This is a genomic window from Clostridium sp. LIBA-8553 (genome assembly GCF_057782465.1).
This window is the reverse complement of the sequence record NZ_CM173489.1, coordinates 1,153,432-1,268,774: the sequence shown is the minus strand read 5'-3', so window position 1 is coordinate 1,268,774 and position 115,343 is coordinate 1,153,432. Positions and strand designations below refer to the sequence as shown.

Genomic DNA, 115,343 nt, shown 5'->3' with positions numbered 1-115,343 from the left:
GCAATACTGATTAGTGGATTTAATTCATTTTCTAAAGAAGAAAGAGAAAAATATGATAAAAAGAAAATGAGTATGGATATGAGAAATTCTCTTTTCTTGTGGGCAATAATCTTATTTATAGGTGCGATTTTCTCTTATTTTGTAAGTAAGTATTGTGCAATTATAGCATTTATTATTTGGTTAATTGTTTTCTTCAAAGATGTTCATATTAGCCCAACAAAAGCATTTGAAAAATATAAAAAATAACATATGAAACAAAAAATATTAGAACAATTTATATTCATAAAAACTAATAAAAAAAGCTTAGTTAGATATATTCTAACTAGGCTTTTTTTATTTCTTATAATAAGTTGAAAATACTAATATGTTAATTTAAAGCAACATTTCTTAAGCCAAGTAGGATTAACACCTATCTTCTTTGCTATTTTTTCACTCATTTCAAAAGAATTATCTATTTCTAGGTTATATGTTAAATCATTTCTATTAGAAGTCATAAATTCATTAACCCTATCAACTAATCCTTTAAAGTCCCCTATCCCAAAATATTCATTATGTGAATTTAGATTCTCATTTCCTGAGTTTTCCCCTATTTCTTTTTGATTAACTTTCACTTCTTCTTTCCAATTACTTTCTAAGACACTATTGCCATTTGTTTCACTCTTTAAGTTTATATTTCTTTCAGTTACTTCAGTAGTAGTATCATTATTTGCAACATTTTCACTCCACTTAATCTCTAGAGTTTTATTGTCCTTTAGCTCTGCTTTTCCCTCACCATTAAGTTTCATCTCTTCAATAGGTAAATTTGTATATGATGAAAAATCATTTCCCTCTTTTACTTCTATTTTTAAAGAATTTATATGTAATTCAGAATGCAAGTAATTTGCTACCTCTTCTAACTGCTCTCTAAATATGTATTCATGAAATTTGTTTGCTTCTATAAGATAGTTTTCTCTACTTTTCTTAGGATGGTTTATGTAATATTTTCTCTTTGCTATCCATCTATCTCCTAAAGGATTTTCAAACTTCTCTAGTTCCTCTTCTTTGTCTATAAAATACAGATTTCCTTGCAAAAAATAGTCTTCTATCCCTCTCATTAAGTTACCAACTGAGTAGAAAGAATTAGTCTTTCCTCCTATAGGAAAATTATTTCTTTTATTACTACTAAAGTTCTTTCCTGTTAATCCTGTATCAATTTTGTATATTCTAACATCCATTTTTTCCGCCTCACACTCCTGTTTTCTATCATCTTAAGTTTAGACTCTCTTTCAAACCATTATTAATTTTTACATAAAACAAAGCCCATCTTTAAAACTTTCTATAATTATTCTACTTTATTCATCTAAATAAATCACTAACTTAAAAATATTTCTATTAATTTGTTTCCTTAAACTCATAAAAAGCAAATCGCTTTTTTAGTCTGATGTGATTAATCTAAAAGTAGTAAAGCCATTATCTTCTTTTTTAATATCTACATCATAATTTATTGCAATAAAGTTTATATTATTATCAAAAACCCTTGAACTTACTTCTTTTTTTATACCATAAATCAAAAGACATATTAATCACATTAAGTGGTTTTTTATCATAGCTTATTATAATAGAATGCACCATTAATAGATTAAATTTTAAAATTTTTTTGGATAAAACTCAAACAAATAATCTGAGAATTAAACTTTAGGAGGAATAAAATATGAAATTACATGAGGCTGAAACATTATCAACTGTTAAAGTGGTTGATATAAAAGCAGAAGGAGAACTAAGGAGAAGATTCTTTGACTTAGGAATAATAGAAGGAACTAATATAAAGGTTTTATATGATGGGCCTTTTTGGGACCCAAAGGCATATTTAATACGAGGTGCTGTAATCGCAATAAGAAAAGAGGAGAGTGAAAGTATAGAAGTAATAAAATAGTAAGGAGGCATATATGGGCTTAACTAAAAATTCTACTGGGATTAGATTATTATCATCAGATAAAACAAAAGGAAACATTAAAGAAGACTATGTTGTGGCATTAGCTGGTAACCCCAATGTAGGTAAGAGTACCGTATTTAATGCCCTTACTGGATTAAATCAGCATACCGGAAATTGGCCTGGTAAAACAGTAGCTAATGCAGAAGGATATTATGAATTTAAAGATTCTATAATAAAGGTGGTAGATCTACCAGGAACATATTCATTGTTATCGAATTCTGAAGAAGAAGAGATAGCAAGGGATTATATATGTTTTAATGAGCCCGATATAGTAGTTGTTGTAGCTGATGCTACATCATTAGAAAGAAACTTAAACTTATTTATACAAATATCTGAAATAACAGATAAAGTAATATTATGCGTAAACTTAATTGATGAAGCAAAGAAAAAGAACATAAGAATAGATTTAGAATCACTATCTAAGGAATTAAATTCAACTATCATTTCAGCATCTGCTAGAAATGGAATTGGCATAGAAGAATTAAAAGAAGCTATATTTAAAGAAGTTAAGCTACCAAAGAAGAAAGCAAATGCAATAAATTATGGTTTTGATATAGAAAAAGCAATAGAAGAAATAGAAGTTATAATAAACGAAGCTATTAAAGTGGATAAAAGAAAAAGCAGATGGATATCTATTAGAATCTTAGAGGGAAATCATAACATTTTAAACTCCTTATATAAAAAATATAATATCCAAGAAGAATATGTGCAGACCATATATAAAATAAGAGAAAATCTTATTAAGAATTTTAAAGATAAATCAATAGAAGATATAATAATAAAATCTATAATAAAAGAAGCTGAAAGGGTTGGAAATAAAGTTGTTAAAACTGAAGGGGAATATAATAATACCCAAAGGAAAATAGATAAAATACTAGTATCTAAATCAACTGGAATACCTATTATGATAGCTACTCTACTAGTTGTATTATGGATAACTATAACCTTAGCAAATTACCCTTCAGAAATGCTTGCTAATATGTTTGGATATGGAGAACAGTATCTTAGAGAATTCTTTGCAGGATTAAACCTCCCCTCTTGGATACCAGGAATATTAATTGATGGTGTTTATGTCACTTTAGCTTGGATAATTTCAGTAATGCTACCTCCTATGGCAATTTTCTTTCCTATGTTTACTCTGTTAGAGGACCTAGGTTATCTGCCAAGAATAGCCTTTAATTTAGATAAATGCTTTAAAAAATGTTGCACTTGTGGTAAACAAGCCCTTACTATGTGTATGGGCCTTGGATGTAATGCAGCAGGAATAATAGGATGTAGAATAATAAATTCTCCTCGAGAAAGACTTATAGCCATATTAACTAATGTTTTTATGCCTTGCAATGGAAGATTTCCTATGCTTATTTCCATTTCCTCTATATTTATAGGAGGAATAGCTGTTGGGATAAAAGGCAGTTTTATATCAGCCATTACAGTAACTATGGTTATTATTTTAGGAGTTTTCATGACATTACTAGTATCTAAGATATTGTCAAAAACCATATTAAAGGGAGTTCCTTCAAACTTTATATTAGAGCTACCTCCATATAGAAAACCTCAAATAGGTAAAGTTATAGTAAGATCAATATTAGATAGAACTCTTTATGTTTTAGGTAGAGCCATTGCTATTGCAGCTCCAGCAGGAGTGGTTATATGGATATTCTCTAACATAATGATTGGAGACTCTTCTATACTATCAATATGTGCCAACTTTTTGAATCCCTTTGCCAATGTAATAGGCGTAGATGGCTATATATTGATGGCATTTATATTAGGATTACCAGCAAATGAAATAGTAATGCCTATAATAATAATGAGTTATTTAAGAGCCACAACAATGATAGAATTAGATAGCTTAGTTGAGCTTAAAGAGTTATTGGTTGCTAATGGCTGGACAATGTTAACTGCAATTAATGTTATGATATTATGCTTAATGCACTACCCTTGTGGAACCACACTTTGGACAATCAAAAAAGAAACTAAGAGTCTTAAACTAACTGCCCTAGGCTTTTTGATACCAACAATCGCAGGCATAGTTGTTTGTTTTATTACAACTCAAATATGGAGATTGTTTGCTTAGAATCTGTTTTAGGTGAATGTTAATTTTAGCTAGCCCTTCAGACCTACTTAATTTCGCAGAGAGTTTCTATTATCTATTCCAAAATAATAGCTAAGGCTTTTAAACTTAAGTGAAAGCCCAAATTTTAATTTGGTATCTTGAACTTATGCAATCGAACTTAGTGAGATTGTATTCCTAAGAAAATAACAGAAAAAGCCTCTTAACGCTATTATTTCTCCATAGATAAAGAAACTCTAAACTGCTTATTAAGATGGTCTTACAGTTCTATCTAAAATCAACACTAGCTTAAAACATAGCCTTTGCTTAAAATAAAAGGACTATATGATAAAAGCTTCATATGGTCCTTTATATTGTCAAAATATGATAAAATAATTGTGGAAGTATAAATATGAATTTGGAGAGGTTTAAATATTATGAAATTTGATTGTGGTTTTACAAAGGAAAATAACTGGTTTCGTTACCGTGCTGCAGCAATTATTATTGAGGATGGAGCTATTCTTTTTGCCGGTAATGAAAAGGAAAATTACTACTACTCTATTGGTGGTGGAGTACATATGGGTGAATCAGCTGAAGAGGCTGTAAAGCGTGAAGTCCTTGAAGAAACAGGAGTAGAATATGAAGTTGATAGATTAGCATTTATACATGAAAACTTCTTTAAGGGTGATGGAAGTTTGGAAGGTAAAAAGTGCCATGAAATATGCCTTTACTTTTTAATGAAACCTAGAGGAACACGTAAGTTAAATAGTAATAGCTATACTGGTGGAGTTAAAGAAATTATGCATTGGATTCCAATAAACGAACTAAGTAATTATCGTGCTTACCCTACATTTTTTAGAGAGAAATTAACTAACCTTAAGAATGAAATTGAACATATAGTAACTTATGAAGGTAATTTTTCTCAAATTTAGATTGGTAAATTTCATTTATATATTCCTTAAACAATTTTAATTAAATACTAAAAGATTACTTATTTATCAAGATTCAAATTTAAATTATAGAATTTGATTTAAACTTAATGCTATGATAAAATTAATTTATACATATAAGTTTGTTAATTAAAGTTTAATAGTATAAAGTTTTCTAGGGTTCCGTAGCTTTTAGCTAGCTGGTCCGAGAGAAAACGCACAGATAACTGTGAACACGGAAGGATAAAAGCCTGGGAGATATTTTTATAATATTTCTCTGGCTTTTTTATTTTAGTGTAAGTTTTAAATGAATATGTAAGATTACAGATATATTAAGCTAAAATCTAGTAGTATTAAGAGTAAATTTAACTATGATTTATTTTAAAGTGATTCACTTGAAGATTGAGTTTCTTGTAAATATGAGTAAACTTACTATGGATTTATTTTAAAGGAGGTATATTAATATGAAAAAGTTTATTATTGAGGATGATTTTTGGGATCTATTCCCTAATGCAAAGATAGGTATTATCACTTGCACTGGCATAGATAACACTATAAGAGATGAGAATAATTACAAGGATATGATTTGTCAATCAGAAAAGGAAGCTTTAAGCCACTTACCTAATGAAGACTTTAGCAGCAATGAAGTTATTAAGGTATGGAGAGATGCCTTTAAAAAGTTTAAGACTAAAAAAGGTGCAAGGTCATCAATTGAAGCTTTGTTAAAGAGAGTTTCTACTGGTAAAGGCTTAGGAACAATTAATCCTCTAGTAGATATTTACAACTCTATATCATTAAAATATGCCCTACCTTGTGGTGGAGAAGATATAGATAAATTTGTTGGAGATATAAGATTAACTAAGGCAATTGGAGATGAAAGCTTTATTACCTTAGGATCAGATAAAAGTGAACCACCATATGAAGGTGAAATAATCTATAAAGATGATGAAGGAGCTATTTGCAGATGCTGGAATTGGCGTGAGTCAGTAAGAACTATGTTAACAGAAGACACAAAAAATGCTTTCTTATGCATTGAGTTAGTTGATAAAAAAAGAGAAAAAGAATTTGAAAAAGCCTTAAAACAATTATCTCAATTAATAGAAGAAAACTTAGGTGGAAAATGTGAGATTTCAATACTTCATATTAATAATAAAGAAGCTATAATTTAAGTATTTACGGAGGATAAGTTTATGAGTAATTTTACCTATAAAGAGGTTTATATTGAGGATGGAAAAAGAGTTTTAGAGATTAATGTACTTCCAGAAAAGTACTGTAATTTTGATTGTATATTTTGTCCTATAGGAAGATCAAAGAATAAAATAGATACTCAAAAATCCTTTGATGAAGTGAATACGTCATTAATTGAACTAGAAAATATAATTAATGATACAAATCCAGAATTAATCTTTATTAATTCAAAGGGCGAAGCCTTAATAAATGATAAAATTGAAGATATTATAGATTTTATAAAATCAAAAGGAGTTCCTGTAAGACTACTTTCTAATGGATACATATTAGGAAAAGATGAATATATAAAGATTGCTAATAAATGTGATGAGGTTATTGGAGAAATAAAGGTAATAACAGAGGAAGATTTTCAAAAGGTTCAAAGGCCAATTGAAGGCTATACCCTTGAAGAATACATATCAAATATGGCTTCCTTTAACAAACAATATAATGGGAAGTTTATATTTGAAATAACCATAGTTAAAGGATATAATGATGACCCTGAATCAGTTAATAAATTAAAGGAAGTTATAAAAGCAATCTCTCCTAATAAGGTTATTGTTGCTAGAATTGATGATGATATATTTAAGAAAAAACTTGGTATATCTGATGAGAGATTTGATGAAATTTCAAGGGAGCTACTAAGTTGCTAAATACATAGATTATTAAATACAAGATTATAAATTTAAATTACTAAGTATATGATAATAATTAAGTAAAAATGGACAGATAATCTGTCTATTTTACTTTTTTATTCTTATAAAACTTAAATTAGTCATCTTGTTTATTTTTCTTTTGAGGCTTAAAATTTTGCCACAATATAAAAATTTATCTTCTTTAAATTATGCATCTAAGAGCTTCCCCTTACATAATCAACTATTTCCTTGGCCAGATCATCATTTAAACCATTGCTGCAGTTTAGTCCAACACTGTGTTTTTTCTTGGCTATTGTAATGTGATATACATCCTTATTCTTCGTTTTCTTAATTTTGAAATCATCTAAATCCTCAAAACCTATTTCACTTAAGGTCTCAATGTGTTCACCCTTTTCAAAATCATTTAATTTTACTTTTAAGTAAATTTTTCTATTTTCTATTTCAAAAATAACCCTGCCAGCAGGTATTCCGCAAACTGGCAAAGTGTAATATGTAAAGGGAGAAATGTTAGAATAAAAAATTTGCTTTACTAACTCCTTATTGTCTAAATACACTATAAACTTAAATTTTTTATCGTTTTTATTCATAATATTCACCTCTTTAATTCACAACTTATTAACATTATATAGCAATTTTGTTAATAAGTTAAGTTAATTACACTTTATAACTAAATATAAATTTTAAAATAGCAAATTCTCATGTTATATACTTCTTATAAACTTTTACTAAATTTTAAAGACTTCTTTTGTAATCAAGTCTACATTTTAAGGGTTTGGATAATATTCTTCACTGAACATAGAAAATTCTTCTCTTATAAAGCAAACACACTTTAAAGCTCTTTTTTAAATAATATAAAAATAAGATCATATCAAAATAGTTATAAAAACTTTTGATATGACCTCAAATTTTTCAAGATTCATTCTTTAACTTCTATTTATTTTTTCATTAATATCCTCTAAAGAATCTTCCTCATATTCTCCAAACAATCATTTTAATAAGATTTTCTTAGCTTTTAAAAAAGTCCTTATATTTAGATAATTATTCTAATCCTTTTTCATTAAGAAATACCTTAGTATTTGCAATACATTCATATACTCCATCAAAATTCACTTTGTTGCATTCATCATTATTTTCTGATACTGACACAATTTTAACTTTTCCCATATCATAAAGTAAGCCTACAAGTAAATTTGTATTTTCTGTAATGACCTTTTCTTCCTCTGTGAAGTCATTCCAATTTGTTTTATGATTAATGTAGACTATATTCATAAGTTTTTCTAAATGTTTTCTATAAATTTTATCTACTGAAGAAATAGCTTCATAAAATTTATTTGATATATTTCTTAGCTCCTTCATATATAAACATATTTCATTTATTTCTTTTTCAGCTTTTTCCATTTGTGACCAAGCTTCTTCAGCTTTATTTGAAAGGGATGATCCTGTAATATTAAATATTATTCCTCCAACAAGCAATGAAACTCCAAGTGTTGCACCACCAAGTATAGCACTTCCAAGAGCAATTCCACCTCCCCCAGCAGCAATTGCACCTCCTCCAAGTGCTGCTAATGTAGCATTTATAGCGGCTGCTCCACTTAATGATGAAATAGCTGCTCCTGTTGATGCTGTTCCTATTGCCATAACAGCAGAAGTAGTCGCTCCTGCTGCTGCGAATCCTCCAGCTGTTCCAAGTGCAGCTCCTCCTATTCCACCAAGTAATAAACTTGCTCCTACAGAAACCTTTTTTAATTCCTCAGCATCATATTTAGGAATACTAAAGCCCTCTTTATCATAGCTTTTAAACTCCGGTCTACATTGTATTCTTTCAATAACATCAGCAAAATCTTCAAAACTTTTAAGAATCTCAAGTTCTTTTTTACCTAACTTATCCATATCAATACTTGTTCTTTTGCTTTCTTCTTCAAACCTATCAATATTTGCTTTATGACGAGTTTCTGCTAATTTCATATTATCTTTAGCTTCTTTCATTTTAACAGCTCCACGAATACCGCTTCCAACTCCTACTGTTCCTGCAACAGCAGCTCCTATTCCTAAAATTAATGGTAATGGCATAACATATCCTCCTTATATTAATTTATTTTTTAATTTATTACAAAATTCATAATTAAGATTATAATATGCACTTCTAGTCATAGTTTCTTTAAATAAAGTTTCATAGCTTTCATCAATACGACATAACAATGGTCTATCTTCATAAATACTACATAAATTCCCTATTAAATATTTACATACACCATCTCCATTATGAAGTTCATCATATATAGGTGATTTATTTAAATTTCTGCAGCATTCTCCACATTTATCACATTTAAACATTATTCAAACACCAACCTATTCTTCTTATTACTCATAAAACTGTCAAAATCTCCTTCCCAGGGTATCTTTACTCCTATTTTATTTAAGATATTCTTCATCTTAATATTTAACTCTTCTTCACTTTTTATATTTTCAATTTCAAGAGCAAATGAATAATATAATTCTGTTTCTTCACGAAATTTCTCAATATCAATACTCATAAGCTCTGCTGCATACTTATCAAAATATTCAGCTTGTTTACGATAATAGTTAATTTCTGTAGTTAATATATCTAAACTATTAAGCTTACTAACTAATTTATTCATAATCTCACTTCTATCAAAGAAGTATAATAATGAACAACTCATAATTCCTGTAACAAAGGTTCCACAGAATGTTTTAACAACATCTCCAACTCCTGGTATTGCTCCTATTGGTGTTTTTTCTATTGCCTCGCTAAAAGCTGTCCCCATAACAATGCTTGCTCCTGTTGCAAGTATTTTTACCATAGCACGCATTCTTTCTCCAAACTCTAAGTTATCAGGGTTTATAAATAACACCTTTGCAGCTTGAACAAGAGACGCATATGTCTGCCTAATTATTTTCACAACATTTTTAGCTGTTGTAAAAAATATATTGCATAGTGTAGTAGTAATGCTTGAAATAGCTCCCGAAAATATCCCTTCTTTAAATTTAGCAAGTAATTCTTTGTATTTTTCTTTTGCATTTTCAAATCCACGCTTGATCCCGTTTCCAATTGATGTTAATAGTTCTGAAAAATCAAAACAACCACTTAAATTATTAAATTCTTCTTTTACTGTGAACCATACTTCTGTAAATACAAATCCAAGAGCTTGTTTAAATCCCATCTTTATTCCAACACTACTAGCAGAAAAAGCTACGTCTTTAGCAAATTTTGGACTTGTATAATATGTCTTTGCTATTTTTGCCTCAGTTGCCTTTCTTACTTTAGCATCTTTTTCTTTCATTTGTTTTTTCTCTTGTTCAGTATACTCATATCCTTTCTTTTCTAAAAAATCATCCATAGTATCTGCTTTTTTAGTTCTATTAGTATGAGGATTAGTAACTTGTAGATTTTCATTGCTATTTGCTAAATCTGCACCATTTATATTTGCTAAAATCCTTCCTCTATCTTCATGAATTTCTTTAGCTGAAATAACATGATCTAAATCGCTTTTATCATTAGGCCCAATACTTTTACCAGTATATGCATCTTTTAATTTACCTTCTTTTTTATCTTTACTAATTTGCTTGTTTTTTTCCTTATAGTCTTTATGACTGTGATAAAGATGTGAATCATACTCCCCTCGGTTTTCATAGTCTGCTTGATTTCGTTTATTTTTATAATACATTTTTTCATCTTTGCCTATTTTACGAACATTATTTATAGTATCAACATCTCCACCATGTTGGTCTTTCACAATAAAATCTAGTCCAAATGAAGTTATTAAACTTTCAACAATTACCCTTTCATATTGCTTAAAAATACTGTCCATAACATTTTCATTTGGATCTGGATAAAAAGTCGATTCACAATCACTAATGTATAAATTGCTCATAATATTTACTCCTTTAATTTTTAATTTTGCTTATATATATTATTTTCTCTAAATTACTTCCTATATAAATGAAAAACTCTAATATTTCTGTCTCAGTTTTTAATTGTATAAACTAATCTTAAAAATAATATATACGATTTTCATATATAAAAATATTATATTCCACTTTTACCCACATTCCTCTGATAACAAATTACATTCTTATAATAATTAAAAGTTAAACAACCCTTATAATTTACTACCAAATAATAAAATTTGTTTTTATATAAAGTTTATTAGCATTTTTTATTATAATTACTTCTTTATTATATTTTACTATATATAACTATATTTGTTGATAATAACAATAAATTACAACTTAATTTTTCTATATTATATTCTTTATATATCAATATTTAAGTTGAACTCCTTAGATATAGTCTTTCATAAACTTTGTACAAAATATTGTATCTGGAGTCTTGAATAAGCACATGGGGAAAGGTGTATGTCTCTACTCTTTTTATGCTTCTATACCATTCTGTTGACTTTAATATGTTTATTGAACTTTTCATCTTAATACCCTTGTTTCTAAGTTCTACTATATATTTTAAAGCATTCATTTCTTTATTTAATATTATTAATGTTTCTTAACTTTACATAATTTCTTAAATTACTTAAAGCAAACTACAGTTTATATTTATGTATTTTTAATTTTATTGCTTATATAAGTCTAATGTTAAATTCTATTTATTATCTCAGGATATTGCTTTAAACAATTTAAGAAAACCTTAGAATTAGCGCTAAAATTGAAAATGAAAATAAAGAAATTCTTTGTGCCTTAAGATCAAAAGATATGTCTCTTCCTAAGCCCTGGGAATTCCCAGGTGGAAAAATTGAGGAAGGAGAAACTTTAGGTTAAGCTATAGTTAGAGAAATCAAAGAAGAATTAGATTGTGACATAGAATACATATCTACATTTAATGATAATACTCATGAGTATGAAAATGTTATAGTTAACTTAATTACATTAAGATGTAAGCTTGTCAATGAAACACTAAAAGCTAGTGAGCATACAAAACTTATATGACTTCCAGTAGATTACCTTGAAACTCTTTCATGGGCTCCTGCTGTAAAGCAATTATTAGATCAAAAGTAAAAATCTCTATATCAAATAACTTTTAACAAAGCTTACCAAAATATTATGAGAATTAACAAATAATCTGTTCATATTTTGGTAAGTTTTATTATTAAATATAAAAATATTTTCCTTTTAAAAATATTGATAAATATACAAATAGAAAATTGCTCCTATTTTTACTCTTATAATAAAACAACTTCTTTTATCACTATTAAACTCCTTTCAGTTAATAGTATATTAATTTTACACATATTAACATTTATTTTCTACTATTAACATCAATATTCTATAATCTCAAATTTAAAACTTTCTGTAATTATTCTCCTTATCTAAAGAGTAGCTTAAATCTCTATCTGTAGTACTAGTTAAATGATTTCTACCTTAATAAATCATTAAATAAATATATTGCTATATATATTAATCTCAAAATATTATTAGACTATTTTACTAACTATAGTTTTAGTTAAAAAATTATAGTTTAAAACCCCCTCACTCTCACTTAATATGGTAAAAATGCTAAAATAATATAAAATTTATTTTTAAGGAGAAATTTAAATGAAGCCACTAGATAATTTTCAAAGTGAAATCTTAGATTTAAATAATGCAAAGAAATTTTTAAGTGAAAAACAGTTTAATAATTTTAGGGCAATTAGTGATTGTTCAAAGGTTACATTGTTAAGAGAAGTGTTAGAAAAACCAATAGAAAATTGGAATGAAGTAACAGAGTTATACTTTAGATCAAAATGGGCTAATCTGTTCAACAAACTATATTCTAATAAGAAGATATGCGTTTTAGAAGTTGCCTCTGGTGATGCAGATATTATTCCTCAAACATTATCAATTTCAAATCCGTACTCTTATTACATTGCTGCAAATATGAATAAAATTTTAAATGAAAGCCTTATTAGAAAAACTAAAGGACTAAAAATAAATTTAGAACTTATTGATGATGATGCAACAAATATAAGGAATCATATTGAAAATGGTAAAGTTGACATAATAGCTTTTCAACATGGAGTAAATGATGTACTTCAAGCAATGCTTTGTGCCAATAGTAATATTGATACCGTTAATTGTCAGTGGTTAGACCTTTTACCCCAAATGATTGAACTAATAAAAAAAGAAATTGAAAATAATACTTTTGAAGAAACTTTAAAGAACAATTTTATTAAGTTTGTTAATGAAATAGCCTATACATTAAAAGATAATGGAATTATTGCAATTAACCACTATATGTTTGATCTGGATTTGAGGTTAGGTTACCCTATAAATATATTCGAAAATCTAATAGATATAATAAGGGAATGGTTAAAAGAAGATTCTAACTTTGAAGAAATTTCTTTTGAAGACTTTAATAATCACTGGTGGATCTTTTTAAAAAAGAAAATCTAATATACATTATCACAATAAAAAGAAATGAGGTGTGAAATGAAAGTTAATTTTAGAAGATTCAATAATACTTACTACAATGTAGTCTGTGATTTTTTGATTGAAATATCTAAAGATAATTGTAGACACATTAATTAGAATTGGGCTAGATGGGAATGGATGTTTTTCCATCCAGAATTTAACCGAGACTTAATAGATAAAATTGGATTATGGTTTTTAGGTGAAAAGTTAATTGGTTTAGCAACATATGATCATTATTTAGGTGAAGGATCTTTTGTAACCAAAGAAGGCTTTGATGAATTAGAAAAAGATATATTAGAATATACATAAGTAACTTTTAAGTTATTATTTTAAATCATTTAGTATATGGCACTATTTTAGTTTAGTGTTGATTTATAGTTAGTTTATTGATATTCAAATATAAACTTATAAAAAAATAGATAGGCTAATTAGCCCATCTATTTTTACTTTCTTTTCTTAATGCTTTTACTATAGTTAATGATTATCATTTAAGCTTTTTTATATTCTCTATATTAAAAATCCTTCTATATATAGTTGCTGGTGATTCTGGATTATCTTCTGAAATCTGTAAGTACCTAAATGGCGTATGTATATCTAGCAAGATAGGAGCTAAGGCATTAATTCTATTTTCTAGGTTCTTTACAAGATCTAATTCTCTATCATAATCAAATAGTAAATTTCCTAACTCATTGCTTGCAAAGAATTCATAATAACTATCAAAATTCTCGAATTCCTCATAAAGGTTATCAATGATTGTCCAAGCTTCATTTTCAGATAATAATCCTGTGCAATATCCCATTTTTACAAGATGAACTACTCTTGCTAAGTCAAAGCCTCTTACCCATCCCTTAGTTAATAGATTTTGGCTATTTGAATCAATAATCTCTAGAGCTCCTACTAAATAATTTACTATTTGTTCGTAGCCATCTTCACTTTTACCCTGATCACCATAAATCTTATTAAATGTTTCTGTTCTCTTTATATTTTTTGGAGTAATATCTAGATTTTTATGTACTAACTCACAATAAAGACTTATTTGAATATTAGCATACTGAGAATTAGTGCCATCAAGTAAGTAATTCATCTGCTCTAGTAATTCATTTTTATTATTTATTGCCCAAGAATCCCTTAATGCACTCTTAAAGAGTTTTCTCTTTTTATATCTTTCAGTAAACTTTATGGATGAATCCAAACTTAAGTAGGCTTTCATAACCATTAACCACTCAGTTTCCTTATCCTCTTCTTTTCTTATAAGCTCACTTAATTCTGGTGCGTATGGATAAACACTTCCCATTGATAATACCTTTAATCTCTCAATACTATCTGGAATAGTGCTATCATTATGTAACTTATTTTTTAAATTTTCTCCTGCAGTTGACACCATGGCTCGTCCTCCTATATTTATGTTTAAGTCTTTATAAAATCTCTAAGTATATTAAATGTTAAATCTTGCCTATGAGTTTAATATTAGGTTTTAACTAGCCATTCAAAACCAATTTAATTTCTCATTAAAAATCAATACTACTTTAAAAGAAAGTCTACTACATCATAAAAAAATAGCTTTTTAGATTTTCTAAAAAGCAATGCTAGTTTAAAGCAGAGCCTAAATGTAAAATAGTTTAGTATCTTTTATGTTTTATATGGTCCTAAATAATAAAAGGTACTTTCTATATTACAAATTGATAAAGCCTAAATACATCATTGATATAGCCATATGATTTTTATCTAAAATAACTTATTTTTAAATGTAGATAAATCTTTTAGTTTGTCCATTATTTCTATCTATAAATCTTTAATTCCCTATTAACATTATATAGCAAAATTGTTAATAAAGTAATAATATGTTTTCTTATTGTATTTTTAGTTTATATACTTAACTCAGAAAAGTTTATTTTTTAAGTTGATTTCAAAAAATGGAATAATATAATAAAATTAAATAAAACAGATATAAAACTTAGGAGGTGTGTTATGGATAAGCGTTTTGCCTTTAATGAGGATGCTATAAATTATGACAAGTGGAGGCCTAACTATTGTGAAGAATTGTTTCATGATATTATGGAATATTCAAAACTAGATGGGCATAAAAAGGCGCTAGAAATTGGGATTGGTACTGGACAGGCTACTCTTCCCTTTCTTAAAACTGGATGTGATTTAACAGCTATTGAACTTGGAGAAAATCTTGCAGAGTTTTCAAAGAATAAATTTAAAGACTATAAAAACTTTACTATACACAACATTTCCTTTGAAGACTTTAAGTGTAATGCTAACACTTTTGACCTTATATATTCTGCCACTGCTTTTCATTGGATTGATGAAAGCGTAGGTCATCCCAAAGCTTTTAACCTATTAAGACCTAATGGAACTTTAGCATTATTTTGGAATAAACCATTCATAGGACGTAAAGATGATGTGTTGCACCAAAAAATTCAAGACATATATGGAAAGTATAAACCTTCAAATACTAAGCCTATAGAAAATGATGAAAATCATTATAAAGAGCTTTTAGAAAGGCTAAAGAAATATGGATTTAAAGATGTTAAACTCAAACTCTATCACCAAACTAGAATCTTTAATTCCTGTGATTACATATCTCTATTAAGTACCTATTCAGATCATAGAACCATGAATCCAAAGATAAAAGAACAGTTTGAAAAAGAGATTAGGCAAGCTATTTTAGAACATAATAATTCACTAAAGGTATATGATACCATGGAACTCTATTTATCTAGAAAATAATTCCTTGGACTTTGTTGCAGATAATGGTTGATTTTATCTAACATTCTAAATCAACTTAAATTTATTCCAATTTTTAATTTATCTAGTAGTTTAAAAATACTTAATTAAGAAAACTCTTTACTCTTAGTATTTTTACTAAGAGTAAATAAACTTTAATATTATTTAAGGCTTAGTATAATAACACATGTTCCAAACCTTAAATAAAAAGTTATACTAAAAAACTAAAGTTTAAACACAGTTACAAAAAAACATATTGCTGTAACAAAGGATAATGGAGTCATGACATACTTCTCTTTTTTGCTCCTAGATATTAAATTCATAATAGTGTTTAAAGATAAATAGAAAGCAAAAAATAATCTAATATTACATTACCTATCCAAATATAGCCAATAAGCTCTTTGTTAATTGGCCTAAAGTTTGATCTCAATTGTAATTATGATAAAATAAACTTTGAGGTGAAAGTTATGAAGAAAACAGTAAAAGTAGTTGGCGCTATAATTGAAAATGAAAACAAAGAAATTCTTTGTGCCTTAAGATCAAAAGACATGTCTCTTCCTAAGCAATGGGAATTCCCAGGTGGAAAAATTGAGGAAGGAGAAACTTTAGGTCAAGCTATAGTTAGAGAAATTAAAGAAGAATTAGATTGTGACATAGAATACATATCTACATTTAATGATAATACTCATGAGTATGAAAAAGTTATAGTTAACTTAATTACATTAAGATGTAAACTTGTGAATGGAACACCAAAGGCTAGTGAGCATGCGAAACTTATATGGCTTCCAGTAGAATACTTAGAAACTCTTTCATGGGCTCCTGCTGATGTTCCAGCTGTAAAGCAATTAATAAGTGAGAAATAAAAAAAACAGGAGATTTCTCCTGTTTTTCTTAATTATAGAACAGTTTTTAACTAAATAAATATATTGTAAGAATTTATAGCAGTATATATCCCATAATAACTGACACAACTATCATCAATAAAGCTGCACCTGTTGCTAACAAAAATTTCTGATATGGTCTTTTCCCATACTCTTGATTTTTCTGAAGTTCGTCCATATTTTTTCCTTCTAAAAAACCAAGAATTTCTCTATAAGTTTGAATATCAAAATTCTTTTTATGCTTTTCAACTCGAATAGCATAATACATTGATCCTATAGCAATCAATCCCCAAATTCCAAATCCAATATGCCCCATGAATCTTCCAAGTGGAACAGGTAATAAAAGAGTACATAATAACAATATACTAAAAATATTACTATCATGTTTAAAGTTATCAATGTCCTCTGATTTAATTTTTTCTTTCATTTCTTCAAGGTCTCCTTTAATCAATATGTCAAGAGATACATCAAAAAGAGAACTTAGCAATAATAAGCTTTTCACATCCGGATAGTTTTTATTGTTTTCCCAGTTTGAAATAGTTTGACGAGATACAAATATCTTTTCAGCTAATTCATCCTGTGAAAACTTCATTTCTGTTCTATATTTTTTTATTTGTTTTCCAATCTCCATACAATGCCCTCCTGCATAATTAGTCTATAACCTCGAGTGAATTTTTACCATCAAAAGCATTTGATATTGCCCATTTTAGGTATGTCAAAAGTATTTGACATCCTACAAATGGCTATTTTACTGGCTTATTGCTTCTCAGTTATTTTTTCATTTACCTAGAAAGTAATATATCTTATTGTTACTTAGAAGCGATTTTTGGGGTCGCTTATTTTATTTCATCCCAAATTACTTTTTAATAATATTGATTTATATAAAGTAAAACTTACCTACAAATATTTTCTTGATAGTCTTTTATATTTTAAAAACTCATCTTCTATATATTTTTCATACAATTCTTCTTTACTATAGAATATATCCAAAAAGCTATCTTTCTTTAAAGCATCAGCTTCATAAATCTTATCTATTATTAAAGAATCCTGTTTTTTTAATAAAATAGCTTCATATGTAGTTTCTTCTTTGTTAACTTCATCACTACCAATAATATTAAAAGTTCTATTATACTTAAATAAAACCTTTAATCTATTTTCATCATCTTCAAAGATTTTTTGTAACCCAACATCAAACTTTATATTTTCCTTTTCTTCATTTTCTTTAATATTTAATAGAAACTTTGTACTGTATATATACATCAATTCTCCGTGATCTACATTTATAAATCTTGATGATGATACTATTTCATTAAATTCATTTACATCAATATACATGTTTTCAAGCATAAAAAAATTTTCAAAAAAGTTTTCTACTCTTTCATCTAAATTTTTATCTTCAACCTCTTTCCATTTCCTATCTTCATTATTTAAATACATATTAAAACCTACTATGGTTGATATCATTACTAAAGCAATTATTGAAATAAAAATATTCCCACCTTTAAGTTTTTTACTCATCTTTTCACCCTCAAAATATTCCTTTAAAATACCCTTTTTTAATTAATGTAACTGTTTTTTTTAGATTGTTTTCAACCTTTTTTTCATACCAACTTAATTTTCAATAGTTTTTTTTCTATTCAAAATCAAAACTATTCAACACTCTTTAAAATACAGCCTAATTAATAATATCAAAACACCTAACTGTAAACAATTAACACAAAGTAAAACTTACTTAAATATATCAAAAGTTAATACTATTTATATAAAACTAATATTGATACTTATTTGAAATATAATAAAAAAGAGTAATTAAAACTAAACTGAAACCTATCTAAAGTACATTTATAAAAAAGGCTATTTAGCTAAACTGAAACTTATATAAAAAATACTTGTAAAAAGAGTCTATTTATAAATTCTGAAATCTAAAAATAAAGTTATTGAACTTAAACTATAAATTAAACAAAAAACCTCCAACATTAAATATGCTAGAGGTCTTAGATTATTTTTTATTTTCTAATAATATATCTAGTGAAGTTAAAATAAATTTTAAAGCTTTATATAAGGAAACCATGAATAATATGCTCCCTATAACCAAACCAATAACTCCTAATATTAATACTAACCAAGATATATAGAATCCAATTTCAGATGTAGTTTGAGAAAATGGTGCAATGATCCTACAAAATGCTGAAATGAATAATATAATAATTGATGTTTTAAGTTTATTTAATATAATAGTAGAGTTCTTCACACTTAATTTTTCACTCATTCTAAATCCCCCTATCAATAAGTTATATATATGCTTTTGATTATATTTTACATTATAAGGAATTAATTACAATATAAAATACATAACTGGTCATTTATAATGTGCAACTGAAAAAATCATAAAAAAGTTTTAGACTGTATAATAGTGCAAAAATACTTTAATAATTTTGTTAAACTATAAAATTGTTCAATAAAATTACACTATTGTAGATATTGCTTTAATTATTAAGCAAATAATGTAAAGAAAAGTTCCTTAACTACATTAAAACTTACTGTTAAGGAACTCTACATTCTACACATTTTCTTATATATTCAATTATCCAAGTTTAATAAAAATCTCAATTACTTATGATAAAGTTAAATTTACTGTTCTTCTTTAACATCAAAGCGATCTGCATTCATTACTTTATTCCATGCAGCTACAAAGTCTTCTATGAACTTTTTCTCATTGCCATTACATGCATATACCTCAGCAACTGCGCGAAGTTGTGAATTTGATCCAAATATAAGATCAACTCTTGTTGCTGTCCATTTTTCCTTACCTGTTTCTCTATCAAAGCCTATAAATCTTTCTTTACTTTCAGGTATTGCTTTCCAAATTGTATCCATATCAAGAAGATTTACAAAGAAATCATTTGTAAGACATTCTTTCCTATTTGTAAAGACTCCATCCTTGGATTGTTTATAATTAGTGTTTAACACACGCATACCACCAATTAATACTGTCATTTCTGGAATAGTTAATGCTAATAACTGAGCTTTATCAATTAACATTTCATCTGATATCTCTGCATATTCATCTTTTGTATAGTTTCTAAATCCATCTGCCTTAGGTTCAAGAACACTAAATGAATTTATATCTGTTTCCTCTTGAGTTGCATCACTTCGTCCTGGAGTAAAAGGAACAGTAATATTATGCCCTGCATTTTTCGCAGCTTGTTCAATACCAACGCATCCACCTAATACAATAATATCAGCTAAAGAAACCTTCTTTTCCTTTGAATGTGACCTATTAAAATTCATCTGAATTCTTTCTAAGATATTTAAAACCTTCTTAAGCTTTTCCGGCTCATTAACTTGCCATTGTCTTTGTGGTTCTAAACGTATTCTTGCCCCATTTGCTCCTCCACGCTTATCTGAACAACGAAATGTTGATGCAGATTCCCAAGCTGTTGTAACAAGTTCTGATATTGACAATCCTGAGGCTAAAATATTTTTCTTAAGCTCTTGAATGTTCTTTTTATTAATCAATCTATAATTAACTTTTGGCACTGGATCTTGCCAAATAAAGCTTTCTTTTGGAACTTCTGGTCCAAGATACCTTGATATTGGTCCCATATCTCTATGGATTAATTTAAACCAAGCCTTTGCAAAATCCTCAGCAAATTTTTCTGGATTATTTAGATAATTCCTTGCTATTTCTTTATAAACAGGATCATTAATAAGTGCTAAATCTGCAGTAGTCATCATAGGTCTATGCTTTTTTGATGGATCATGGGCATCAACTACCATATCCTCTTCATCTACATCTATAGCTAGCCATTGGTATGCCCCTGCAGGACTTTTAACTAATTCCCACTCATATTTAAATAATGTTTTTAAGTAACCCATTGTCCAATTTATAGGCTCTGCTTTCCATGCACCTTCAATTCCACTACCTATTGTATATGGGCCATTACCAGTTTTATAACTATTTTTCCACCCAAGGCCTTGCTGTTCAATAGGTGCAGCTTCTGGCTCTGGTCCAACATATGAAGGCGATTCAGCTCCATGACATTTACCAAAAGTATGTCCACCTGCTATAAGAACAACAGTTTCTTCATCATTCATTGCCATACGAGAGAATGTTTCTCTTACATCCTTAACTGCTGCCTTAGGATCTGGGTTTCCATTTGGTCCCTCTGGATTCACATAAATTAAGCCCATTTGTACAGCAGCAAGAGGATTTTCAAGTGCTTTATCCTCTTTATCATCTTTATTACGCTCATCATTTCCAAGCCATTTTTTCTCACTACCCCAGTAAATATCCTCCTGTGGTTCCCAAACATCCACTCTGCCACCACCAAAACCAATTGTCTTTAATCCCATAGATTCAAATGCACAGTTACCTGTCAATATTATAAGGTCAGCCCAAGATATTTTATTTCCATATTTCTTTTTAATTGGCCAAAGTAAGCGACGTGCCTTGTCTAAATTCACATTATCTGGCCAGCTATTAAGTGGTGGAAAACGTTGCAATCCTTGACCTCCACCACCTCTACCATCACTAATTCTATAAGTTCCAGCACTATGCCAAGCCATACGAATAAAAAATGGTCCATAGTGACCATAATCAGCAGGCCACCATTCCTTAGAATCTGTCATCAATTTATACAAATCGTTCTTTAGTTCATAATAATCCAACTTTTTAAATTCTTCAGCATAATTAAAATCTTTAGACATAGGATTGCTTAGCTCTGAGTTTTGACGAAGAATATTAAGATTAAGCTGATTTGGCCACCAATACTCATTAGTTGTTCCTCCACCTGCTACTCCTTTACTTGATCTTCCTGTCACTGGACATTTCCTTTCTACCATAACACTATCCTCCTTACCCTTCTTATTTACCTACCTGCATACCTACTTAATTTATGTAGACATATAAGTAATATAGACTTTCTCATATAAATACTATTACATTAAATTATATAAATATATAACTAGTACTATGAGTAAATTGGAAAATAACATTGGGTAAGTTATATATATGGATTGATTTTTAGTAAAAACTGAATTTATTTATGGTACGATTCTCCATACCTTATTCTACGAAGCTTTACATTCCGTGTTTATTTCTTTTATCTCCACTAAAATATTTTCCCAAATTTCTTTTTCTTCTCCAAACTCTATATTCCCTTTACGTTCTATATTTGATATTAATTTTTCTATTTCTCTATCATCGTAAATAATTTTATTTCTTATAATATTTATCACTTGTTTTTTATGTTTATCTATATTTTTATTATCTTTTATAGCTATAATCAAATGTATTAAAACCCCAATTTCTTCATATATGTAAGAATTATAACATTTTTTATTTTCTTTCTCTAACAATGGTAGTTCTTCTATTATGTCTGAAATTATGTTATTATCTATATCATCCATGCTATTAATAATTTTCTTTTTAATTGCATAATATATTTTAGATTTTTTTATAACTACAATTAAACTTAAGTAAAAAATCCGACAACTAAAATATATAGTAATTACCAATATAATACAATGTAAAATATTGATATATACATTCTCTTTAAATAGATTTAGTATATTACTAACTATCAACATTTCTAATAATATTAAAGATGAGTTAGGGAAGTTACTATATTTCCAAATCCTATCTTTAAAAAATATTTTTTTATAAGACATACCAAGAATCCTATCATTAACTTTTTCAATTATAATTTGAAACATAGATATTGAAATAGTAGATAAAGCTATGATAATAGTATTTATATCTGTAGGCATTATTAGATCTAATCCATTATTTTTTAATAGTTCTAAAATGGATGGACCTATAATCCAACTCAATATGCATAATGTAATAAATGCTATATTTAATATAATTATATATTTTATGCCAAAAATAGGTTTATTCTCAACCAATGAACCTTTTGTTTTATTTAACCTCATACTTTATACTCCTAAATTATTTTTTTAATTTTCCATATTTTATATGCTCCGTTACTTATGGTACGGTTCTCTATATCATACTTAAATGAAATTTTTTATAATATATACTTATCGTCTTTAACTAACAATAATTATAATATGATTTATCGTTAGTTTTATCATATTTAGAATTATCTGGATCATCTATATTTATATGATTACCTCTCCTTTCATTAATCATATTTAGCAAATATGAATGGTCTCCAAACGGATCATCCTCACATACCATTTCATATAGAAATGCTAATACATTTTGGTATAAATCTATCAGTTCTTTTTCACATATTTCTAGTTTCTTTAATAACTCTACATTTTCTTTATTATTCTCAAATTTATTAATTAGTTCATCAGATTCTTTTTTTAAATCTCGTATACTTTTTTGTACCTTTGTCCCAAACTTCCTGTCATTAAGCAAATTAGGACAATATTGCCTTGTACATGGTAAATAATCCAATCTACAATATACATCATATGTCTCTTCTAACCTCAACTTTACGTTATTTATTATTGTATTAGCTATTTCGTAATAATCTTCTTTTATTTTATTTGTTTCTCTAAGTAATACTGATAATATTTCAAATGATTAAGCTATATCTAACATATACTTTCCTGTTATTCCACTCTTGATTTGTTTTGTTATATCAGATAATCTGCTAGCTTTGTTGACCAAATAAATAGTAATACAGTTTATAAACTCATTTGGTAAATTATCTGTTTGCATATTAATACAGTTTTTAAATGGTACTTTTATAGTTACAGTGTCTTGATGTTGAACTTGATTAATTCGTTCTCCAAGTTGTAACAACGGATTGCACCAATAACAATTCAACTTACTATTATCAACTAAAAATAGAAATGTCGTTTCATTTTGTTGATTCCAGTAATTTATTGTAGATACTTTTATTTGAATATTATAGCATTCTACTGAAGAATGTATATCTAATTCATCAGTTCCTTTACACTGAATATTAAAGAACTGCTCCTTCGGGATTGTATTTTCAATTACTTGTGCTCTCATATCTATTCCTAAATCAATTGATTCATCATGCGTATTGACAATAGCAAATCTTTGCAAAATACTCTTCAATATATCTGCTGCAACATTTCCAGTTAGCTTATTTACTCCATAGGCAGGTAACTTTTTCATAATATTATTTCCTCCATATAATTACATATCTTTTTCTTAATTATACTATTTTTCTCAAACAAAAAAACAGCCTTAATCTAGTAAATTTAATAGTTATTTACTATCTAATTTTTTATTTTTAATTATGACTTTATCTATACTTACCATAATAAAAATAACTCTCACTTTCCATATTAGGTTGATTATGACTAATTGGAGTTCTTTTTTCAAATAATTCAAAACCGCATTTTTCAGCAAGTTTATATTATGCCACATTAGCACAATCAATAGTTAAAATAATATGCTTTATCTTTGATACCTTAAAACACCAATCTCTGACCAATCCGGCATAAACCTTAAGAATTATTAATATATAAAAATGAGCCAAAACTTGTTTTAAGTTTTGGCTCATAACTGTATATTATCTCATATATTCAATTTATACTTTAACAATACTCTTAAAGCTTTTATTAGATATAATTGCACTAACAAGGAAAATGCCTATTGATACTAATACACTTATAACAAAGGTTAGATTTAAGTTTTCTGATAAGAATTTTCCTAAAGCTTGTATTGCAAAGAAACTATGAAGAAGCCCTATTGATAGTGGAAGTATATAAAACAATGAAACTTCCTTTCTGATTGCTCTTCCTAAGTCCTTCTTTGACACTCCTATATTTTTTAGGATTTTATATTTCTCTTTATCATCATTTGCATCACTATATATCTTAATGTAAATTATGCTAGCCTCTGCAAGTATAAATACTAAAAATAGAAATGCTCCAATTGCATAGACAAGCTTTAACCATGCTACATTTTCAGTCTTATATATACCTATCTGAAAATTGATATCATCTCTTAAATAAGGTTTTAATCCTTCTCTTAATTTATTTAATATATCTTTATCTAGTAATTCTTTGTCATCTTTTACTTTAATGCCATAAAAATTTATCATTTCACCACTATTTTTCAGCTTTTCATATTGGCTATTGTTAACAACCACTGCAGGATAGTTAATTAATGATCCTAAAACCTTAAATCTTATATCACTTTCACTTATTTCAAAAGTTTTATCACCAACAGTAACGTTATTTTTCTTAACTAAACTTAATAATGTTCCTGGACGCTGAATATATATTACCTTATCTCCTTGCACCATTTCTTCATTAACCTTTTCTAAGTCTTTTTCATATCCATTACTCTTTAATATACTGGTGAATTTATCATAAGGTAATACTATATACTTTTGTTCCCCATTTTGAATATTATCTTTAACCATTAATACATCAGTGTTTAAGTCAAAATTCTTTTCTCCTAAAACATTTGTAATTTCTTCTGATATTTTTTCATGATTTATTGCATTTGAAGAAGAAAAAGACATTGAAAACAATTGATCATTTTCTTCACTCATTGAATAAAGCTTTCTCATGGATACTGATGTACCTAGGACAGTAATTGTACATGCTGTTAAAATAACTATAGTAGCATAAGTGGTGTAATTCTTCCTTATTCTATAAGCTAAATTATTAATAGTTATTATATTTTCCCCTTTATATAATATATTTTTATTGTTAATTAAAGAATTAAGAACTATTGGAATAGCAGCATAAAACAATCCATAAGTACCTATACAAACTAAAACTAATGTTTTTACTGCATTCATTTGAGAACTACGGATCAAGTAATATCCATATGCAATCAATCCTATGGATACAATAGCAATAATGTAAGTAAACACAGTTATTTTAGGCATTTTTTCTGTCTTTTTGCTATCATTTAAAAGATCAATTACCTTACTACTTGCAATATTAATGAAACCCTTAATGCTCATTAACAAAAATATAGCTATGAATATAAAAAATGTATTTACTATTGAATTGACTGTAACTGCAAACTTAACGTCTACATTAAAATTTGCAACTGCAAAAACTATCATTTGAAAAAACTTAGAAAATAATACCCCAGCCCCTATTCCAATTACACATGAAGATAGTCCAATTAGCATCATTTCTGTAAAATATATTTTACCGATAGTCCTTAAGTCAACTCCCATAAATGTAAATAGACCTATTTCCTTTTTTCTATTTCTTAAAAATACATTTGATGTGTACCATATAAAGAAAAACATAAAAATTCCTAAAACTAAACTTATCATTCTTAATATCATTTTTGTATAGGAAGCATTAAATTCACCTAAAATATTTAATGCCTCTCCATCTATAAGTATTATAAAATTATTTAAAATAATTACTGAAAATATCATTGATATAAAAAACATACTGTATGTCTTTATATTATTTTTAAAGTTATTAAAGGCAATGGAAAATATACTCATTATTTAGCACCTCCTAAAGTTGCTAATAAATCAATTATCTTTCCATAAAACTCTTTTCTATCCTGCCCTCTATTTAATTGGCACTTAAATTCACCATCACTTAACATATAAACCTTTTTAGAATAACTTGCACAAAAGGCATCATGTGTAACCATTATTATAGTAGCTTTATTTTCTTCATTAACTTTCTTTAAGCATTCTAGTAAATCAATAGAAGATTTCGAATCTAAAGCTCCTGTTGGTTCATCAGCAAATATAACCCTTGGCTCTGTGATTAAGGCTCTAGCTGCAGCTCCTCTTTGCTTTTGTCCTCCTGACAATTCATAAGGATATTTCTTAAGGTGCTCTTTTAGCCCAAAAACCTCTGCCATTTTAATAACTTTTTCTTCGATTTCCTTAGTTTTCTTTCTTCCTAATGCTAATGGGAGAGCTATGTTATCCATTAATGTCATGTTATCTAAAAGACTGTAATCTTGAAATATAAAGCCTATTTTTTCTTTTCTAATATTAGATAACTCTTTATTTCTTACCTTTGTAACATCTATTCCATCTAAAAGTATTTCTCCTTTAGTAGGTTTGTCCAATGTAGATAATAAATTTAGGAGTGTAGTTTTACCTGCTCCAGATGGTCCCATTATAGATAAAAACTCACCTTCTTCAACAGATAGAGATATATTATTTAAAACCCTAGTCTTAAAGCCCTTTATGCCATAATCCTTTGATAAGTTGCTTAATTTTAATATTTCGCTCATTCTTTTTCCTCCAAAATCAAATTTCTTATTTAGCTGAACTATTAATCAGCTTATAAGTTAATTTTAGTGGTTTTTTAATAATTAATCCTTCACTTAACCTTACATTTAGACTTTCAATGTTACATTTTTGTAATAGTAGTATAATCAGATATTTTATTAAACCTTATTTTAAATAGAGTATATTCATCCTTTACAGAGTTAACCTCAATAGAACTCCCTAACTTTTCTAAAATCTTTTTGCTAAAATAAAGTCCCATTCCAGTTGATTTATATGTAGTATTTCTGCCATTAGTACCTGTAAAGCCTTTATTAAATACTCTTTCTAAATCCTCCGCTGCTATTCCAACTCCATTATCTTTTATGTTTAAGCTTATATATTTCTCTGTTTCTTCTCCATAAAATTCAATTATTCCATTTTCCTTTGAATATTTTATTGAATTATTAATGAGCTGATCTAAAACATATAAAATCCACTTTTTATCACTGTAAATGTAGTAATCAAGATTGTGCAATTTTATTTCTATATTATTTTTTATTAACATAAAGGCATTATTTTTTATTGCTTGCCTTACTATATCTTGCAATTTTTCTTCTGAAATAAATATATCCTCTGCAGCTGCTGTTGCTCTACTTCCATACATTACTGAATTAACTAGAAAGTTAATTTTTTCAATTTCATTTTTAATATCAATACCAGCCTCTTCATCCTCCACACGCTCTAAAATCATAGATGTAGTGCTTATAGGAAGCTTTATTTCATGAACCCACTTAGAGATATATTCTTCCATGTCTTTAATTTGTTGCTCTTTGCTTTCTATTAAATCTAAATACTTTTTTTCTTTTTTATTGATGATATAAGTAATTATTTCTTCTTCTAAAGATTCTCCCTGAACATCATTTATATTAATATCATTGTCATCTTCCATAATTTCATATAAAGTGCTGAATCTTTCTTTCCAGCTTTTATATTTAATAATAAAACTAATCCCATAAAAGATTATCAATATTATATCTAAATAATATATTTCTCCCTTGTTGCCTTTTAATAAGTTTGATGTAAAGAAATAAATATTAATGGTCAGTAATATGCTGCAATTAAATAAAATAGTTTTTATATTTTCTTTAATAAATCTTTTTAAATTCATTGTATTAAATACCCTATTCCTTTTTTAGTTTTAATCACATCATATAATCCTAATTCCTTTATCTTAGCCCTAAGCCTTGTAATATTTACAGTTAATGTGTTGTCACTAACAAACTCGTCATCATTCCATAAGCTCATCATAAGCTTTTCTCTTGATACTACCTTCCCCTTATTTTTTATAAGTGCTGATAGTATTTTAATTTCATTTTTAGTTAGTTCTATTTCTTTGTCCTTATATCTAAAAATACATCTTTCAACATCTAAAACTGCATCATTATAATAGATTAAAGAATCTGAATTAGTGTAATCATAGCTTCTACGAAGTAATGCATTAATTTTTGATATTAATACTTCTACTGAAAATGGTTTGGTAATATAATCATCTCCACCATTATTCATTCCCATAATAATATCCATATTTGAATCTCTTGATGATAAGAATATTATAGGCACTTTTGAAATCTCTCTTATCTTTTCACACCAATAAAATCCATCATAAAAGGGTAAATTCACATCCATTAATATAAGACTTGGTTTTTTCTCTACAAATTCCTTTACTATATTATCAAAGTTATCTATTAACTCCACTTTAAAAGCCCATTTTCTTAAGGATAAAGCTAACTCTCTTCCAACATCTAAGTCATCTTCAACCAACAATATTTTCTTCAAACATCTCACCTCTTAGTCATTATCTCATTAAAATATTATCATAATTTTGCCATTTAATACATTTTATATAGAACTATGTAAACAAATATTTCAATTTCTTCATGTGTACCTAGGTCATTCCTTTCAATATATTTATCTAAGTTATTGTTAAAAGGCAGTAATTCATTAACTATGTTTGTTTTTTTAATAAGTTATAAAGCTTTAAGATTGTTGAAAGAGAAACAAAAGTTTAATATAATATTCTTAATGAATCAAGGGATGGGAGGATAAACCATGAACAAAGAGGAGCAGGTCATAAGTGGTTTTAGAGACTTATTTAACAAGATGGCTTGGCTTAATAAGTCTAAGATGGAAGACCGTCTTAAAGGTTATAAGCCTTCTGAAGTGCATTGCATTGAATATATTGCAAAAAATGTAGATTGTAACGTAACAAAACTGGCAGACTCCTTTTATATGACTAGGGGTGCTATAAGTAAATTAACTAAAAAGCTTATTGAAAAAGGTCTTATTGAGAGCTATCAAAAGCAGGATAACAAAAAGGAAATCTACTTTAGGCTTACTGAAGAAGGAAAAGCAATTAACAAAATTCATGATGATCTTCATAATGAGTTTCAAGAGCGTGATAAAGCCGTATTTGAAGATGTAACTGAGGAACATTTTAATGATATGATTAGCTTCGTAGAAAAATATCGAAGTCATTTAGATAAAGAAATAAAAAAGGTTGGTTTAGATGTTAAACCTGAATAAATTTATGCAATAAACATGAGCAGTCCAAAGATCTATTTAGAATGGACTGCATTTTTTATTCTCATTATTTTGTTGACAAGGAAACAAAACTGTTTTATGATTATTGTTGACAAGGAAACAATATTAACTTTTGAAAGGAGAATTTAAATGTTTAAATCTAAATCATATAATGAAGAAAAGATTGGAGAAACAGTAGATAAAAAGGCTTTAATCTTTGGTCTTACGTCTGTTTTTCTTTGTGGAATGGGATTTAGTATTATAGCCCCTGTTGTTCCATTTTTAGTAGAGCCTTATGTAAACAATGCTAGTGAACAAGCCTTCTTTGTTACTCTACTAACCTCTATTTATGCAGTTTGTGTATTTTTTGTAGCTCCTGGACTTGGAGCTTTAAGTGATAGATATGGACGTCGTCCTTTACTTTTAATATGTCTTTTAGGTTCCTCAATTGGATACTTAATCTTTGGTATAGGTGGCTCTCTATGGATGCTATTTATTGGACGCATAATAGATGGGGTAACAGGTGGAAATATAAGTACCATCTTTGCATATTTTGCAGATATCACTCCTAAGGAACAGAGAACTAAATACTTTGGGTGGATAAGCGCAATTGCAGGTATAGGAGCAGCTATTGGCCCTACTCTAGGCGGTTTACTAGCAAAGTTTGGCTATGCTGTACCAATGTATTTTGGAGCAATAATAACTTTATTAAATTTTGTTTATGGAATGTTATATATGCCTGAAAGTCTTCATGAAAGTAATAGACTTAAGAAAATCACCCTTGTAAGACTTAATCCATTTACCCAACTTTTGAGCGTGCTTTCCATGAAAACTTTAAAAAGATTGCTTATTTCAGCCTTCTTAATTTGGATACCTAATGGCTCTTTACAGTCAATCTTTTCACTATTTACAATGGATACTTTTAATTGGTCCCCTACATTAATAGGACTTATGTTCTCTATTATGGGAATCCAAGATATTATTTCACAAGGTTTAATAATGCCTAAACTCTTAATGAAACTTAGTGATACAAAGATAGCAATTCTAGGAATGGCCTCTGAAATCATAGGCTATGCTCTTATTGCAGCATCAGCTATTTTCACCTTCTATCCATTTTTCATAGTTGGAATGTTTGTATTTGGTTTTGGTGATTCAATCTTTGGACCTTCATTTAATGGGATGCTTTCTAAATCTGGAGATTCCAGTGAACAAGGAAGGATTCAAGGAGGTAGCCAAGCTCTTCAATCTTTAGCAAGAATAATCGGTCCAATTATTGGAGGACAAGTCTATGTATCACTTGGTCATTCTGCTCCTGCTTTTATGGGTGTTATTCTTATAGGATTAGCAATACCTGTTTTATTTAAATCTACTAAGAAAAGTTCTCAACTTATATAAAAACTGCTAGACTAAACGTACATAAGCTATTTATATCAATTTAAAGATTGATATTCATGTACAAGATATTTATACTTAAAGATTGGTAACATGTATAAGCCATTATACACATATACAAGTTAATAAATATGTAAAAGCTATTCATACTCATATAAAAATTAATAGGTATGAGTAAGTTATTTATACCTTTTTAAAGATTAATATACGAGTACAAGCTATTTTAGCATTTATCACTGAAATTATACACCATAAGTTATGTATAATAAAAAGGTATGACTAATAAACAATTGTATATTATGGCGAATAACAGATTATTTATATTTTATACTAAATTTTAAAAATTGTATGAGGTGATTATAGTGGAAAATTCTTGTAAACACAAACCTAAAAATCTATTTGCACGACATTTTGTTTGTAAACATTGTGGAAAGAGGATTGTCAGTAAGAACAAAATACCCATTGCTATAGCATGTATTGCTTCAGTTATCATAAATTTATTAATAAGATATTATTTTTTTGAGGACCCTAATTTAATTATTACTGCTTTTACATTTCTAATCATAACTATTTTTTGCTTGATTTTAGGTTGGATATGCTTGCTTTTTGTAGGATTTAAAGAAAAATTAAATTCGTAGTATTAAACTATTACGAACTATAATAAAAGTGGACAAGTTAATTTAACTTCTCCACTTTTATTATACCCATATATCAACATTGGTTTAAAACAGAGACTTAAATATAATTCCTTTGTAACTCCTTTTTAACAACTGATTTCCTTTTGAAGTGCAAATCCTTAAATTCATATTGTAAATCATAACTACTTTCACATATGAAATTAAAACACAAATTCACTAAAATAATAAAAACATAAATCCAACAAAACAAGAGAACGTGATCTTACGTTCCTCTACTCTTATTGCATATTGCTTACAATTTACGCATCACTGTTTTTATATCACTTTATATAATCATTCAATATCACTTCTAGTTTTTTAATAACATCATTATTATTATTTACAATCTCATATCCACCCGAAAATCTTTCATCACTAGAGGCATTTGTTTGAATTAGCATAACTTTATTATCGATTATTACTACCTCTAAGTAAGCATCATCAGCCCCAACAAATCTAAGATTAAAAAAGTTTTGATCATTATATTTTATTCCCTCATATTCCTTAAGTTTTATATCTTTTAGTACATCCATAACTTTATTTATGGTATCTCCTTCTATAGTTGTATATATCCCAGTTTCTGCAGTGCCTTCTATTATACCCATAACTTCTATACTAGAGAACTGTGTATCTTTATATTTTTCATCTAATATTACCTTTTTGAATGTACCCAAATTTCTCCCTGCTCCATTATTCTTATAATACATCCCAATGGAAATAGATAATATTACTGCTAAGCAAATAACTATAACCCCTAATACTATTTTATTATTTATTTTCATTGTGCCTTTAGTGATATGTTACATATAAATGCAAAACTACCACTAAAGTTATCCCCCCTTTTAAATTTCTAATTTAGCATACCTTTTAACCAATATACATTATTTATTCATTATATTAATCTATTTAATAATTAATTCTAAGGCTTTGTTTTAAAATAATGTGGAAATAAGTATAACTTAAAGGGATGTTCGATGGACATCCCTTTAAATCGTAATATATTAAAATTATTCATCTTTTTTATTTTTATGTCGGTTACTAATTGCAATAGCCAGTGCTATTGCAATACAAAAAACCAAAGTGAAAACTTGCCACGAAGACCATCCCCCGAATCCCATAAACTTTCCTCCCCACATAATGATTTTCCTCATATTATAATACGATTGTTCATCAATCATTATATTTAATATATACCAAAACAAGTAAAATTAAAATAAATTTTACTATTTACACATATATTGGATTTATAATCTTAAAGTTCTTTATTAAAGATATAGAATGCGCTGTGAATTAGCATGAATAAAGAATTTCTTAGGCTTATTTCTTTCCATTTCTGTTTTAAATAATTGGCTCCATTTATACCAGAATAAGTAGCTAGTTGGATATTTTGTCATGATTACAAAAAGGGCAACACTTCCCCTTATTAAATCTACTTTCAGCAATTTCTTCATTTACAGAGTTAGTAATTCCATTTGAAATCAATACATTCTTCAAAAACTCAAATAACTTACCTTGCTCATATGTATTTAATTGTGAAACTTGTTGAATAACATTATTAACTCTTGGCATAAAAAAACCTCCTAAATAATAGTTATATATATAATAACCATATTTATAGAGGTTAATTAAATTTCAACAGTTTATTAAAACAAAGCCTTATTATTAAGTATAATTTTTTATGGAAGAATAATTTTAAACTATTACTTCTTCTTATCCTTTTTATCTTTATCAAAAAAACCCATAAAGAATAAGGTAGCCCATATAGCTGTTAATACAGCTAATAATTTACTCATCGATTTCACCTCTTATATCTTTTATATCTTTATACCTTTTATACCTTTGGTACTAATTTAATTTATTTGCAATTATAAAACATTATAATCACCTTAAAATCATATAGAATTTCTACTTTTAAATAGGTTTGTCCTAACATTCTACTATGGGAAATATCAAAGATATTTCAAAACCCTCTTTATATTCTTCTGAAACTTCTATTTTAAAGTTCAAACTATTAGCCACCTGATTCGCTAAATAAAGGCCCATTCCAGTTGATTTTTTTCTTTCCTGTCCAGTGTCACCTGTAAAGCCTTTATCAAATAAAAAAGGTAGGTCATAATAATTAGCTCCAATCCCATTATCTCTAATTATTAGTTTTATATTCCCATGATTTTTATTAACCTTGGTAGAGAGTGTTATGAAAGATTGTCCTTTTTCTTTATCAGTATATTTTATTGAATTACTTAATATCTGTCTTAAAACAAAGGATAATCCCTTTTTATCAGAAACTGCCTTGCTATCTCCTACTTCATTGTTAATAACAATTTTTTCTTCTTCTATTAAGTTTTTATATTCATCTAAAACATCATTACAAATTTCCTTAAGAGATATTTCACTAAATATATAGTCTAAATGATCTGCCTTAACCCTTGAGTAATACAGCATTCTCTCAATATCCTCTTGCATTTTACTTCTTGAATATTCTAGCCTTTGGTATATTGGAAGAGAAAGTTCTTCCTTCCTATTATCAAGGACAAAGGTCATTAAAGATAATGGAGTTTTTATCTCATGAGCCCATGTTTCTATGTATTCTTCATACTCTTTTAAGTTTAAGTCCTGATTTTTAATCTTTTCTTCTTTTTCTCTAAGCCTTGAACCTATTAACTTAATAACCTCTTTTTCCTCACCATAGAAAAATTCAAGACAAGCTTCCTCTTCACTTAAATCTGGATTTTCTATAAACTCCATGATTCTTTCTACTTGTCTTTTCTCTTTATTGTAAAGAAGAAATCCAATTAAGCCATATATTAAAATAGAGCCAATTATCATAGTTGGGAAAATATAAATAAAACTCTCAGGATTAATTAGCCAAATAAATATTCCAAACATACTATTTAAAATAATAGTGACAATAAACCAAACTCTGTATTTTAGTAATATATTAATCAAATTTCTAATCATCATTTTCCCTCAAACTCTCTTAATTTAACTTTACTTTAAATTCTGTTTTAAAACAGTATTGATTTCTAGATATAGATGAAAGACCATCTTAATAAGCATTAGAGTTTCATTGTATATGGAAGAATAATAGCGTTAAGAGAATTTTTCTGTTTGAGCCTTAGCGAGTTTAAAATCCTTAGCTATTATTCTGTAATATACAATAGAAACTCTTTGCGAAATTAAGTTAGGTCTGAAGATATAGCTAGAAATCAATATTAACTTAAAACAGAGCATTCAATTTATAGCCCTTACCTCTAATGGTCATGATTTCATAATTCATATTTAAACTCTTAATAGTCTTTTTTAATCTTGTCATATTAACTTGCAGGGCATTTTCATCAATGTATTCCTTAGTTCCCCATATCTTTTCAAATAGCATGTCTTTTGTAACAATATCCTTTGGATTAGATAAAAGAAGCTCCATTATCTTTCCTTGATTATCACTTAGGACAATTGATTTTTCATTAAAATACATTGTATATGTCTGCAAATCAAGTTTTACTCCCCTTATCTCAATAAAATAATTTCTATCTTCATTTCTACGAAGTAAATTAGAAATTCTAGCTAGTAATCTATCCTTATTACATGGTTTTGTAAGATACTCATCAGCACCTAACCCTAATGCATGAAGCTCGTCCTTTAACTGATCTCTGCTAGTTAAAATTAATATAGGGATTGTACTATTCATCTTAATTTCTTTGCATATCTCAAAACCAGTTATTCCTGGTAAATTAAGATCCAGTACTACAAGTTCAGGAGATTCTTTAAGTATTTTCTCTGCTACATTTGAAAAATCACTAATACAGGAAGCCTCATATCCTGCCTTTTGCAAAATATAAACAAGCTCTTCCCTCATAAATAATTCATCTTCAACTACAACTATTCTCTTCATCTTAATCTCCTTCCTCACTTTCAATTTATTGCTGTACTTTATAATCTCAACATCTATCTACATATCAAACCTAAATCAATTTTCCCAAAAGTTTCTATTATCTATTCTAGAATAATATTATACTTATCTCTTTTTGATACATCTACTCTCTAAATCCTGGCCTACTATTAGTGTCATGATAACATAAACTCAAATTATATTCCACAAATTTCCACAGTATTAAAATATACATAATAAAAAGTTCTAAACCAAATACATGATTTAGAACTTTAGTGATTCCTTATGATAGTTTATAATTTTATACTTCAAAAGTGCTATTAGTATCAAAATTTTTTTCTACCCTACACATAAAAAATTACTTTTATATAGCTCCTTTATTTTACATATAAATTGCTATATATTTATTAAAACTTTCTCTAGTATCTCTTGTTTTTTCAAGTAACTTTAAAACATCCTCAATTTTAAGCTGTTTATATCTGTGTCCTATTTTTTTTCTAATTAATATTTAAATAAGTTGTAATGTTTAAATCATAAAGTAACTTTTTTACTCTCTATTTATCTTTATTTAGTTTGTATCCTTATTGTTAACATCAAATCATGGTTATTATACAAAAAGCTCTGGATGAGCAGAAAGACGGTCTTCCTCTGTAATTGCACGACTCACACGACATGGATTTCCGAATGCAAGACTACCTGCTGGAATATCCCTTGTTACTACAGATCCAGCTCCAATAACACAACCTTCTCCTATAGTTACTCCTCCACAAATAGTTACATCTCCACCAATCCAACAATTATCCTCAATTGTTATTGGCGCACCATATTCCATATCTGTAACTCTCCCAGTTTTTTCATTGTAATACGGGTTTCTATCTTGATAACAAAGTGGATGCTTAGGAGTCAGTAAAGAAACATTTGGTCCAATAAAAACACATTCTCCAATTGTAACTTTGCAAATATCAAGCACCGTAAGATTAAAGTTAGCGTAACTATCTTTCCCTATAACTGTATTACTTCCAAAGTCAAAGTAAATTGGTCCCTGTAAATAAACACTTTCATGGCAATCAGGTATCAATTCATTGATAATTTCCTTACGTTTTTCAGTTTCTGTTTCAAATGTATCATTATATAACTTGCAAAGTTTATGTGCTTTTGCACGTTCCTCTGGTAATCCTTCTGTAAAAGGATCATATATTTTACCATTCAACATTTTCTCGCGTTCATTCATAAATTTTCTCCCCCTAAACAATATTTTTAAATATATAAAAATAATTTACTTTATCCTAAAATAATATCATTTCTTTTATACTCTTTATATTTTTTATATTATTGTTTATAAAAAAGTTACGTTTTCAATTACTAATCTAAATAACAAAAATCCAACAAACTCTAATTTATATAAATAAGTTTTACATTTTATTTATACCATAACTACCTGAAATACTATCTTGGAATAATGGTATATGAGGAGGATAAAAAGTAAATATCATAAACATAGCAATTAATACTCCAAAAATTATTATAATAATGCTTGAATTAACACCTTTACCATGCTTATAAAGATGTAAACCAAGTAATTGACCAAATATAATTGCAAGTAATAAAATTATAATATCTATCACTAAAACTTCTACTCCAAATGCTTGGGTATAAAAATAATAAAGCATAGGTATTGTCAGCAATGAAGTAATAAGAGCTACAAATGCACTTTGAAACCACTTGTTTTTGTTAATAGAATACTGCCTACCTTTAAAATAGTAATAAAGTGCCCACCATAAAATTACAGGCATTAAAACCATTTTCAAATGCTCCCATATACTTTCATTTACAGCAGCAAAGAGTCCCACTATAATATTATTCTTAGTTAAGTCATATGCAGAATGCATTATTGTTCCTATAATAAATAAGGTTGGGATACCTTTTAAAATCCATTTTTCCGGAGCAGATAAATCCCTATATTTCATATTTTGCCTCCTAAGTAATTTATACTATAATTAATTTACTCATATAATTTTAAAATATACTTTAATCAATATAATATAAACCTAACTATTTCTAATAAAAAAAGGATTTATCAAAATAACTAATTAATAAAACTTATAAATATATTCCGAGAATTACTGAATTTTAAGTGAAAGTCCAAATTTTAATTTGGTTCTTGAACTTATACAATGGAACTTTAGTTACATTGTAGTCATTATTTATAGCAATTACTTCGAATATTTTACTAAAGCGGAAAACTCCCTTCGGTTAAGTGAAAGTCCAAATTTTTAATTTTGCTTTTTGAACTTATACCTTTGAGCGAAGGGAAAAGGTGCTTCCTAATAATTTTTAACGTAAAATCTTCTACGTAATAGCTTAAATTCTAAAGTTCATCCAGATATTCTCTTCATACTATTTATAAGTTTTATATCTAAGTTTTGATATATCCCCTTTAATTATCTTCTCTTTTAGTATCCATAAGCTTTGATATTTGTTTGTCGCTTATTCTCATTACTGCAATAATATAAGTAAACTCTACCACACAAAGGATAATGATTGTAGGTAATGCAATTATCATTAATGAAGTAATTTGAGTTTTCATCTCTGCTGTAGCAACTCCTGAGAACAGTGCTCTTATGCCAAATATACTTCCAATTGCTGAAACTATTATTGGAAGGGAAAAATACCACTTTATTTGCTTTCTGGCTGATTTGCATAGTTCTTTATAACTTCCTCCAATACGCACTATAGTTTGGTAACGTCTTCCTGTCTTTTGCTGCTGCATTAAGAATTGAATTCCTATAACTGTATTGGCAATAATCAAGAAAATTAAGGCTAGATAAATTGTTGTATAGCTAGCTGCTACCTTATAAAATAGCTGTCTTCCCATATTTTGTAGATAACTTTCATATTCCAATCCTGTTTTATCAATTAATTTGTTTACTTTTAAAATTGCTTGCATTAAGCCTTCTTCTTTTACAAAATTATCATTTAAAGTTGCATTCCAATAAGAGCTGTAATCTCCATCTATAAGCTTATTAAAATCTTCATCGGAAACAATCAATCCATAACTTATGTTTATAGATCTATCTGTAACTATATTATCCTGATAGAGATTTCCTACAAGCTCATATTCTTCCCCTTTTATCTCTACCTTTAATTTATCCTTAAGGACACTTCTTAAAATTTCTGCAGTATTTCCATAAGAAAATTCTAATCCATTAAATAATGCTACTTGATTCTTTTCAAGCTTAATTGGCTCTTTTCCTGCAGTCTTTAAAATCTCATTATATCCTGACAAAGAAATTAAATATGGGTATTCAAAGTACTGAAGATTGTTCAATAATACATCTTTCCCCTCAGAATCCTTTTGTTTTTCTACTGTTTTTATTAAATTCTTTGCAGAAAACTCTCCATCTTCCTTTATCATTCCTAATTTAACATCCCAGACATTATTGATATAATCTTTTAATGGTTCTTTACCTAGCTCCTTTTTTATTTCTTCTCCATTTCCCTTAAAAGTATAATCTAGTACATGCTGATTTTTTGAACTTGAATTAAAACTTACAGAAACCCCATAACCAAAACAACAAAGTGCTAATAAAACCAGTAAAGATGAGATAGCAAGAGAGTTTGATTTTAAAAATACATTTTCTTGTAACTGTCTAAATGTAAATAATTCTAAACCATTTTTATCTTTTCTCTTTTTAAGAATAATTTCAAATACGATTCCAACTCCATTAAAGAAAAGGAATGTTCCTATAATCCCTAAAACAATAGTTATTCCCATGTTCTTAAGTGATTCCCATGCATAACCTTCAATAGCTAATCCATAAGCAGTAACTAGCATTAAAGCTCCTAGTAATAACTTTGCTATAATAAAAATTCTACTATGAACCTTGTGTTTTTCCTCTTGAGAAGGTGATAATAACTCTGTTATATCCTTTCTTGCAATGCTTCCACTTAATATTAATAATGCTGCTAATCTAATAAGAAAATACCCAACCATTGTTAATAATATTGCTTCAATAGAAAATGAAAATTTATGTCCTATAACACCAAGTCCAACTACTCTAGCTGTAATCATGCTAATCATTTCTGATAGGAAAATAGCTATAGGAATTCCAATAACAAGTGATATAATGCTATTCCATATTTCTTCTAATAAAAGCATTGAAAATAATTTGCTACTACGCATTCCTAGCATTAAATACATTCCAAGTTCATGACTTCTTCTCTCTAACTGATACTTGCCTGCAAAGTACACCAAGAAGAATAAAATAAATAATGAAGCTCCATATAAAGCTGGAGTTATTAATAATAAACGGCTAATAGCATCACTTTCCATTGTTTTTAGAAATAGTATTATATCTTGATTTTTTAAGGACAAGATAATGTAAAATGCTATTATTGACACAATTAATGAGACAAAGAAGATACCATTTTCTTTTCTGTTTTGCTTACTATTTTTCTTAACTAAATCAAAGAACATTTGCACTTCCTCCCCCTAACTGAGCCATTACTGCAATGATTCTTTTATAAAAATCCTGTTGTGATTCCTCTGGAACTCTTTTTCTAAGTTCATGAAAAATAACTCCATCTTGAATAAACAAAATTCTTGAACAATAACTAGCTGCATTTGGATCATGTGTTACCATTAAAATTGTTGCTTTCTGTTCTTCATTTAACCCTAAAAACTTCTCCATTAATAGCTTTGCATTTTTTGAATCTAAAGCACCAGTCGGCTCATCTGCAAGTATTATTTCTGGATTTAAAACTAAAGCTCTAGCAGCTGCCACTCTTTGTTTTTGTCCACCAGACATTTCTGAAGGAAACTTACCAATGACTTCTTCAATCTCTAGATACTTTATGATTTCATCAATTCTTTTTTCATCTTCTTTTCCCATCATATTGTGGATTGCAATTGGTAGCATTATATTTTCTCTACCATTTAAATTATCAATAAGCTCAAAGTTTTGAAATAAATATCCTATACGATTTCCTCTATAATTTGCTAATTTCTTACCCTTAAAACTTCCTATGTCCTCACCCTTTAAAAGAATCTTTCCCTCAGTTGGACTAGTAGTTGTTGCAATACAATTAAGTAATGTTGTCTTTCCAGAACCACTACTTCCCATAATTCCAACAAACTCTCCATCTACAACTTGAAAACTAATTCCATCTATAGCCTTTGTAATGTTACCTTTTTTACCATAACATTTACATAATGATTGCACTTCTAATATCTTTTCTACCATGCTTTATTCTCTCCCTTTCCTAACCCTATTGTTTTTCTAGCTTGTATCTTTGAGTTCATTATACAAAACAATGACTCCATATAAAACTTACAGTTAATGAAAGGTTTTTTTATTACTATGTACATAAATCAAATTCATCTCTGAAAAGCTATAATTTATTATGACTTTCTCATTTCAAATATTTAACTTTTAATAAAAAACTACTCAACTATGTAGCTTACTTGAAGTTAGATTTTAAAACTAGATTCTAATTATCAATATAATAATCAAAGTAATTTGAATTATTAACCTAAAAGTTTTATATTCTAATAAATCAATATTCTAAATTTAGGAAATAAACTTTTTCAATTATATGTAGGTAATTATTTATATTGATAAACACTACTTATAAAACAGAACCTTTAAAAGATATGAATTCCCTATCTACATAGGTTAATATTGGGGTAGAAAGTAGGTAATTAAATTGAGTAAAAAAGAAAAAAGAATAGAAGCAGAAAATGCTTTATTAACTAGAGTTTATGATTTGATTTTAAATGTAGAAACACCTGATGATGAGCGTTCTATATTAATTGAATTTAAGAATGCAGTTGAAGGAGGAAAAGATTTCCAAAAGCAAGTAATGAGATTAGCAGAATCTTTACGCCAATTATCTCTTAAGAAATTTAATAATAAAGAAACACTTAGCAAAGAGGTTGGTAAACTTTATATGGATATTTCCACTACTGGATTTTTTGAAGAGAATTTAGGTCGTGGCTTGGCAGTACTTGGTACTATCCTAGGTTAGTTTTGATTTCTAGATATAGAGCAAAGGCTATCTTAATAAGCAATTAGAGTTTCATTATCTATAGAAAGTTAATAATGATGTTATATCAAAGTTAAAATATAATTTATCAAGGTAAGTTTTTATTTTAGATATTTCTTCAAACCTAACTTAATAATAGAACTTACAAACAGTATGAAGAGAATATGTTTGTAAGTTCTATTAAAAAGTTTTTTATTCTTGTTCAATTGGCTTTATTACTTTGGTTAACAGTTTATATAATCCATTTCCATATAACTTTTTGATTGGATTAATTTTAGTTCTTGGAAAATAGGCATTATGAATCCATCCTTTATTAATCCAGTATTCTTTATCTACTGAGAAAACATTATTTGCTAAGGCTCTTTGAATATTGTAGGTGTAAATTTCTTTGAAACTAGGTGAATAGGATCTTCCAGAAGATTCTACTAACTTAATAAACTCTGCCACTTCTTTTTCTTCTATGGGCTTATTAAAGCTTCTACCGTTTCTTGTAATAGCTCCTCCTAAAGATACTCCCCATTGAATCATTGCCTCTTCTATGGAGTTTATTGTATTTTTCAATCCTGATCCTTGTGTATTAGCCAGAAGTAAAGTTGGTTTTTGTGCCACCTCACTTCTATGGAACCAGCTGCAAGTTCTATCTATAAAAGTCTTTAATATTCCACTCATATTATTTAAATAAACAGGAGTGCCTATTACAAGGCCATCACTTTCAATTATTTTCTTCATTACAATCTTAGATTCATCCTTAAGAAAACAATCCCCTTTTAATATACATACTTCACATCCTTTACAAAAATCTATCTTATAATTAGACAAACTTATAAGTTCTGTTTCATATCCCTTATTTTTTAATATATCCTCAATTGAACTTAATAGTTTATATGTGTTCTTTCTTCTATTACTTGCATTGATTAAAAGAACCTTCTTCATAATTACCCCCGTATTTTCATTAATTCACCTAATATCTCTTATTTTTCTTCCCTCTTATTTATTCTCATATATTTCAAATATCATAAAGTATAGTTATACCAAACTTTATGAATCTACAACCAGTACGAATTTAATCTACTTTTTACAACTCAAAATCCAACAATTAAGACTCTTCCTATTATGAAATTACTCTTTAACTTTATACTTAGTTTGAAGTCTTAGAACCATGTAATAAATGAAGATAATCCCCTATATTTAGCTGCAACATTTGCTAAATGATTATATAGATTTAAAACTGCTTCTGGAGCTTTAAACTTGTTATATCTTACATAGCTTGTAATATCATTAGTTAACTTTGTACAAGTTAATTTATACTCTTCTCCATTCTCTAAAGCCTCTTTATATTCACTTAAAAGCTTAGTTAATTCTTCATTGCTTTTAACCTCTTTATCATCTAATGTCTTTTGTATTTCATCAATTAATTCACAATACTTTTTATTCATTTGATTACGCCCCTTTTATTATCAACTTCATTTATATGTAAAATATTGAATTTTCTTATATTTTATCATAATATTTTAGATAATAGAAATTCTTTGAGACATTAAAGAGAGCTGATTAAGTGTCTTAAATCATTACAGCTTAAAAGAAAAATATATGTAATAATTTGTCTATATATTAAACAAATGTTAAAAATGGATATTTAATAGTGAAATAGGTTACAATATAGATAGAATAGTGTTTAGGTAGAACAAGAAGTTAAAGAATTTAGATTTTCTAAGGGAAAATATAACATGTGTGATATTTTGTAGTATCAAAGGGAGGTATGAATAATGAAAATAGTTTTTATGGGAACTCCTGATTTTGCAGTTCCCTCATTGAAGAAAATGATAGAGAAATATAATGTAAGTGCGATTGTAACACAACCTGATAAACCAAGTGGAAGAGGAAAAAAGATAGCAATTTCACCAGTTAAAGAGGTTGGACTATTGAATCAAATTCCAATTTTTCAACCTGAAAAAATAAAAACAGACTCTATAATTATTGAGAAATTAAAAGAAATAAAACCTGATTTTATCATTGTTGTAGCATATGGTCAAATAATAACTAAGGAGATACTTGACATACCAAGACTTGGATGTATTTGTCTACATGCATCTCTCCTACCAATGTATAGAGGGTCATCACCAATAAATTGGAGTTTAATAAATGGGGAAATAAGAACTGGAAATACAACTATACTAATGGATACTGGTATAGATACGGGTGATATGCTTATGAAAAGTGAGTTTGACATACCTGAATCTATGACAGCAGGAGAATTGTACAATTTATTAAAAATAAACGGTGCTGAACTATTAGAAGAAACAATAAATGGAATTGTCACTGGTAAAATTTCTGGGGTAAAGCAACAGAGTGATGGAAGTTCTTATGTACAGATGTTAAACAAGCAAATGGCAAAGATTAATTGGAATGATAGTAGTATTAACATACATAATTTAATAAGAGGATTAAGTTCTTGGCCATATAAAAATATAAACTCATGGCCAACTGCTTACACTTATTATAAAGATATTCCAATTAAAATATTCAAATCCAAATCATTAGAGTCAAATATTATTAAACCACCTGGTTATATTATAGAAGCAAATAATGAAGGAATTGCAGTCGCCACCAATAACGGTATTCTGATTATAGAAATATTACAGTTTCCAGGTGGGAAACCTCTTGAGGTAAAAGAATTTTTAAAAGGAAATAAAATAGAAAAAGGCATTATATTATCATAATCATAATTGATTAATAGTCTATATAGTACTACAATATTATGATTATTGGTTCATAATATTCGTATATTGAGCATTATAGGTGGACAATCCCACCTATAATTTTTATTTAGCTATATTTCAACACTATATTAAAACATAGCCAATAATTTAAACTCATATGGGGAGGAGTTTTTTATGAAACCAGATTTAATTGGAATCTTAATCTTTGCCTTTTTAGGAGGTGGAATATTAACTTTTATTGGAGGAATAATAAAGTTCTTTAATGCAGGAGATATTCTTAACTTCTATGATGAAGAAAAACATGATAAGAATGCAGTGTCTAGCTTTGTTGGAAGTGATATATTCTATACAGGTTTAGGGGTAATACTTATTGCAATAATTAGTATATTTTTAAATGAAAAGTATTATTATGCTTTAATGCTTACTCAAGTTGCCATAACAATTCTTGGCTTGTTATTGTCCTGCTATCACTTCTTTTTTACATGTAAAAAGCAGTAAATCATAATGACTTTTGCTCAATATGATTTACTGCCTAAAATTTTAATATACTATTTCTTCTTAACTGAAATAAGTAGCATCATAGGGCGACGCATCTCATCCTTCATACCCTCTATATCCATCATTTCCTCTGGTGGCTTTGGTTCAATAATATGTTGAAACTCAAATCCATTTTGAAGTAAAGTGTTAAGATAGGTTGTCAGTGTCCTATGATATTTTGTGACTTTTTCTCCTAAAAATACAGCTTCACGTTTACCCTCATAATAGTAATTATCCACAGGGAAATGAAGTATGTTTCCCTCTTTATCGTAATACCAGTCTTGAGATCCGTAAGATGTAAAAACAGGGTGTTCAACAGAGAAAACAAATTCTCCCCCTTTTTTTATCCATTTTGATATTTTAGATATTAAAGGCTCAAAATCTCTTACATAATGAAAGGCTAAAGAACTAATGACTATATCAAATGCTTCATCTGGAAAATTTAAATCCTCCATAGCTGTACACTGATATTCAATATTCTTATGATTATTCTTCTCTTTGGCTACTTCAAGCATTTTATGTGATATATCAGTTCCAAGTACATAGCTTGCTCCATTATTAGCAGCATATTTACAATGCCATCCATATCCACATCCTAAGTCTAAAACTTTCTTGTGATGAAAATCTGGTAAAATCTTTTGTAATTCGGACCATTCACCTGCTCCTTGCAAACCATTTTTAGAACGTGCCATTTCTCCATACTTCAAAAAAAATTGTTCATTATCATATTTATTTTCTTTCATTTTAAATTCCTCCCATGCAAATATATAAAAACTAATCATATTATTATTTACATGGGTTTATGCAATCTTTTGAGCAATAATACCACCACACATCTTCTCTCACCTCTTTTTTATTTTTATATTATAGCATTTTATCATGAACTTAGTCATTTCTTTTCTACTTTAGTAAATATACTTATTATTCATGTTTTATCAAGAGTGTTAAAGCATTGTTGACTCAAAAGGTTCTTGGAAAGCTATATTCTGATAATATAAATCTATTAAGAGAAAAGCGATAATACCATAAAAATCTCTATCTTAATATGAGTGATTTTTGATGTATATCTTTCTTGATTAAATCTTGTCTTTTCTATCTTGTATCATATTTACAAACATATCTACTGCTTCTGGTGTCTGATGATTGAAGAATAAACTTGTTTCTGTATCTAATTGGCTGATTTTCTTCATATCTTCATTAGAAAGTTCAAAATCAAAAATTTCAATATTTTCTTTCATTCTTTCTGCGTGTGTTGATTTTGCTAATGCTACAATATTTCTTTGCATAAGCCATCTCAATATGACTTGTGCAACAGACTTGTTATGCTTTTCTGCAATTTCTTTTAATATAGGGTTATGAAACATATTGTTTCTTCCTTCACCAAAAGGTGCCCATGCTTCCATTTGAACATTTAGTTTTTCCATATTTTTTTGTGCTTCTAACTGTTGATGAAGTGGGTTTGTTTCCACTTGATTGACATGAGGTGCAATCTCATTAAATGCTGCTATATCTGCTAATCTGTCTGGAGAAAAATTACTTACGCCAATTGCTCTAATTTTCCCTGCACCATATAATTCTTGTAAGGCTTTATATGCACCATAATAATCACTATAGGGCTGATGAAGCAAAACTAAATCAATATAATCTGTTTTTAATTTTTTCATAGAATTTAAGACAGACTCTTTTGCCTTTTCATATCCATAGTTATCAATCCACACTTTTGTAGTAATAAATAGTTCCTCACGTGGTATTTCACATTTAGAAATAGCATTTCCTACTTCTTCCTCATTAAAATAAGACTGTGCTGTATCAATATGTCTATAGCCAATTTTAATTGCTTCTAATACGCAACGCTCACATTCCTCTTTTGAAATTTGAAATACCCCAAATCCTAATTTAGGCATTTTAACACCATTACTCAATGTTACATATTCCATAATACATCACTCCTTGATTTTTCTTTGTTTCTTGAATACAATGATATTGTAAAACCAGGTAGTAACTACCGGTCAATACTTTTTTAAAAATTTTTATAGGAGGCACTCAATGTATTCAATGAAAGAAGTATGTAAGGAAGTAAATATGCCCTATGAAACATTAAAATATTACTGCAATGAAGGTCTAATACCTAATGTGAAACGCAATAAAAACAACTATCGTATTTTTGATGATAGAGATATTGCATGGATAAAAAGCCTTTCTTGTCTGAAACAATGTGGGATGAGCATTTCTGAAATGAAACAATATGTAAATTTATGTTTATTAGGCGAATCTTCTATTCCAGAAAGAAAAATAATTCTTACAAGGAAAAAAGAAGCATTATTAAGAAAGCTTAATGAAATCAACGATTGTATTGCATATATTGACACAAAGCAACAATTTTATGATGATGTATTAAATGGACAAACAAAGTATTTTAGCAATCTTATAAATACAAAATAGGTACTTTTATTTAAAGTACCTATTCATCCAGTAATTCTTGGAATATATTTATAAGTTTTATTAATGAGTTATTTTAATACAGACCATTCTTAGCTATTACTTTATCTATTATACGCAGTCTAAACCTTCTATGTATAAAGGTAATGGTAGCCAGCTATTTAAAAAGTTTGGAACCTCATTATTGAAGTTAAAGTATGGCTTTATTGGAGAAAATAGAAACTCCATTGCTTCTAGCTCATTTAATTCAATATGAGCTTCCTCTTGAACCTTCTTAACTTCTACATTGTTTTTGTGAACTTTGATCTTTAAAACTCCATAATTTATTATGCTTATGTTATACTCCCCATCTTCTAGATTTGAGTACGTAGCTTTTAGTTTTAGCATTATCCTAACTATCTTTTCATAGTTAAATATTCTAAAGTTATTGTTTTTTGTAATGGAGTAATTTTCACATATCTTTATAAGCTGTGATATTTTCTCTATTTCATACACTGGAATCCTTAAGTTTACTTCATTATGTTTGAAAGTTTTTATGTATGAAGCTATGGCAAGATTCAAATCACTGTTGTCTTCTACAACTATTTCATCAATAAATCCATTATTTGCTGAAATGTATCCAATGAATTCATCATTTTTAAACACAGAGTAAATTCTGCAATTCCATGATTTTAATGTATCTAAGAACTCTTCTTTTTTCCTTACTACTTTTACATTTTTCTTAGAATGAAGTTCATATGCTTTTTCTACTATAGTATGATCATTTTCATCTAATAATTTAATACTTATTCTTTCATCAATTAGTTCATTGCTCTTATAATTTATATTTACATCTAGGATATTAAAGTTTATTTGTTGTCCACAAGGCTCATATCCGAAGTATTCATATCTTTGTCTATATCCACTAAGAACGCTTATATCAACATTGTCCTTTTTCATCTCTTCAATAGATTTGTTCATAAGCTCCTTCATATATCCCTTGCCCTTTGAATAAGGATGAGTTGATACACTTCCTATTCCTACAACATTTACCTTTTCATCTAATATTCTTAAAGTTATTGGAAATGCCCCTACTACCCCTTTTATCCTATTATCCACCTTTATTATATGATGGTACTTAATTTTATCCTTATTCTTATATAATTTAGGCAATAATGATAGAAAATCAGTGCTTTCACCTGAATGACTAAATACATAATTTATAAAGTCAATTAACTCCTCATAATCATTTTCATCTGCTTTTAAATATTCTTTCCCCATAATTCTCTCCCTTATTAATCAATATATTTTAAAAGAAAACTTTATTATCATAAAAATATTACTCTTCATCCTATATTTAATTATAAAAATAGTCTATACTATTGCCACTAAGAAAATCAATATCTTATTAAGGAGTCTATTTATTTCTCCCTAAAGCTCCTTTTAGTATTATCATCTTAAAAAATTTTTGATTTAAAGTTAGCATAATCACAAGTTCTGAATTATTCAAGACAAATGATACTATAAAGTTAATTAAAATAAAAAAAATGAGCCTTCATAAAAGCCCATTTTTAATATAATTCAACTTTATTTAATCTATTTCCACACAGCTTAAAACCCAACAATTAAGCATCCTGCCATTATGGTATGTCTTTTTGATTTCATACTTAGTCCCCTCAATCATAGCAACTACTGGTGAAGTTCTTTTTATAAATTCAAAGGGTAAACCATCTTTTCCACAGTACTTTGCAACTTCTAAACAAATGTCCTCATCTGTTTTAGGTTCAACATCTAAGTCAATTAAAAAGCCTTTTTTAAACATAATTTCTAATCCCCCATTAATAAAATTAATTTTTAAGTTTATTCTATATTGAATAAAATAATCCTCAAATTAACTATTATATATGCTATATAATTATTATTTAGCTCTTTTAAGATCTTGGAAATTTTAAAAGATAAAAAATGAGCCTTAATTTACTGCTTTGCACCTTAAAACCCAATAATTAAGAAATCTACCAGTCTGATATTTCTTTGTAATTTCATAATTATTATCTTTAATTTTAGCAATTACAGGTGAAGTTCTTTTAATAAAATCAAATGGCAAATTATTTTTTCCACAATACTTTGCAACCTCTAAACAAATATCATCATCTGTTTTAGGCATGTCATCTAGGTCAATTAAAAAACACTTTTTAGGCATAGTCTCTAATCCCCCTTAATAAAAATTAATTTTTATCTTTATTCCCCTTAAACAAAGAATTTCTTAACTAATTTTATTTAATTTAAAGAATGTGATCTAAATATACTAATAATTTATCAACATCATTATATAATATATTACTTTTTCTTGCCTTGTATACAAACTCTTGTATTAATTTATTTTTTTCAGTATCGTATTTTTTTATCTCATTATCAGAAATTTTATTTAATTTCTTAAGCACATCTATTGACTCTAGAACTTCAAGATTTGAATCTCTAAGAATTTCAACTACATTTTCTACTTGTTTATTATTGGATTTGTATAATTTTTTAAACTTTTCATCTTTAATTTTTTCTTTTAGCTTAAGAAGTTGTTTTTCCTCAAGTTTCTTTTTTCTATTAATTTCTTTTTCATAAACTTTTCTTTTTCCCTCTAATTTTTTTAAAAGCTTATCTCTTGAACTATTTATCTCTTCAATATTTTTTTCTAAATCGTACATATATACACCAACTTTAGTTTTCCATTAATGAAGTTAATATGCTGTAACTATCTTTTATAAGTTTTACATTTACTCCACTTTCTTTAACAACACCATCTAATTGTTTTGTAACAGTCTCTGTAGTTTCTTTATAATGATTTAATTGTTGCTCTGCATTTTCTGAAACTTTTTCAACAATTTCTATAATTGAATCGAAGTTATCATTTATTAATCTTTCCCTTGTTTTTTTGTTATCATCAAATTTTTGTGATACCTCTTTCATTAAATCTTCTATGATTTCAACTATATTCTCTCCATTATTAGCTTTTAATGTTTTTATTCCCTTATTTATAACGCTTATTATTTCTTCTTCTTTTTCTTTGTTTTTAATCTCTATTAAAATTTCATCTTTTAATTTTTTACTTAAATTTTTAAAATCTTTTGTTTCTTTTATAAGTTCATTTAATTCAGCTCTATTTTTAAGTTCCCTTGTTATATCTTCTAACTCTTTTCTATCTCTAAGTTCTTTTATTATAGCCTCTAGCTCTTTTCTATCTCTTATTGCTTCTAAAACTTCCATTTGTTCTTTTTTACTATTAAGTTCTAAAACTTTTAGATTATCTATAATAGTATTTAATTCAGCTCTATTTTTAAGCTCCTGTGAAATAGTATCTAATTCTTTTCTATCTTTTAATTGCTTTAGAATTTCATATAACATACTATTATCTTTTAGAATTTGTTTAATTTCTTCCTTAAAAATCAGATTATTATTTTCTTTTTCTAAACTTTTCTTATAATCTACAAAGAATGCTATAAATGCTGCTATAATAAGTGCCACATTAATTCCTGCTAATACATTTACTTGATCTATTGGGTATATTAAACTTATACATGCTGTAACTATAAATCCTATAAGAACAGACTTTATTCCTACTTTTATCATTATGTAACCTTCTCCTTTAAGTTTTTAAAATTCATGTAAATTGATAATTTCATTTTTAAAATCATTTAATTGCTTAGAAGTTATTTCATCAAATTCAGAAATATTGCTTTCCATTATCTTTATATATTTTTCTGATTTGCTTAAATTGTTATCAAAATCTTCAAACTCCTTAACCAGTTCTTCTTTTATTTTCTTTAGTGAATTGGTTAAATTCTCTAAACCTTCTAAAAGTATATTTACTAAATAATACATTGTACTAAATAATTTTTTCTTTTCTTCAGAGCTTAGATTTAATAGGTCTTCTTTTTCACTTTTATAATTTAAATTTATATAATCCTTGATAATATTATTAGATACTTTTTTAAATTCCTCTTTGCAACTCTTTTCTAATAAATTTAGTGATTCTAAATAATCTCCTTTACTCTCCATTATTTTTTTAATGAAATCAAGGCTTATACTAACCTTGATTCCATTTAAGTCTATATTATTATCAGTTATAAACTCTTTTTCACCTTTATTTGGTATATTTTCATCTATAAACTTTTCTTCATAATAAGTGGCTTTGAATTTATTTAAAATTTCTTTTAATTCATTTAAATCTTTTATTTCAACATCTCTAATATTTGCTTTACTTACTAACTTTCTATTAAAAAGATTAATCTTTTTCAAGGATATTAATAAGGATACATCCTCTAATGCTTCTATATTGATTTTTTTTATTAACTTTATCACTGCTCCTCTTAATAAATATGAGTGAAGTAAATTTAAAGTTATCTTATGACCATCTATCTCATAACTATTTATATAAGATTTTTTTATTAAAACTTCTTCATAATCTTCTAAGTTAATCTCATCAAAATAAAATAATTCTTTTAAAATCCCATTGAATTCATCACAAAAAATTACTATATTTAAATTTTTATTTACTTCAATTTCATCATCTATACTTGTTATAGCAACTTCAGATAAAGTTTCCTGTAAATTAGAAAAAATATATTGATTGTAAATATCGTAAAGATATTTTTTCTGATATTCTAAATTTTTTACAATTATATCTACGCTATCCATGAATCTATCCACTCACTATATCCTTTCAATTCATTTAAAAGAGCTTTTCTTTCATTTAAAACTTCTTCACTTTTATCTCTTTCATTACATACTCTTTCTATTGATTCCTTTAGTGATTCTATTTTTTTATTAAATTGCTCTGTTGATATAACTATTGTATTTTCTGAAACTTGTCCTAAAACTTCATCAATAGCTGGCTTTAATTCATCAAATTCATTTGAAAGAACTTTTTCAACCTCTTTTTTATAATGGTCTTTTATTTGTTTTTTTGTAAGTTTTTCTTGCTCTTGTTCTCTTTCTTCCATAACTCTTGCTAATTCTTCTTCTGCTCTTCTCTTTTCTTCTTGAAGTTTTATAATTTTCTTCTTAGCTTCATCCGTTGAAATTCTACAATTATCAAAATCTTCATTTATCCTGTTTTCTTCTTTAAGTAAATTATCTTTTAAAGTTTTAAGTCTATATTCTTCTGCTTTCCAAGCATTTTTATATTCTTCATCCTCAACATTTCTTACTTTAGTTGGTTTTATAGCCTCACCAATAAATTCTCCTAAATCCCCTGCATATTTTGAGATTGAAAGGATACTAAGAATAGACATAACTTTACCACCATTTTTGCCTCTTTTTCTGTTTAACTTTCCTGCTGATAATAACATTGATCTTGCTGCATATTCTGCTATTTTCATTCCATCTTTAACTTTATCTGCAGTTTTTAAAACACCAACTCCTGGTGCAAATATAAGTGCAGTATCAGCTATCTCGCCAAATACACTTCCAACTCTCCTTCCCATTTCTCCATATCCTTCTTCCACAACCTCATTATATTTAGCTGTATATGTTCCCATTTTTAATACTTCATTGTTAATGTCTTCTTGCTTCTCATTATTGTGATTTAATCTTTCATTAAGCTCTTTAATATCATCTTCTATATAATTTATCTCTTCTAATGTAACTGCTACTTCTGATTCTGCATTATGAATTCTATCTTTAAGAAAATCTATTTCTCTGCTTTCTAAGACAACTTCCTCTATACTAGGCATTTTTATATCTGATTCTATTTTTATTCCTAAATCTGTATTTATTTGTTCTAAAGCTTTCTTATTCTCATCGTAAACATCTTTTACAATAGCTTGTACACTATTATCTAAGAATTTTTTTATTTCTATATTTATATATTTTGAAACTTGCTCTACTTCATAGTCTACATCCTCTTCAGTTATATCTTCATATCCTTCAATATTTTTAAGAATTTTATTCATAGCATCATCGTATATTATTGAAAGCTTTCTTTCATTTTTATCTTTATTTTCTTTTATTATTCTGTTTAACTCATTTATAGCGCTATCATTACTTATTTTTAAATTTTCAAGTTCTCTTTTTAATTTTTCTTCACTTTTATTACTTTTCTTTAAATCTAGATAGAATAACTGTTCTTCAACACTTATTTCTTCCTTAAGCTCATTTAATCTCTCTTCAAAAATAATTTTTATTTGCTTCTTAGCGTTTTCTTTTAATTTTTTTTCATTATTTCTATCAACAATAATTTTAACCTTTTCTCTAATAGCATCTATTAACTCTGTTTCTTTAAAAGCTAATTTTGAACTTATAGGTAATATAGAAGGATTCTCATAAACCTTAGATATTTCTTTTGTCGCTTCTTCACTTAACTTTCTTATCTTATCTTTTGAAAAGCTTACTAGTTCCCCATCTATTGTTTCGTCAATCTTTGTCATTATGAATATTATTTGGTTTGAATACTGTTTTATAAATTCTATTCTATCTAAATCTGCTTGAGAAATTACTGTATCAAAAACATATAAAACTATATCAGATTTTTTTAATATTGCGTTTGTTATTAATTCCTGCTCTATTTTAGGAGTGCTTGTCCCTGGAGTATCAATAAAATGAACCTTTGAACTTAAAAATTCTGAATCACAAGGAATTTGTAGTCCTAAGATCTCCTTATCATAACTATCCTTGTCCCTAGTGTAAAATTTTATATTTTCTTCAGTTAAATCAACTTCTTCTTCTCTTCCATCATTATATTTAATTAGAATTTTATCTGAATTTTCATTTACTAAGTCAACTAAAACAGGAGTACATTCTATATTTGAAGAAGCTAAAAAGTTTTCCTTTCCAATAAAAGCATTTATAAATGTACTTTTTCCAGAACTAAAACTTCCAGTTACTGCAATTATTTTCTCTCCATTTTTAACCTTATCTAAATACTCTTTTACTAGTTTATTATCAATTCCAAATTTACTTAACTCTTCTATTTTCATATTAGATTTCCTCCTTAGCATTATTTAAAATTTCAAAAGCCCTGTTTAAAACTAAAATTTCATTGGATATTTCATTTATTTTCTTATCTCTATCCCCTTTTATTTCATTCATTCTAATTTGCTCTAAATATTTTTTTTTGTTATCAATATTATTAGCTAAATTACTTAAGGACTCTTGTGCAATAGTTATTAAAGCTCTCTCATCTATTCCATTTTTAGCTGAATCGAAGGCTTCATCTATATATTCGCCTATGGCATTTTTAAACTTTCTTTTGTTTACTTCAAAAACATTTATTTCATTTTCTATTTTTTTTCTTTCAAAATCTCTTTGTCCTTCAAAAACTTCTTTTTGTGTTTTCATAAATTTACGATTAGAGTCTTCAGCTTTTTCTCTAGCATCTAAGTTATTTGAAACTAGCTCCTCCATATCGGCAGAAGCATCTTTAATCTTTTTCATTTCTTTTTCATAGTAATTTTCAGCCATTTCTCTTGATTGATTTTTACTGTCATGCTCTGTTCTATCTTCACATAACACAGGTTTATCTACCATTTTATCTCCAACAAATACCCTAACGATTGCACCCCAAATACCTTTTCTCTTAACTTCTACCTCCTCAGTTTTTTCAACTTTCCTTATAGGTGCATAACCTATGCTTTCAATTGTTTCTCTTTTTTGCTTTTTAAGTATATTAATTTCTTTTTTAATTTCTTCTAACTCATAATTAGCTTTTTCTACTTCCTTAGCTTTTTTTCTAAGCTGATTTTTTTCTTCTTCTAATTCTTCTAACTCCTCTTCCTTTTTTCTTAATTGTTCTTCATATTTTTTTATAGCTTCATTTTCTGAAGATAAAAATTCAACTTCACTGTTTGTAGAAATATTAATTTCCATCTCTATGGATTTTTTAAGATTTTTTATTAATGAATCATAACTAGCTTCATCATCTATATTCATATCAATTATTTCTGTAATATCTCTTTTTAATTTTTCATTTGAATTTCTTATTTTTTTTCTTATATTAATATCAAACTCTTCTAACATAACATTAAAATTATCTTCATTCATAGAGAAATTCGTTTTATAATCCTTTATTTGGTCATTTAAATCATCATTTAAAGCATCTTTGCTTGATTCAATTCTTGAAACAAAATCTCTAACTTTGCTTCTTACTAATTTTCTTATTTCCTTATTTCTTGAATTTAAGTTTTCAATTAAATCTTCAATCTCTTCTTCTATATTTTTAATTTCAGTAGTTAATTTATCATCATCAAGGTTTAAAACTTCTAATTGCTTCTTTTTTTCTTCTCTAAATAAGATAATTTCTGAAAGTAAACTCTTTAAAGGAGCTTGAAGTCTGTCTTTTATATTTTCTTCACTTGTAAGATAAGAAAGTAAATCATCTTTAAACTCTTTAAATCTTCCTCTTTCTCTCTTTTCTTCATCATTCCTTTCTAAGTACTCTTTTTCTAATTTAGATGATATTGGATAAACAATCTTAGAGTCTACATCAGCTCCATAAATATCTATCTTATTTTTTAAATTTATTATGGTATCTTCAACAGTACTCTCTGTTTTATCCTCTAAATCTATCTTATTTAATACTAAGAAAATTCTATCCATTCTTTCTTTTACATCAGCTAAAAAGCTAAATTCTTCTGCTGTTCCAGGTTTGTTATAATTAAATAAAAATATTGATGCATCTGAATTAGCAACATGTGCCTTAGCAATTTCAGTGTGAATACTATATGTGGAGTTAAAACCAGGTGTGTCCACTATTTCAACACCATCATTTAAAAGCTCTGAATCTAAATATAAAATAACCTCTTTTATCTTATGTTCAACATCATATGATTCATTTCTAGCTGTGTAATAATCGACTTCATTTGCATCTATTACTCTTTTAGTATTATCATTGAAAATTATTTCTGCTTTATTTCTCAATCTGTCTTCTTCTGCGTATTTAAGTCTTGTTATAGTAGCTGTACTAGCTGATTCATCCTCTTTTAAAACTGATTCCTTAAATCCCATCAAAGCATTTAAAAAGGTACTTTTACCATTACTAAAGTGACCAAATACAGATATTATGAATTTATCATTCTTAATCTTTTCTAACTTATCATTTAAAATCTCTTTTAATCTTTCATCTGAAATTTCTTTAATTGCATTTTCTATGTTTTCTATAATTATCTCTTTTTTCTTTTTGTATTCTTTTAAGTCCACAGAATTATTCCTCCATAACTACTAGTTTTTCTTTAAATTCTATTATGTTATTTAAATCAAATTTATCCTTATTTCTTAATTCTTTGATTTTACTATTTATTTCTTCATATTTTTTATTTAGCTCTTTTTCATATTTCTCTAAATAATCCTGAGCTTGATTACGAATTTTTTCCCCAATAACTTTTTCAAACTCATTAAATCTTACTATTAAAATTCTTTTTATTTCTTTAAAATAATCATTAAGCACATCAGAAATAGCCTCATATAATTGTCCTTGCATTTTACCTATATATATATTAGTAATTACGTAATTATCTTCTCTAAGCTTGACAATTTCATTTTCAAGAAATTTAATTTCATTTTCTAAATTTTTAATATCTTCCCTATTTATTTTTAACTCTTCTTCATCTAATTTTATTTCTTTTTCTTCTTTTTCTATATCTAAAATCTCTTTACTCAACTCTCTTTCAAGTTTTTGAGCGTCATTATAAATCTTCTCCTTAGAACGATCCCAAGCCTCACATTCTGAGTAATCATATCCATCAGGAACCTCTTTTGTAACTGTTTTTTCGAAGATCCAAAATCCTGTCTTTCTGGATACAGTTTTATATTTTTTTCTAGGCTCTGGTCTAACTCCTAAAGCTAGAATCTTCTTATCAATATCATTTTTAATATTTCCAATCCTTTTCTCTAAATTCTTTTTATAACTAAAAGATTTCAAATTATTCTTTTTATATCTAATCTTTTCTTCATCTTCTTTTAATTTTATTATTGCCTCTTTTAACTCTCTTTTCTTTCTTTCAAGTCTATCTTCACTTTTATCAATACTACTTCTAGAAACTATTTTTTCATCTATTTCCAAATTTAAATTTTCGCAAAAGAAATTTATGTTTAATTCTGTTTTTAAATTAACTCTTATGCTTTTTTCAAAGGTTTCCTTTACCTTCTTAATTATCTCTTTTTTATAAGAATCAGTAGTTTCTTTATAATGATTTAAGTAATTTGATACATCTTGATTTAATAAGTTTAATAATTCTTTTTCTTTATCTTCATTAAAATCAGATAATTTATTTATTAACTCTATTTCTTTCCTTATTTTTCTTTTCTCATTTTTCTTATCTAAATCAATATCATCCTCTAATATTTCTTTAAAATCTGATACTGTTGAAACTAACTGTCTTTTAGTTTCATTCATTACTTTTCTTCTATTTTCAATTAAAAGTTTTTTCTGGAAGGTAATATTTTCAATTTCTTTTTCTAGACCCTGCTTTAAAATGTTATTATTTCCATTAAAAACTTCCTCAAACTCTTTAAATAAAATCAATAAATTTTCTCTAATCTCTTTTTCAACAATCTTACTTTTATTATCACTATTTAAAAAGTTTTCTATATAATTAAGAAATTCTTCAAAGCCAGAACGCTCCTTGTACTCTTCTTGAGTAAGAACATCTTTATTGACATTTTTTGATTCATTATATAAATCATCATCAACAGCCCAAAGATAATCTCTACTATCTACTGCAAATATTTCAATATCATTTATATCATTCTTAGCAAGTTCCTCTTTTACCCCTAATTTGCATTTCTCTATTTTTTCTATTGCTTGTTCATGTGGATAATTATCAAAAAAACTTCCTATCTTATTTATAAGTATTATGCTCTTTTTACTCTTTATCTTATCAAAACCATTAAGTTTACCCTTTAAAAGGTCAAGCTCAGATCCTGTAATACCCTTTGGCTCTATTATAATTATTGTTGCATTAGATTCTGAAAGAGCTTTTTTAGCTATTTTTACTTCTCTATCTCCAAGCCCCTGTAATCCAGGTGTATCAAGTATAGATACATTTTCTCCTAAAGCCTTTATAGGATATTCTATATGTATTCCCTCAACTTCATTATTTATCTTATTATCTCTATTAACATATGGTATTAGCTTTTTATAAGCATCATTGTTACTAAGATCTATTTCAGCACTTATATCACCATAAACAGTTGCAATCTTTTTATTGCTATTAGTTATTTCAGTAGCTACCCCTGTTGCTTCTTGAGCTGCTGAATATAGTAGTCTTTTTCCTATTAATGCATTTAAAAATGTACTCTTACCAACTGAAAACTCTCCTATAACAGCAATCTTAAAAGTATTATAATCTTTGTAATGCTTTAGAGCATCCTCTACTTCTTGAATTTCTTCAGCATACAAATAATCACTTGACTTAGATGCTATTTTTAAAGCCTCTATGCTTTCATTTAAAATATCAGACATACTATTCTCCTTATAATAAACAGTAAATATTGTTTTAATTTTACACATTTTTATTTTACATTTTTTTAAAAAAATTTATTGTCGAAATTTGTTTCATAATCTTATATTTAATCAAATTTACATTCTTAAATTTAATTTTCTATACTTCTTTTTGTTAAGTAACAATAAGTATTATTGAAAACAGTAAAATAATTATGAATATTAGAACTTTTTTATAACGCCATTAGATTTTTCTAGCTCTGCAATTTCTAGAGATTACCGCTCCTTAGATCCAACTATATAAGATCATGATTGTATTTTTTTATAATTTTATTAAAAATATGGTAACAAGTATTAAAATAATACTATTTTCAGAAATTTATATATTAAAAGCAAACAAACCTTATGATTTACAACTAAATGCTAAGGTTGTTTTTATAGAAAATTGGTAATTTAACTTTAAATAACCATATAAAGTTTTACAATTTGTTACAGGTTAAATTTATTTCTTAAAAATATTTTTTCACTTACTTATATATTATTTCACCTCTATCCCATTCTTTTTAAGACCTTTATGAAGCTTATCCATTATCTTTTTCTTTTTATATCTAACAGCATTATAAATAAAGAAAAATGCTTTATAATACAAACTTAATAATACTATTCTTCAAAACATAAAATAGCCGACCATTTCTATGATCAGCTATTATTATATATAAGTTTTATTTTTTCCTATAAATATATTTGTATATATTTATGGTACCTACAACAAATAGTTGACTTAATACAATACATGAATTGGCGTATTCTAAAACACTAGTTTTCCTCATATTGGGGTATAATTGTGCAATTTGCTCATGAAAGTTAAGTTTAAGACTAATACTAAATATTAATCCAATAGCAAATATCAAAACAATACTAAAAATTCTAATTCTAGTAATCTTTTTATCCTCTTCTGAATATCCTTTCTTTATAAAAAGATATGCAATAAATGCATTAAATATAATGTTAAATAAATACACACCTATTCCCACAAGAATGTATACCATGGCTTTTTTCCCTAGTGGAAAATATAGCATTTGAACACCAATAATAAGAAAGATTATAGATTCAAGTAAAAAAAATACACCTGAAAACAAGTATAACCTAGATGGATTTTGCTCAAAGCCTATTGCTAGGTATATTGACCATAAAATCATAAACACAGATACTATAAGATAAGGTATATTTTTAGATACAAAAACACTTTCCTTTAGTACCTCAGAGTATAGTGTATTAAGGACAATAAAATTTAATATAAAGAATACCAATGGAGCAATTACCATCAATTTAATAATAAAACTATAGCCTCTTCCTTTATTCAGTAAATAAGAGTCCATATCTTGTATATACTCTTTTTTACCGTCAATTATTACATAATCGCCTTTACGTTTCTTTTTCATTGTAAACACCACCTTATTGATGTATTAGAGTTTGCAACTCTTGTCAATTTTTTATATTTTGCTAATATAAGATGATATTCGGTTCCATTTTTAAGCTTTATTAGAATTCTATTAGGTATGAACCCTAAGAAATTATAACCTCTAAATTCTACTTCTTCATTATGCATTTTAATTTCCCCTTGATGCATTGTAATTCCCCTTTATTTTAATTTGTGTTTTATAAGTATAATTATTTTATCATAATTTTGGTAAATCCTGTCCATAACAACTTGAAAAACTTGTTAATAAAGTATAAATTTAAATATTGATTTCACTACCTTAAGCTACTTATGGCTATCTTACCTTTATCCCTCTATCCTTAAGTCCCATCTCAATCTTCTCCATGATCTTTTTCTTTTTATATCTAATAGCATTAAAAGTCATTTCATTCTTATGTTCCTCATAATACTTCTGCATGTTTCCTCTCTCTTCATTAATATATAAGATAAATTCTTTCTCCTCTTCATCTAAATTACTCATAACATTTAATAATGCATCTATATCTTCTCTATTCTCAAAATCATTTTCCATAGAAAAATCATCCTCCAAAATATCCTTCATTGTAATATCCTCCCCTATTGGAGTATCTAAGCTGGAAATTTTCATAGCAAACTCCTTTTTCCTTAACATAGTTCCATATTTATTTCTCAAAAGAATAGTTATAAATGCCACAAAATCTATTCCAAACTTGCCCTCATACTTTTTTACTCCCTCCATAAATTCAATCCATCCTATTTGCTCTAAATCTTCCCTGTCGTAACCTTTTATGAAATACTTAGTTGAATACTTATATATCAATCCTTTGTGAATTTCAAACAACTTTTCCATGGCTTCTTTATTTCCCTTTTTCCCCTCTACTAATAAAAGATCAACCATTTCCTTATTCATAAACCCTATACCCCTAATAAATATATTTAGTTTTGCCGAACTTTTAATATTTCTACCAAACTTTTTTAAACTCCGTCATAGGCTCAACCCATTGATATTACTTCTTTATACCAAACTTTGCCTAAAAAGCCTGACTTTTTCTTATTTTGTATACTATATTATATAAATTGCTTATTTTTATTTTAATTAATGTATTTTTCCTATACTATATAAATAGAAAAAGTCCGTCAAAAGTGTCGAAAGCATTGAAATCATTAAAAAATCTCTGACTTCAAGTCTGGCAAAACTCTGGCAAAAGTCCGACATATACATAGCTTTAAAATAATAACCTTTAAAATCATGTATTAAAGCTAAAATATTATTTATCTAATTTCTATAAATTAAGTTACTTATCTATTTCATATAAATTAAGTTTAAAGTACATCTTCAAACTTAATTCTTATTCCATTCCATAATCTAAACCTAACTCGTGTTCTCTCTACATTAAAATTACTTTCTATCTCCCTATTAAATTTTATCTGAGACAATGTTTTAAATCCTGTTTCCTCACAAAACTCCTTGTATCTATTATAAAGTTCACCTCTAATACATTGAAAAGTTTCATGAAGTTCACAACACTCTTCAACAAAAGAAATAACATTGTTATTCTCACGTTTATATTCCTTCTTAATATCCTCAGTTATCTCATTTTCACTAAACTCAAAATTATTTTCATAAAGCCTTTTTAATCCTTCCAAAGCCCAATTTAATATGCCTTCCTTTTCCTTTTGGAACTTGGATTTTAAGTGCTTGTCTACTTTGCTTTTTTCTATTTGCCTATTAAAAGGCACAATTATAAGCCTTCTATAAAACCCTTCTGTTCTATCTACATAGTTTCTAGGCAGTTCATTACAGCTAAAGACAAGTCTTGAGAAAGGCTTGAATTTAAATGGATTCTTATTTTTCTTTTCTGCCATTAAGTAGTCCTCTCCAGTTAAAACCTTAAATATCCCTGTATCATCTATGGATTTACTTGGAAGATCTGAGAATACATTGGCTAGCCTTCCTAAAAGCTCTGCTGTTTTAAACTTGTCTCCAATATCTTGCCAAGGTATATTACTTACATTTTTCTTTCCAAGAAGTAAGTATTCCACCACCCATAACAGTGTACTTTTCCCTGTTCTAGCTGGTCCCCAAAATACAAAGGACTTTTGAGCAGCAGTATTTGTGGTAAGTAAATACCCTACTATCTCCTGAACTAAGGGAATTAACCTACAATCTACAACTTCACTTAGGAATTTTTTAAATTGTGGACAATCAGCCTGAGGATTATACTCTACATTTAGCTGAACTGTACTTAAATAACTAGGTGTATGCTCCTTAAAGCTTTCATCTCTAATATCCAAAAGACCATTTTTTGTATTGACTATATAAGGATTTCTATTAAAGTCATCAAACTCTCTAGAAACAAGTATGTCCCATTGATCTCTGCAATCTCTAATAGTTGCCATAGTACAATAATTAGGCAACATATAATCCATGATGATTCTTCCTGCTTCCTTCTCTCCACTGATGTTATAAACCCCATTTTCATATATCAAAAAGGATTCTCCTGCATAAAAAACATCCCTATTCTCACTTAAATACTTTGCCAAAACAAAAGGTAGAAACTTAAGTCCCTTATCTTGCTCCTCATACCATGGCAAGTTGCCACTATTATTAGGATTATTCTCCTTTTTACTCTTAACATTCTCTCCTCTCTCCTTCTTAAACTTCCTAATAACCTCTCTATAAAATGTAATCAAATCCTTTGAGTTCTTAATCTTTAAGTGATTTTTTAAATCTTCCTCAATAATACTCTTACCTAAAGGAACTCCAATGTTATACATGAAATTCTCTATGAACTTAAGGGCAGTATCCACATTGGTGGCATTAGAAACCTCACTAACCTTTAAGGATTTTATGACTTCTCTTAACTCCTCTACTTTTAATGGTTTAAAGGCTAAAGAAGCTGGGCTTTTCCCCATACACTCCTTACCAAGCTTCTTACACTTATATCCCTTATTCCAAAGAGTCTCACAGGTCATTGGAGCTGTACCAGAATTAAAGAAGTGTTCTATTTTCTTCTCTGTTTCCTCTCTGGTATATTCCTTATAGCTTTTACTTAACTCATGAATCTTATCTCTTCCATTCTTAAAAACTCCTAGGTTAGTAATCATGGCATACCATTGCCACTCAGGTAATTTTTTAGCGTTCCTATTACAATGCTTTAGAAAATCACATTTAAAGCAGACAATCTCTATGCCTTCTCTTCTCTCATTATTAAATTTCTTTTTCTCTTGATTTTCTCTTAAATTGTTATTTTGAATTGTATTGTCTTCTTGTGATGAATAAATCTCTTCTGAATTGTTTTTTTGTGATTTGACTGAGTTAGATTCTTTATTTGACTCTGTGTTTTTGGCTATATCATGATAGCCTGTCCTAAGGTATTCTGATTTCTTATCTTTTACTTCTTTGGATAAATTAGATTCTCTATGTTGATTTGTATATTGAATTGACCTTTGCTCTTTATATTGGCTTGTCCTAAAGTTTTCTTGATTTGAATTCTTATTGATATGTTTTTCTTTTTGTATATTATCATCATTTACGATGAACTCATTTAAAAGTGTTTCTAATCTTTCTTGAGTATATCTAAGTTTTGGATTAAACTTAATGCATTTAACTAAAATTGGTTCCTCTTTGCAATGGTAGAAACCTGGTATTCTCATAACTCTGCTTTCATTTATGCAGTTTCTATCTCCTTTAAAAACCTCTACTAACTTCTCTTGAATTCTCCTGAAGTTTTCCACCTTCCCCTGTTCAATTAAGAAATAAACATGAAGTGATTTTCTTGTTTGAACAATAATACTTGGTTCTAAGGGAAACTTCTTAATATTTTCAAGCTGCTCTTCTATAGTCAAATCATCACATTCAAAAAATTGAGCATTGATTCCATTAATACTTTTATCTGAATGTCCTCCTGAATTCACCACAAAGAATATTCCTCTTTTGGCTCTGTTGTGAGATTTCAAAAGTTCAATCTTTGAATGAAAATCCTTAAGGTTAAAGCTTATGTTTTTTCCTTTAAAGCTTGTCCCCTTTCTATCTGAAAAGATTCTTAGATTGATTTCTCCCTCTCTACTGAAGACCTGTAAAAACCTCTTTATATTCTCAAAGTTATTCCTATTCAATTTTTAACACCCTTTCAAGCCTCTTTTTCACCTTATATCTTTATCTTTACATTCTTATTGGTAGCTCTTTTTAGTGCTTGTCTATCTGTATAGTAAAATAAGCTTTTTTCTTTATAACACTCTTATTTAAAGCCTTATATAATCATACTTAGTTTTTCTATTTATAAAAGCTTGTCTACTCTACAGTAAAATATGCTTGTACACTATAACTTCTCTTTACTTCATAAATTCCTATACTCTATGAGTTTCTACATATATAATATATGCTCATTATAAATTCCACTTAGTATCTTTATTGCTTGTCCATCCTACCCCTATATAAACTTTATCTAAACTTTTGTCTATTCTATCTATATAAGCTTCATTAAACTGCTTGTTCATCTATATAATAAAATGTGCTTATCCACCGCAACTTCTGCACTTCATAAACTTTTACTTTTTTATTAACTCTTTAAACCTCATCAAAGCTATATCCCACTGAATACTCCACCTTAATTGGAATATTAAAATCCTTAAAAGGTTTAGCTTCCATGGCTTTCTTTATAAAATCTATTGCCTCCTGAAGTTTATCCTCACGAACCTCAAATAAAAGCTCATCATGAATCTGTAAAACTGGTTTTATATAATCTCTCTCAGGTAGTTCCCTAAGTATTCTCCCCATAGCAAGCTTTATTATATCTGCTGCTGTTCCTTGAATTGGTGTGTTTAAGGCACATCTCTCTGCCACACTTCTCTTCATAAAATCCTCTGACCTTATATCTTTTAAATATCTTCTTCGCCCTGTTCTACTCATGGCATATCCCCTATAGCGAACCAACTGTTTTGCATTTCCCTGCCAAATAGAAAGCCTTGGATATCCTTCTTTTATATTGCTTATAATATCATAACACTCACTCTCAGTTACCCTAATTCCCCCCTTAAAGGTTAAGGTCTTTTGAAGTCCCTTAGGAAAAAGTCCAAAGAAAACACCAAAGTTACAGTTTTTTGCAATGGTTCTTCTCCACTTAAAATCATCTGAATTCTTATCTAAGGCTTCCTCTAAGGAGATTCCATATATGATTGAAGTAGTCATTCCATGAATATCCTTATCATTTAAGAAAGCCTCTATCATCTTCCTATCTCTACAGTAATAAGCTCCAACTCTAAGCTCTATCTGTGAAAAATCAAAATCCAAAAATACATGTCCTGGAGAAGGAATAAAAAGCTTTCTAATACCTAACTGATCATTATCCTTCCTTGGTAGATTTTGAAGATTAGGATTTCTACTTGAAAATCTTCCTGTCTCAGTTCCCATAGATAGAAAATCTGTATGAATCTTTCCAGTCTCAGAATTAATAAGCTTCCTTAAAGCATTAATATAAGTTGACTTTAATTTGCCAGTTCTCTTATGTCTCCTAATACATTCAATAAGAAGCTCTCCATCTTTCCAATGGTCCTCACACCATTCACTTAAAAGAATTATGCTTTCATCATCTAAGGAATACTCTCCATTTTCAGAATACTTAAAAGTTGGAAGTCTCAAATCATTATATAGAAAATTCTTAAAATCACGAGTTTGGAGATTACTTCCTAAGTTAACCTTTCTATCTGCATATTTTAAAATCTGTTCCCTACAAAATTTTAGCTCCTCCTCTGCTATTTCACTTAACTTCTCTAAGCGAGCAGAATCAAGTGCCATACCATTCTTTTTCATAATTCCTGTATATACGCCTGCTGGACTCTCAACCCTTTCACAGACCAACTTATGCTGAGGTATATTCCTCTCAAACCATGTATTAAAATACTTATAAAGCCTTAAGGTGAAATCACTATCAGCACAGGCATACCTTATGGTTTCCTTATGCTCAGAATTTAGATTATCAAAGAAAGTTCCAGAAACCACATCTAAAAAGCTTGGAAGACTCTCATTAAAAATCTCCTTAGCCAAAGTCTTTAAGCCACTTTCCTTTAGATTTCTATAAACTCCATATTTTTTAAAAGTAAGCATACTAGCAAGCATGGTGTCATAAACAGGTTCCTTAATGACAATTCCATACTCATAAAGAAAAGATGATTCATAAGCAATATTGTGAGCCACCTTAATAATAGTGTGATTGTGAAAAACAAAGCCCTTAAGCCAAACCATAAACCTATCTAAGTTTTCAATGTTTCTCCCATTTCTATGCCTTAAAGGAATGTAGATACCAGTGCCCTCCTTAACAGAAAAGGAAATACCAACTATATGACCTTTGTTAGGATCTAAAGCAGCATTCTTATCACTTTGTCTAAGCTCATTATTCTTTGGTGCACATTCAATATCAAAGGCAACAACCTTGTTATCATGAAGATTTAAGTAATTCATAACCTCACTTATTGTAAAAACAACCTTATAATTTCCCATAATTCTCTCCTTAAAATATTAAACTTCAATAAATTAACTAGCTTCTTATTAGGTAAATTGAACTCTTGTTCATAACCTACTTGTATTTGATTTATAGTCATGACTTTAACATGTAAGTAAATTTAACTCTGTTCATAACCTTACTCTAATACTTTTTTTAATGGACTCTACTTGAACGGTTCTTAACAAAGTTTCGTTAAATAGCTATTTCACGCAACTTTATCCATGGACTATACTTGAATGGCTCTCAACCCATATACTTATTAGACTTTATAATACTCTGTTTTAGTTTTCTTAAGTATTATATTTTAACCTTTGTCTACTTCTCTATTACTTTAGATTTAATGCCTCTCTAAAGTAAATTATTATTAAAGTATCTCTTAACTACACCTTTGTTAATTTCATTTCTATTAATTAGCTTTTATTGAAAACTTTTAAAATTCTTTCTTAGCTCTCACAATTTTAAAATAATAACTTGTATTCCTCTTAGCTCTTTGAAGAATTTTTAAAGTTTTAAGTTTTCACTCATACATAACTCATAACTATTTCTAAATTTTCAACTGGTAAAAACCTTACTTATAAGCTTAAATATTAGAGAAACTTGCTTTGTTCAGTTGTTTAGTATTCACACCAATATCCTTTATATAAGGGCTCTAAGGATTTTTGAGAAAAATAAATTATATCGACTTTGTATTTTAAATCTCTATAAATTCTTCAGTTTTGATACAAGTAGTACTAGTATTACTAAGTACTACTTGTATTACCCTTACCATTTCCTCACAATCGCATTATATACCTTTTTTTGGCATTTTAAAAACCTGATTTTCTGTCATAAAATGTAAATAAATCGCTTTATATTGAAATATCTTCCATTAGCTTCACTTTACTAATATAACTGGTATTTCACGTAATTAACTATTGATTAATACGTATTATACTGATAAAATATAATTACAAACATTAATTTACATTTTATAGATTTTTAGGAAATCAATTAGACATATTAAAATATTTAACTATGGTTAGTAATTTAAGATAAGATTACTATTTTAGTTAAATGATAATTTTTTAAGCTTGCTCTCTTAATCTCTTTTAAATAAAGGCTCTGTTTTAGGTAACTATTGTTTTTAGATCTACCTATCATCTAAAAATTAAAGTTAGTTTAAAATAGAGCCTAACTAAAGAACATATTAATTAAGCTAAGACTACAGTTCTAAAAATTATCATTATCCTAAAATATAGCTAATATATTTAAGTAATATTTATCTTTTAAAAACTAAGAGTATTACAATACATAATTCTTAAAATTTCTAAATTAAATAATAAAAAAATATGTTTACTAAATTAAAACCTAACTAAAAAGCTTTAAATTAAAGGGGGATTGGTTTATGCTTGTTGGCTATAGGCTACAAAGACTACGTAAGAAAAGAAAAATAACTCAGAAGGTGTTGGCAGAAAAAGCTGGTATATCCCGTTCCTATCTTGCTGATATAGAACATAACAGATATAACCCTAGCTTAGATACTATTGAGGCCCTAGCATCAGCTCTAAAACTTGATTTAAAATCATTTTTTGATGATGCTCTTCTTGAAGAAAGTTTTTATTTAAAGCCTCTAAGTGAAGAGTCATCTCATGAGGAAATTGAAGAAATGTCAGAAAATGAAATTATTGAAAAAGAAATAGAAGCTCCTTATGAAGTTAATACACTTTCAAAAAAGGAACTAAGAAATATTGGAGATGACTTAGGCAAAACTTTAGAATACCTAAATAACTTTGAGAAAGATCTTGTTTTAGATGGAGCTGTTCTAGATTTAGAAACAAGAAAACTATTAAGGGATAGTTTAGAAAACTCAATGAAAATGGCAAAAGTAATTGCCAAAAGTAAATTTGCTCCTAAGACTGAATAAAATCTAAATCCTATTTCACACCAATATCCTTTCAAATTTTAATTTTTGAAGGGAGGGAATTGAGTTAGTAGATAACACTATTGGCTCAAGCCTATTATGAATATAAAAAATTTAGTAGATAAATTAGTAAAAAAATATGATACTAGAGATCCATTCGAACTAGCAAAAGCTAAAAATATAATAATATTAGAAGAAGACTTAGGAAATATTTATGGGTACTCCAATACCTATAAAAGACAAAGGTTTATACATTTAAATACGAAGTGTCCATTTAAAATACAAAAACTTATTTGTGCTCATGAACTAGGATATCTTCTTATGCATCCAAAAGAAGAAATTCATTTAGTAGTGGATTCCACTCTAAAATCAAAGGATGACTTTGAAAGGTATGCAAAAATCTTTGTAGCTCACGTACTTATACCAGATGAGCTTTTAGAAAGGTATGCAGGAGAACCTTTGGAAGTAATGGCTAAATGTGAGAACCTATCTTTAGATTTAATTGAAATTAGAATAAACAATTAATTATATTAAATTAATTAAAATTCATCAAATTAAAGTTATCGGGACAATAGATAGTTTTATATAAAAACAAAACTATCTAGTCTCTATTCTGCTCTGATTAGCATTCTCTATTTCCAAAAAAATATCACAATTCATAGTATGTCAATGTCAGGCTCTAACCCTGTTAATTTCAGCATTTACATACTGTGAATGTGATATTATAATTTCATTCTCTTAGGCTAATCAAAAAATAAATTTACACAAATTAAAGTACTGTTTCTTATAATATTTTTAATTAATACAATATTAGATCTGTATGTATTTCTTTAGTTTAGATACGGATCTAATAATCTTAATTTTATGTAATAGGTTGAACTTATTGCGAACAAATAAGCAAATCATACACTTTACGCGCTACCTTTTGAAACTCTATTATTATTTCTTCTTGATCATTCATTGGCAAAATACTTATTATCTCATTGTCATTATCATCTTTATCAAAAGTCTTCACTATATCTACCTTTATGTTATCAGTATTTTTAAAATTAATATCTATAATAAAACTTTCTACTGACTTTCTATATACATACTTAAATTTCATAGAAACAAAATGAAAGCCTTGATTTTCAAATTTTTTTACTATTCCATTATCTCTAATACCATCACCTTTAAATATAGCGCTATTAATTCCTGCTATATCACTAGTAGAAACTTCTTCAGTATCTTGATCATCAGTATCATCTGATTTAGATTTTTTACAATCTATACCTTTAATATCAGTTAAACTCCATTTTTTATGATTATATTTAATAAGTTCATCAAAAAACTTAATTTTATTTTCACCTTTTAATTTATTTAAAGTTAAAGATTCTATACTAAACAATTCTTGTCCACTAACTTTATTTAATTCCTCTATAAAAATCTCAAATTCTTTTAAATCTGAATTATCTTTTTGTCTAATATCAATTAATAACCCATCTTCATCATCTATTTTCTCTATCTTTATATCTATTTCCCTTTTCTGAAACTTTATAAGCTCTGTTTTCCCCTTTCCTCTCTTATAATATGACATTTTCATATGAATATTCTGCTCTTTATCTTTATGCATATATTCAATTTTATATCTCATATCTTTATTTCTATATCTTTGTATATCATCATTTATATCATCTATAAATTCATCGATAGAATCATATTTACCTAAAGGCTTAATCTTAATCATAGACGACCTCTTATAATTTGAAGGTGATTCCATTAGTTCTTGCATATAATTAATATCTTTAAAACCAAAGAAAAACGGATATATTTGTTCCGATAATTCCTCTGAATTTCTTACAAATGAAAAAATTTTATTTCTACTTAATATTTTTTTAAACTGTCTAGTGTTTATTTGTCTTTCTTCTACTAACATCTTAATTTCACTATTTTTCGCAAACTTTTCAACCATTATTATTCCTCTCTTTATTTCGTATAAACAGGACTTAAATTTCTGTTATCTAACTTAATAATCTCAACTTTATCTTTATTTAGAATTTTAGATGCCCATTCATTAAAATTTTCATCAATTAATTTTATATCTTCAGTACATTGTGGGTAAAAACAAAATTTAAATTTATCTGCACTTTCTAATTGCAATTCTTTAAACATATCACATAAATAATTTAATGAATTTTCACTAATTTCATCAAATGAAAAGATAATTTTTTCTGTTTCTTCACCAATATACTCTTTTCCACCAAAAGTCTGTTTTACATCTATTTTATTTTCAGCAAATACAAAACTAGAAAATAGTTGATATAAAGTTATATGTGGTAAGGTAACTAATTCCGACCCTAAAACACTCGGATAATAAAATTTAAAATCTTTTGAATTTAAGTTTTCTATATAATTAAACATTGCATCCCATTTTTCAATTTCTTTATTTGACGCAATAAAAATATTTATTGGATTTCTTCTGGTTTTATAAACTATACTTTGTACATACTCATCAAATTTCTTTGCATCATATTTTCCATCATTAGCGTGAACTAGCAATATACCTGTATTTATACTCTCACATTTACTGTTGTATTTCTGGAGTTCTTCTGATGTTTGAACACATTCAATAGTATCTAAAAGTTGATTAAGCCATTTTTCTAAATTACTTGGATTTATAGAATCCCATGAATAATTTTTACATTCAGTTATAACAGCTATTTTCTTCATTTTATACGCATCATAATATTTATGATATAAATCTATCCCATGTGTTTTTTTTTGTTTATCTTTTCCATTCTTATGTGCAGATTTTGAACATTTTATCTCAGTATCCCTAGTTAATTCATCCCAACCAAACCTTTCATACAGCTTTTCTCCAAATCCTTCAAGTTTTTCTCCTATTTTTTTCGCATTTTCTCCCATAAACTCTCTCCTATATAATACAAATTTTTCTTATTAAGTCTAAAGTCTCTTGTGAAATTTCTTCTTTAGGTTTGTATATAACAACACTTCCACTCTTATAAATCATCATTGTAATTGTAACTCCATTATTCATAGTTATAAGTAATGACAACTGTATTAAATCTTTTGAATATTTTTTAACTATAGAAATAGCATTACTATGATTTTTTAAATCTAATGTACATTGTGCTATTATATCTCTTTCAATAGGATAATTATCAATTTTTATTTTACCTATTTTTATTAAGTCATAATTTAAATTTAACGCTATATTTTCTAAATTAATATCTATATAATCTAAATTAACCTTATGATCTAATAAAACCCCAATTTTAGAAATTATTCTTATTACACTATTTCTATTCCCCCATATATCTAAAATATTTTTTGAGATATCAATTGAAAAAGGAACTATTGAACTTTTTTTAACAACTACATTTTCTAATGAGTTAGTATCATTATTAAACAACAACTCTCTTGAATTATAATAATTAATGTAATATCCTTCTATGATTGAATCATAAACTTCATTAATCAAAAATTTTTCATCCTCATCATCATTCTCAAAAAAAATACTATTTATTAACTTTTCTAAATTAAACTTTTCTTTTGGTTCAAATTTTATAAAGTGAAGACTATTCGTAGACAAAATATCACCTCCTAAGTAATAAATTATACAATATATTCCTCAATATTTTCTTTAAAATAAATATTAAAAACTATCTTACAAAACATTCTCTCTAATCTCATTTATCTTCTTAATAAGATTAGTTCTCTCAGTAACATTATTTTCAAACAAGTCTATTATACTTCCAACACTTCTGAATGGATCTTCCATAAGAATTCTATTATCTTCTATGAATCCATTCTTTACTATATAATCTACTATAAGTTTTACAAAGTGGATTTGCTTACTATTGAAGCCTTTATTATTTAAGAATTCTGAGAAAGCTTCATTAGCTGCTTCTCTATCCATTCCCAGTATTTTTCTAACTAGCACTTTTACTGGTGTTTCTTTGTATTCTTTTTCGTAATCTGATTTACTTCCTAATTCATTAAAGAGTACATTTTCTAAGGTTTTTATGTCCTCTTCAGTTAATGGTTTATTGTTTCTAAGTTTGTATATGGCCAAGTCATTTTGGTGTTCTTTTAAATAGAATTCCACCTTTTTTCTATAACTTTTAAGATCATTTACGTTGTACATTGAGCCATTACTTTCCTCAGAAATTATCATATCATTGAAGTTTGTGTAATATATTTTTTGAGTACTTTTTTCTAGGTATTTAAGAAGTTCTCTTAATTCTTCTCTAACCTTATCCATATCAAATATATCAGCTTCTTCCCAGAATTCACTTGTCATTACTCTTTCTATAACAGATTTCTTTTCTTTTACTTCTGGAATTGTTCCAAGCTTTGAAAGTCTTTCAGCTGTTTGCATTACATTTTTTATTCCTCTTTTAGCTCCTAAATTTTGAAGTTTAGCAAGCTGTATTGTGTACATTACTAAATCAAACCTCTTAGCAAGTTCATCATCATTTATTGATTTAACTATTGGTGCTATATGCTCTTTAATATCATTTTGAGCTAATTCTCCAATACTTTGCCACACTTCTCTATTCTTATATTTATGAACATAAGGAAGGTGCATTCTAACTAAGTATCCATCCTCATTTAATGCTTCAACAGCCTCTACAAGCTCATCTACCAAATCTTTTCTGTAATTAACATACTCTTCATCATCTTGATATTTAATATCTTGAAGCTCTTTAACCAGGCCTGTCTTAATATTAAATAACTTCTCTGTAAGAGTTTCTACATTATTACCCTCAAATCCCTTTGGATTTACTCTAAAAAATTCAAAGTTATTACAGAAATCAAATATTAAAAACTCCTCTTTATCTTGTCCAACTCCAAGTAAATCTGGACAAAGTCTAGTTCCTCTTCCTATCATCTGCCAAAACTTTGTTTTACTTCTAACCTTCTTAAAGAATACAAGGTTTAAAATCTCTGGAATATCTATTCCTGTATCAAGCATATCAACAGATACAGCTATTTGAGGCATTTTATCCTTATCTGAAAAATCATCTATTATGGTATCAACATAAGGAGTTTTATGTTCAACTACCTTAGCAAAGTTTCCACCATACTCTGGATAAAGCTTATTAAATCTTTCAACAATAGCCTTTGCATGTCTTGAACTCTTAGCAAAAATTATTGTTTTACCAAGCTTTTCTCCTCCCTCAATTCTTAATCCTTCTGTCATAAGCTTATTTAAAACTAAATCAATTGTATCTGCATTAAATAACCACTCATTAACTGCTGTGCTGCTTATTTCATCACCAACATTTTCATCATCATCAAAAAGCATTTCATACTCTTCTTTTTCTTCCTGACTTAAATCATCATACTTAATTCCAGCTTCCATAACCTTTGATTTAACTTCTATAGTTCTATAATCAACTAAGTATCCATCTTCAACAGCCTTTTCATATTCATAGGCATAGGTAGGAACCCTGTTTTCAAGATCAAAAATAGTATAAGTATTCTTATCTATCTCATCTCTAGGAGTTGCAGTTAACCCTATTAAGTAAGCATCAAAATAATCAAATATTGATTTGTACTTTTTATAAATACTTCTATGAGATTCATCAACTATTATTAAATCAAAATGTCCTGGAGTAAATAATCTATCTCCATCTTTTCCTTTTGTATCATCTATGGCATTCATCATTGTTGGGTAAGTTGAGAAGATCATTCTAGATTCCTCTGGATTATCATTTCTATCTAATAAATTACATAGTGATAAGTTAGGTAAAAGCTTAGAAAAGTTATTTTTAGCCTGCTTAACCAATGCTTTTCTATCAGCTAGGAATAAAACATTCTTAACCCAGTTATGTCTTGATAAAACATCAACTATGGAGATGGCAGTTCTTGTTTTTCCTGTTCCAGTTGCACAAACTAATAAAGCTTTTCTTTGATTTTTCTCAAAGGCTTCAGCCACAGCAGTTATGGCTTCCTTTTGATAATATCTGTTAGATATATCATCACTTATTTTTATATCCTTCAAACTCTTTTTTGAAGTTCTTCTATCTATGATTAATTGAAGCTCTGATTTTTTATAGAATCCAAAGGCTCTTCTTTCTCCACAATCATCCCATATCCAATAATTAAATCCATTACTTAAGAAGATTATTGGTCTTTGGCCATATTGTTTCTCTAAACAATCTGCATAAAGTTTTGCCTGTTGTTGTCCTTTCTTCTCATCAACGCTTGTCCGCTTAGCTTCAACTACAGCTAAAGGTTTTCCATTATCTCCATAAAGAACATAGTCAGCAAATCCAACCTCTGAATTATTCGGCATTCCAGGTATTTCAACCTCTATTCCAACATCTTTTCCAAATGTCCAACCAGAAAGCTTAAGCTCAACATCTATGTATCTTCTTCTAGTTTCAGCCTCACTTATTTCATCAACTTTGAAAGTATTGTTTTCTGTATTCTCTTTTCTCTTTTCAGTTCTAAGCTTCCTAAGTTCCCCATTTTCCTTTATTAACTCTTCAAGCTTTCTATCCTTTGAACTAAGCTTTTCATAAAGATCCTGAAGTTCCTCTGGTCTGGTTCTCTTATTATCACCTTCATGAAGCTCGTTCTCATTAAAATCCTTTGCAGTATATTCATTGGCATAACAATAATCTATCCAACTAACAAACTGATGCAAGTTGTGAAGTGCTAAAACAGCCTCTCCTCTATTAACAGGTTTATTAGTGTGAACAGCCACATTACCAAGTTTTATAATATACTTTATAATATTAAACATACTTGAATCAATTAATTCTCTAAAACTCTCATTATGAATTAATGAGCTTATATTGTCTTGATATGGCATAACTAAATCCGAATCGTTAGCATAAACCCACTTAACAGCAAGCTCTAAAGCCCTTCTAGATAAAATAGCACAAGTTGCTGGGCTAACAATAATACTCTTTTCAGCCTCTAAACATTGAGAACTAAAAGACTCAAATTCCTTTTTCCCCTTTAAAAACTCAAAATTGCTACACATTAAAATTCTCCTCAAGTTATCTATATTTAAACAAAATAAATTTCAATTATAGTAAAATTATAACAACATATAGATAGTTATGGCAAACCAAAAGCTATATATTAAATTACATAGCTATAAAAAATTACTGTATTCATACCTCTATTGTATATAACTCAACTAAATTCTAATCATTATCTTCCATATTAAATGATTCTCCTATTTTTAAAATTGATGATAATTGATTCGGTATTCCTAAATTCGACTGTTTATATATACCCATTTTTTCCAAATCACTCCTTGATAACCCTAATGTTTTTCCTATTTTTAAAATTGATGATAATTGATTCGGTATTCCTAAATTCGACTGTTTATATATACCCATTTTTTCCAAATCACTCCTTGATAACCCTAATGTTTTTCCTATTTTTAAAATTGATGATAATTGATTCGGTATTCCAACACTTGTCTTAGCAAAAGCATCATATGCACGATATCCTTCTTCTCTATTAAAATTAGACCTATTTAATTCATTAATAGCAATATCTATTTTTTTTAAAATCTCTTTTAATAAGCTCGTACATTGATTATATTCTTCCATATAAAAACTTTTACTATGAGCTACTTTATTTCTATACTCCCTTACCAATGAAAGCTGTCTTTTCATATAGTCTATATCCTCTATATTTTCAAAAAATCTCTCCCATAATGATTTGGGATTACACGCTGATAGCATATCTATTATTTCATCTTTACTTTTTGATTCTAATGTTATTCTATTTATTTCTCCATTTAATAACATTTCATTAAAATCTGAATCTGCATAAGGTTCAAATAAATACATCTCCAAATCATACAAAGTCATTTCTTGTAATGCTCCTTCAATTAACTGAGATTTATTTTTCCCCTGACTAGTTTCTTTTATCTTTTTCTCTAAATCATCATTCACAGTCGCATCATACCATTCTACACCAAATGTCTTAGTAAGAATAAAGTAAACTAATGCTCGTAGTTTTCTCTCAAATTTGTTTAGTAAATTATAAGCCTTATTACAATAATGTTCAGAAACCCCATCATATGAAATTATTATATTATAATTTTTACGCATTTTACTTTTATTTATTAAATTATTAATTTCACATAAAATTTCTGCTTGCTTATCATCAATTTGATCTAATTCTATATTCATATTAAATAGTCTTAGCTCTTCATCTTCATTATAAAAAGCTCTATAATAAACCTTATGTCTTTCTTCCTTAAATTTCACTCTAAAACTTTCTTCATCAACATCCTCAAATAAGCTATTTAATATATCATAGTGTTCTTTATCCTTATCTATATAATTTTCTATATGTTTCTTTAATAAAAAAATGTAACTATTTCTCATTTCTCCTCCTAATTAAAATATATGTAATTAAGAATAGTTTTTAATTACTTCCTAATATAGTTAGTCTTTTAACCTTTCCTGATCTAGTAATATAGTAATTTGCAGCTGCCAATACTTCCTGACATTTTAATGGCATATTAGTACTTTTACTTATAGATGGTTGTACTATTACTATTTCTCCTTCAATATTGGTATTAATATTCTTAATATCTTTTGAAAACTCTTTAAATTCACCATAGATAAATTTGCAATGATTGCTTGCTCTACGAGATTTTATCTTTTCTAATAAAGTTTGTTTTGATTTTAACCATATAGTTGATTTTACAGCTTGTCCAGTAACCTCATACAAATCATTGACTGATTCATTATATTTTGCTCCCTTCATACCTTTCACATGATAAAACTTTATATTCAATGTCTTATCTCTTTCTTCTACTGTTATATAATCAGCAATTTCACCTCTTGAATGATCATATATAATGTACTTTAAATTATAATCTGATTTTAAAATCTCACATAGTGTATCTTGTATCGACTTTCCAGTTGGATGGTGCACAGGGTCATTAACTTCAATTTTGATATTAGTATTATAAGTTTTTGCCCAATCAATGGGTACAATATTAGAATTATCATATACAATAGCCGCTGAATCTCCCTCTAATATCTCATCGCCTTGGATAGTTGCATCATTTGTAGTTCGTAATAATAATGGATGCTCTTTTAAATAATCGCATATCGTAACTTCATCTGATCCCAACTTAACAAAGAAAATTTCTTTACCACTTATTATAGAGTACCGTCCCTGCAAATCACATTCTATTATTTCCTCAATACCATCTAAAGATATTGATAATTCTATTTTTTCTTTTTCAATTTTCCTTACTATAATAATTAAGTCAGTAATAAAATTCAATTTATCTTCCTTATCTTTAATATATATCAATGGATTTGAACTATAAATTTCCCCATCAAAATCTGCCATAAAAATATTCTCATTATACTCTCTCAATTTTTTTGGAACAGGCAAGTAATCAAAATTGGTACCTGTTTCAACTTTTAAAAGTGAATTTGAAATTTTTCTACCATTAAAATCACACCATTTTATATATTCTTGTAACGATAAATATGCACTACTCCATATTTTTGAACCACTACTATATCCAATTGTAATTTCACTATCATTTTGACAAGCTTTACAAAATACATGTCCCGCAGAATACAACCTTCCTGTACTCCTATCAATTAATTTACTTACATCTGATCCAGCTGATATTTTATATGATTCACCGGATTCATTATATCTATTTAACATCCCAGAATTAAATATATCAAAATTATTTAATTCTGCTAAAACTCTATTTATTTCACTTCTAGGTATTTTTTCATAATATTCAACAAAACTTTCCGCTATAGACTCATACAAAACTTCACTCTTAATCTGTGAATATATAAATAATAGTTTTGTTTCTTTCTGATAATGTACAATATATAGTAAATATTCTTTATTCTTTAAAATATCAGAATCAAGCCATTTAGGTTTTGATAAACCTTTTGCTATGGCTACAATAGTATTCTCTTCTTTATTTATATATGGTTTCATTTCAAGATTACAGTTTTCAGGAAATTTTGCATTTATATTAAAATTTTTTACTTTATATATCTTTGCATGGCATAATGGCCTTACCCCATAAAGTGAAAAATTAGTATTATCTATATTTTTATCTGTTCTTTTATACTCTGAAATATATTTTTTATTCTCAACTTCTTTCTTTATTGTACTCTCACTTAAATCAATAATTATATCTTGCCATATAGCATCTGAAACATATAACTGCTTATTTTCAAGCAATAAATCTTCGTCATTCATAGCAATAAACTTAGCTGTTCCAACTTTTTCTGCATTAGTTCTTGCAAATCTTCCTATAAATTGTAATGTGTTTGATAAAGACTTATGTGCGACATGTATTGCTGCTATTTTTAAATTCGGAAAATCAAATCCTTCTCCTAGCATATCTACACAAATTATTCCGTCTAACTCTCTATTTTTTAATTTATCTATATATTTTTTAGCAGTTGAATTAGACATTGAACTATCAATTCTCTTTAAATTTAATGAAGTTTCTAAAGAATATATTTCTTCTAGCATTTTTGCTTTAGCTTTTGTATCAGTTCTTACCATAAGACTATGTTCATATCCTTGTTCACGATCAGTCAAAAATATCTCTTCTGCTTTACGTGCAATTAATATATCCTTATTTTCCTCATCCTCTTCTATAGGAATATATGATATTTCACCGAAAATTTCATCTCGATAAGCCAACGCCAATGAATATTTGTATATTATTTCTCCTTTAATTTCTTTATTATCCATTCTAAATGGTGTTGCAGTAAATAGTATCTTTTTAGCTCTAATAAATCCACCTAAGATTTTAGACCATGTTGAAGCTGCAGAATGATGTGCTTCATCAACTAAAACTAAATCAAATTCATCCTCAAAAGTATTTAATAATGAATTCGCTCCTTGTGGAGTTGCAATAATAACATTTGCTTCACTACACTTGATTTTATACTCATCAGTATATAAATTGCGTAGTTCATAAACATTAGGTTTCTTAATATCATTTTGAAACACATTAGCCTTGGTTAAAGTTCTCAATTCAGAAAAATCTTCTGCTATTTGCTCTCTCACCATTCTACTTGGTGTAATAACAAGCACCTTTCTACATTGTAGAACATATGGTGACATCATTAAAACAGCAGTTTTTCCTGATCCAGTAGGCATAATCACAATTGCTACGTTATCATTTTCAATTGTGAAATATGATGCAATTGCATGAATTGCTCCAATTTGAGCATTTCTTAATCCTTTGTCACAATCATTACCTATTGGATATCTAATATTATTATAATGTTTCTTAAAATACATTTCTAATTACCCCTTTATTATACTTAAACAACCAACTTCTCAATTTAATCTTTATTATAAAGCAACTTTTTTATTTAAATTATTACAATTAATTTTTTTTAATTAATCCATATATATATTTTACATAAATTTTATATAATTCCAAAGTATACATTTTTATTACCAAAAAATAGATATAGTTAAAAACTATATCTATTTGAATATATTATTCTAAATTTTTATAAGCATTTCAAAAATTAAGTTTCTTTTATAAAATTCTATTGACTCAATAATACTTTAGCTAAGAATTATTTTCTTTTATGAAATTATATAGTTTCTCACATATTTCTATTGCTTCTTCACTCATATCATCTAAAGTTTTTATATTTTCTATTGAATATTTGCAAAACTTAACTTTATCTGAAACAGTACTTCCTTTTTTAAAAGTTTTCTTCCTCTCATAATCAAATTTTTCATCATTAACTTTTTCAATATCAATCTGTTCATCTATTTTATTATCTATAAATTCGCCTATATTTTTATTTTTATATTCATTCTCACTAAAATCAACTTTATTAAATAATTCAGCATCTTTATTCTCTTTTCCATATTTAAACATAGTAACAACATTTTTTATTACATTAGGCTTTAATATATTTTCTATTTCCTTTGCTTTCAAACAATAAAATTTTTCTTTAAAATAATCGCTTAATTTATTAAGCCTTTCTCTTTTAACACCCTCTTTATAATCATTATATCCATCACTATCGGCTAGTAAAAACATACTTGTACAAATTCTACTGTGTTTCATAGAAGATAAATCTCCATCAGTATCATCAAGAAAATCCCAATGTGTTATATTACCTCCTGAATATTCTAAAAATGAATAATGTAAATCTTCTAAATATATTTTTTCAATTTCTTCATTTTTAAACTTTTCATTTTGATATATTTCTAAATATTTTCTAATATATAATCTATCAGTAATTCCCTCAACCCAAATAGTACAATTTGACAAAAATATAGATGAGTTATTTACTCCTAATATTTCTAATAATGATACATCATCATTTTTTACATTTTCTATTGAAAAAGTAGCTTGCTTTTCTTCATCACCTTCAACAGACATATTTTTCATAAATTTATAAACTGATATATCATCTATATCTAAACTTAAATCTAATAAATGATTTGAATGAGAAGTCACAAAATATTGATATGTATCAAATTCATCACTCAAAAATACTTCTAATAATTTTCTTTGAAGACCAGGATGTAAATATAATTCTGGTTCCTCAATAAAAAATAACATATTCTTTCCTTTATTAGCATATAAATTAAATGTTAAAATTATAATTGATTGGATTCCATCTCCAAGTTCATATATTGGATACTCTTTTTCATCTCCTATTTTCACATAAAGAACATCAGATTTTATTTTAGGTATTAACGATATATTTTTTCCATCAAAAAAATTATCTCCAAGAAATAATTCAAACTCTCTTAAGTGAACTCTATCTTTATAATCTCCACAAAGTAGTTTTAGAACATCATCATATAAATGTTGTCCAGTAAAAATTTTTGTTTCAGAATTTTCTTCAAAATAATCATTTATAGTTCTTTCTTTAAATAAATCTCTTTCTGACCCTAAACTTCTTAATCCTCTCAATATAGGAATATAAATCTTATCTAATTCTCTTTTTTTAAAAAACTTATCTAATTTTTTTTGCTTGAATTCATTATTATATCTTTCACCAATTTCTCTTAAGTTTTTAATTATCTCCTTTTTTTCATAAATTACTACACCTACTGAGCTACTAGTATAGCTATATTCTTTATTTTCATCAAATGATAAAAGAGTATTAATCTTTTCATTAAACTCTTCTAACACATTAGATTCTTTGTTTAAGCATTTCAATTCTGTAAACAAATTACTTTTGCTTGAAATTGATTCTATTCCTGTAATTCCCCCATTAAAACAAGCTTTAATTTCATTATTTAAGTTTTTAATTAAATCATTATATTCAATTATCTTTTCATGATTTATGTTATATGTTAAATCACTATCTGAAAAAACTTCTCTTAAAAATCTACTTTTACCTGAATTATTTCCACCAACAAATATGTTTAATTTTGATATATTATTTAATATATCGCTATTATTACTAATATAATTATTTAAACTTTCTTTTATTTTTATTGATTCTATATATCCCATAATTCCTCCTATTAAATTGTATATCTAATATTAAATAAATTTCCTTTTAACCATTAATAAATAATTCTTAACTTTTCCTAACTAAAACAAAAAATTTAATAATTTTATTAATTAAATAATTCTCCTCTAAAGGCCTTCTGCATTAATGAATTAAAGTTATCATCTAATTCTTTTAAACTTTTCTCCATTTCAAATTTCAATTTATCAATATACTTAATAAATCTCTCAAACTCATTTTGAAGTTCTACTGGTGGAAAAATCAACTGATATGTTTTTACTAAATTTGTATTCAAATTAGGTTGACTTCCTCCTTGTCCTAACGCTCTTAATTCATCATATAAAAGTCTTAATTGATACCATACAAAATCCATATTTTCATTATTGTTAGGTAAAATAGCTGCACATGCTTGATTAGTAGTAGCTTCTATTCCAAGCTTCCCTGTCATTCCTCTTGTTTTACCTTGACCATACATAGCTATCAATATAGTATCTTTAGGTAATAAATTAACCGAACTATTATTAAATCCATCTTCAGTTATATATTCTTCTGTTTCATTTATAACGTATTCCTTCAATTCAGTTGTTTTTACCCAAGGAATTGTTCCACCCTCCCAATATGAATTTTCTTTTCTACTAGGTGTTGCTCCTGTTTTAATTTCAAATATTTCTCCAATAGCTACCTTATCCCATTTTTTAAGATTAGTAACTGGGTCACCAAACATCTCTATAAATTTCGATTTAACTAATAAATCTAATTCTTCTATTTGTTTTTTTCTTTTATTCATTAATTCTTGTGATTTATTTAAAACATAAACTATTTTTTTTTGTATCTCTAAATTCGGAATTGGCAATGGTAAAGTTTTTAATTGTGTTTTATTAAATTTCAACATAGACGTTCCAGATGATATTGATTTTAAAGCATTTTGACCATATGGTGATTTAAAATAATAATATATATAATCAACTAATTCATCATTAGTAAACTTAAGCATTATAGTATTGGATGCTAATGTCATAGGTTTATTTAAATATGGAACTTTAAATATTTTACCAATTGATCCTATATTGCTTAAAATCAATTCTCCCCCAAATAAATTAGAATTTGATAAAAATTTATACCCTTTTTCATCTGTATAAGTTAAATTTTTAGTAAATCCATTTGAAAAGTCTGCTGTTTTCACCATAATTGCATAATTCTCTGTATCATAGTAATTAACATTCTTCTTTATAGTAGCAAAACTACCACTTGCAACAAAATCAGTTACTTTCATACAATAATCACCTAACCTAATCCATCTCCAACCATTAGGTAATTTGAAATCAATTTCCTTTTTAGTTAATTCCTTTTGAGGCTTTTCTTTTTTTAAAATTCCTTCTTCTATAGCTCTATTCTTTATACTATTAATTTCTCTAATTAAACTATCAACGCATTTCTCCATTGCAGACTACACCTCAAACATTCCTTCTAATTCTTCCAAACCTTTAGTTATTTCTTTCTCAAATTCCTTAATTCTTCCTAAAATAATACTTGGAGCATCATAAACTACTTCTTCATATTCTATTTCTTTATATTTATTGATTGAGAGGTCATAGCCATTCTCTCTTATTTCTTCTACTGGTACAAAGAAGCTTTGTTCTGTTCTCCTTCTATCTTCTTCCAATTCTAAGTTAGAGAATCTTTCTATTATATCATTTATGTCATTTTCTTCTACTGGATTCCTCTTATCATCTAATGAATATCCATCAGCTTTCATATCATAGAACCAAACTTTGTCTGTTCCACCCGAACCTGTTTTTGTGAATATCATAATAGCTGTGCTTACCCCTGCATACGGCTTAAATACTCCACTTGGCATTGATATGATTGCTTCTAATTTATGATTGTCAACTATTTCTTTTCTTATATCTTTATGTCCTTTAGTACTTCCAAATAAAACTCCATCTGGAACTATTGAAGCACATCTTCCACCTGTTTTTAGTATTCTAAGGAATAATGCTAGGAATAGTAATTCTGTTTTCTTAGTTTTTGTTACTTTTAAAAGGTCTGCTGATACTGCTTCATAGTCTAAGCTTCCTTTAAAAGGTGGATTTGCTAATACTAAAGTAAATTTTTCTTTATCTGTATTAACTTCTGATAGTGAATCCTTGTATTCTATATTAGGATTATCAACTCCATGAAGCATCATGTTCATAGCTCCAATTCTAAGCATAGTCCTGTCCATATCAAAACCATAGAACATACTATTATTAAAATGCTCTTTTAATCCTTGAACTAAGAATAAATCACCATGATTATCTCTTAAATATTGTTGAGATGAAACTAAAAATCCTGCTGATCCTGCTGCTGGGTCAACTATTATATCCTCTGGTGTTGGTTTCATTAGTTTTACTATCATATCAATAATGTGTCTTGGTGTTCTAAACTGACCATTTGTACCAGCTGTTGCAACCTTTGATAGTAAATATTCATATAAATCCCCTTTAGTATCTTGATCCTTATTAAACTCTAATCCATTTATTCCATCAACTATCTTTGAAAGCATAAGTGGAGTTGGGATCTTGAATATAGCATCTCCCATATATTTTGCATATGCTGATTCCCTATCACCATGTAAGTTCTTAATAAAAGGAAAGACCTTATTTTGAACTATATCATACATTTTTTGAGCATCTCCCTCATTAGAGAACTTGCTCCATCTTAGTTCCTGCTGATCCTCTGGAAATGTTCTATCAAAATCAACTCCTAAAAGAGTTGCCTCTGCTTCCTTTGTTGTTTCAACATCATCTAATCCTTTAATAAATAAAAGATATGTAAACTGCTCTATAACCTCTAATGGATTTGTAAGTCCACCTGTCCAAAAGGTTTCCCAAATCTTATCTACCTTACTTCTTAACTCACCTGTAATCATAAATGTCTTTTTCCTCCAATATTTAATGATTAATACTATTTTTAAAATGCATTTTCTTATTAAATTAATATTATCATTACTATTTTTAATAAAATCTATTTATAGTATAAATTAAATTTGCTCAAAGCAACAACCCAAAAGTTTAATTTATATATTTTAAAATAAAAAAAGTTAAAAGTTACAATGTATATAACTTTTAACCTTAATATTATTTTTAATACTTTTAAATAAACATCTTTTTAATATATTAAACTAATTATCTATAGAAAACTTGAAATTGCATTCACTGAAATTTGAACAAGAAACGTAAAATCCATATCTACTATATCTTTTTATTAATCTTCCATTACAGTAAGGACATCTTACTTCTTCATTTTCATTAAAGTGCTCCACATTATCTTCTATAGCACTAACTATCCTATCATATATTTTAAAAGCATTTTTATTACCATTCGAATATGCATATTTAAATATAGTAGTCATATTTTTATAATCATCAGTTGATGCATCCCAAGCAATATACCGCGTTAAATTGTTTATTGCTTGAATATTTCCTTTCAAAGCTTGATTAATTTCTTTTTGCTTAAAAACTTTTCCTGTATAATATTGAACCTTATTACTATCTTTATAAATACTCTCTTCATATTTAATTTCTTCTAATATTTCCTTTTGAATTTCAGCTTGTCTTATTGCCTCCATCTCTCTTATTCTATTTTGTTCTGCTTTTCTTTGAAGCTCTTCAACTTTCTCTCTAGCTTTTCTTTGAAGTTCTCTTAATTCTCTTTCTTCACATTCCTTTTTACACTTTGATATAAACTTATTCTCTTCTAATCTATATCTCTCAAAAAAATCACAAGAAATAGAACCATCTTCATTTATTTTAACTTCATCCAGTCTATATGAATAAAGAAATATTTCATCATACTTATCATTTATATTTCTTTTATGTATATACTCCATATTTTTCATTAGAATTATCTTCATCTTTTTAATATCTAAAAAAACTGCTAACTTATCTAGCTCATTAAGCATAATTTGTTTGAAAAATGAAAGTTCTATCTGCTTACTTTTCTCTATTAAATATTCTTCATTGCCTTGAAGTATCCATAAAACCTTAATACCAAGCTTTTCATATTCTTTTTGTCTTTCCTGCCATGGAATAATATCTAATCCTAACCTTTGATATTCTACAGCAAGCTTCTCACCACTTTTAAATTCTATGAAAATATCTGTTCTTCTCTTATTATTAAATCTATGGTTAATCCTTAAATTAGAATCTGGATAAAGCTCTTTAAAGTAATTATAAAGAATCATCTTTCCTCTTTTATGCTCCTCAGATTCCTTTAAATCTTCATTATAATAATTGCACTTAATCATACTTATCTTATGAGCAAAATGTGGAATTTTCTTTCTTGGATCTTTAACCTTTAAAATAACATCAAGTCCACACTCTGGACACTTTAATTCTCCACTTTTCCCTGCAATTTTCCATTCTTTCTCCAATTGATAATTTAATGCATAATTATTGTTAGTTATATCATATGCACATATATCTTTTCCTTTGTATTTACATATTTCCATTGTTATTCCCCCTAAATTAGAAATATATATTCTTAATTCAATTAATTTTCTTTAGGAAACTCCTTACTAGGAACAAAACTCTCCTTAGAGTCTTCAATTATTTTCTTAAATACATCTTTATATTTAACTGGATACTTATAGAAAAAACTATTTACATCATCACCTTTACTGCTTATAAATCCATAATGATATTCCATAAAGCCATCCTTTTCTACAGTAAAAGAAAAAGTGTTTCCTTCTTGATGTTTATCAATAATCTTTCCATTCTCCCCAAAGTTTTTAATTAAACTTTCAAATTCTTCTTTTGCATCATGTCCACTATTATTCATATATGAACCTAATGAAAACTCCATTTGCTTATCCTTACTTTTTAGAGTTATTCCAAATTCTAAGTTTGGCCATTCACTCTTTTGAACTTCAAAAAAGTTTGGATATTTAATTGTATCGAATTTTGTTACTAAAGTGTTGTATTCCCATTCCCCATTAATGTCTCCAACCTTCGTAGGATTTTTTCCAATAACAACTCCATAAAGCATATCATTAAGAGCTGAATTATAGTCATTAACCTCCTTAACCTTTAATGGATCACCTCCATTGTAATTAAGGTCTATCTGAAGCATCTTAAGATTACTTGGTATCTTTATTACGCCATTTTTCACTGTAACATTATCGTCATTTTGTAAACTCTCTTTACCTACTTCTTTACTCTATTCATTTGCCACTTTATTACTCTGTTCTTCTTTACTTTCAGATCTCTGAGCTTTTGAGACTTCATTATTTTTATCTATCTTATCTTTATTTAAATCTAAGTCTTCTTTCTTACCATTTTCTTTATTATTATCATCACTTTTATTAGTGTCCTTATTTCCTTCATTACTTGAACTCTCATTGCTAGCAATACTAGAATTTCCTTTATTATTTGTAGGTTCTTGAGTGCTTGTCCCACAACCAACAAATATACTGCTTGCTATTCCTATAGCTAATAACATACTTAATGTTTTTCTCATATTCTCTCCTTCTACCAAACAAATTATGATACCAAGACTTAATTAACATTATATAACATTTATGTTAATTAGTTAAGTTTTATGTTAATAAATTAAGCTTCCTAGCTTATAGCAATATAATATCTACTCTTTAATTATAAAAACTAAAAAGCGTTTATTCTCTTCCCTATTCTCTTGCACTAATAATAAAACTCTAGATTATTTACATATAAACCATAAATTTCTATAGCTAAAATACTCTCTTAAAACAAAATATATTCTTATGAAAATTTTAAAGTCTGTAAATATAAAATAAGACTATATATGACTAGTTTAAAGTTTAATATATGAAATGAATACAAAACATTACTTTTTTATGTATTCATAATCAATAATAAAGTTAAGCAAGGAGTGTAAAAAATGAATGATTTTTTAAAAGAAGCTAAACAAATAAAAGAAGAATTAATAGAATATAGAAGAACAATCCATAGAAATCCAGAAGTAGGCTCAGATTTGCCTAAAACTAAAACTTTTGTACTTAATAAATTAAAAGAATTTGGATATGAACCAAAGGAAATTTGTGAAAGTGGAATAGTTGCAACTATAGAAGGAAATAGCTCAGGTAAAACATTTTTATTAAGAGCAGACATGGATGCATTACCTATGAAAGAAGCTACTGAATGTGATTTTAAATCAGTTAATGGTTGTATGCATTCTTGTGGACATGATATGCACACTGCTATGCTTTTAGGAGCTGCTAAATTACTTAAAAAAAACCAAGATAAAATTGAAGGTACTATCAAATTAGTATTTCAACCAGATGAAGAAGGATTCACTGGAGCTAAAAAAATGATAGAAGCAGGAGTACTTGAAAATCCTAAAGTTGATGCAGCAATGGCTATGCATGTTCACTCAGGAACCCCTTCAAATGTAGTATTATATGGTTTAGGAGGACCTAGTATAGCTGGATGCAATAGGTTTAGAATTGTTGTAAAAGGAAAAGGATGTCATGGAGCAATGCCAGAAACAGGAGTGGATCCTATAAACATAGCTGCACACATATACATATCTTTACAAGAAATTTTAAGTAGGGAAATATCTGCTACTGAACCTGCTGTATTAACAATTGGAAAGTTTTCTGGTGGAGATGCACCAAATATAATACCTGAAGAAGTGATTATGGAAGGTACAATAAGAAGTTTAAATAAGGAATTAGGTGAATTTATTTTCGATAGAATGAATGATATAGTACTATCAACAACAAAAATGTTTAGAGGGGAAGCTAAATTAATTGAATTATCATCAGTACCTCCTTTAGAAAACAATGAAACTTTAGCTACTGAACTTGGGGATTATATGAAAGATATAGTTGGCAAAAATTCTATTATCTCTTTTGAAGGTGGTGGAATGGGATCAGAAGATTTTGCATCTTATTCATATAAAGTACCAAGTGCTTACTTTATGCTAGGTGCAGGTACAAAAGAAGAAAATGAATCATATGGTTTACCAATGCATAATGATAAAGTTACATTTAATGAAGATATATTAGCTACTGGTGCAGCTATTTATGCATACAGTGCAATCATGTGGCTTAAAAATAATAAATAATAATATTTTTAATAAACAAAATATACGATAAATAAATTATAATAAAAATAGTTATGAAATTTTATTTTAAGATTAACCAATGTGTAAATTGACATAATCATTTGTACATTGGTTAATTAATTTAATATAAGTAACCACATAATAATTTTTAGTGAGGTAATATACAAATGAGGATATTAGAAATATTATTTTTCTTATTAAAAAGTAATTGTAAAGTTACAATAAAAGAATTAGCAACAATGTTTGGAGTATCAGCTAAGACTATTCAAAGGGATTTAGATAAACTTTCTATTTTAGGTATTCCTATAATTACATATAGAGGTGTAAATGGTGGAATAAAATTAGATAATAATTATATAATAGCTAAATACATTCTTACAGAAAGTGATTATAAAAATCTAATATTATCATTATATATTTCTGAAAATATAATAGAAAAGTTAAAGAAAGCAGATCTTATTGAAAAATTCAAACTTGTTGATAATAAAAAATGTACTGAAATATTAGAGGAAGTAAAGAATAGATTTATAATAGATTTAGAGAAAGATGATTTAGAAACAAAAGATAGTAAATATAAGATTATTGACCAAGCTTTAGATAATAAAAACCTTATAATAGTAGATGTTAATGGAGCAACATTTGAAGTTTTTCCAATATCTTATGTTTTAAAAAAGGAAGGATTATATTTATATTGCTATGATAGTGAATATAAATTAATTTTAATAAATAATATATCTAATATATCTCAGAGTAAAAAACTATATAATAAACCTATAATAAAGTATGAGGAAAATAAAGAAAATATAAAAGTTATAATATAAAAATCCTAAGAAACCAATTTTTTAATATATAATTATAAAAGTAAGAGACTGCATTCAACTCTCTTGTTTATAACTACTAATAAAATAGAGTTTAAAGTTTTGAATGCAGCCTAAGTTAATTCAGATTTAAAATATCTAAATAGCACATAATTATCCTATGCTATCTAATATCTAAATTTCTACCATTATATATGTTATTTCTTGACTTTCTTATTTATTATCTTCAAGTTGTTTTTATATAAGTCACACTCATAAAGTTCAAATGCTTTTTCATAACATTTTTTAGCTTTTAATATTTCTTTATTTCTTTCATATGCCACACCTAAGTTATTCCAAAACACATCATTATCATCTTCAATTTCTAAAGCCTTCTCATAATAATCAATAGCTGCTGAATACCTTCTTTTTCTATTCATCTCCTCTGCTAACGCTTCTAAAACTTTAGTGTTTTTAGGTTCTAGTTTTTCTGCTTCAATTAATACTTCTTCTATTTTCTTATAATCTTTTAACCCTTTGTATATCTTACTTAAAGTTATAAGAGTACTTACATTCTTTTCTCCAATTTCAAAGTAAGAATCTAGCTCTTCCTTTGCTTTTTCAAAAGATTTTTGATTTATATAATACTCTGCTAATCCTACATAATTATCATAATAAGTATAATCTAGCTCTATTCCTTTTCTAAAACTATTTAGAGCAATTCTTGGTTTATCCATAGCATTCAATGCAAGCCATCCTATTTTACTAAATACTGAAGATCTAACTTCTTTATTTGCCTCTTCATTAAATGCAATCATTTCATAATACTTTCTAGCCTCTGCATAATCCGCTTTATCCCAATAGATATCTCCTAAGTTCTCTAAAGAGTAGGTATGATTTTTTTCTAATTCTAAAACTTTTTTAAAATATACTATGGCTTTATCCAACTCTCCTAATGAGAAATAAGCACTTCCTATAATATTATTTCCATACACATTTTCATTAACATATTTATTTACATCACTAAATTCCTTTAATCCATTCTTTGCAGTTTCGATAGCTTTTTCATATTCACCATTTTCTAAATAAGCCTCTGCAAGATAAAGTAATATTTCATTATCATTAGTATTTCTAAGTAAAGCTTCACAAGTTTTTATAGCCTCTTTAGGATTATCCACTATTAAGTTTGTTATCTCATTTTTTTGAGACTCTGTTATCTTTTGACTTCTTAATTCCTTCTCTTTCTCTAGGAACTCATTCCAAGACTTATTACCTTTTCTTCTATTCTCTCCTCTTTCAAGCAATTGAAGATTTTCTAAGTTAGTAAGTCCCCCTTTAGACATTGGAACTCTATGGTCTATTTCAAATTGACCTTTATTGCTGCTTATGAATAATCCTGTTGCTGATTTATATAAACCATCACCACAGCTATACTTTTCAAAAACATCATTTCTTAACTTATCATAATACTCTGGATCACATTTTTCTAATTCAATTAGGCTCATATGTTCCCTAGCTTCTGCTCCACTATATCTATCATAATCTAAATTATCTGCTTCAATACTATTGATATTGTCCTCTTCCCCTTCTTCTAACCTATAAAGACAGTCATCAATCAATGAAACAAAAAGCTTATGATTTCCATTATAAAATAACTTCAAATAATTACCTTCATCATTCCAATACTTATTAATAAGCTCTCTCTTTGCCTTAACTCCTAAGTCCTTATCAAACACTTCCTTAGCTATTTTGCTCACATCAAATTTCTCTCTATTTTCAAAAGGAACTAGCACTGGCTTTTCTCCAGTTTGTGCATAGTAAAGAATAATGTCCTTAATATCATTTTCCTTACAAGCTATAGATGTATCACACTTACTTAAATAACTTTCCTTTGCTACCTTTAATACTTTATCAATCTCTTCCTCACTTAAATCATCGAGCTCACTTAAAGATAACTCATTAAATATTTCATCTAAATCCTCTATGAATTGTTGAAGCTTTTTGCTAAAGCAATCATAAACCAATATGTCACATATTCTCTTATCTTCATTATCATTATCTATCTTTACTGTAATCTCAAAAGAATATAATCCTACTGGTATTCTCTCTATAAATGAAAGGTTAGAAATCTTATTTTCATCCACTGATTCATCAATATACTTAGCAAAATCCTCTATAGCTTTTATTGATATACGCTCTACTGCCCTTTTACTTCTATCAACTAGGTTTTCTTCTTCTGAGTACATATCCTCAATAAGCTCATTTGGACTTACCCAAGAAATCTTATTTTTCCAATCATCAACAAAACTAACTATGTATGCTTCTTCTGTTCCACCAGCAGCTTTTCCTCTTAAAGCTCTTCCAATCATCTGAGTCATGAGTATTGCAGATGTTGTTTGCCTTGCTAAGAAAACTGTGTGAGCATTTGGTATATCTGTTCCCTCAGTAAGCATATTAACATTAACTAAAACCTCTAAGTCTCCCTCTTTAAAGTCTCTTATTATTCTTTCTTTTTCCTCATTACTTACAGATATCCTTGTAAATTCAGTTTCTAATCCAGATATAATGAAATCAGCCTTAACACCATGCTTCTCAAAAACACTCTTTAACTCTATGGCATGATTTTGATTAATTGCAAAAACTAAGGTTTTACCATACTTTTCTCTATTTTTAAGATAGTGCTCAACTATCATTCTATTTCTATCTTTATTCTTGATAATCTGATTAATTATGTTATCTGGAAGGTTGTCCTTATTTCTTATATTTCTTAATTCATCTTCACTTAAATCAATAACAACCTCAACATTACTCTTCATTTCACTTGTTACAGGTTTAGCTAATATATCTTTATTTATAAGCGTTCTTAAATCTATACTATATGTAATATCATCCTTATAAACTCTCTTCAAAGCTCCTTTTTCACTATCAGCAGTTCTAAAAGGTGTAGCTGTAAGTCCTAATAACTTAACACTTCCTTTAGCATTTTCCTCAACAGCCTTTATAATCTTTTTATACCCTTTAGCAGTAGAATGATGTGCCTCATCAATAACTATAAATATCTCTTCTTGAGTTTTCTTAACCCAATTTTTCACTAAATAGTCAAGCCCACTTCTTAGACTATCTTTACTAGCAATTATCAAATCATCTGAAGGAGCTATATTACAAGATCTATCATGCTTTCCAGAAAGGATTCTATAGTTATAGGATTTCTTCTTTGGAATTAAATTCTCATAGCTATTGTCCATAAAAGTTTTCAAAGCTTGATCCAAAAGTTCATGTCTATGAGCTATCCATAGCACCTTAGAACCCTTATTCAAAACATTCTTAAGAATCCATTGAACAGCAGTAAGAGTCTTACCACCACCAGTTGGTATAACTAATAATCCTTTGTAATCATCAACTGCTTCAACAGCCTTAGTTAACTTACTCATAGCTTCCTTTTGATGAACATAAGGCTTTCTTTTAGCTTCCCCTTCTCTAACCTTTATAGTCCCAAATTTATTCTTTAGTATATTACTATACATATTCTTTCACTTCCTTATACTACTTATAAGTATTTTTATCTTATAAAAAATGTAATTTAATCAAAATTTATTCAATTAACACTTATTATTTTACTATAAAAATATTTCCAATTCCATAAAGCAGAAGATTACTAAGTCTATTTGACAATATAAAATTAAAAGAGCTCTTGTTTATTATTCTATGCCAATAAACAGAACTCTTATATTATTAAAATTTTATTACTTATTAATTTATTTCTATCTAAATATCGAAGTAAAAGTTTATCCTATCTTCTAAAACTCTCCATTCCCTTATATTAACTTCATCAAAAGTTTTTTCTGAAACTTTTTTTATGAAAACTCGCACATTATAATCTTCTCTTTTTTTCTTAATAAATCTATTAAAAATATACTCATTTGCTCCGATACAAGTTTCTGCTATTCCCTTATTGAAATCAACTCTATTATTATCTTTTCCCTCTTCATTTTTCATCCTGTCTTGAATGCAAAAAGATATTAATTTTTTACTTTCATCTACTGAATACCATTGTTGAGCCTTTTTACCTGTTGCTTCATTATGTGCATCCATGTGCTTAACATCTTTTAATAACTTCTCCATAATTACTTACCTCTCATTGTTTAATATCATATACATTTATATTCTATTTATATATTCAAATTCCTTTAATTTATTATCTTCTATCTTCAAATTAGTACTACATAAAATTTTTCTATTATATATTCTCTTTATATCCTATAAAATTCATATTTTTTATTTTTTGCTAATTAAGTGGTATAATTTTCTTGAATTACATTTTAAAGGAGTGTAAGCATGAGTTCTTTATTTAATTATATTTGTAAAAATTATATTCAAGCTAAAACAGAAACTTTTAAAAATCATGAATTAGGTAAAATTCTAAGAAATGATTTACCTAATCAAATTTATTCTAAACTTAATTTAGATAAAAATATTTTTAAAATTACAGGTTCTATTGGACAAGGTAATTGGGCTGAAATTCCTTGGATATCTATATTTATAAAGGATATTACGACCTCTGCAACAAATGGATATTATATTGTTTATCTTTTCAAGTCTGATATGAGTGGTTTTTATTTAAGCCTAAATCAAGGATGGACATACTTTAAAAATAAATATGGTACGAAAAATGGAAAACAAAAAATAATGGAAACATCTAATATTTTAAAAGAAAAACTTTCACCTATTTCAGATACTTTTAATAAAGATAAGATAAATTTATTAGCTTCTGGTAATTTAGGAAAAGGATACGAATTAGGCCATATATGTGGTTGTTATTATGATATAGAAAATATTCCTTCTGATGAAAAACTTATTAACGATTTAAAAGAACTAATCAATGAATACTTAAGATTACAAAAAATTATTGGAAGCAGAAGTTCAGACGAATTTAATGACTTTATTCTATTAAATTCAGATAATAAATTCTTAGATAATGTTGAAGAAGATCAAAAGTTTATAAATAAAGTAGAAGATATTATAAGTAATTCGTTAAAGGATAATTTTCAAATACCTCATAAAGAAATAATAGATGCACCTACTGATCCTCCACAATCTACAACAAACTCTAATAATAAAAAAGTTTGGCCTAGAAATGCTAATATAGCTTCTAATGCACTAATACATTCTTCATACAAATGTGCAATTAATCCTGATCATAATTCTTTTATTTCTAAAAAAACTAAAAAACCTTATATGGAAACCCATCATCTAATACCTCTTTCAAAACAAGATAACTTTGAATTCAGTCTAGATGTTGAAGCAAATATAATTAGTTTATGTAGTAATTGTCATAACTGCATACATTATGGAGTTGATGAAGATAAAACAAAAATGCTTAATGAATTATTTAAAATTAGGAAAGATAGACTATCTAAATGTGGAATAAACATTACATTTAATGACTTACTAGAAGCCTACAATATATATGAAAATGTTATAAATTTAAAAGAAGTAGACTGCATGGAAAATTTGAAATAACATTCTTAATATTTTTAAAGTAACCATAGTCTTTTTTATAACGCCCCCATTTTCTTCTTTATTTATATAGGATAAAATTATATATAGACAATATATAGGAGAGGTTTTGACTATGGATTTTAAAAATGTATATTTAAAGAATTTAAATGAAAGAGATATACACCCTTTTCTTGTAAGATACTTAGCAAAAAAATTGAACGTATACTCAAAAACAATATATCACGAATCATCAACTAAAGGTAATAAAGGTAAAAATGAATGGTTACATCCAGATGTAGTTGGATTTAATCTCCCTGTTGAAAATTGGAGTGAAAAAGTTTTAGAGTTATGTGGTAATTTTTCAATAAATAGAGCAACAGTTTACTCTTTTGAACTAAAAAAGACTATTACTTTAGAATCATTAAGAGAACAGTTCTTCCAAGCAGTATCAAATTCAAGTTGGGCTAATGAAGGATACTTAGTAGGAGTAGATATTGATGTTAAAAATTCAGAACTAATACAAGAAATAAACAGATTATCAATTGCCTTTGGTATAGGAGTTATAAAATTAAACTTAAATAACTGTGAAGAAAGTGAAATTCTCTTCCCTGCTAAAAGAAAAAATGAGCTAGAAGGGGAAACAATGAATAGACTTTTTACTATTAATAATGACTTTAGAGATTTTGTACAAGCTGTACTAGATAGCATAAAGATTAATCATCCTGTTGCAGATAAGTTCGATACTGTTTTACCTAAATCTGGTTTAAAAGAAATACTTGAAACTGCCATATCACCAATTAATAATAGTTATTCTGATATTGATGACTCTAATAACACAACCATAAAAAATACATATTTAGGTTTAGATAGCATCTTTACTGGCCAATCTCCAATTGAACTATGTATAGGAGATACTAAATTTCAAGTAAACAATTGGAAGGATTTATATATACAGGCTTGTAACTACTTAATCGACTTAGATCCAAACCTTTTTATTTCCGCCACTGAAAAAGTAAGAGGCAAAAAAAGAATTTATTTTAGCAAAAATAGGAGTGATGTATTTAAAGCTCATTTATTAGAAAAAGTAGGTCTATATGCTGAAGTTAATTTTAGTGCAAATGCTATAATAAGAACTATTAGACATTTATTAAAAGAGTATAAAATAGATGAAAGTAATATTCTAATTAGTATAGAAAATTAAAATTCACATATAAAAACAAACCCAAAATACCACCTGCTTAACTGGTGGTATTTTTTATTTAGTCTTTCCTAATATCTATCTTAATTTCTTAAAATATTGCTACTACTTACTTCTTAATGAAAATTAAAATTTAAAGTCATTATCTTAAACTACTCTATCTTCTCCTCCCAAAGGTTATCAACATACTCTTTCGCTTCCTTTAGTCCAAGTCCAGTAATCTCTCTGCATTTCCTTACTGCTTCAACACTCTTTCCTTCTGAGAGAAGCCTCATTAATTCCTCTTTTTCTTCTTTTGTTACAATTTCAATTGCTCCAAACTTTTCAGCAATCTTATCTAAAGTAATCCTCATATGCTTAAGATCATTTCTCATTTGACTAATAACACTAACTAAAATCATTAGCATAATAGCCCCTATAATTATCCATATACTATTGATATTAAAATCCATATTTTCCCTCCTAATATTTATTTTAAAAAACTTCTAAAATTATATATAACAATTAACCTAATATTTGATATTGCTTATTTATAAGCACTTCTTTTTAGCTAGCTTTTTCTATTTTCCTTATTATTAATTATATGTTCTACTCTTCTAACTTCTTTTTTAAAATACTCTGAATTATATTGTGGCTCATCTTGAAGTATCTCTGCTAGTAACCATTTATTATCTCTATACACAAATTTCCAGTACTCACTTCCATCTTCAATAGATTTGCTTCCTTCAACAACAGATTTTTTATTTCCTTTTAATTCTATTATGTAATCTTTCATGGAAAAACTAATCTTAACCCATAAAAAGCCTTCAAATTCCTCATTTCCTTTAAAATAGGCTTGTATTATTCCATACCTAAACTTTATGTTTTTTAATATGTTTCTTCTATTTTTATTTCTCATATCCTCCAAAACATTAATATGCTCAGCATATAATTCATCTGTAAGTAAGTTAGAAACTTCCTCATATTTATCATTTGTCCAAGCTTTCTGAACCTTATAGAAAGTCTCTTCAATCATTAAATTAATATTATCAAACTCCCAATTAGAATCACTTTCTCCTATTTCATCTAACTCCTCTTTATATTTTCTTTTCTCTTTTCTTAAAGATACTAAACCACATGCTATTAAGGCTGTAAAACCTCCTAAAAACAGAAAATCAAATACTTGAAAGCTACTTCCACTTGAACTTCCTGAACCACTATGAGAACCACTATGTCCCCCTCCATGACCTCCACCTGCTCTTGCATATGTAACATTAGCTGGTAGTAGAATCAACATAAATAAAAAAAATATAACTACTAACTTCTTAACTTTCTTAACCATTCTTCTAACTAACCTCATTTATTTTATTCTAATATAATTAATTTAAATTGTTTTTGTGCCAATTGATGTTATTTCTAGCACAAATAAACTTAAAATTATTCCTATAATAACTATATATTTCCAATAAATTCTTATCAATCCCTTTTACACTCTACTAATTTTCAACTTATCTTATATAGAATAAAAATAACCTGAAATTCTCAGCCTTTTCTATCTTTTGTTCCAAATTTAAGTTCTTCTATCCAACTACCATACACCTATATATTTTAATAAAATTTGAATAACTTGTTAAATAATGTTAAAATAATTCATATAATCATGGAAATTTTAGGAGGGACATTGATGACTTTATCTGAAAACAATGTAGTTAAACTAATAAGGAGTCTTTTTTCATTGTTTTTAATCTATATAGGTGTACAATTTTTATCTGTTTTTATTGCTCTACCATTTATGCTAGTATTTAGTTTATTACTAAAACAGAATCTATTTGACGAAACTTCTAGTAGTCTTCACTATCTTATATTAGATTGTACTTGTCAAATTGTATCTATTTACTTCTTTGCTAAAATCTATAGAGAAAAAGACTTTAATATAACAAAAATTGATAATCATATGTCATTAAAAACACTTGGAAAATATGCTTTAATCTCTCTTGGTGCTAGTGGTATATCAGCATTATGGATTTTTCTTGCAGAATTCTTATCAAACTATTTTCCTTTTATTAAAAATAGTCTTGAAAGCCTTATTGAGCATAATAGTATTTTCAATGGAGGACCCATACTTGCATTTATATCAGTTGTAATACTTGCTCCAATTGTTGAAGAGCTTATTTTTAGAGGAATAATATTCAATGAAGTAGCTAAATATAAAGGAGGAGCATTTCCAATAATCGTATCTGCTCTATTATTTGGACTAGCCCATGGAGAACCAGTACAAATTGTATATGCCTTTATTGGTGGACTTGTATTAGGATTTGTTTATAGCAAAACTCATTCACTTCCTATAGTGATGTTTTTACATATGCTAAATAATTTACTTGCAACTTTTCCTGATTCACTATCAACTATTATTAATACAGTACAAATACTTTGCATTATTCCAATGATATACTTCTTAATCAAACTTTATAAGAAAAACACTATTTAATAAAACAACTCTAAACTAACCATATTACAAAGTTTAGAGTTGTTTTCAATTTTAGTTATTTTGAATATTTAATTCTAAATAAAAAATATTATTTCTTCCTTATCTAAAGTAAATTTATGGTTGTAAAGTAAAATATTATGTTATAATTAGATAATCACAAGACTTTATGGAGGTTAAATTTATGAATAAATCTAAGAAAAAACCTAATTATATTCTGTTTTATATGGGATTATTCATTATATTATTAACTCTCTTCTATTCTAAGTTCTTTTATTCCTCTAGAAGTTCAATTCTTCTTCAAAAGTTACTACTTTATGTTTCTTAGAAAGTCTCTCTAATTCCCCATCTATAAGCTCACTATACTTCTCATAAAAAAGTGTTTTTTCTATCTCATCACTAACCTCACTAAGACTTCTTGTAGAAACTCCATCTATTGCATATGAATCAATATTTTTATTATAATACTCTTCTATTTCCTCAGAAGAAATACTGGCTTTCTCTTTAAGTTCATCCTTTAATAAATTTTCTCCCACAATATCTTCATATTCTTTTATTGCTACTTCTCTTGGAACTCCATAATTGTTTACCTTGTTGCTTATATCATTTTCAAATAACTCTTGTACTCTTTCATCACTTAATTCACTTTCTGGTGAGATATAAAACATTTTTATTAACTCTTTGTTTTCCTCTAGTATTCCATCATAAATAAGCTTCCTCTCCCTAGCTTCTAATCCAAAAAGTTTGCTCTGAACCAATGCCTCAACAGCAAATTTCCTACTTTCTATTATGGTTTCCTTTTGATTTTTATATTCAGAAACCTTAGCTTCATCACTAGAATTTTCTAAAACCTCATTTATTTCATTTTCAAAGTCATCTCCAACTACAGCCTTTGCATAAACTATAGCACTCTGTGAAAATGCATCAACCTGAGCTAAAGTTATTTCCTCTTTCCCTACCTTTGCTACAATAGTCTCTCTCCTAGATATTAGATCCTTACTCTCCTGACTTATTTCAGTATTTTTACTATCCTCTTCATTAACCTTATTATCATTTCCACAAGCTACTAAGCTTAAAGAAATTAAACAAAGGCCTATAACTAAAAATCTCTTCACTTAATTATCTCCCTTAACTTCCCTAAGTAAATTACATATAATTGCTTACAGTTTCTATCTTTACTTAAAGTAAATTATGTCTTAATATTGTTCATTTAAATGTATAACTTCCATTCCACCTAAAATTCAAACTTTTCTTCAAATATCTCAACCTTATGCTCTTTAGAAAGCCTTTCTACTTCACTCTTCAAAAGCTCTTTATACTTTGGAAAATAAATAGAATACTTTATTTCTTCTTTTGCCTCTTCAAGAGTTACTTCTGAATCATTTTCTACTATCTTAGTAATTTTAGGTATATAGGAACCCTCCTCTGTTGTTACTGGACAACATGCATATTCTATTGGATTCCCCTCTAAATGTGGCCAAAACCTTTCATACTTATCTTTATCTTCCTCAGCAAAAAACTTTTCCTGAGCTATAATTTCCCCTTTTTTATATTTACCCGTTTCATTAATAACATCATTATACATATCATCAAACTCAAGCTTATTATCATGCATATCAAAGAAACTATCCATTGCAAACTCATATGATTGATCCCAGTTAGAATACTCTATTGGGAAAAATAGCAGCTGAACATGATATCCCTTTTTCTTAACATATTCATCTATATTTTCATTATAAAAGCTTTCTATTTCCTCTTCAGAAATATTGACTTCTTTTTGTAATTCCATTTTCATAGTCATTTCAGCTATAGAATCCTCAAACCACTTTATTACTTTTTCTCTTGGAATATTATAGTCATTTACATACTTATTTATTCTATCCTCAAAAATCTCTGCCAATTTATTGTCTTCTTCCTTTAAACCAGTAACTTCAAAAAGATTTTTCACAAACTCTGAAGCTTCCTTTAATTTTTCATCTAATATCTCTTTAGAAAATAAGTTTCTATCTCTAGCTTCCATTGCTAAAAGCTTCATCTTAATTAAATTTTGAAGTGATTCTTCTCTAGCCTCTATTAAGTCTTCCTTGTACTTTTTATATTCTTCAACCTTGCTCTCATCATCTGATGTTTCTAAAACCTTATTTATTTCATTCTCAAAATCTTCTCCAACTATATCCCTTGTGTAAGCTATAGTTCCTGAAGCAGCTGCATCCACCTGAGATAAAGTTATTTTCTCTTTCCCTATCTTTGCTACAATAGTATCTTCCCTAGATAATGGCTCCTTAGCTCCACATCCAGTTAAAACTAAACTAACTAAACCTATTGCAAAAATCCCTCTTATATATGTCCTCTTCATCTAGTCTTCCCCCTTAATTTCCCTACAATAAAATTCTATCTTATCCCTAAATTAAAAGGTCATATTATTGAATATTTTTACACTTATTTAAAATAATTTTTTCATAATAAATTATTTGGTAACATTATAAAAAAAGGATTGATTTAACTTCAAATTAAACCAATCCTTATAATCTTATATTTAAAAACACCAAAAACTCGAGACTTCTTTCATCTATCTTAAAATATTAACTAAACACTCTAATTTTTTCTATTACCATATTCATCAAAATTTTTCTTTAAGGCTCTCTCCGTAGGAAATATTGAACCAATTAAAAAGACAAGTTGCACGCCACAAAGTATTCCACCCAAAATACCTATAACATTTTTACCTTTTCCAATTACAAAGAACATAGTCATGACAGATATAACAAGAATCATATATCCTATTACTAGCCATAGCTTTCCACAATAATGATGTGCAAACTCCCAAGTATCTTTGTTTTTCATAGACATTGAGGTTCTATACCCAAAACCCTCATTGATTTCTTTAGGTGCTCTTTCACTAAAGTATTTGCCAAATCCAATCATTGTAAGTGGAATTAATAAGTCCATAACCATCATAAAAATCCAAAATCCCATTTTTATCTCATCCCCTTAAATTTGTCTATGTTTTAGGTTAATGTTGATTTTTAGCTAGTCCATGAAGCCTAACCTAATTATAGTATATATAAAATATTATATAAGTTCTCCCCAAAATCAACACTAAGTTAAACTATAAGACTTATTGAAAATTTGGACTTTCACTTAACCTTTAGCTATTATTCTGAAGCAGATGATTGCAATACTTTGTGAATTTAAACTAGGTCTGAAAAACTAGCTAAAAATTAACACTTACCTAAAATAGAGTCTTTCAAAACATCTAACAAAATAAAAGGAGCTTTATCATAACTTACTATGAAAATTTACAAACAAACTCTATTTGCAAACTTCTAAGTTATTTTAAAGCTCCTAAAACTCTATTTTACCATATACTTTTTAACTATTTTATCTAAGGACTCTAAAGTATCCCTCTCACTTTCCAAATTAACTGCATAAACTCTAACCTTTTTATGCCTCTCATCATCTAAATACCAAGACTCTAAGTACTCTCCCTCTTTTCCTTCTATTCTCTCATTATTAGGATAAAGAAGTATCACTGTATTTGCATTTTTATATCTGGTTAGGTACGCATACATTTGATAAAGATCTTCTCTTTTAACTCCATGCCTATTATAGCTACTAGATACACTTTTCCATTTTGTATCTAGTATTATGCTTTCTACTCCATTCTTTTCAATAACAATATCAGGAATCAGCTTAAATACTCCCTTGTTTGTCTCCTCATTTATTAAAAGCTTATATTTTGAATGTTGCATATGAACAGTTTCCTCTTGAAGTAGCTTCTCTAAAAGCTTTCCTATATAAAGTTCAAAGATTTCATTCATCTTAAATAATATTGAGTAAGCCTTATTTTCTCCAAAGGTTCCAAGGGATGATTCTCCTAAAACAATCATCTTTCCTAATGTAAAAGCTTCTTCAAATCTTTGGTTAAGTCTATTGAACCTATAGCTTTTCACATCATTTAACCTAATGCTTCTTTCATCCACATCTCCTAAAATAGTCTCTGAAAATCTTAAAAGCTTTAATGTTTCTTTGTTTCTTATATTCTTCATGAGTATTTTTACAAAATAACTAAAAATCCTATTTAGCTTATTATCCATAGAAAACTCTTCGTACCTACAAAAGGCCTTTGGTGTGCAGGAAGCCGTATTCTTAATTTGCTCCCTAACTAAAAGACTTCCCTTTAAGGCGTTTTCATTTTCTTCAATATAGACATACTCTCCATAAACGCCCTTACTTAATTCTCTCTGAAGCTTTTTACTAAATAAGTAAGCTAAAATCTCATTTAAACTTTGCTTATGTAGTTTTAATGAACTAATCTCTGAATAATTAACCTTTAAAACCCCACATTTAGAAAGCATATTTAACAAGGCTTTTCTTCCAAGCTCTGGATTATTCTTATTAATGCTTATTTTAGGAAGTATTTCTATTGAAACTGTTGAAAGCCTTATATATCCCACATAATTTATAAACCTTACAGTGTCCTTTCCCCAAACTATATTATCCTTATCTAGCTTTTCAGAAAGAACATAGTTATAAAGCTCATCAGACTCTTTTTTGCTTATTACCTTCTCACAGTTCTCCTCACCATAAAGAGCTTCTTCTTCGTATTCATGGAAGCTATCTTTTTTCTGAGAACCTCCTTCATATTTATGAAAGCCATCTCCCTCCTCAAAGCTCTCTTCATACAAGACAGTTTCCTCTTTAATCTCTTTCTTAAGGTCCTCTTCTAAATCCTTTTCCTTCTTAAAAGACTCTCTTCTCTTACTAAAATCATCTTCACCTTTTAAAGGCTCTTCCTGAAAACCATCTTTTAAATAAACCTTTTCTTCATTTAAAGTATTTTTATTTTCAATGGATTCTTTAAAGTTCTCATTTAACCCTCTTTTTCTATGAAGATTTTCCTTTTCCTTGCTAAAATCATCTTCACTTTTTAAAGTTTCTTTCCCAGAATCCTCTTTTATATAAGCATCAAAGTTATTACAAAACTCTTTTCCTAAATCAATTTCTTCTAACTTATTATCCTCCTTTTTGAAGTCCTTTGCCCTATTTAAGTCTTCTTTTTCACTTCTATTTATAAAATCATCTACAATCCTAAGTGAGTCATAACATTCCTGAATAACTATATGTCTCATATTTTTATTCCTCATCTTTATAAATATTAAAGAAGGCTTCCTTTTCTGGATTCTCAACTATAGCATACTTATACTCTTCTCCATAAGAATCCACTCTCATTCCCTTAAAGAGTTTTCTTGCATCAACGCTTTCCTTTTCTATAAATCTATTAGATTTACCAACTTTACAAGCTCCTCCAAGAACTAATTCTACCTTTTCCCAATCTCCATAGAAATACTCTTGTATTAAAGGAATAACCTTATTTTTCATAATTAAGACTAACTCTTCAAAATCAAGCTCTTCTTTTAAGAAATAAGAATGTCCAATAGTGTGTTCTCTATCAAATAAGTATTCAATTCTTTCATTAATAACCCTTAAGAACTCTCTTACATTAATTCCTTCAATATCCTCTGGTAAAAGTTCCTCCTTAGGCATATATTCAAAGAACTGAAATCTTCTTCTTAGGGCAGTATCAAGTAAAGCTATGGATCTATCTGCTGTGTTCATAGTTCCCAATATGTACAAGTTCTTTGGCACTCCAAATCTTTCATTAGAATATGGAAGAATAACCTTAAGCTCATTTTTCCCTCCAATTCTCTTATCATCCTCTATTAATGTTATAAGCTCCCCAAAGATTTTAGAAATATTTCCTCTATTAATCTCATCTATAATAAGAACATAATTTTTGTTGCTCTTTGAAGCTCTCTTACAAAGGTTTTTAAATATACCATCCTTAGGAACAAATCCTGTGCCTCTTTCATTACTACGCAATCCTTCCACAAATTCTTCATATCCATAGGATTGATGAAATGTACAAAAAGCTATTTGTCCATATTCTAAAAGTTCATTAAAGATTTTAACAGCCTCATCTCTTCTACTTTCATTATTTACTAACTCTTCATACTTCTTAAAATCAACAATCTCTAAGGCTTTATTAATAGCATTAAAGGTTTTTCCTGTTCCAGGAGGACCATATAGAATCTGATTTTTCACCTTAAACTCATAAGGCTTATCTTCTAAATAATCCTCTGTTCCCTCTTCATTGATTCTCATTTCCTCTTCCTTAGATAAAGCATATTCATCTTCAACAGCTAAGTCATAATAAGGTCTAAGTTCTTTAACTGCATTTTCAAAGAAATCTCTTATTTCTTTTCCACTTATTTTTTTAGCATCTTCATAATATAGAGTTTTTCCAACTTGAAGCTTTAATTCTTTTCTCTCTTTTACATCATGTATTAAAGCCTTTATATCATCTGTTTTTCCTCGCTCAGAATAACTATAATCACTATAACTATCCCAGTACTCAAAATCAGTGTTATCCACATCTAATTTGTCTAGAAATCTAAAATGTCTAATATAATCAACTTCATCACTCTTTAAGTCTTTAGTCTCTAAAACTACTCTAAATCTAAGCTTATTTCCTTCTTCAATCTTATCTGCAAATAAAGATATACTTGTAGAAAACTTCTTCTTTCCTACCTCTTTAAGCTCAATCCAAAGATAGTTTCTAACTCTTGTTACTCTTGCAGCAACTAACCATTTTGAAGCTCCCATTTTTTCATAATCAAATCCATCTTCTTTAAATGAATCTGCAATACACTTGAATTTATTTAAAACTTCTTGTGCTTCTTCTCTTAACTTTATGTATTTATTTTTCTCTTCAATATTCTCTTCATTTTCTGGATTTCTATATTCTTCTCCTGCATGCTTCTTTAAAAATTCTAATATACTTAAATAATCTTCTTTACTTAATCTTGGAATAAGCCAGTCCATTTTCCTCTCTCCTTTCCTCATTAGTATTTATCATCTTCAAAATTTATTTTCATAATATTCCGTTTACACTCTTCTTCATACCTACTTCTATTATATAACTCTATTTCCATTAGTCATTTAAATTTTTATAAATTTTCAAATTAATCCTATACTCATTACTAACTAATTTTTAAATAACACTATTTTTCTAATTCATTTAATAGCTTTCTCTATTTTTCTAAATGTATAAGTCCAAGTTTATCATAAATTTAAAATAACAAATTTAAAATAGATCCTTAAAAACAAAGGGAAATAAATAGCTTTACATAAAACTATTTACTTCCCTTTTCCATATGTCTATATATTTTTAATCTTTAATATATGAAAAGTTTTATATTTATATATGAATCATCATTCTATAAAACCATAATAAACTTCTAAAAAGTCTTCTTAAAAATTATTTTATAGCAGTTACACTTTCGACAGTAATAGATATTGATTCATATTCCTTAGGCGCATGAAAGTAAAAGTCCTGTTTAGTTCCTTTAGGAAACTCCCAAATAATATTATTTCCTTCGTCAACAATTCCATCTTTGTCTACTAATTTCATACTGATGTCTATCTTCTTAAAGCTAACATCACTTGTATTCTCTATAGGTATAGTGTATTTAAAGTAATCTTCTCCTTGAATTTCAGATAAATTCTCATCCAAAGCAAATTCAAACTCAATATCAGATAATAATTCCTGTGCAATTTTCTTATGCTCTACCTCCTTATTAGTATCAGCTACCTTTTCTTTATATTTATCATAAAACTCTCTATGTTCTTCATTGATGACCAAACCATAATCATCAACCATCTTCACAATTGCTGTAGATATTAACTCATTTGCCTTCGCCCCATACTCCAAAGCCTTCTCGTAATTCTCATTACTTTCTTTAAGATGTTTTATTTCCAAATTATTTCCTTCTATATAGTCCTTTGCAGCACTTAATAATTCTTCATCATATATCTTTCCTACTAAAGTTTCTAACCTTTCATTCTCTCTTTCTATAACATTTGCAAGCTCTAACTCTATAGTCACTATCTCTGCATCCTTATTTTCACTTTTCACAATTTCTCTTTGATCTAAACTTTCATTTATAATCTCTGATGCTAAAGCTAAAAACATTTCATTAGACGCATTTTTATCTTCCTCACTAATTTGAGTAATATTACTAACCTCTTTTTCATTAACCTTTTTATCATTTCCACAAGCTACAAAGCTTAAGGAAAGTAAACAAAGTCCTATAACTAAAATTCTCTTCATTTTAAAGTCCCCCTTAATTTAAGTTCCTATAAAATTTTATCCTATTCTACCCCAATCTACTGTTTATAGTTACAATTTTTTACATATAATTAAAATAAATTTATTATCTTAAATTATATTTTAAGTGAATGTTTATGGAATTTGCTCTATATCCTAGACTATAATAGCTATAAAGAAAAAATCTTCTGATATATAGTACTTCTAAGTTACGGCTTAATTATTTGCTATATATTTTTACTATAAATTATAAAAGAGAATTGGATTTCCCAACTCTCTTTTAATGTTTCTTATATAAAAATTTTATATCTCAAGAATCAATACTAAGTTAATCTAAAACTTTATTTATTCTTATTTCCTAATCCCACAAGCATTCCACCTAACATACCAAAACATATTCCGTATGCAATAGCTATTGACCCAAATTTATTTATAAACATTGAACCTATTGCTACTCCAAAGCACATGCCAAGGCTCATTCCATTTGCTATATTATTATCTTCTGTATTTTCTTTCTTTTCCATGGAGCCTGTACCACCAGTCCCATCTTCCCCTTGGCTAAGTTTTTTATACTTCTTACTAGAAAGATTTATAACCATTGCAATAGTAACTGAAAGGACAACCAAAGGTAAAACTGCTAAAATAAAGTTTTTCATAAATTCGCACCCCAATAATTTCTTTGAACTAATTTTAACATATTTATGTTTTATTTACATTATTTAAGTGTATTAAATCACCATAATGTATTTATAACTTTTTAAAACTCTACCCTTACCCCTTTGAATTTTTATCCATTTTTGTTTATAATATGAATAAACGAAATCTATTGATTATGACCTATAGGAAAAATACTATGAATGAAGATTTACTCAAGAAATGTATTGATAGCTATTGAATTTATTCCTCAAAGATATTATAAGAATCTGCCTTTATGATGTCCATACTAATATACACTATTCCTCTACTTATTTTAATATACTCAGTTATTTTTATAAGTTATGTCTTGTCTACTAAGTATTTCATAACCAAAGCATTAGACTTCTCAAAACTTTAAACAAGATAAGCTAAAGTATAGCGCTTAATATAAAGCGCATATATTGAAATGTGTGATAAATATTTAATAACCAAAGTGTTAGTCTTATAAAACCTTTAACAAGACACCTTTGTTAAAAGATATAGCACTGAAATAAAGTGTATATATTGAAATATATTTTAAGAACTAGGAGGCAAAGTTATGACAAATATCTTTAAAAACATGCTTAAAGTATCTATCGATATTCCTTATGAGGATTTTACTGTTTATCCAACAATTAGTGTTACAAAAAATGCAATCTCAAAGTATTGTGCCAAGGAAAATATTGAATATGAATTTCTAGAAGATAATGAAGATGGTAATATGCAAGTAAAGTTAAATAATAAAACCTATGAAATTATTCGCTGCCTTGGTGGTAGGGGTTGCTATGTAATCGGCTGTAGACCACTTTAAACCTTTATTTTTAATCTCTAAATTTATCAAAGGGGCTGTACCAAAATGATACAGCCCCTTTACACCTATTTTCAAAACAGTCTATTTATTAATACCTTATTACCTGTACTCTCTTTATTTAAACTGTCCTTATTCTCAGTATTATTTTCTTTAGAAGCACTATTATCTTCTTCCTTATTGTTTTCTGTGTTAACAGCTTCCTTCTAATATTCATTGGAATATGTTCTGAAAGCCGCCATATATCTAAATTAAAAAATTATAAAGCTGACCTTTTGTTTTTTAATACATTCCTTTTCCTTGAAAACTCATGATAATAACTAATATTAAGCTATATGTTGACTTATCAGAAAAGAAAAAGAATATCAAACTTAATATGGTGTATCTCAAAGCCAACTTCTTACTATATTTAAAGTAAATAATGCTAAGTATGAATATAACTACGTTTAAAACCATTAATACATCTATTATTAAATTTAAATTCTCATAAAGAGTTGTAAAATTAAAGAATATAAATGCTGTACAAATAAACTCTATTATTAATCCCATGAATATTACTCTATCCATGTTTATTTCAATCTTAGATTTTTCCCCTACTGCCTTCTCCATAATAGATCCTCCCCTTAATTTCTTTTAACAACCTTCATTCTATGTGAAGCCTCACTACCTAACTCTATGCTCCCTATTTTCTCTAAGGTATTTTCATCATATATAAATAACTTTGAATTCTTAGTTAACACAAACACATAACCATCAACATTCTCTATATAACTTATATTCTTTACATCATCAATTAACTTTTCAAATTCAAGAGTATCTTTATTAAAAATAAGAAATCCATTATTCTTATTATGAACTTGTCCATTTAATATATACTCATACTTCTCATTTCCATAAAAATTACTATTCATTTTATAAGGAACCTCTTTTGTCTCCTTAATTTCTCCCTGATTATCCATAACAATAACCTGACTTTTATCCAAATCTCCATTTTCTTCAAAAGTTAAATTACTAAAGATTACATTGTTCCCCTTAGAATCTTGGCATATGGCATTAACCACATTTCCTATGGCTTCTTTACTAACTACTCTTCCCTCTAGAGTTTTTCTATTTATGGCATATAAGCTTCTGTCTTGTGCATCCTTAAACCCTAGTTTATTAGCACCTTCTAAACTTAAAATTATCTCTTCCTCTCCAACATAATAATCCCTAATATATCCCTTTAAATAAAGTTCCTTAATTGTTTCCTTACTATTACTATCAATTACCTTAAGCTTTAACCCTGGAGAATCCTCTGGTTGAATAGTAACTGATTGTTCAAGAAAAATCCTATCATTTTCACTATCACTTATTATGGTCTGTGGTTCTCTTATGTCATCAAACTCTATTTCATCCTCTAGCTTGCCCTTATTAAAAATTAAAAGTCTATTTGCCTGCTTATAATTTTCTATATCCCTTGAATAAGGAACATATATTTTCCCCTCTGAATCCTTCTCAATAAAGAAAAGATTAGCTGAAGCATATTTTACGTTAATATTATCTATCTTTGAGTATTCAATATTGTCTTTCTCAATGTTCCCAATTTGAAGAAGCATTAATCCATTACTATCTGTTATATAGATATCATATAATGAATCCTGAGAATAACTCTTCTCAATATTTCTATTACTTATAATAATTCCTACCTGCCGCTTAACACTTGGCCCTATAGCAATTAAAAACACTATTATAAGTGCTGCTATAAACACTTCCTTTTTATGTTTCATATTTTCCCCCTTAATTTAAGCTATATTACTGCATAACTCTCTTTTAGGTTAATGTTGATTTTTAACTAATCATCCATACGTAGCTTACTGTAATTTCATAGCTTTTAAATCTACTTCTTTTAAATCCACCCTCCTTACACCTATATTTTACCATTTTTTATATTTTTAGTATATTTTTATTTATTTAACATAAAATTTTATAAGGCCTAGGAAAAAATCAATACTACTTTAAAACATAGCCAATACTTTTAATATTCCTTATATCCTTAGTGCTTCTCACATTTGGATTAGTTAGCTTATTTAAAAATAACTCAGTTAAAATAAAATCTTAAAAAACAAAAAAACAAGGATATATATCAAAATCACTTAAAATAAAACTTATAAATAACATGAAGAAGCTCTTCTAGCTTCACTTTAGAATTTAAGCTATTAATATTTATAAGTTTTATTATTTAAGTTTTGATACAGACCCTTGCCCATAATTAAAGCCTATTCTTAAAACAACTAGTTTCTCATTTTCTCATTAGGCAGTAAAGTTCCTTGATTAAAAAACATCTTCCATTTTCCATTCTCTTCTTTCCATATGGAACTACGAAGAAAATATCTCTTTCTTTCATCATGTTCATCATGTTTTACTACCTTATAAGTGGCTAACACGCAATCTTTTGATAATTCTTTTACTTCAAAGTTGAAGATTTCCCAATCTAAGTTTTTCTCGTCATCCTCAGCTTGAAATATATCTCCATTTTTATAGTGATATTCACTTCCTGAGCTACAGAATTCAACAAAATCATCTGCTACTATTTCATTTATTTTTTGTGCTGATTTTCTCACATCAGCCTTTAATAGATCATTCTCTAATTCAAATATTTTTTCCTTTAAAGAATTCATCTCATCACCCCATATCAACCTATATTTTTCTCTACAAGTTATGTACTTTTCTAAACATTAAAGCTCTCTCTTCCGTATCTCTCTAATGTTTAATCTATTAATCTGTCATAAGTAATTTTTATGTCTTAGTCACTTTCTCTAGTTATAATTTTCTATCAAATTCTTCCTAACTAAAAAAACATCACTTTAAATACTCAATTAATCTTCCTTATACAAAATATTTTACCCATGAAAAATTACAAAATGAAGGCAATTGATAAATATTTTTTAAACAACTATTCTCTTTAACTCTTTATAAATGATTATATTTCAGATGAGTGTTAATTCTAATTCTAAAAGTATTCTTAATTCTTATAAATTAAGTTATTTTTTATTTCGGCTCTGATATATAAAATTGTTATTTCTATAACTTTGCCTCTTAATTTCTTAAATAAATTATGATGTTTTAATAAAATATATATTTATACATAAAAATTAAGCAGTTATGAGATAAACTTAATTTTTTATCTCATAACTGCTTATTAAAGCCTATTAAAAATTTAGATATATTTTAGTTTATTGATTTTTATATAGTTTATAATTTATATATTACTTAAAATTATTATGTCGAGTAATAATCTGTATATATTGGGCAAATATATAACTAACTAAAAATCAATAATACCTTTAAAGATATCTATTATTTATTAACTGAATAAAAACATCTCTTTGGTGAAATTATTTTTTCTTCTTTCTTTAAATCCTTTATTGCTTTATCCACATCTTTTTTGTCTATTCCTGCTTTTTCAGCAATTTCTCCACCCTTTAATGGTTCTTCAGAGTTAGTTAATACTTCTAGTACTTTTTCTTTAATGTCCATAATTTTTCCCTCCTTGTTAAAATAAATTCTCTCTACCTCTATTATAAACATAAAAATTTTATTTTAAAATAGTTATTATTAATAAATATAAACTATTTGTATTTTCCTCTAAAAATATATTCATTTTACTTGTTTAAATACTTACTTTCTTACTTTTTACTTAAATTACTCAAAGGATTATTTTCTATAATACCCCTTTACTAATTCTCATTTTAATTTTATTTTTTAAACCTATCATATATTTCAAAGTCTATTTTATCAGCTACTAGCATATTATTTTCAAATTTATACTCTACTTTTACTTCTCCAACATATGTAATAAAAGAAACCTGTCCGCCTATGCTAGCCTTTAGCTTTCCATTAGTAAATTCATAATTTATATAATTACCAAAATAAATATTATCACGCCAATGCTTTTTAAACAAAGATTCATTATAAAGCATATTAATATTTTTACCATCAATATTAGTTTCTTTACCATTGATGTTAATCTTAATATCAATAGTATCTTTAGTTTTATTTACTTTTGTTTTAACATTTTTAGCTATAATATCTAGTGGATCCTGAACTTTAATCTCTTCTAAGGTATCAATATTAAATATATGTACTTCTTGAACATTAATCTCTGTTCCCGTCCATTTAGTTGTTATAACTATTAATTCTTTTTTGTTATCATTATTAATGTCACTTAGTATTAATTGAGGTCTAAAGGACAAGCCAGAATCAACAATCCAATTAAAAATTTTCTGCTTACCTTTAACATCAAGAAGTATCTCCTGATATACTCCTTTTCCTTCATCAGAATCTAAAGCATATAAGTATATAAACTCATTAGGTATTGCTGCCAATAATACAGAAGTATCTATATTATCCCTAGAATCGACTTTATAAATAGTTTTCCCACTAACATAGCTATTCATTAAAATTGAAGTCATTATACAACTTATAAAGACTATAAAATATCTTTTATTTCTAAACATACTAATCACCTCAATGTATTTTCTGCACTTCAATTTATAATTATTAAATAAATAGTTTATTAAAAATACTCTTCCCAATTAAAATGAATCTCATTTCTAAATAGAAAATAATATTATAAACTCTGAAATAGTCAATTTTCATATACATTGTAATAAAAAAAAGATTTAAAGCCTACTCTGCTCTAAATCTTTTTCACTCTAATATATACATAATATTTCTCTTTTCTAGTTTTTTATTTTTAACTTTCTATTATCTTAAATCTTCTTTCTCATCGTATCCTAAGAATGTTGCTTTAACTAATACCCTTACTAAATCCATTGCTTTTTTCATAATCTACTCTCTCCTTTGTATCTTTTATTTCTAACTTTCTATTATCTTAAATCCTCTTTCTCATCATATCCTAAGAATGTTGCCTTAACTAATACTCTTACTAAATCTATTGCTTTTTTCATAATCTAATTTCTCCTTTTGTATCTCTTTATTTCTAACCTTCTATTATCTTAAATCCTCTTTCTCATCGTATCCTAAGAATGTTGCTTTAACTAATACCCTTACTAAATCCATTGCTTTTTTCATAATCTAATCTCTCCTTTGTATCTTTTATTTCTAACTTTCTATTATCTTAAATCCTCTTTCTCATCATATCCTAAGAATGTTACCTTAACTAATACCCTTACTAAATCCATTGCCTTTTTCATAATCTAATCTCTCCTTTTGTATTTCTTTATTTCTCTTTTTGGTTGTTTCCCTCAATCCTTGATTTAATTATATATTCCTAAGTAAAAATCTCATATTTAAGTTCATTACAACAAGATTACATATTTGAAAGGTTATATTTCCTTTCTGTAACCTAACTTGATCATCCATAATTTATATAAAATCACTGTATTAGTTCTAACTATTTATTTATTCATGATTGTGCTAAGATAATCAGATTATTCCTATCCTCTAGTTTTAGCTATTGTATCAAAGAAGGTAATGAAATCTATAATTTATAAGAGTTAAATATGCTATTAAACAATTTAATAAATCTTATTAAAAACTATTAATTATTAATTATTAGTTTTATAATATATTTATAATATTTAATTTAGGAGGATAAAAAAATGAAATACTTTATTGTTGAAGGTATATTAAAAAATTCAGATAAGATTAATGAAGATATAATGAAAGAACATATGGCTTATACTCAAAAAGCAATGGATGAAGGAATGATATTAATGTCTGGACTTAAATCAGATATGAGTGGAGGGATATTTGTTATTAAATCAGAATCTATAGAAAAATTAGAAACTTATTTATCAAATGAACCTTTTAAACTTTATGGAATACAAGATTATAAATTTGTAGAATTTAACGCTCATTACTTTAACCAGTCACCAAGTGAATGGTTTAATAAATAACATCTATTTTTAATGTGCTTATTATTTAAAAGATATAATAAAAATAAAAAGAGTATTTTAAATTACAATTATGATGTAACTTAAAATACTCTTTTAATTTCTCAAAATCATAAAAAACTTAATTAGCAATTTGATTCTCTCAAAACCAATAAATAAGCTTTCTTAAAGTTTAGCTAATTACTAAGTTTTAAAAATCATTCATTAACATAACTAAGACTTCATCAACATCAAATAACTCTTCAGTCTCGAATATCTCTTGTAAGTTCTCCACATTCTCATCTGAATGCTCTATATCCTTAGAATAAATACGGCTAACTTCAACCATATCCTCTTCAGTAAACTCACCTTTATCTATAAATCTTATTACAGATAGCTCCTTAATCATTAATGTACTGATTATGGCTAACTTTATTTTTGCAGACATATCATAGTCAAAGATAGATTTCATGAAGTATCTAAATATGAAATAAACTAATATGTTCTTAAACTTGTATAAGTTCTTTTTATAATACTCATTAAACTCTCTATGTTTCTCAACATAGAACTCTTCTCTTCCCTCTAAATACTTTAATCCATTATCTAATCCCAGTGGATCATTAGAATTTATATGCTTTATGCCTTTATATACATTAAAATATTCGTATAGGTTATTGTATTTGGTACTCTCTTTTCCTTTG

96 protein-coding genes, 2 pseudogenes and 1 riboswitch (2 of these 99 only partly in view) are annotated in these 115,343 nt (G+C 27.4%); of the genes and pseudogenes, 26 read left to right on the top strand and 72 right to left on the bottom strand.

Annotated elements, in window-relative coordinates:
• Window positions 1–246 carry the 3' portion of a DUF3784 domain-containing protein gene (locus AC2JAQ_RS05520; protein ID WP_488458301.1) on the top strand. It extends 87 nt beyond the left edge of the window, so only the last 246 of its 333 coding nucleotides appear in the window; its start codon lies off the left edge, out of view; it ends in the stop codon at window positions 244–246.
• Window positions 247–359: 113 nt separating this feature from the next.
• On the opposite strand, the gene AC2JAQ_RS05515 is transcribed toward AC2JAQ_RS05520, so the two are convergent.
• Window positions 360–1,214: a hypothetical protein gene (locus tag AC2JAQ_RS05515; RefSeq protein WP_488458300.1), complete on the bottom strand. Its 855-nt coding sequence runs from the start codon at window positions 1,212–1,214 to the stop codon at window positions 360–362.
• A gap of 476 nt (window positions 1,215–1,690) precedes the next feature.
• On the opposite strand from AC2JAQ_RS05515, the gene AC2JAQ_RS05510 reads away from it, so the two are divergent.
• The 5 genes from AC2JAQ_RS05510 (at window position 1,691) to AC2JAQ_RS05490 (ending at window position 6,834) form a co-directional block, all read left to right on the top strand.
• Window positions 1,691–1,912: a FeoA family protein gene (locus tag AC2JAQ_RS05510; protein WP_488458299.1), complete on the top strand. Its 222-nt coding sequence runs from the start codon at window positions 1,691–1,693 to the stop codon at window positions 1,910–1,912.
• A gap of 13 nt (window positions 1,913–1,925) precedes the next feature.
• Window positions 1,926–4,049: a ferrous iron transport protein B gene (gene feoB / locus AC2JAQ_RS05505; protein ID WP_488458298.1), complete on the top strand. Its 2,124-nt coding sequence runs from the start codon at window positions 1,926–1,928 to the stop codon at window positions 4,047–4,049.
• A 413-nt stretch (window positions 4,050–4,462) separates the two neighbouring features.
• Window positions 4,463–4,957 carry an NUDIX hydrolase gene (locus tag AC2JAQ_RS05500; RefSeq protein ID WP_488458297.1) on the top strand — a complete coding sequence of 165 codons (495 nt, stop codon included), beginning with the start codon at window positions 4,463–4,465 and terminating at the stop codon, window positions 4,955–4,957.
• Between the two features lie 161 nt (window positions 4,958–5,118).
• A riboswitch (guanidine-I (ykkC/yxkD leader) is annotated at window positions 5,119–5,214 on the top strand.
• Window positions 5,215–5,418: 204 nt separating this feature from the next.
• Window positions 5,419–6,123, top strand: coding sequence for a B3/B4 domain-containing protein (locus AC2JAQ_RS05495; protein ID WP_488458296.1), 705 nt, complete (start codon window positions 5,419–5,421; stop codon window positions 6,121–6,123).
• Between the two features lie 21 nt (window positions 6,124–6,144).
• Entirely contained in the window at window positions 6,145–6,834 is a 690-nt protein-coding gene (locus tag AC2JAQ_RS05490; protein ID WP_488458295.1) for a radical SAM protein, read from the top strand.
• A gap of 197 nt (window positions 6,835–7,031) precedes the next feature.
• Here the strand turns inward: AC2JAQ_RS05490 and AC2JAQ_RS05485 are convergent, their stop codons facing one another.
• From AC2JAQ_RS05485 to AC2JAQ_RS05470, 4 genes are all read right to left on the bottom strand, one after another.
• Complete coding sequence (locus AC2JAQ_RS05485) at window positions 7,032–7,424, bottom strand: hypothetical protein (RefSeq protein ID WP_488458294.1); 393 nt, start codon at window positions 7,422–7,424, stop codon at window positions 7,032–7,034.
• Between the two features lie 451 nt (window positions 7,425–7,875).
• Window positions 7,876–8,907, bottom strand: a complete 1,032-nt coding sequence (locus tag AC2JAQ_RS05480; RefSeq protein ID WP_488458293.1) for a hypothetical protein — start codon at window positions 8,905–8,907, stop codon at window positions 7,876–7,878.
• A gap of 12 nt (window positions 8,908–8,919) precedes the next feature.
• Window positions 8,920–9,171, bottom strand: a complete 252-nt coding sequence (locus tag AC2JAQ_RS05475; protein ID WP_488458292.1) for a YkgJ family cysteine cluster protein — start codon at window positions 9,169–9,171, stop codon at window positions 8,920–8,922.
• A complete protein-coding gene (locus AC2JAQ_RS05470) occupies window positions 9,171–10,730 on the bottom strand; it encodes a hypothetical protein (protein WP_488458291.1) in 1,560 nt (519 codons plus the stop codon). Before AC2JAQ_RS05470 ends, AC2JAQ_RS05475 begins: the two co-directional genes overlap by 1 nt.
• Window positions 10,731–11,502: 772 nt before the next feature.
• Between AC2JAQ_RS05470 and AC2JAQ_RS05465 the strand changes: the two are divergent.
• From AC2JAQ_RS05465 to AC2JAQ_RS05455, 3 genes and pseudogenes are all read left to right on the top strand, one after another.
• Window positions 11,503–11,865, top strand: a pseudogene (locus tag AC2JAQ_RS05465) ((deoxy)nucleoside triphosphate pyrophosphohydrolase).
• A gap of 537 nt (window positions 11,866–12,402) precedes the next feature.
• A complete protein-coding gene (locus tag AC2JAQ_RS05460) occupies window positions 12,403–13,239 on the top strand; it encodes a hypothetical protein (RefSeq protein WP_488458290.1) in 837 nt (278 codons plus the stop codon).
• A 156-nt stretch (window positions 13,240–13,395) separates the two neighbouring features.
• Window positions 13,396–13,566 carry a hypothetical protein gene (locus tag AC2JAQ_RS05455; RefSeq protein ID WP_488458289.1) on the top strand — a complete coding sequence of 57 codons (171 nt, stop codon included), beginning with the start codon at window positions 13,396–13,398 and terminating at the stop codon, window positions 13,564–13,566.
• Between the two features lie 175 nt (window positions 13,567–13,741).
• On the opposite strand, the gene AC2JAQ_RS05450 is transcribed toward AC2JAQ_RS05455, so the two are convergent.
• Window positions 13,742–14,641, bottom strand: a complete 900-nt coding sequence (locus AC2JAQ_RS05450; protein ID WP_488458288.1) for a DUF1266 domain-containing protein — start codon at window positions 14,639–14,641, stop codon at window positions 13,742–13,744.
• A 584-nt stretch (window positions 14,642–15,225) separates the two neighbouring features.
• Between AC2JAQ_RS05450 and AC2JAQ_RS05445 the strand changes: the two genes are divergently transcribed.
• Complete coding sequence (locus AC2JAQ_RS05445) at window positions 15,226–15,993, top strand: class I SAM-dependent methyltransferase (RefSeq protein WP_488458287.1); 768 nt, start codon at window positions 15,226–15,228, stop codon at window positions 15,991–15,993.
• A 464-nt stretch (window positions 15,994–16,457) separates the two neighbouring features.
• A complete protein-coding gene (locus AC2JAQ_RS05440; RefSeq protein ID WP_488458286.1) occupies window positions 16,458–16,853 on the top strand; it encodes a (deoxy)nucleoside triphosphate pyrophosphohydrolase in 396 nt (131 codons plus the stop codon).
• A 73-nt stretch (window positions 16,854–16,926) separates the two neighbouring features.
• On the opposite strand, the gene AC2JAQ_RS05435 is transcribed toward AC2JAQ_RS05440, so the two are convergent.
• The 11 genes from AC2JAQ_RS05435 to AC2JAQ_RS05385 form a co-directional block, all read right to left on the bottom strand.
• A complete protein-coding gene (locus AC2JAQ_RS05435; RefSeq protein ID WP_488458285.1) occupies window positions 16,927–17,502 on the bottom strand; it encodes a helix-turn-helix domain-containing protein in 576 nt (191 codons plus the stop codon).
• Window positions 17,503–17,768: 266 nt separating this feature from the next.
• A complete protein-coding gene (locus tag AC2JAQ_RS05430) occupies window positions 17,769–18,389 on the bottom strand; it encodes a hypothetical protein (RefSeq protein WP_488458284.1) in 621 nt (206 codons plus the stop codon).
• A 481-nt stretch (window positions 18,390–18,870) separates the two neighbouring features.
• The gene (locus tag AC2JAQ_RS05425) at window positions 18,871–19,140 is read right to left on the bottom strand and encodes a hypothetical protein (protein WP_488458283.1); all 270 of its coding nucleotides are present in this window, start codon (window positions 19,138–19,140) and stop codon (window positions 18,871–18,873) included.
• A gap of 362 nt (window positions 19,141–19,502) precedes the next feature.
• The gene (gene katG, locus AC2JAQ_RS05420) at window positions 19,503–21,716 is read right to left on the bottom strand and encodes a catalase/peroxidase HPI (protein ID WP_488458282.1); all 2,214 of its coding nucleotides are present in this window, start codon (window positions 21,714–21,716) and stop codon (window positions 19,503–19,505) included.
• A 228-nt stretch (window positions 21,717–21,944) separates the two neighbouring features.
• The gene (locus AC2JAQ_RS05415) at window positions 21,945–22,808 is read right to left on the bottom strand and encodes a hypothetical protein (RefSeq protein ID WP_488458281.1); all 864 of its coding nucleotides are present in this window, start codon (window positions 22,806–22,808) and stop codon (window positions 21,945–21,947) included.
• A gap of 121 nt (window positions 22,809–22,929) precedes the next feature.
• Window positions 22,930–23,337 (bottom strand): hypothetical protein, encoded by a 408-nt coding sequence (locus tag AC2JAQ_RS05410; RefSeq protein ID WP_488458280.1) that lies wholly within the window; start codon window positions 23,335–23,337, stop codon window positions 22,930–22,932.
• Between the two features lie 93 nt (window positions 23,338–23,430).
• Window positions 23,431–23,994: a DUF4365 domain-containing protein gene (locus AC2JAQ_RS05405; RefSeq protein ID WP_488458279.1), complete on the bottom strand. Its 564-nt coding sequence runs from the start codon at window positions 23,992–23,994 to the stop codon at window positions 23,431–23,433.
• A 418-nt stretch (window positions 23,995–24,412) separates the two neighbouring features.
• Window positions 24,413–26,308: an FtsX-like permease family protein gene (locus AC2JAQ_RS05400; RefSeq protein WP_488458278.1), complete on the bottom strand. Its 1,896-nt coding sequence runs from the start codon at window positions 26,306–26,308 to the stop codon at window positions 24,413–24,415.
• The gene (locus AC2JAQ_RS05395; RefSeq protein ID WP_488458277.1) at window positions 26,308–27,060 is read right to left on the bottom strand and encodes an ABC transporter ATP-binding protein; all 753 of its coding nucleotides are present in this window, start codon (window positions 27,058–27,060) and stop codon (window positions 26,308–26,310) included. Before AC2JAQ_RS05395 ends, AC2JAQ_RS05400 begins: the two co-directional genes overlap by 1 nt.
• Window positions 27,061–27,179: 119 nt before the next feature.
• Window positions 27,180–28,205, bottom strand: a complete 1,026-nt coding sequence (locus AC2JAQ_RS05390; RefSeq protein WP_488458276.1) for a sensor histidine kinase — start codon at window positions 28,203–28,205, stop codon at window positions 27,180–27,182.
• On the bottom strand, window positions 28,202–28,873 hold the full coding sequence (locus tag AC2JAQ_RS05385; protein ID WP_488458275.1) for a response regulator transcription factor: 672 nt from the start codon (window positions 28,871–28,873) through the stop codon (window positions 28,202–28,204). The genes AC2JAQ_RS05390 and AC2JAQ_RS05385 overlap by 4 nt, the downstream gene beginning before the upstream one ends.
• A 273-nt stretch (window positions 28,874–29,146) precedes the next feature.
• Between AC2JAQ_RS05385 and AC2JAQ_RS05380 the strand changes: the two genes are divergently transcribed.
• Complete coding sequence (locus tag AC2JAQ_RS05380; RefSeq protein ID WP_488458274.1) at window positions 29,147–29,620, top strand: MarR family transcriptional regulator; 474 nt, start codon at window positions 29,147–29,149, stop codon at window positions 29,618–29,620.
• A 147-nt stretch (window positions 29,621–29,767) separates the two neighbouring features.
• The gene (locus AC2JAQ_RS05375) at window positions 29,768–31,012 is read left to right on the top strand and encodes an MFS transporter (RefSeq protein ID WP_488458273.1); all 1,245 of its coding nucleotides are present in this window, start codon (window positions 29,768–29,770) and stop codon (window positions 31,010–31,012) included.
• A 955-nt stretch (window positions 31,013–31,967) separates the two neighbouring features.
• Here the strand turns inward: AC2JAQ_RS05375 and AC2JAQ_RS05370 are convergent.
• The 8 genes and pseudogenes from AC2JAQ_RS05370 to AC2JAQ_RS05335 all read right to left on the bottom strand — a co-directional run bounded on the left by AC2JAQ_RS05370 (window position 31,968) and on the right by AC2JAQ_RS05335 (window position 40,815).
• A complete protein-coding gene (locus tag AC2JAQ_RS05370) occupies window positions 31,968–32,468 on the bottom strand; it encodes a hypothetical protein (protein ID WP_488458272.1) in 501 nt (166 codons plus the stop codon).
• Between the two features lie 542 nt (window positions 32,469–33,010).
• Window positions 33,011–33,255 (bottom strand): annotated as a pseudogene (locus AC2JAQ_RS05365) (IS1595 family transposase); the annotation flags it as partial.
• Window positions 33,256–33,612: 357 nt separating this feature from the next.
• A complete protein-coding gene (locus tag AC2JAQ_RS05360; RefSeq protein ID WP_488458271.1) occupies window positions 33,613–34,647 on the bottom strand; it encodes a sensor histidine kinase in 1,035 nt (344 codons plus the stop codon).
• 256 nt (window positions 34,648–34,903) lie between these two features.
• Entirely contained in the window at window positions 34,904–35,575 is a 672-nt protein-coding gene (locus tag AC2JAQ_RS05355) for a response regulator transcription factor (protein ID WP_488458270.1), read from the bottom strand.
• A 604-nt stretch (window positions 35,576–36,179) separates the two neighbouring features.
• Entirely contained in the window at window positions 36,180–36,785 is a 606-nt protein-coding gene (locus tag AC2JAQ_RS05350; protein ID WP_488458774.1) for a sugar O-acetyltransferase, read from the bottom strand.
• Window positions 36,786–36,984: 199 nt separating this feature from the next.
• A complete protein-coding gene (locus AC2JAQ_RS05345) occupies window positions 36,985–37,539 on the bottom strand; it encodes a DUF6512 family protein (RefSeq protein ID WP_488458269.1) in 555 nt (184 codons plus the stop codon).
• A gap of 470 nt (window positions 37,540–38,009) precedes the next feature.
• Window positions 38,010–40,049: an FtsX-like permease family protein gene (locus tag AC2JAQ_RS05340; RefSeq protein WP_488458268.1), complete on the bottom strand. Its 2,040-nt coding sequence runs from the start codon at window positions 40,047–40,049 to the stop codon at window positions 38,010–38,012.
• Window positions 40,039–40,815: an ABC transporter ATP-binding protein gene (locus AC2JAQ_RS05335; protein ID WP_423239494.1), complete on the bottom strand. Its 777-nt coding sequence runs from the start codon at window positions 40,813–40,815 to the stop codon at window positions 40,039–40,041. The genes AC2JAQ_RS05340 and AC2JAQ_RS05335 overlap by 11 nt, the downstream gene beginning before the upstream one ends.
• 463 nt (window positions 40,816–41,278) lie before the next feature.
• Between AC2JAQ_RS05335 and AC2JAQ_RS05330 the strand changes: the two genes are divergently transcribed.
• Window positions 41,279–41,599, top strand: coding sequence for a bacteriocin immunity family protein (locus tag AC2JAQ_RS05330; RefSeq protein ID WP_488458267.1), 321 nt, complete (start codon window positions 41,279–41,281; stop codon window positions 41,597–41,599).
• 210 nt (window positions 41,600–41,809) lie between these two features.
• On the opposite strand, the gene AC2JAQ_RS05325 is transcribed toward AC2JAQ_RS05330, so the two are convergent.
• Window positions 41,810–42,550, bottom strand: coding sequence for a flavodoxin family protein (locus AC2JAQ_RS05325; protein WP_488458266.1), 741 nt, complete (start codon window positions 42,548–42,550; stop codon window positions 41,810–41,812).
• Between the two features lie 218 nt (window positions 42,551–42,768).
• Complete coding sequence (locus AC2JAQ_RS05320; protein WP_488458265.1) at window positions 42,769–43,053, bottom strand: bacteriocin immunity protein; 285 nt, start codon at window positions 43,051–43,053, stop codon at window positions 42,769–42,771.
• 330 nt (window positions 43,054–43,383) lie between these two features.
• Between AC2JAQ_RS05320 and fmt the strand changes: the two genes are divergently transcribed.
• Both fmt and AC2JAQ_RS05310 read left to right on the top strand, forming a co-directional pair.
• A complete protein-coding gene (fmt, locus tag AC2JAQ_RS05315; RefSeq protein WP_488458264.1) occupies window positions 43,384–44,337 on the top strand; it encodes a methionyl-tRNA formyltransferase in 954 nt (317 codons plus the stop codon).
• Window positions 44,338–44,511: 174 nt separating this feature from the next.
• Window positions 44,512–44,835 carry a DUF3784 domain-containing protein gene (locus AC2JAQ_RS05310; RefSeq protein ID WP_488458263.1) on the top strand — a complete coding sequence of 108 codons (324 nt, stop codon included), beginning with the start codon at window positions 44,512–44,514 and terminating at the stop codon, window positions 44,833–44,835.
• Window positions 44,836–44,885: 50 nt separating this feature from the next.
• Here the strand turns inward: AC2JAQ_RS05310 and AC2JAQ_RS05305 are convergent, their stop codons facing one another.
• The gene (locus tag AC2JAQ_RS05305) at window positions 44,886–45,617 is read right to left on the bottom strand and encodes a class I SAM-dependent methyltransferase (RefSeq protein ID WP_488458262.1); all 732 of its coding nucleotides are present in this window, start codon (window positions 45,615–45,617) and stop codon (window positions 44,886–44,888) included.
• A gap of 333 nt (window positions 45,618–45,950) precedes the next feature.
• Window positions 45,951–46,811, bottom strand: coding sequence for an aldo/keto reductase (locus AC2JAQ_RS05300; RefSeq protein WP_488458261.1), 861 nt, complete (start codon window positions 46,809–46,811; stop codon window positions 45,951–45,953).
• A gap of 109 nt (window positions 46,812–46,920) precedes the next feature.
• On the opposite strand from AC2JAQ_RS05300, the gene AC2JAQ_RS05295 reads away from it, so the two are divergent.
• Entirely contained in the window at window positions 46,921–47,316 is a 396-nt protein-coding gene (locus tag AC2JAQ_RS05295) for a MerR family transcriptional regulator (protein ID WP_488458260.1), read from the top strand.
• Window positions 47,317–47,424: 108 nt separating this feature from the next.
• On the opposite strand, the gene AC2JAQ_RS05290 is transcribed toward AC2JAQ_RS05295, so the two are convergent.
• From AC2JAQ_RS05290 to AC2JAQ_RS05225, 14 genes are all read right to left on the bottom strand, one after another.
• Window positions 47,425–48,573 (bottom strand): GNAT family N-acetyltransferase, encoded by a 1,149-nt coding sequence (locus AC2JAQ_RS05290; RefSeq protein ID WP_488458259.1) that lies wholly within the window; start codon window positions 48,571–48,573, stop codon window positions 47,425–47,427.
• A gap of 310 nt (window positions 48,574–48,883) precedes the next feature.
• Window positions 48,884–49,114: a DUF4318 domain-containing protein gene (locus AC2JAQ_RS05285; protein ID WP_488458258.1), complete on the bottom strand. Its 231-nt coding sequence runs from the start codon at window positions 49,112–49,114 to the stop codon at window positions 48,884–48,886.
• A gap of 147 nt (window positions 49,115–49,261) precedes the next feature.
• Window positions 49,262–49,492 carry a DUF4318 domain-containing protein gene (locus AC2JAQ_RS05280; RefSeq protein ID WP_488458257.1) on the bottom strand — a complete coding sequence of 77 codons (231 nt, stop codon included), beginning with the start codon at window positions 49,490–49,492 and terminating at the stop codon, window positions 49,262–49,264.
• An 82-nt stretch (window positions 49,493–49,574) separates the two neighbouring features.
• Entirely contained in the window at window positions 49,575–49,991 is a 417-nt protein-coding gene (locus AC2JAQ_RS05275) for a hypothetical protein (RefSeq protein WP_488458256.1), read from the bottom strand.
• A gap of 13 nt (window positions 49,992–50,004) precedes the next feature.
• Entirely contained in the window at window positions 50,005–50,913 is a 909-nt protein-coding gene (locus tag AC2JAQ_RS05270; RefSeq protein ID WP_488458255.1) for a hypothetical protein, read from the bottom strand.
• A gap of 24 nt (window positions 50,914–50,937) precedes the next feature.
• On the bottom strand, window positions 50,938–51,993 hold the full coding sequence (locus AC2JAQ_RS05265) for a hypothetical protein (RefSeq protein ID WP_488458254.1): 1,056 nt from the start codon (window positions 51,991–51,993) through the stop codon (window positions 50,938–50,940).
• Entirely contained in the window at window positions 51,969–54,260 is a 2,292-nt protein-coding gene (locus AC2JAQ_RS05260) for a dynamin family protein (RefSeq protein ID WP_488458253.1), read from the bottom strand. The genes AC2JAQ_RS05265 and AC2JAQ_RS05260 overlap by 25 nt, the downstream gene beginning before the upstream one ends.
• 1 nt (window position 54,261) lies before the next feature.
• Window positions 54,262–56,478 carry a dynamin family protein gene (locus AC2JAQ_RS05255; RefSeq protein ID WP_488458252.1) on the bottom strand — a complete coding sequence of 739 codons (2,217 nt, stop codon included), beginning with the start codon at window positions 56,476–56,478 and terminating at the stop codon, window positions 54,262–54,264.
• Between the two features lie 4 nt (window positions 56,479–56,482).
• Entirely contained in the window at window positions 56,483–58,741 is a 2,259-nt protein-coding gene (locus AC2JAQ_RS05250) for a dynamin family protein (RefSeq protein WP_488458251.1), read from the bottom strand.
• A gap of 701 nt (window positions 58,742–59,442) precedes the next feature.
• On the bottom strand, window positions 59,443–60,162 hold the full coding sequence (locus AC2JAQ_RS05245) for a hypothetical protein (RefSeq protein WP_488458250.1): 720 nt from the start codon (window positions 60,160–60,162) through the stop codon (window positions 59,443–59,445).
• Window positions 60,159–60,329: a hypothetical protein gene (locus AC2JAQ_RS05240; RefSeq protein WP_488458249.1), complete on the bottom strand. Its 171-nt coding sequence runs from the start codon at window positions 60,327–60,329 to the stop codon at window positions 60,159–60,161. Before AC2JAQ_RS05240 ends, AC2JAQ_RS05245 begins: the two co-directional genes overlap by 4 nt.
• Window positions 60,330–60,495: 166 nt before the next feature.
• Window positions 60,496–61,089 (bottom strand): sigma-70 family RNA polymerase sigma factor, encoded by a 594-nt coding sequence (locus AC2JAQ_RS05235; RefSeq protein WP_488458248.1) that lies wholly within the window; start codon window positions 61,087–61,089, stop codon window positions 60,496–60,498.
• Between the two features lie 413 nt (window positions 61,090–61,502).
• Window positions 61,503–64,298 carry a DNA primase family protein gene (locus AC2JAQ_RS05230; protein ID WP_488458247.1) on the bottom strand — a complete coding sequence of 932 codons (2,796 nt, stop codon included), beginning with the start codon at window positions 64,296–64,298 and terminating at the stop codon, window positions 61,503–61,505.
• A 451-nt stretch (window positions 64,299–64,749) separates the two neighbouring features.
• Window positions 64,750–66,678, bottom strand: coding sequence for a DNA polymerase (locus tag AC2JAQ_RS05225; protein ID WP_488458246.1), 1,929 nt, complete (start codon window positions 66,676–66,678; stop codon window positions 64,750–64,752).
• A gap of 1,388 nt (window positions 66,679–68,066) precedes the next feature.
• Here AC2JAQ_RS05225 and AC2JAQ_RS05220 point away from each other — a divergent pair.
• Together AC2JAQ_RS05220 and AC2JAQ_RS05215 are read left to right on the top strand one after the other, a co-directional pair.
• Window positions 68,067–68,585 (top strand): helix-turn-helix domain-containing protein, encoded by a 519-nt coding sequence (locus AC2JAQ_RS05220; RefSeq protein ID WP_488458245.1) that lies wholly within the window; start codon window positions 68,067–68,069, stop codon window positions 68,583–68,585.
• A 96-nt stretch (window positions 68,586–68,681) separates the two neighbouring features.
• On the top strand, window positions 68,682–69,107 hold the full coding sequence (locus tag AC2JAQ_RS05215) for an ImmA/IrrE family metallo-endopeptidase (RefSeq protein ID WP_488458244.1): 426 nt from the start codon (window positions 68,682–68,684) through the stop codon (window positions 69,105–69,107).
• A 355-nt stretch (window positions 69,108–69,462) separates the two neighbouring features.
• Here the strand turns inward: AC2JAQ_RS05215 and AC2JAQ_RS05210 are convergent, their stop codons facing one another.
• The 12 genes from AC2JAQ_RS05210 to AC2JAQ_RS05155 form a co-directional block, all read right to left on the bottom strand.
• Window positions 69,463–70,533, bottom strand: a complete 1,071-nt coding sequence (locus AC2JAQ_RS05210; RefSeq protein ID WP_488458243.1) for a hypothetical protein — start codon at window positions 70,531–70,533, stop codon at window positions 69,463–69,465.
• Between the two features lie 14 nt (window positions 70,534–70,547).
• Window positions 70,548–71,486, bottom strand: a complete 939-nt coding sequence (locus tag AC2JAQ_RS05205; protein ID WP_488458242.1) for a PD-(D/E)XK nuclease domain-containing protein — start codon at window positions 71,484–71,486, stop codon at window positions 70,548–70,550.
• Between the two features lie 10 nt (window positions 71,487–71,496).
• Window positions 71,497–72,174, bottom strand: coding sequence for a hypothetical protein (locus tag AC2JAQ_RS05200; RefSeq protein WP_488458241.1), 678 nt, complete (start codon window positions 72,172–72,174; stop codon window positions 71,497–71,499).
• A 75-nt stretch (window positions 72,175–72,249) separates the two neighbouring features.
• Complete coding sequence (locus tag AC2JAQ_RS05195; RefSeq protein ID WP_488458240.1) at window positions 72,250–75,582, bottom strand: DEAD/DEAH box helicase family protein; 3,333 nt, start codon at window positions 75,580–75,582, stop codon at window positions 72,250–72,252.
• Between the two features lie 166 nt (window positions 75,583–75,748).
• Window positions 75,749–76,948 (bottom strand): hypothetical protein, encoded by a 1,200-nt coding sequence (locus AC2JAQ_RS05190; RefSeq protein ID WP_488458239.1) that lies wholly within the window; start codon window positions 76,946–76,948, stop codon window positions 75,749–75,751.
• A gap of 40 nt (window positions 76,949–76,988) precedes the next feature.
• Window positions 76,989–79,874, bottom strand: coding sequence for a DEAD/DEAH box helicase (locus AC2JAQ_RS05185; protein ID WP_488458238.1), 2,886 nt, complete (start codon window positions 79,872–79,874; stop codon window positions 76,989–76,991).
• A 280-nt stretch (window positions 79,875–80,154) separates the two neighbouring features.
• Window positions 80,155–82,071, bottom strand: coding sequence for an AAA family ATPase (locus AC2JAQ_RS05180; protein WP_488458237.1), 1,917 nt, complete (start codon window positions 82,069–82,071; stop codon window positions 80,155–80,157).
• Between the two features lie 107 nt (window positions 82,072–82,178).
• A complete protein-coding gene (locus tag AC2JAQ_RS05175; RefSeq protein WP_488458236.1) occupies window positions 82,179–83,510 on the bottom strand; it encodes a restriction endonuclease subunit S in 1,332 nt (443 codons plus the stop codon).
• A 6-nt stretch (window positions 83,511–83,516) separates the two neighbouring features.
• Entirely contained in the window at window positions 83,517–84,980 is a 1,464-nt protein-coding gene (locus tag AC2JAQ_RS05170) for a type I restriction-modification system subunit M (protein WP_488458235.1), read from the bottom strand.
• A 252-nt stretch (window positions 84,981–85,232) separates the two neighbouring features.
• On the bottom strand, window positions 85,233–86,561 hold the full coding sequence (locus tag AC2JAQ_RS05165) for a competence protein CoiA family protein (RefSeq protein WP_488458234.1): 1,329 nt from the start codon (window positions 86,559–86,561) through the stop codon (window positions 85,233–85,235).
• 41 nt (window positions 86,562–86,602) lie between these two features.
• Window positions 86,603–87,220, bottom strand: a complete 618-nt coding sequence (locus AC2JAQ_RS05160; RefSeq protein ID WP_488458233.1) for a hypothetical protein — start codon at window positions 87,218–87,220, stop codon at window positions 86,603–86,605.
• Between the two features lie 48 nt (window positions 87,221–87,268).
• On the bottom strand, window positions 87,269–87,568 hold the full coding sequence (locus AC2JAQ_RS05155) for a hypothetical protein (RefSeq protein ID WP_488458232.1): 300 nt from the start codon (window positions 87,566–87,568) through the stop codon (window positions 87,269–87,271).
• A 399-nt stretch (window positions 87,569–87,967) separates the two neighbouring features.
• Here AC2JAQ_RS05155 and AC2JAQ_RS05150 point away from each other — a divergent pair, with 399 nt between their 5' ends.
• Window positions 87,968–89,155, top strand: coding sequence for a M20 metallopeptidase family protein (locus AC2JAQ_RS05150; protein ID WP_488458231.1), 1,188 nt, complete (start codon window positions 87,968–87,970; stop codon window positions 89,153–89,155).
• 167 nt (window positions 89,156–89,322) lie between these two features.
• Complete coding sequence (locus AC2JAQ_RS05145) at window positions 89,323–89,976, top strand: helix-turn-helix transcriptional regulator (RefSeq protein ID WP_488458230.1); 654 nt, start codon at window positions 89,323–89,325, stop codon at window positions 89,974–89,976.
• 194 nt (window positions 89,977–90,170) lie between these two features.
• Here AC2JAQ_RS05145 and AC2JAQ_RS05140 read toward each other — a convergent pair whose 3' ends face one another.
• Window positions 90,171–93,476: a DEAD/DEAH box helicase family protein gene (locus tag AC2JAQ_RS05140; RefSeq protein ID WP_488458229.1), complete on the bottom strand. Its 3,306-nt coding sequence runs from the start codon at window positions 93,474–93,476 to the stop codon at window positions 90,171–90,173.
• A gap of 241 nt (window positions 93,477–93,717) precedes the next feature.
• Window positions 93,718–94,074: a hypothetical protein gene (locus AC2JAQ_RS05135; protein WP_488458228.1), complete on the bottom strand. Its 357-nt coding sequence runs from the start codon at window positions 94,072–94,074 to the stop codon at window positions 93,718–93,720.
• 213 nt (window positions 94,075–94,287) lie between these two features.
• Between AC2JAQ_RS05135 and AC2JAQ_RS05130 the strand changes: the two genes are divergently transcribed.
• Window positions 94,288–95,472: an MrcB family domain-containing protein gene (locus tag AC2JAQ_RS05130; protein WP_488458227.1), complete on the top strand. Its 1,185-nt coding sequence runs from the start codon at window positions 94,288–94,290 to the stop codon at window positions 95,470–95,472.
• A gap of 112 nt (window positions 95,473–95,584) precedes the next feature.
• Window positions 95,585–96,652 (top strand): hypothetical protein, encoded by a 1,068-nt coding sequence (locus tag AC2JAQ_RS05125; protein ID WP_488458226.1) that lies wholly within the window; start codon window positions 95,585–95,587, stop codon window positions 96,650–96,652.
• Window positions 96,653–96,801: 149 nt separating this feature from the next.
• On the opposite strand, the gene AC2JAQ_RS05120 is transcribed toward AC2JAQ_RS05125, so the two are convergent.
• Both AC2JAQ_RS05120 and AC2JAQ_RS05115 read right to left on the bottom strand, forming a co-directional pair.
• Window positions 96,802–97,101 (bottom strand): ribosomal protein L7/L12, encoded by a 300-nt coding sequence (locus tag AC2JAQ_RS05120; protein WP_488458225.1) that lies wholly within the window; start codon window positions 97,099–97,101, stop codon window positions 96,802–96,804.
• A gap of 98 nt (window positions 97,102–97,199) precedes the next feature.
• A complete protein-coding gene (locus tag AC2JAQ_RS05115; RefSeq protein ID WP_488458224.1) occupies window positions 97,200–97,970 on the bottom strand; it encodes a Tim44 domain-containing protein in 771 nt (256 codons plus the stop codon).
• A gap of 342 nt (window positions 97,971–98,312) precedes the next feature.
• Between AC2JAQ_RS05115 and AC2JAQ_RS05110 the strand changes: the two genes are divergently transcribed.
• A complete protein-coding gene (locus AC2JAQ_RS05110) occupies window positions 98,313–99,116 on the top strand; it encodes a CPBP family intramembrane glutamic endopeptidase (RefSeq protein ID WP_488458223.1) in 804 nt (267 codons plus the stop codon).
• Window positions 99,117–99,394: 278 nt separating this feature from the next.
• Here AC2JAQ_RS05110 and AC2JAQ_RS05105 read toward each other — a convergent pair whose 3' ends face one another.
• The 7 genes from AC2JAQ_RS05105 to AC2JAQ_RS05075 form a co-directional block, all read right to left on the bottom strand.
• Window positions 99,395–100,228, bottom strand: a complete 834-nt coding sequence (locus AC2JAQ_RS05105; protein WP_488458222.1) for a peptidylprolyl isomerase — start codon at window positions 100,226–100,228, stop codon at window positions 99,395–99,397.
• A gap of 119 nt (window positions 100,229–100,347) precedes the next feature.
• Window positions 100,348–101,469 (bottom strand): SurA N-terminal domain-containing protein, encoded by a 1,122-nt coding sequence (locus tag AC2JAQ_RS05100; RefSeq protein WP_488458221.1) that lies wholly within the window; start codon window positions 101,467–101,469, stop codon window positions 100,348–100,350.
• Between the two features lie 239 nt (window positions 101,470–101,708).
• The gene (locus AC2JAQ_RS05095) at window positions 101,709–102,089 is read right to left on the bottom strand and encodes an SdpI family protein (protein WP_488458220.1); all 381 of its coding nucleotides are present in this window, start codon (window positions 102,087–102,089) and stop codon (window positions 101,709–101,711) included.
• 377 nt (window positions 102,090–102,466) lie between these two features.
• Window positions 102,467–104,245: an McrC family protein gene (locus AC2JAQ_RS05090; RefSeq protein ID WP_488458219.1), complete on the bottom strand. Its 1,779-nt coding sequence runs from the start codon at window positions 104,243–104,245 to the stop codon at window positions 102,467–102,469.
• Between the two features lie 4 nt (window positions 104,246–104,249).
• Window positions 104,250–105,998, bottom strand: a complete 1,749-nt coding sequence (locus tag AC2JAQ_RS05085) for an McrB family protein (RefSeq protein ID WP_488458218.1) — start codon at window positions 105,996–105,998, stop codon at window positions 104,250–104,252.
• 436 nt (window positions 105,999–106,434) lie between these two features.
• On the bottom strand, window positions 106,435–107,286 hold the full coding sequence (locus AC2JAQ_RS05080; protein WP_488458217.1) for a hypothetical protein: 852 nt from the start codon (window positions 107,284–107,286) through the stop codon (window positions 106,435–106,437).
• Window positions 107,287–107,624: 338 nt separating this feature from the next.
• Window positions 107,625–107,939 carry a hypothetical protein gene (locus AC2JAQ_RS05075; protein WP_488458216.1) on the bottom strand — a complete coding sequence of 105 codons (315 nt, stop codon included), beginning with the start codon at window positions 107,937–107,939 and terminating at the stop codon, window positions 107,625–107,627.
• A 578-nt stretch (window positions 107,940–108,517) separates the two neighbouring features.
• On the opposite strand from AC2JAQ_RS05075, the gene AC2JAQ_RS05070 reads away from it, so the two are divergent.
• Window positions 108,518–108,769 (top strand): hypothetical protein, encoded by a 252-nt coding sequence (locus AC2JAQ_RS05070; RefSeq protein ID WP_488458215.1) that lies wholly within the window; start codon window positions 108,518–108,520, stop codon window positions 108,767–108,769.
• Window positions 108,770–109,048: 279 nt separating this feature from the next.
• Here AC2JAQ_RS05070 and AC2JAQ_RS05065 read toward each other — a convergent pair whose 3' ends face one another.
• The 5 genes from AC2JAQ_RS05065 to AC2JAQ_RS05045 form a co-directional block, all read right to left on the bottom strand.
• Window positions 109,049–109,375, bottom strand: a complete 327-nt coding sequence (locus tag AC2JAQ_RS05065; protein WP_488458214.1) for a hypothetical protein — start codon at window positions 109,373–109,375, stop codon at window positions 109,049–109,051.
• 14 nt (window positions 109,376–109,389) lie between these two features.
• Window positions 109,390–110,532: a hypothetical protein gene (locus AC2JAQ_RS05060; protein WP_488458213.1), complete on the bottom strand. Its 1,143-nt coding sequence runs from the start codon at window positions 110,530–110,532 to the stop codon at window positions 109,390–109,392.
• 504 nt (window positions 110,533–111,036) lie between these two features.
• Complete coding sequence (locus AC2JAQ_RS05055) at window positions 111,037–111,423, bottom strand: nuclear transport factor 2 family protein (RefSeq protein WP_488458212.1); 387 nt, start codon at window positions 111,421–111,423, stop codon at window positions 111,037–111,039.
• Between the two features lie 679 nt (window positions 111,424–112,102).
• On the bottom strand, window positions 112,103–112,282 hold the full coding sequence (locus AC2JAQ_RS05050; RefSeq protein WP_423238381.1) for an HTH domain-containing protein: 180 nt from the start codon (window positions 112,280–112,282) through the stop codon (window positions 112,103–112,105).
• A 218-nt stretch (window positions 112,283–112,500) separates the two neighbouring features.
• Window positions 112,501–113,262, bottom strand: a complete 762-nt coding sequence (locus AC2JAQ_RS05045; protein WP_488458211.1) for a hypothetical protein — start codon at window positions 113,260–113,262, stop codon at window positions 112,501–112,503.
• Window positions 113,263–114,369: 1,107 nt separating this feature from the next.
• Here AC2JAQ_RS05045 and AC2JAQ_RS05040 point away from each other — a divergent pair.
• Window positions 114,370–114,666, top strand: a complete 297-nt coding sequence (locus AC2JAQ_RS05040) for a YciI family protein (RefSeq protein ID WP_488458210.1) — start codon at window positions 114,370–114,372, stop codon at window positions 114,664–114,666.
• A gap of 187 nt (window positions 114,667–114,853) precedes the next feature.
• Here AC2JAQ_RS05040 and fliB read toward each other — a convergent pair whose 3' ends face one another.
• A protein-coding gene (gene fliB / locus AC2JAQ_RS05035; protein ID WP_488458209.1) for a flagellin lysine-N-methylase crosses the window boundary here: on the bottom strand, window positions 114,854–115,343 show its 3' portion. The gene runs 707 nt beyond the window's last position; 490 of the gene's 1,197 nt are visible here — the last part of the coding sequence; its start codon lies off the right edge, out of view — the gene reads right to left on this strand; the stop codon is at window positions 114,854–114,856.

Bases quoted from the DNA above. Each gene is read 5' to 3' on its own strand.
- AC2JAQ_RS05515 (WP_488458300.1), bottom strand. From the start codon at position 1,214: ATGGATGTTAGAATATACAAAATTGATACAGGATTAACAGGAAAGAAC.
- AC2JAQ_RS05510 (WP_488458299.1), top strand. From the start codon at position 1,691: ATGAAATTACATGAGGCTGAAACATTATCAACTGTTAAAGTGGTTGAT.
- feoB (WP_488458298.1), top strand. From the start codon at position 1,926: ATGGGCTTAACTAAAAATTCTACTGGGATTAGATTATTATCATCAGAT.
- AC2JAQ_RS05500 (WP_488458297.1), top strand. From the start codon at position 4,463: ATGAAATTTGATTGTGGTTTTACAAAGGAAAATAACTGGTTTCGTTAC.
- AC2JAQ_RS05495 (WP_488458296.1), top strand. From the start codon at position 5,419: ATGAAAAAGTTTATTATTGAGGATGATTTTTGGGATCTATTCCCTAAT.
- AC2JAQ_RS05490 (WP_488458295.1), top strand. From the start codon at position 6,145: ATGAGTAATTTTACCTATAAAGAGGTTTATATTGAGGATGGAAAAAGA.
- AC2JAQ_RS05485 (WP_488458294.1), bottom strand. From the start codon at position 7,424: ATGAATAAAAACGATAAAAAATTTAAGTTTATAGTGTATTTAGACAAT.
- AC2JAQ_RS05480 (WP_488458293.1), bottom strand. From the start codon at position 8,907: ATGCCATTACCATTAATTTTAGGAATAGGAGCTGCTGTTGCAGGAACA.
- AC2JAQ_RS05475 (WP_488458292.1), bottom strand. From the start codon at position 9,171: ATGTTTAAATGTGATAAATGTGGAGAATGCTGCAGAAATTTAAATAAA.
- AC2JAQ_RS05470 (WP_488458291.1), bottom strand. From the start codon at position 10,730: ATGAGCAATTTATACATTAGTGATTGTGAATCGACTTTTTATCCAGAT.
- AC2JAQ_RS05460 (WP_488458290.1), top strand. From the start codon at position 12,403: ATGAAGCCACTAGATAATTTTCAAAGTGAAATCTTAGATTTAAATAAT.
- AC2JAQ_RS05455 (WP_488458289.1), top strand. From the start codon at position 13,396: ATGTTTTTCCATCCAGAATTTAACCGAGACTTAATAGATAAAATTGGA.
- AC2JAQ_RS05450 (WP_488458288.1), bottom strand. From the start codon at position 14,641: ATGGTGTCAACTGCAGGAGAAAATTTAAAAAATAAGTTACATAATGAT.
- AC2JAQ_RS05445 (WP_488458287.1), top strand. From the start codon at position 15,226: ATGGATAAGCGTTTTGCCTTTAATGAGGATGCTATAAATTATGACAAG.
- AC2JAQ_RS05440 (WP_488458286.1), top strand. From the start codon at position 16,458: ATGAAGAAAACAGTAAAAGTAGTTGGCGCTATAATTGAAAATGAAAAC.
- AC2JAQ_RS05435 (WP_488458285.1), bottom strand. From the start codon at position 17,502: ATGGAGATTGGAAAACAAATAAAAAAATATAGAACAGAAATGAAGTTT.
- AC2JAQ_RS05430 (WP_488458284.1), bottom strand. From the start codon at position 18,389: ATGAGTAAAAAACTTAAAGGTGGGAATATTTTTATTTCAATAATTGCT.
- AC2JAQ_RS05425 (WP_488458283.1), bottom strand. From the start codon at position 19,140: ATGAGTGAAAAATTAAGTGTGAAGAACTCTACTATTATATTAAATAAA.
- katG (WP_488458282.1), bottom strand. From the start codon at position 21,716: ATGGTAGAAAGGAAATGTCCAGTGACAGGAAGATCAAGTAAAGGAGTA.
- AC2JAQ_RS05415 (WP_488458281.1), bottom strand. From the start codon at position 22,808: ATGAGGTTAAATAAAACAAAAGGTTCATTGGTTGAGAATAAACCTATT.
- AC2JAQ_RS05405 (WP_488458279.1), bottom strand. From the start codon at position 23,994: ATGAAAAAGTTACCTGCCTATGGAGTAAATAAGCTAACTGGAAATGTT.
- AC2JAQ_RS05400 (WP_488458278.1), bottom strand. From the start codon at position 26,308: ATGAGTATATTTTCCATTGCCTTTAATAACTTTAAAAATAATATAAAG.
- AC2JAQ_RS05395 (WP_488458277.1), bottom strand. From the start codon at position 27,060: ATGAGCGAAATATTAAAATTAAGCAACTTATCAAAGGATTATGGCATA.
- AC2JAQ_RS05390 (WP_488458276.1), bottom strand. From the start codon at position 28,205: ATGAATTTAAAAAGATTTATTAAAGAAAATATAAAAACTATTTTATTT.
- AC2JAQ_RS05380 (WP_488458274.1), top strand. From the start codon at position 29,147: ATGAACAAAGAGGAGCAGGTCATAAGTGGTTTTAGAGACTTATTTAAC.
- AC2JAQ_RS05375 (WP_488458273.1), top strand. From the start codon at position 29,768: ATGTTTAAATCTAAATCATATAATGAAGAAAAGATTGGAGAAACAGTA.
- AC2JAQ_RS05370 (WP_488458272.1), bottom strand. From the start codon at position 32,468: ATGAAAATAAATAATAAAATAGTATTAGGGGTTATAGTTATTTGCTTA.
- AC2JAQ_RS05360 (WP_488458271.1), bottom strand. From the start codon at position 34,647: ATGATGATTAGAAATTTGATTAATATATTACTAAAATACAGAGTTTGG.
- AC2JAQ_RS05355 (WP_488458270.1), bottom strand. From the start codon at position 35,575: ATGAAGAGAATAGTTGTAGTTGAAGATGAATTATTTATGAGGGAAGAG.
- AC2JAQ_RS05350 (WP_488458774.1), bottom strand. From the start codon at position 36,785: ATGTTGAATGGTAAAATATATGATCCTTTTACAGAAGGATTACCAGAG.
- AC2JAQ_RS05345 (WP_488458269.1), bottom strand. From the start codon at position 37,539: ATGAAATATAGGGATTTATCTGCTCCGGAAAAATGGATTTTAAAAGGT.
- AC2JAQ_RS05340 (WP_488458268.1), bottom strand. From the start codon at position 40,049: ATGTTCTTTGATTTAGTTAAGAAAAATAGTAAGCAAAACAGAAAAGAA.
- AC2JAQ_RS05335 (WP_423239494.1), bottom strand. From the start codon at position 40,815: ATGGTAGAAAAGATATTAGAAGTGCAATCATTATGTAAATGTTATGGT.
- AC2JAQ_RS05325 (WP_488458266.1), bottom strand. From the start codon at position 42,550: ATGAAGAAGGTTCTTTTAATCAATGCAAGTAATAGAAGAAAGAACACA.
- AC2JAQ_RS05320 (WP_488458265.1), bottom strand. From the start codon at position 43,053: ATGAATAAAAAGTATTGTGAATTAATTGATGAAATACAAAAGACATTA.
- fmt (WP_488458264.1), top strand. From the start codon at position 43,384: ATGAAAATAGTTTTTATGGGAACTCCTGATTTTGCAGTTCCCTCATTG.
- AC2JAQ_RS05310 (WP_488458263.1), top strand. From the start codon at position 44,512: ATGAAACCAGATTTAATTGGAATCTTAATCTTTGCCTTTTTAGGAGGT.
- AC2JAQ_RS05305 (WP_488458262.1), bottom strand. From the start codon at position 45,617: ATGAAAGAAAATAAATATGATAATGAACAATTTTTTTTGAAGTATGGA.
- AC2JAQ_RS05300 (WP_488458261.1), bottom strand. From the start codon at position 46,811: ATGGAATATGTAACATTGAGTAATGGTGTTAAAATGCCTAAATTAGGA.
- AC2JAQ_RS05295 (WP_488458260.1), top strand. From the start codon at position 46,921: ATGTATTCAATGAAAGAAGTATGTAAGGAAGTAAATATGCCCTATGAA.
- AC2JAQ_RS05290 (WP_488458259.1), bottom strand. From the start codon at position 48,573: ATGGGGAAAGAATATTTAAAAGCAGATGAAAATGATTATGAGGAGTTA.
- AC2JAQ_RS05285 (WP_488458258.1), bottom strand. From the start codon at position 49,114: ATGTTTAAAAAAGGCTTTTTAATTGACTTAGATGTTGAACCTAAAACA.
- AC2JAQ_RS05280 (WP_488458257.1), bottom strand. From the start codon at position 49,492: ATGCCTAAAAAGTGTTTTTTAATTGACCTAGATGACATGCCTAAAACA.
- AC2JAQ_RS05275 (WP_488458256.1), bottom strand. From the start codon at position 49,991: ATGTACGATTTAGAAAAAAATATTGAAGAGATAAATAGTTCAAGAGAT.
- AC2JAQ_RS05270 (WP_488458255.1), bottom strand. From the start codon at position 50,913: ATGATAAAAGTAGGAATAAAGTCTGTTCTTATAGGATTTATAGTTACA.
- AC2JAQ_RS05260 (WP_488458253.1), bottom strand. From the start codon at position 54,260: ATGAAAATAGAAGAGTTAAGTAAATTTGGAATTGATAATAAACTAGTA.
- AC2JAQ_RS05250 (WP_488458251.1), bottom strand. From the start codon at position 58,741: ATGTCTGATATTTTAAATGAAAGCATAGAGGCTTTAAAAATAGCATCT.
- AC2JAQ_RS05245 (WP_488458250.1), bottom strand. From the start codon at position 60,162: ATGAAAAAGAAACGTAAAGGCGATTATGTAATAATTGACGGTAAAAAA.
- AC2JAQ_RS05240 (WP_488458249.1), bottom strand. From the start codon at position 60,329: ATGCATAATGAAGAAGTAGAATTTAGAGGTTATAATTTCTTAGGGTTC.
- AC2JAQ_RS05235 (WP_488458248.1), bottom strand. From the start codon at position 61,089: ATGAATAAGGAAATGGTTGATCTTTTATTAGTAGAGGGGAAAAAGGGA.
- AC2JAQ_RS05225 (WP_488458246.1), bottom strand. From the start codon at position 66,678: ATGGGAAATTATAAGGTTGTTTTTACAATAAGTGAGGTTATGAATTAC.
- AC2JAQ_RS05220 (WP_488458245.1), top strand. From the start codon at position 68,067: ATGCTTGTTGGCTATAGGCTACAAAGACTACGTAAGAAAAGAAAAATA.
- AC2JAQ_RS05215 (WP_488458244.1), top strand. From the start codon at position 68,682: ATGAATATAAAAAATTTAGTAGATAAATTAGTAAAAAAATATGATACT.
- AC2JAQ_RS05210 (WP_488458243.1), bottom strand. From the start codon at position 70,533: ATGGTTGAAAAGTTTGCGAAAAATAGTGAAATTAAGATGTTAGTAGAA.
- AC2JAQ_RS05205 (WP_488458242.1), bottom strand. From the start codon at position 71,486: ATGGGAGAAAATGCGAAAAAAATAGGAGAAAAACTTGAAGGATTTGGA.
- AC2JAQ_RS05195 (WP_488458240.1), bottom strand. From the start codon at position 75,582: ATGTGTAGCAATTTTGAGTTTTTAAAGGGGAAAAAGGAATTTGAGTCT.
- AC2JAQ_RS05190 (WP_488458239.1), bottom strand. From the start codon at position 76,948: ATGAGAAATAGTTACATTTTTTTATTAAAGAAACATATAGAAAATTAT.
- AC2JAQ_RS05185 (WP_488458238.1), bottom strand. From the start codon at position 79,874: ATGTATTTTAAGAAACATTATAATAATATTAGATATCCAATAGGTAAT.
- AC2JAQ_RS05180 (WP_488458237.1), bottom strand. From the start codon at position 82,071: ATGGGATATATAGAATCAATAAAAATAAAAGAAAGTTTAAATAATTAT.
- AC2JAQ_RS05175 (WP_488458236.1), bottom strand. From the start codon at position 83,510: ATGGAGAAATGCGTTGATAGTTTAATTAGAGAAATTAATAGTATAAAG.
- AC2JAQ_RS05170 (WP_488458235.1), bottom strand. From the start codon at position 84,980: ATGATTACAGGTGAGTTAAGAAGTAAGGTAGATAAGATTTGGGAAACC.
- AC2JAQ_RS05165 (WP_488458234.1), bottom strand. From the start codon at position 86,561: ATGGAAATATGTAAATACAAAGGAAAAGATATATGTGCATATGATATA.
- AC2JAQ_RS05155 (WP_488458232.1), bottom strand. From the start codon at position 87,568: ATGAGAAAAACATTAAGTATGTTATTAGCTATAGGAATAGCAAGCAGT.
- AC2JAQ_RS05150 (WP_488458231.1), top strand. From the start codon at position 87,968: ATGAATGATTTTTTAAAAGAAGCTAAACAAATAAAAGAAGAATTAATA.
- AC2JAQ_RS05145 (WP_488458230.1), top strand. From the start codon at position 89,323: ATGAGGATATTAGAAATATTATTTTTCTTATTAAAAAGTAATTGTAAA.
- AC2JAQ_RS05140 (WP_488458229.1), bottom strand. From the start codon at position 93,476: ATGTATAGTAATATACTAAAGAATAAATTTGGGACTATAAAGGTTAGA.
- AC2JAQ_RS05135 (WP_488458228.1), bottom strand. From the start codon at position 94,074: ATGGAGAAGTTATTAAAAGATGTTAAGCACATGGATGCACATAATGAA.
- AC2JAQ_RS05130 (WP_488458227.1), top strand. From the start codon at position 94,288: ATGAGTTCTTTATTTAATTATATTTGTAAAAATTATATTCAAGCTAAA.
- AC2JAQ_RS05125 (WP_488458226.1), top strand. From the start codon at position 95,585: ATGGATTTTAAAAATGTATATTTAAAGAATTTAAATGAAAGAGATATA.
- AC2JAQ_RS05120 (WP_488458225.1), bottom strand. From the start codon at position 97,101: ATGGATTTTAATATCAATAGTATATGGATAATTATAGGGGCTATTATG.
- AC2JAQ_RS05115 (WP_488458224.1), bottom strand. From the start codon at position 97,970: ATGGTTAAGAAAGTTAAGAAGTTAGTAGTTATATTTTTTTTATTTATG.
- AC2JAQ_RS05110 (WP_488458223.1), top strand. From the start codon at position 98,313: ATGACTTTATCTGAAAACAATGTAGTTAAACTAATAAGGAGTCTTTTT.
- AC2JAQ_RS05100 (WP_488458221.1), bottom strand. From the start codon at position 101,469: ATGAAGAGGACATATATAAGAGGGATTTTTGCAATAGGTTTAGTTAGT.
- AC2JAQ_RS05095 (WP_488458220.1), bottom strand. From the start codon at position 102,089: ATGGGATTTTGGATTTTTATGATGGTTATGGACTTATTAATTCCACTT.
- AC2JAQ_RS05090 (WP_488458219.1), bottom strand. From the start codon at position 104,245: ATGAGACATATAGTTATTCAGGAATGTTATGACTCACTTAGGATTGTA.
- AC2JAQ_RS05085 (WP_488458218.1), bottom strand. From the start codon at position 105,998: ATGGACTGGCTTATTCCAAGATTAAGTAAAGAAGATTATTTAAGTATA.
- AC2JAQ_RS05080 (WP_488458217.1), bottom strand. From the start codon at position 107,286: ATGAAGAGAATTTTAGTTATAGGACTTTGTTTACTTTCCTTAAGCTTT.
- AC2JAQ_RS05075 (WP_488458216.1), bottom strand. From the start codon at position 107,939: ATGAAAAACTTTATTTTAGCAGTTTTACCTTTGGTTGTCCTTTCAGTT.
- AC2JAQ_RS05070 (WP_488458215.1), top strand. From the start codon at position 108,518: ATGACAAATATCTTTAAAAACATGCTTAAAGTATCTATCGATATTCCT.
- AC2JAQ_RS05065 (WP_488458214.1), bottom strand. From the start codon at position 109,375: ATGGAGAAGGCAGTAGGGGAAAAATCTAAGATTGAAATAAACATGGAT.
- AC2JAQ_RS05060 (WP_488458213.1), bottom strand. From the start codon at position 110,532: ATGAAACATAAAAAGGAAGTGTTTATAGCAGCACTTATAATAGTGTTT.
- AC2JAQ_RS05055 (WP_488458212.1), bottom strand. From the start codon at position 111,423: ATGAATTCTTTAAAGGAAAAAATATTTGAATTAGAGAATGATCTATTA.
- AC2JAQ_RS05050 (WP_423238381.1), bottom strand. From the start codon at position 112,282: ATGGACATTAAAGAAAAAGTACTAGAAGTATTAACTAACTCTGAAGAA.
- AC2JAQ_RS05045 (WP_488458211.1), bottom strand. From the start codon at position 113,262: ATGTTTAGAAATAAAAGATATTTTATAGTCTTTATAAGTTGTATAATG.
- AC2JAQ_RS05040 (WP_488458210.1), top strand. From the start codon at position 114,370: ATGAAATACTTTATTGTTGAAGGTATATTAAAAAATTCAGATAAGATT.